Consider the following 115343-nt stretch of genomic DNA (forward strand, 5'->3'; position numbering starts at 1 on the left):
GAGGTGGAAACAGTGGTGGCGGACGCTGCCTACAAGACCCCGCATATCTGCAAAAAGGTATTCCGGGATGGCCGGGTATTATCTACTGCCTACAAGCGGCCCATGACGATGAAGGGTGGACATCCCTCCCTGCCGGTCCGGGGGCAGAGCCTCGGAGAAGGGCTCCGAGATGCTGCGGTTCATGTCCCATTTAACATAGGAGATGTTGCCCTGCTCCAAACGCCGGACCTTCATCCAGCGTTCCCGGGACCAGGCCCCGGAGAAGTGGACAAACTCATAGTCGCGGTCGGGAAGGTCCAGGCAGAGGCTCATGGCGTGGGTGAGGTGGAGGTCCAGATCCCCCTCATTCACCAGCCGGGCGGAGCGGGCCAGCGCCGGCCGGTCCGCGAAGAGGGTGTAGTTCAGGTCCAGGGAGACCCCCAGCAGCTCGTCCCGCAGACGGACGGTGAGGGTTTCGGCCTCGCTGCCGGCCTCGCAGTAGGTGGCGGGCAGGCCCTCCAGGGCGGGCTTGCCGGGAGTGACGCTGTGGGACTGGACCACAAAGTCCGTGATTTGGCTGCCGTTGGGCTGTAGAATCTGCACGGCGGGGTGGCGGTAGTCGGTGGAGCCGTAGGAGGGGTACTCCTGCCGGGTATGCTCCGGGGAGAAGAGCTTGTTCCCCTCAAAGACCCAGGAGCTCATGGGGCGGTGCTTCATCTCCAGCAGGTGGTCGAAGCTCTCCCGGTCCCGGATGGCCTTTCCAAAGTACAGCTGCCCCAGGGCCCCGTTGGGAAGCACCTTCATGATGTAGCTGATTTGACCGTTGGTCAGGTGGAAGGTTTTCGTGCTCTCGTGGTAGGCGATGCTCATAAAGGGTCCTCCTTATGCGGTATACGGTATTGGGCTTACTTCCGGCCCTGCTTGGCGTGGAGGGCGTTGACGTCCTTCGTTAGCTGGTCAAGGCGCGCGCCCTTCAGCTTGTACTGGGTCTTGTAAATCAGGAAGCTGAGGATGGCCAGGGCGATGGGCACGGCAAACATAAGGAAGCGGATGCCCATGATGGTGCCGGCGGACTGAGCGCCGGAGGCCTCGGGATTGTAGCCGATGACGTCCAGGCCCACGCCGGTGAGGGTGGCGGCCACGGCGGAGGCGGCCTTCATATCTGATTTTAGCAGAAGAACCGGGAAAATGTGATGGAAATATGTTTGAAAGAACGGAGGATATGTTAGTTTCAAACATTGAATGTCAAAATGACGGCTTGAAATTTGTACAATATTACGACATATGCTTCAATTGTCGCAGACTAAAATGTCTGTTTTTGGTGCAAAGTGCCTATATTTTCCAGTTCCAAAAAGATGAGGAATGTTATCTCTCCGCATTTCAAAAACAGTTGAAATGTTAAATAGATTCCGACTTCCACCGCTTTCCGGAAATGTGCGGCGTTTGCAAAGCGGAATTGGTTATAATAACGGAAAATCACATATTTTTTTGTGCAAGAAGTATAATTTCAAGGCGGCGCGCCAGGAAACTTTGCCCAGTTTGATTCTTGCCAAGAGCAGGGGGGGAGGCTATACTAAGGCCATCCTCCGGGGAGCGCGAAACCGGAGGGAACCTACCAACAACGACGCGGAAGGCGGAAGCCTTCCAGGAAACAGGAGGATAGAACCATGTTTCAGAAGATGTTTGATGAAGCCGGCGCCCTTTGCTTTGGCAGCCTGATGCTCACTTCCAATATGAATAAGGCCGGGGTCGAGGATGGATTCGACCGCCTGCGCAAGCAGGAGGCCGCCCGGAAGAACCGGAGCACGGCAGGCGGCATGTTCTGCCGCAAGGCCTACCGGCACGCCTGAGCGTCCGGCACAGGCAGCTGAAAAAAGGAAGAGGGAAACGGGTGCGTTTCCCTCTTCCTTTTTTGTCCAGGCGCCGCGCCGGCTCCGGGGAGGGGCGGCGTTTCGCGGCAAAATCCCGCCCCGTTCTTACTTCCCGGGGATCTCCCCCACGCCCTTTAGGATGAACTTGGGCCGGTACGGGTATTCCTCGCAAGTCTCCCGGGTGGATACGCCGGAGAGCACCAGGACGGTGTCCAGGCCGGTTTCAATGCCCGCGATGATGTCCGTGTCCATCCGGTCCCCGATCATCACGGCGTTTTCCGAGTGGACCCCCAGCATCCGCAGGCCGGTGCGCATCATCAGGGGATTGGGCTTGCCCACGAAATAGGCGCTCTTGCCCGTGGCCAGCTCAATGGGGGCGATGAGGGCCCGGCAGGCCGGGACGATGCCCGCCTCCGAGGGGGCCGTCAGGTCCGGGTTGGTGCCGATGAGCTTCGCCCCGGCGTTTACCAGGCGGATGGCCTTGGTAATCTGCTCCAGGTTATAGGCGGAGGACTCCCCCACCACCACATAGTCCGGGTTCACGTCGTTGTAGGTGATGCCTTTGTCGTACAGGGCGTTGGTGATTCCGTGCTCGCCCACTACGTAGGCGCTGCACCCCGGGGCCTGGCTGTCCAGGAAGTGGGCCGTGGCCAGGGCGCTGGTGTAAAAGTGGGACTCGTCCACCTCCAGCCCCATCCGGGCCAGCTTCTGCTGAAGCTCCTTGGGGGTGTACTGGCTGGAGTTCGTGAGGAACAGGAAATTTTTCTTTTCCTCCGCCAGCCACTGGACAAATTTCTTCACGCCCGGCAGCACTTGATTCCCGTGATAGATCACGCCGTCCATGTCGCAGATAAAGCCTTTTTTCTTTCTCAGTTGATCCATGGTTTACTCCCGATTCCTCCAGGGGCGCGGAGCCCTGGGTAATATGGTTTCCTCTTCTTGAAGTATCCCACATTCCGGCGGCTTTGTCAAAGAAAAAACGGAAAAGTTTCCTCCCGGCCGCCGTTTTGCCCGCTGTCCAATTCGTAAAAACAGCCGGAAACCGGCAGCGCTCCTTTTTAAATTCCCAAAAGATAAAAAAGCGATTGAACTTTTCTCCCATTTCCTGTATAATCAGATCAGCCGGGGAGAAGTTCTGGCCCCGCTGCTTTCCATACACATTTTTATTAAGGAGGAAAACCAGTATGAAGAAGTTTCTTGCATTGCTGCTGTCTATGATTCTGGTCTTGAGCCTAACCGCCTGCGGAGGCGGCGGAGGCGAAGACAGCAAGCCCGCGGACGAGTCCAAGCCCGCCGACACCCAGCCGCCCGCCGATTCCGGCAGCGAACCCGCCGAGGGCAAAACCGTGAAGGTGGGCCTCATCTGCATCGGCGACGAAAACGACCAGGGCTACACCTACAACTTCATCCGGGGCAAGGAGGCCGCCACAGAGGCCCTGGCCGCCAAGGGCATCAACGTGGAATGGGTCACCAAATGGAACATCGGAGAGGACTCCGGCTGCGAGGACGCCAACATCGAACTGGCGGACGAGGGCTGCGACCTCATCATCAACAACTCCTTCGGCTTCGAGCCCTTCATGCTGAAGGTGGCCCCCGACTATCCCGAAATCGAGTTCATCGCCTGCACCAACCAGGCCTCCTGGGGCGACAGCCTGGACAACACCCACAACGCTTTCGCCAACATCTACGAGGGCCGCTATTTGGCGGGCATCGTGGCGGGCATGAAGCTCCAGCAGATGATTGACGACGGGGAAATTTCCGCCGATCAGGCCGTCATCGGCTACGTTGGCGCCTTCTCCTTCGCCGAGGTTATTTCCGGCTTCACCTCTTACTTCCTGGGCGCCCGGAGCGTCTGCCCCAGCGTCACCATGAAGGTCCAGTTCGTGGGCTCCTGGTCCGACGCCACGGAAGAGGCCAACGCCGCTTCCGCCCTGGCGGACATGGGCTGCGTTATGATCTCCCAGCACTCCGACAACACCACCCCCGCCACCACGGCCCAGTCCAAGGGCGTGTTCCACACGGGCTATAACAACGACATGATCTCCGTCGCCCCCGAGGCTTCCCTCATCGGCACCCGGATCAACTGGGCCCCCTATTTCGAGTACGCCATCGAGTCTGTGGCCAACGGAGAGAGCTTTGATCAGGACTGGTGCCACGGCATGGACATGGACGCCGTGGTCATGACGGACCTGAACGAGGCCATTGCCGCCCCCGGCACCGCCGAGAAGCTGGCGGAAGTGGAAGACAAGCTCCGCACCGGCGATCTCCAGGTCTTCGACACCTCCACCTTCACCATTGAGGGTAAGGCTCTGGAAAGCGCCTTCGCCCTGGACACCGACGGCGACTTCACTCCCGATTCCGAGGAAGCCGTGTTCGACGGGGCCTTCCACGAGTCCTACTTCCAGTCCGCGCCCTACTTTGCCCTGTCCATTGACGGCATCGAGTGGCTGAACTCCGCGTTCTGATTCAGCCTACAAAAGAACTTGATAGGGGCCCCTGCGGGGGCCCCTGTTCTTTTCCACTCCATCCCGACTCCGCCCGGCGCAAGCGCAGTCCCCCGCCGGGACCTCTTAGAAAGGATGAGCGTTTTTTGGAACACAATGTATGCGCCATTGAGCTAAAAGGCATTACCAAGCGCTTCGGCGAGGTGGTGGCCAACGATGGCATCGACCTGCAATTAAACCGGGGGGAAATCCTCTCCCTGCTGGGGGAGAACGGCAGCGGAAAAACCACGCTGATGAACATGCTCTCCGGCATCTACTTCCCCGACGAGGGCAAGATTTTTGTGAACGGCGAACCCGTCTCCATCCGCTCCCCCAAGGACGCCTTTGCGTGCGGCATCGGCATGATTCACCAGCACTACAAGCTGGTGGACGTGTTCACCGCCGCGGAAAACATCGTCTTAGGGCTGGAGGAGGGCGGCAAGCTGGATATCAAGGCCGCCGAGGCCAAGGTCCGGGACATCTGCAAACGCTATGGCTTTGACATCGACCCAGGCCAGAAGATCTACGACATGTCCGTCTCCCAGAAGCAGACGGTGGAGATCGTCAAGGTCCTCTACCGGGGGGCCGACATCCTGATTTTGGACGAGCCCACCGCCGTCCTCACCCCCCAGGAGACGGATAAGCTCTTCGAGGTGCTCCGGGCCATGAAGGCCGACGGGAAAGCCATCGTCATCATCACCCACAAGCTCCACGAGGTCATGGCCCTCTCCGACAAGGTCTCCGTCCTCCGGAAGGGCAAGTACATCGGAACCGTGAAAACCAGCGAGACGAGCCCCCAGGCCCTTACGGACATGATGGTGGGCCACGCCGTGACCCTGAACATCGACCGCCCCCGGTACGAACGGCCGGTGAAGCGCCTGGAGGTCAAGGACCTCACCGTCCTGGACGGCGAGGGGGTCAAGAAGCTGGACAATGTGTCCTTCACCGCCCTGGGCGGCGAAATCCTGGGCGTGGCGGGCATTGCCGGGTCCGGCCAGAAGGAGCTGCTGGAGGCCATTTCCGGCCTCTGCCTGGTCAGCCAGGGGGAAATTCTCTACACCCCCGACGGACAGCCCCCCGCCAATCTGGTGGGCAAAACCCCCATGCAGATCCGAAAGGCCGGGGTGGCCATGGCCTTCGTGCCCGAGGACCGGCTGGGCATGGGCCTGGTGGGGTCCATGGGCATGACGGGGAACATGATGCTCCGCTCCTGGAAGAAGGGCCCCGGGGTCTTCCTCAACCGGAAGGACCCCAACGAATTGGCCCTGCGGGTCTGGAAGGAGCTGGAGGTGGTGACCCCCGGCACGGACTTCCCCGTCCGCCGGATGTCCGGCGGCAACGTGCAGAAGGTGCTGGTGGGCCGGGAAATCGCCAGCGCCCCCTCGGTGCTCATGACCGCCTACGCGGTCCGGGGTCTGGACATCAACACCTCCTATACCATTTATAATCTGCTGACGGAACAGAAGATGAAGGGCGTGGCCGTCATCTACGTGGGCGAGGACCTGGACGTGCTGCTGGAGCTGTGCGACCGGATTCTGGTCCTCTGCGGCGGAAAGGTCAGCGGCGTGGTGGACGCCCGGTCCGCCACCAAGGAGCAGATCGGCCTGCTGATGACCCGCCTGGGCGGAAAGGAGGCAGAGGCATGAGCCACGAGAAGAAGATTCCCCTCATCCGCCTGGCGAAGCGGGACGGCATGGAGAGCTGGAAGGTCTGGTGCATTCGGGCCGGGTCCATCCTCTTCGCCCTGCTGCTGGGGGCCCTGGTAATGGCCCTGGCGGGGGCCAGCCCCGTCACCGCTTACGGCACCATGATTTCCGGCGCTCTGGGTAAGAAAAGCGCCATCCGCCAGACGGTGAAGATCGCCGTCCCCCTGCTGGGCTGCGCCCTGGCCATCGCCCCCTGCTTCAAGATGCGCTTTTGGAACATCGGCGCGGAGGGCCAGATTACCGCCGGGGCCATCGCCGCCAGCTACTTCGCCCTCTTCTGGGCAAACCGTCTCCCCTCCCCCGTTCTGCTGCTGGTGATGGGGCTGGCGGGCGCGCTGGCCGGGGGCCTCTGGGCCCTGATCCCCGCCTTTTTCAAGGCCAAGTGGAACACCAACGAGACGTTGTTCACCCTGATGATGAACTATATCATCATTGGCGTGGTCCGCTGGCTCCAAGGCGGGCCCTGGGAGGGCCGGAAGGGCTCCCAGATTATCCCGCAGTTTGACGAGGCCGCCTGTCTCCCCCGGGTGCTGGGGGTCCACTGCGGCTGGATCATCGTGCTGGTTCTGGTGGTTTTCATGCACGTCTACATGAACCACACAAAACACGGATATGAAATCGCGGTCATCGGCGACAGCATCAACACCGCCCGGTACGCGGGCATGAACGTGGGCCGGGTGATGATGCGGACCATGTTCCTCTCCGGGGCCATCAGCGGCATCGTCGGGTTTATCGTGGCCTCCGGGGCCAACAACACGCTGTACGACGGCGTGGCCGGAGGCGTGGGCTTCACCTCCATCACCGTGGCCTGGCTCAGCCAGCTCAACGCCTTCGCCATGGTGGGCATCTCCGGCCTGCTGGCGGTTTTGAGCAAGGGGGCCGAGACCCTTCAGACCCGCATGGCGGTGCCCACCTCCATCTCCGACATCATCACCGGCATCCTGCTGTTCTGCATGCTGGGCTGTGAGTTCTTCATTAACTACAAGCTGATTTTCCGCGGCGCGGGGAGGAAGGAGGCGCGGCATGGGTAATTTTCTGAGCTTGTTCCTGGCCCTCATCATCGCCGCCATCACCTACGGCACGCCGCTGCTCTTCGGCACCCTGGGGGAGATTCTGACGGAGAAGTCCGGCAGCCTGAACCTGGGCGTGGAGGGCATCATGTTCATGGGCGGCGCCCTGGGTCTGGGGGGCGTGTTCTACTATGAGAAGGCGGCGGGAGCCGGGGCCAGCGGCTTTGCGGCCGTGGGCATCGGCATCCTCTGCGCCTTCCTGGCGGGGGCCCTGGCCTCTCTGATTTTCAGCTTCCTCACCATCACCCTCCGGGCCAACCAGAACGTCACCGGCCTGGCCCTGTCCATCTTCGGCACCGGCGTGGGCCAGTTCGTGGGCGAATACATGCGGGTCCGGGAGAACGGGTATATCTCTATCGGCAACGCCCTGAAGGGATTTTTCCAGAACTCCCCCTTCCCGGCGGCCCTCCAGAAGATCCCCATTGTGGGCGGCGTGCTGTTTGGCAACAGCGTGTTTTTCTACCTGGGGCTCATTCTGGCGGCCGGAATGTTTTTCTTCCTAAACCGCACCCGGACGGGCCTGTATCTCCGCTCGGTGGGCGAGTCCCCGGCCACGGCGGACGCGGCGGGCATCGCCGTGGAGCGGTACAAATACCTGGCCACGGTCATCGGCGGCGGGATCTCCGCTGTGGGCGGCATGGTGTACATCATGACTATCGCCGGGTGCGTGTGGAACCACGAGGGGCTCAGCGGCGTGGGCTGGCTGGCGGTGGCCCTGGTGATCTTCTGCATGTGGCGGCCCCTGTCCGCCATCTGGGGCTCGGTGCTCTTCGGCGCGCTGATGATTTTGTACCTGCGGCTGGTGCTGCCCTTTGTGCCCACCCAGCTCTACAAGATTTTGCCCTATGTGGTGACGGTGATTGTGCTGATCGTCTCCAGCATGCGCAACAACAAGGAGAAGCAGCCCCCCGCCAGCCTGGGGCTGGCCTACTTCCGGGAGGATCGGTAAGCGCCCCTCTTTGGGGAGCTTGTGAAGACCGGCGGCCTTACGGGCCGGCTCCGCGCCGCGCCTGTAAGGCCGCCGGTTTTTCCTTTTTTCGTGCCAGCTTTCCAGTTAAAGCGTTTACAATGTTGACACGCCGGGCGCTTTCCAGTATAATAATCCCGCTGTAAATTATGGCAGGAGGTCGATCGTGTCATGAAACAATTTTATGGAATGAGCCAGCGGGGAAACCTGGACGAGGCCCTCAGCGGACTGCGCAATCCTGAGTTCATCATGCTTTTATCCAACAACAACCAGTTTGAGGCCCATGTCAAGGCCCTGGAGCAGCGCTTTCCCGGCGTGCCCAGCATCGGCTGCATCGGAATGTGCTACCAGCTGGGCGTGGTGGAAAACGGCGTGGGCGTCATCGCCTTTTCCGAAGGCGTTACCGCTGCCGCGGGCGTTTTGGAGGAAGTGTCCGCCATGCCGGTGAAGTATATCCAGCGGATGGAGCGGGATATGCAGGCGGTAGGAGGCACCGGCGGCGACACGGTGTGCATTGACTTTTGTGCCGGAAATGACGCCTGCGTGCTGACCACCATCCACACCGTCCTCCACAAGCGGGGCGTCCCCCTGGTGGGGGGCACCGGCGGCGAGGGCCGGGTCTCCGCCAACGGCCGGGTGTATGCCGACGCCGTGGCCTACGGCCTGGTGCGGAATCGGGGCGGCCGGGTGAAGACCTATAAGGAAAACATCTACCACCAGCTGGGGGACTACCGCTTCATCGCCTCCGACACGGACCGGGCCAACTACATACTGGGCTCCCTGAACGGCAAGCCCGCCAAGCAGGTCTACAAGAGCATCCTCCACGTAACGGACGAGGAAATTCTGACCCGTACCTTCCAGAATCCCTTCGGCAAAATCAACGGAGACGACACCTGCATCATCTCCATCAAGGAGGTCAACGGAAACGCCCTGGCCTGCTTCCGGCAGGTCAACGACTCCGACGTTTTGATCCTCCTGGAGCTGGGGGACTATCAGGCCATCACCCGGAACACCATCCAGCAGATTCAGCGGGAGTTCCCCCGGCGCTCGGCGGTGTTCTCCGTCAACTGCCTGTTCCGGTATAAGCTGTTCTCCGAGCGGGGCTACATGCAGACCTACCTCCGGGAGATGGGGGCCCTGGGCTGCCACGCGGGCCTCGTGGGCTACGGAGAGCACTACAACAACCGCTTTGTCAACCAGTCCATGACCTGCGCGGTCTTTGAGTAAGGGGGAGTCGGGATGTTATTCGCGGGAAAGAACCGGCGGGAGCCGGAGCGGCCTCAGGAGGAAAAGAGCCTTTACCCGGTCCTCCATGTGGCGGACAGCTTGAAGGAATACCAGCGGGAGCTGGTGAAAAAAGAAGTGGTCTCCCTCTCGGAGCTGAGCCTGGTGGGTTCCACCTTCTCCGGCGTGCTGAACGAGGCGGACCACTTTCAAGATAAGCTCCAGGAGCTGGGCCAGTCCTTCGCCAACATTGACGACGTGGCGGGAGAGTTCGCCCACGTCCGGGCGGAAATCGGCGGCACGGTCCTCGAGGCCCAGGGGCTGATGGAGGAGCTGAAAAACACCTCCACGAAAATCCAGGCGTCCTATGACGAGATGGCGGACATCTTCGGAAACCTTCAATCCGCCATCCGGGGCATCCAGCAGTGCATGGGGAAAATCGTCTCCATCGCCGACCAGACCAACATCCTGGCCATCAACGCCTCCATTGAGGCGGCCCGGGCCGGGGTGGAGGGAAAAGGCTTCGCCGTGGTGGCCGCCCAGGTAAAGGAGCTGGCCAAGGAGATCAAGCAGCTGGCCGGCGAGGTGGACACCGGCGTATGTGACGTGGAAACCCGGGCCGGAGATCTCAGCAGCAGCATCCAGTCCTCCCAGCAGACCCTGAACCAGGGCGTGGGCGTCGTGGGCCAGACCGACGAGAGCTTCCGCAAGATCATAGCCACTGCCGAAAGCTCTGCCTCCGTGCAGACGGAGATCTCCGGGGTCATTCAGATGTCCCAGCAGGAGCTGGCGGTGCTTTGCCAATTCTTTGACCAGATCAAGGCCCAATATCAGGAGGTCGTCAAGCACATCGACCAGGCCAGCCGCCTAGGCACCACGAAGAGCGCCATGTTTGAGGATATGGACAACATGATTTCCCAGATTCGGCCCTTTATCAAGGACATGGAGGCGGGAGAGCGCTCTGGAAAATAACGGGAAGACAGCAGAACAGGCGGCGGACGTGAAGCGTCCGCCGCCTGTTTTTCGTGTTTCCCGGCTTTTTACATCAGCACAATTTCGCCGCACAGCAGCTTGGCGACGCATTGGTGAGTCTCCTGCCGCAGGCGGAGGAACTCGTCGCCCATGTTGATCTCTGTTCCCGCGTAGGCCACGCCGCACTCCATGCGGCCGCCGTCCTGGTCCTTCAAGTCCTCCCTGGCGCTGTCCAGCTCCTCTTCCAGCTGCTTCAGCCGGAGTTCGGACATGGACATCTTCATCCGGACCTTGCCCATGAGGCTGGCTTTGGCCGGGCTGTCCAGCTGGGCCTCCAGCCGCTCCAATTCCGCCGCCAGGCTTACCAGCTTCTTGCGGACCAGATCCTTTTCCAGGGTGGCGCAGGGCATGCCCCCCAAGGCAATGGAGGTCTTGACCTCCGACTTGGCGCCGACGGCGCTGGCGTTGACCCGCTTGGCGGCCCAGACACGCCCGCCGATGATGCTGCCCCGGCCGGAGCGGAGAATCACCTCGCCGTCGCAGTAAATCCGGCCGTTGACGATGCAGTCCGTCTGCAAGTTCTCCCGGACGAAGATGGTGGCGTTTTCAATGTACTTGGCGAAGATGCACCGCCCGGCCCGGATGACGGTGGTGCCGTCCCCCAGGATGCCCTTGACCACCGTCAAATCGCCGCCGGCCTCCACGGTGCTTCCGGCTTCCACCACGCCGCCCACATAGATGTTTCCCATGGCCTTGACGGTGAAGCCGCTGAGCACGTCGCCCTTGATGTTGACATCGCCTACGAATTTGATTTTTCCGGTGGAGAAATCCACGTCGCCGTCGATGTCCAGCACCGGCTTGACCTGGAAGGTGCTTCCGGCAAACTCCACATGGCCCGGCATGGAGGCGATGAGGGTGTCCCCGTCCTCGCTGATTTCCGTGTTCCGCCCCTTGGGAAGGGGAACGGACTTCCCGCTCTTGGCGGGGACCTCCTGGTTCGTCACCGTCCGGCCCGGCTCGCCCTCGGTGGGGCGGATGAGGTGGCAGATCTCCTGCCCCTCCTCCACGTTGCAGATAAGGTTCAGCGCGGTGTAGTCCACCTGGCCGAACTCGTTTACCTCCAGCACCCGCTGAATTTCCCGGGGGAAATTGTCCACGATGTTGCCGTTGCGCCCGTCAAAAGCGGGCTTTCCAATTGCCACCAGGTAGAGGTTAAAATACCGGTCCCGATCGTGGGCCGCCCGGTCCAGCAGGGCGGTGTTCAAGCCAAAGGAAATGTTCTGGGCCGCCAGGGCCTGGTAAATCATGTCCCGGCTTACCTCCGCTCCCGCTCCCACAGGCGGGAAAATCAGCATCCAGGCGTAAATCTTATCCGAGGACAGGTGGAACCAGGGACGGGCGTCCATGATCAGCTGCTCCTCCGGGGCCTCTGCCGCCGCCTCGCTTTCCGCCTTTTTCTTGCTGTGCTTGCCCCGGGTCCGGCCCTTCGCCGCCTTCCACCGGGTGCCGCACACGCTCTTTAGGGAGGATTGCAGCCGGTTCTTCTCCTTTTCCAGCAGCTCGGGCGGCAGCACGCCGTCCTCGTCCATGCATAAATGCGGATAGGGAAGGGCGCCGCTTTCCTTCTGCCGCAGCTCGTGGAGCTGGCGGATGGGATGGTCCGAGGGGATTTCCAGCCGGGTGGGGTCGTCGGGGGCCGCCGCTGGAGCCTCCGGGATCTCCTGTGCCGTGCGCTCCAGCTCCTCCGGCAGGGCCTCCTCCGGCAGTTCTTCTTTTTTGGGATGGAATAGGAAAGATGATAGTTTGTCCTTAAATGACATGGGGGACACCTCGATTCTTCTGCGCCTAAATAACTTTACTATACCATTATACTAAACTTTCACCCCAAAGGGAAGAGGGAATTGCCATATTCCAAATATATATTTTAAAGCCGGGGAAAGGGCCGGGGAGTCTTGCGCCGGAGGGGCGGGTCTGTTATAATAACGCAGAACGGGCCGGCAAAAATGGTTTTGAGAGAGGTGGGACCGCCATGAATTTTACCATCAGGCGCTTTCAGGAGCGGGACGCGGAGGAGACCTCCGCCGTCATTGGAGCGGCGCTGCGAATCAGCAACGCCCCGGACTATCCGGCGGAGATCATTCAGGAGATGCTGGAGCTTTACGCTCCGGGAAATCTGCTGGAACAGGCGGGAAACGAGCATTTGTACGTTCTCCTGGATGGGAACAGGATAATCGGCTGCGGCGGCATCGCGCCCTATCTGGGCAGCGAGACGGAGAGCATCCTGGTGACCATCTTCGTCCTGCCGGAGCGCCAGGGAACGGGCGCGGGGCGAGCGCTCATGGAAACCCTGGAGAAGGATACGTACTTCCTGCGGGCGGACCGGGTGGTGATCCACTCCTCCATCACGGCCCGGGATTTTTACCTCAAAATGGGATACCAATTTTCAGACGGCGTGGGAACCCCCGATGAGGAAGGGTGCATCCGTATGGAAAAGAAGGCCTGAAAAGAAATGCCCTTCCGCAAGGGAGGGCTTGCTGATTCTTTCCGGGAGAAGCGGGGCCTCCGCCAGGCCCGCCGGGCGCATTCCCGAACCGCGAAGAGCCCCTCCGCTATTTCTTAACCTGGGACAGGTAGCGGTACACGCTGGCCTGGGAGCAGCCCAAGCCCGCGGCCACATCCTTCACGGCTCCCTTAAGCAGGAAAATCCCGCTCTCCTCCAGGGCGGCGATGATCAGCAGCCGCTCCTCGGAGGTCAGCCGTTTCGCCGGGACCCCCAGGCGCTCCAGCTCGTGGGCGATGGCGTCCTGGGCCACGGCCTCGGTGGAGTTGCGGAAGGTCTCCGGCCGGGAGGCGTGTTCGCCCTCCGGCGGCTGTTCCAGGGCCTGAACGAACTGGTTCGGGTGGCAGAGGGTCAGGACCTGCTGGGCAAAGCTCTGAAAGCGGCTGTCGTCAAAGTTGATGCAGAGCATCCCGATGAGCTTCCCGTCCTCCTTAATGAACATGGTGCTGGAGCGCAGGGCGTTCCCGGCGGCGGAGACGCCGGAGTAGTGCAGGCGGTAGTCCTGCCACTCATAGCTCTCGTCCTTCAAGACGCTCAGGGCCATGTTGGTCAGCGGCGCGCCGATTTCCCGGCCGCTGATGTAGCCGTTGGCAATGGCGATAATGGAGCGGTTTTTGTCCGTCAGGTCGTGGAGGGCCACCTCATAGTCCGGGCCCAGGGCGGCGCCCAGAAATTCCGTCAGCTTCACGTACTGGCGCAGCAGGGCGTTGGCGGTATCCGGCATAGGAGCCTCCTTTCCTTCCTGCGGGGGAATCCGTTCTTTCTTTTTTCCTCATTTTAGTATTATATTCCGAAAAAGAACCTCTGTCAAAAAAATTTTTTCTCACCGTGAGAAAGGTCGGCCTTTCATAGGCTATTTATATTTTCCATAAAAATTATATCAGGAAAATAGTGATTCATACAAAACGCACAAAAGGGATTGACATTTTTTAGGAGTGCTGATAAAATTACCTCACATTAAGAAGCAAATGCAGCCATTTTTGTGTCATTTGCTCCTTTGCTCCCTTCCCAGGAGCGCCCGCAAAGCCCCGTCCCTCACACCAGGTACTGTCCGCTAGGCGCCCCGTCCGGCCATGGGAAAGCCGGACCGGCGACGACCGGGGTACCTCCTGAACATCTGGCGAAAGCCACACTTTATGGAGGTAAATCAAAATGGACAAGAACATGACGCACTATCCCCTGGACGTTCCCGCTCCTCATCACTTCACCTTCGCCGTCCGCGACCTGCCCACCGTCACCGTGGAGCAGCGTGAGCGGGCCCTGAAGGCCACGCATTACAACGAGTTCGCTTTCCCCTCCGGAATGCTGACCGTGGATATGCTGTCTGACTCCGGCACCACCGCCATGACCAACCAGCAGTGGGCCACCCTCTTCCTGGGCGACGAGGCCTATGGCCGGAACACCGGCTATTATGTCCTGCTGGATACCTTCCGCGACATCTTTGAGCGGGGCGGGGAGAAGAACTGGAAGAAGTCCATCGACCTGGTGCGCACCGACTGCCGGGACGTGGAGAAGATGATGAATGAGCTGTACCTGTGCGAGTATGAGGGAGGCCTCTTCAACGGCGGCGCCGCGCAGATGGAGCGCCCCAACAGCTTTATCATCCAGCAGGGCCGAGCCGCAGAGTCCGTGCTGATGGAGATTGTGAAGAAGATTCTGGCCCAGCGCCACCCCGGCAAGGTCTTTACCATCCCCTCCAACGGCCACTTTGACACCACCGAGGGCAACATCAAGCAGATGGGCTCCATCCCCCGCAACCTCTATCACAAGGAGCTGCTGTATCAAGTTCCCGAGGGCGGCAAGTATGAGAAAAACCCCTTCAAGGGCAACATGGACATCGACAAGCTGGAGCAGCTGATCCAGGGCGTCGGCCCCGAGAATGTGCCCCTGATCTTCACCTGCATCACCAATAACCCCATCTGCGGCCACCCCGTCTCCATGGGCAACATCAAGGAGATTCACCGGATTTCCCGGAAGTATGACATCCCCCTGATCTTCGACGTGGCCCGCTGGGCGGAGAACTGCTACTTCATCAAGATGAACGAGCCCGGCTATGAGGACAAATCCATCGCCGAGATCGCCACGGAAATGTTCTCCTACTGCGACGGCTTCTCCATGTCCGCCAAGAAGGACGGCCACTCCAACATGGGCGGCATGCTGGCCTTCCGGGATAAGGGCCTGTTCTGGCAGAAGTTCTCCGACTTCAACGAGGACGGAAGCGTCAAGACCGACGTGGGCGTGCTGCTGAAGGTCAAGCAGATCTCCTGCTACGGCAACGACTCCTACGGCGGCATGAGCGGCCGGGACATCATGGCCCTGGCCTGCGGCCTGTATGAGAGCTGCGACTTCCGTTACATGGACGGCCGCGTGAAGCAGTGCGAGTATCTGGCCCAGGGCTTCTACAAGGCCGGGGTCAAGGGCGTGGTTCTGCCCGCCGGCGGCCACGCGGTGTATATCAACATGGACGAGTTCTTCGACGGCAAGCGGGGCCACGACACCTTCGCCGGAGAGGGCTTCTCCCTGGAGCTCATCCGCCGGTACGGCATCCGCGTCTCGGAGCTTGGCGACTACTCCATGGAGTATGACCTGAAGACCCCCGAGCAGCAGGCGGAGCTTGCCAACGTGGTCCGGTTCGCCATTGACCGCGACCGCCTGACCCAGGAGCACCTGGACTACGTCATTGCCGCTGTCAAGGCCCTCTATGAGGACCGGGAGAGCATCCCCAACATGCGCATCGTCTGGGGCCACAAGCTGCCCATGCGCCACTTCCATGCCTTCCTCGAGCCCTATCCCAACGAGGAGAAGTAAGTCCCCCCTGAAAAGTAAGTGCCACTGTACCGCAGGTTGAGTGTACAGCTTAGAGAGGGCGTCCGCCCTGTTCCAAAGTCAAATGACGTGGACCCGGCGGACAGCCCTCTCTTTCTCGTTTTTGGCCGGCGGTTGTGTGTATATCGAGAAAGAGGAGGAAATTGTTACATGAGCAACGAGACCTTGCAAACCCGCGACGGGTTTAAGAGCCAGTGGGGCTTTATCCTGGCCTGCATCGGCTCCGCCGTCGGCATGGGCAACATCTGGCGCTTCCCCATCATGGTTGCCAAGTGGGGCGGCCTGACCTTCCTGATTCCCTATTTCATCATCGTTCTTCTGGTGGGCAACTCCGGCGTTATGGAGGAGTTCGCCCTGGGCCGCCGGGCCCAGGCGGGCCCCATCGGCGCGTTCGGCCACGCTACCGAGGCCAGAAACGGCAACCGGAAGCTGGGCGAGGCCATCGGCCTGATTCCCATCCTCGGCTCTATGATGCTGGCAATCGGCTACACCGTGGTCATGAGCTGGATCTTCAAGTACACCTTCATGTCCCTCAGCGGCAGCCTGTACGCCATGGGCCAGGACATGTCCCAGATCGGCCCCGCCTTTGACGCCGCCGCTCCCGGGGCCGATACCATCGGCGAGGCCATCGGCATGATGCTCCAGGGCGGCATCTTCGGAGTGGGCAACAGCATGTGGCTGATCATCGGCCTGGTAGTGGCGATGATCATCATGGCCATGGGCGTGGCCAACGGCATCGAAAAAGCCAATAAGATCATGATGCCCGTGCTGTTCGGCCTGTTTGTCATCCTGGCCGTGTACATCGGCTTCCAACCCGGCGCTTCCGAGGGATACAAGTTCCTGTTCACCCTGGACCCCAAGGGCCTGGTGAATCCCCAGGTGTGGATTTACGCCTTCGGCCAGGCGTTCTTCTCCCTGTCCGTGGCGGGCAACGGCTCCGTTATCTATGGTTCCTACCTGCCCAAGGACGAGGACATCCCCGCCTCCGCCCGGCGCGTGGCCCTGTTCGACACCCTGGCCGCCCTGCTGGCCGCCTTCGTCATCATCCCCGCCATCGGCGCCTCCGGCTTCTCCCTTGCGGGCGTCGGCACCCCCGACGGCATCACCCCCGGCCCCGGCCTGATGTTCGTGTACCTGGTCAACATCCTCAACGGCATGCCCGGCGGGCGGATCATCGGCATCATCTTCTACGTGGCCGTCCTCTTCGCCGGCCTGAGCTCCATCGTCAACCTGTATGAGGCCCCCGTGGCCACCATGCAGGAGCAGTTCAAGCTCAAAAGAGGCCCCGCCGTGGCCGTCATCGGCATCATCGGCGTCGTTGTGGCCCTGCTGATCCAGCCCTGGACTTCCCAGTGGATGGACGTGGTCTCCATCTACATCTGCCCCCTGGGCGCTGGTCTCGCCGCCATCATGTTCTTCTTCGTCCTGCCCCGCAAGGAGGCTCTGGAGGAAGTCAACCACGGCACCAAGAAGCCCGTGGGCAAGTGGTTCGAGTACCTGGGCTATCTGTTCATCGCCATGTGCGTCGTGGCCCTGGTGGCCGGCGCCGCGCTGGGCGGCATCGGCTAAGCCCGGCTGCCCGTGAGCAGCTTCCCTTTGCACACGGTTTTACCTGTATGAGAAGCGCCCGCTGTCTTTCGACAGCGGGCGTTTTTTCACGTCTCCGGCTCTTCGCAGGGATTGACATAGTCCGGCGGGCAGAGGCGCTCCGCGCTCCACTGGAGCATCTGCTCCAGAATGGGTGTAAAGCTCTCTCCCAGCTCCGTCAGGGAGTACTCCACCCGGGGCGGCACCTCCCCATAGACCTCCCGGTGCAAAAACCCGTCCCGCTCCAGCTCCCGGAGCTGCTTGGTCAGGGAAGACTGGGTGATGCCGTCCAGGCGGCGCAGGAGCTGGCCGAAGCGCTGGACCTTGTAGAAGGACACATACCAGAGGATGAGGATTTTCCACTTGCCTCCCAGCACCGCCTGGAGGCTGGCCATGGGGACGCAGCGGGCCATCATATCCGGCGTCTGAAATTTGTTCCCGTCCACGGGGGCCTCCTTTCATTGGTGCAAAAAAGGGTACTGACGCTAAAAAAATTGCGTACTTGCGGCGCTGCGCGGCCCGGAGTAATATGGCGGCAGAATCGAACTTGAGAGGAGACGCGTTTATGCACTTTTATGGAACCATCTGGCGTCCGCCCTATGAGGCGGATTCCCTTTTGATCCAAGCCACGGCGGGCTGCACCCACCACGCCTGCAAGTTCTGCACGCTGTACGAGGACCTGCCCTTCCGCTTCCGCATGTCGCCCCTGGAGGAGGTGGAGGCGGACCTCCAGGAGGCCCAGCTCTGGGGCACGGACCCCATGGCCCGGCTCTCCGTCCGGCTCCAGGGCCTCCCCGAGCCCCAGGGGCCCCGGCGGGTCTTTCTGGTGGGGGCGAATCCGTTCGTGCTGCTGCCGGGGCGTCTGGAGGAAATCGCCGGGCTTATCCGGCGGTACCTTCCCGCGGTGGAGAGCATCGGCTGCTTTGCCCGGGTGACGGACGTGGGGCTCAAGAGCGATGAGGAGCTGCGCCGCCTCCGGTCCCTGGGCTATGACGGGCTGACCGTGGGCGTGGAGACGGGGGACGGGGAAGCCCTGGCCTTTATGAACAAAGGCTATCAGGCCCGGGACATCGTGGAACAGGCGGCGCGGCTGGACGGGGCGGGCATCTCTTACAGCTTCTTCTACCTGGCGGGCATTTCCGGCGCGGGCCGGGGGAGGGAAGGCGCCCTGCGGAGCGCGGAGGTCTTCAACCGGACCCGCCCTGTGCGCGTCGGGTCCTCCATGCTGACCGTCTTCCCGGATTCGGAGCTGTACCGGGAGATACAGGCGGGAAACTGGAAGGAAGAGAGCGAGCTGGAAAAGCTGGAGGAGCTGAAGGTCCTGATAGAACACCTGGTTATCCCCACCCGTTTCGAGACGGACGGGGCTTCCAATCTGGTTCATGTCCGGGGGGAACTGCCCCGGGACCGGGCGGCGCTGGCCGGATATCTGGAGCGCTTGATCGCCGGGGCGGATGAGGAGTCCCTCCGGGCCTACCGGGTCAATCTAAAACATCTATAAAGGGGATGCCCTTCACCACCCAGGCGTCGGGCAGGTAACGGCCCTGGGGCATGGCGCTGCTGTTTTTCGTGATGCTCCGCCCGTTGTAGGTCATGGAGGAGCTGGACCCGCCGTCCATGTTCATGGCGGTCCAGCAGCCATAGCGCAGCAGGATGTCCGCGCACTCCGACACGGTGGTCCCCAGGCTGTGGCCCACCCGGCGGCCGTCGATGACCAGCAGGAGCGCGGCCTTGTCCGCCGTCTGGCCGATGACCGTCCGGGGCTGGATGCCCATGCCGAAGGAGCCGTCGATGTTCTTCTCCCCGTTCAGCACGATGATGGGATAGAACTGCACCGCGTCCCGCATCTCGTCCAGGTCCAGGCCCCGGCCCGCCCGAAAGTTGTCGTCATAATCAAACCCGGCGGTTTGGTAGCGGCCCTTGAGGGCCTGGCCGGAGTACTCGCCGCCGGAGAGGACGAAGCCCATGGGCACGTTGCCCCGGCCTTTGCCCTCCGGGTCGTAGAAGCCGCTGGCGTTGACGCCCAGCACGGCGCCATAGGCGTCGCAGAGCTCCGTCACCGTCTGCCCCCGGCCAGAGAGGGTATTCTTCGCCAGGATAACCTGAGAACTGTCCTTGGCGATGGCCAGCTTGCCCTGATACCCCTCGCCGGAGACGGTGAGAATGAGGATTTTGTTCGGCACGTCGATGGCCCAGACCTTGTCCCCGGCGGTGGTGCGGACCCCTTCCAGCTTTTCCTTCTCCAGGACGGGCAGGTCCTCCCAGGTGATGGACTCCGGCAGGGTGGACAGGTCCACCTCCGGGAACAGGGCGGCAAAGTCCGCGATGGCCTGCTCCTCCAGGGTCCGGGCGGACTCTGAGGGGGGCGGCGCTTCCGTCCCCTGGGCGATGTCGCTGGCCTCAATGAGGTTGTCCTGGAAGCGGGCCTCCACGTCCTTCATGGCCTCTTCAATGGCGGAGTCCGGCAGGAAGGCCGTGGCCAGCCACTGGTGGGTCATGGTGCCCATAGCCGTCTCAATGTACAGCGTCCGCCACTTGGCGATAAACGGGATGCCGGAGAAGGCGAACAGCAGATATAACGCCGCCAGCAGAACGACCGCGGCGGCTGCGGCGGCGGCGATCCGCCGTCCGCGCTTAGAGGGGGAACGGGTTTCTTCGTTCATAAACAGGGCCTCCGCCAGGAAAATCACGCGCTTTTATCTGGTAAGTATATCAGCCGGACAAGGCTGTTGTCAAGGCGGCGGAAAAGAGCGCGCCCCGGCGCGGAAGCCTTCCCGGTATCCTTTCGGGCCGTGAAAGTTCCGGCCGGTTGGCCGTCTTGGCGGGCCTGGTTTTAGTGGAACGGGGCCCCTCGGCGTCCAGTACAAAATTGGACTTGAATTTTTTGGGATTTTCGGCTATAATAATGAAAACAGCATTTGCGGCGCATTGTTTTCCGACGCCCCGGCGGCGGGCCGCGTAAATTTGGGAGGACCATTCGGCAGTTATATGAACACCGTTTATAGCGTCTTATCTGATTTGATTTATCTTATTTGAAAAGATCTGAACAACGTTTATGTAAAGCGCAGGAGCCGGACGGTCAGGGCCGGATCTGCGCTTTTTTCCGTATTTTTTTAGAAAGGTGGTGGCAGCTGATGAGCTGGCAGAACGAATTGAGGAACGGATACCGGACGGCGGAGGAGCTGGCGCCCATCCTGGGATGGACGCCGGAGGAAACCACCCGCTACGCCGCGGTGATCGAGCGGTATCCCATGCTGATCCCACCCTATTACCTGTCCCTGGTGGACCCCAAGGACCCGGAGGATCCCATCGGCCGGATGTGCGTCCCCTCCCTGGCGGAGCTGGACGCCGGAGGCGAAACGGACACCAGCGGCGAGGCGGACAACACCATGGTGGAGGGCCTCCAGCACAAATACACCCAGACGGCCCTGCTCCTCTCCACCAACCAGTGCGCCATGTACTGCCGCCACTGCTTCCGCAAGCGGATGGTGGGCCTCACCGACGCGGAGCTGAACAAGCGGGTGGACGAGGCCGTGGCCTATGTCTCGGAGCACAAGGAGATCAACAACATCCTGGTTTCCGGCGGGGACGCCTTCATGAACCCCAACCACATTCTGGAGCGCTACCTCCGGGAGCTTACCGCCATCGAGCACCTGGACCTGATCCGCTTCGGCTCCCGGATGCCGGTGACCTTGCCGGAGCGCATTTACGGGGACCCGGAGTTTTTGGATCTGTTCGAGGCGTACGGGAAGAAAAAAACCCTGGTCCTGGTGACCCACTTTAACCACCCCCGGGAGCTGACGGCTGAAGCGGCCCGGGCCCTCCGGGCCATGATTGGGCGGGGTGTGCCGGTGCGGAACCAGACGGTGCTGATGCGGGGCGTCAACGACGGCGGGGAAACCCTGGGGAAGCTCCTCTCCGGCCTGGTCCGGCTGGGAGTCATGCCCTACTACATCTTCCAGTGCCGCCCGGTCACCGGGGTCAAGGGCCGCTTCCAGGTTCCTCTGACGGAAGGCATCAAAATCGTAGACGATGCCAAATCCTATCAGAACGGCCTGGGCAAGGCGGTGCGCTACGCCATGAGCCACCCCCGGGGCAAGATCGAGATTGTCTGTGCGCTTCCCGATGGGGAAACCCTGTTCAAGTTCCACCAGAACAAGGACCCGGAGGACCGCTCCCGGGCTTTCACGGTCCGGCTGTCCCCCACGGACACCTGGCTGGACGGGGAGCTCCGGGGCATGTGAGAAACTGGGGGAGAAAACAGACATGCGGCGGGCCTTTCGGCCCGCCGCGTTTTGCCGCTCAGAGATCGGGGGACGGGGAGGACTCCGGCAGGGCCGGAGGCGTCCACTCCCGGAAGCGCTTGGCGGTCCGCCAGAGGTAAACCATCCGCATGACGGCGCAGTAGATGGCCAGGACCAGGGCGGCCAGCCCTACGATTACGGCGATAAAGGGACCCATGAACAAGGAGAGGAAAAACAGGAGCAGCGCCCCCATGGAAAACAGGAGGAGCTTCCACAGCTTCCGCCAGTTGGCGGCCAGCTCCATGTCCAGGGGCTCCACGGCCTGGGCGTGGGTGTGGAACTCCACGTAATCCCCATAGAAGCTCACGATGAGGGAGGAAACGCCCAGCAGGAAAAGCAGGCCGGACCCCTCGGGGATGACCAGCAGGAACAGGTCCATGAGCGTGACCACCAGCAGGCAGAGGGCGGCGGTGCGGTAGCCCCTTAGCACCGGCGTCAGCTTCCACAAAAACAGGACGTAGGCCAAGCCGCAGAGGAATCTCAGCGCCATTCCCACGGCCTCGGCGGCGGGAAACGCCTGGGTCACAAGATCCACCGTCAGCAGAGCCGCCAGATTCGACGGAACCACCAGCCAGAACATCAGCCAGGTCCATTTCCCCATCAGCGGGGCGATCTCCGCCAGGCGGCGATATTTGGCCGCCTCGCTGTCCCGGCGCTGGAGCTCCTGCCGGGGAACGCCGTCCCGCTGGGCCTGGCGGGGGCAGCCGGAAACGTACGTGCAGGTCTCACACCGCTCATGCCCCTTTTCCCGGCAGCAGGCGGCGATGCCGCAGGGGCCGGAGAAGGGCCGCCCCATGTCCTCCTGGCAGCCGGCACAGTTCAGCTGATCCTTCCATCCGCAGGACTCGCAGCTTTTTCCACAGATGCCTTCCACGTTGCGCCCTCCTTTTTTGGCCCGGTAACGGCCTTTTATTGATCTCTATTTTAGCACAGAAAGATGCAGGATTCGCAACAGAAGAATTACATTTTATGACAAAAAGTTACACCCTTCCAACGCGGCGCGAACGGTTCAGTAGCCGTAGCGCTTTTGGTGCCTTGCCAGCAGCGCCGCCGACATAAGCAGACCCAGCAGCTCCGCCGCCGGGGTGGCTAGCCAGACCCCGGTTACCCCCAGCAGCAGGGGCAGAAGCTGGACGCAGGCCACGGTGAACAGGAAGGACCGGGAGAAGGCCAGAACAGCGGAAACCACGCCGTTGGACAGGGCGGTGAACATGCTGCTGGCGAAGACGTTCAGCCCCAGGAAGAGCAGGGCGATGGAGCACAGGCGGTTCCCCGTCACCGCCAAGGCGTAGACCGGGCTGTCCGGCCGGGTGAAGACGCCCACCAGCGCCGGGGTGGCCAGGGCGGAGACGGCGGCGCAGAGGGCGGAGGCCCCCAGGATGAACCGCACGCTGAAGCGCACCAGCTTTTTCAGCTTCTCGTGGTTCCCCTCCCCGTGGTAGTAGCTGATCATGGGCGCCGCGCCGTAGGAGTAGCCGATAAACAGGGCGCTGACAAACATCAATACGTACATGATGATGGTGATGGCGGCCACGCCGTCCTCTCCGATGTATTTCAGCATGGCCAGGTTGAACAGCAACGTGGTGATGCCGGAGACCAGGGAGGTGGCCAGCTCGGAAAGGCCGTTGGCGGAGGCGTGGAACAGCACGCCTCCCCGAAAGACCGGCTTCTGGAAGTGGAGCAGGCTGTCCCGTTTACGGAAGACCAAAAGGCCCGCCGCCGCGGTGAGGGAGTACCCCAGCCCCGTGGCGACGGCGGCCCCCCGGATGCCCAGGCCCGCCATGGCGATGAGCACATAGTCCAGGACGATGTTGCTCACGCCCCCCGCCACGGTGCAGATGAGGGACAGCCGTGACCGATCCGCGGCGATGAGGTAGAGGGAGAAGTTGTACATCAGCAAAATGGGGATGGTGAAGAGCAGATAGTCGCTGAGGTAGGCATGGCAGTATCCGAAGACCTCCGGCGACAGGCCCATGGACCCCAGCAGGACGTCCATCAGGCCGTAGCCCAGGGCCATCATGACGGCCCCCACCACGGCGTTGGTCAAAATCAGCAGGGTGAAGTCCTGCCGGGCCTCCTCTTCCCGGCCCTCCCCCATCTTTTTCATTACCACGGCGCTGCCGCCGGTGGCCAGCATCCCGGACACCGCCGTGATGAGCCCGATGGCCGGGGCTGTGAGGTTGATGGCCGACAGGGCGGCGGTGCCGATGAGGTTGGAGACAAACAGGCCGTCCACCATGGTGTAGAACGTGTTGAACACCGTCATGACGATGGTGGGAAAAACAAAGCGCAGGATGTTTCGTCCCGTCACCGGGAGGTGGTAAGAATCCAGACTGGCTTTCACAGCGCTCCCCTCCCTCAATTCCGGTAGTCCACGTCCTGGCGGTCCCCCAGGCCGAAATACCGGACCTCGTCCCCCTCCGCCAGAGGACGGACGGCGGAGACCCGCCGGTTCCAGGCGGGGGCGAAGTAGTAGACGCCGCTCTCCGCGCACATCACGCTGGTGCACAGGGTCTGTTCATACACGTCGTAGTCCGGATCGGCCTTGGCCAGTCCCTCGGGGATATCCACCGGGGCAAAGGCCCGGAACATCCGGGACACGCCGTCCAGCTCGTCCCTCCCCCGGACGGAGAACTCCTTCATGAAGGCCGTCCGCACAAAGCGGGCGGGAGAGGAGTAGCCCCCCGGCAGGCCGAAGCCGCCCCCCAGCCGCTCCCCAAACTCCCGGACCTCGCGGCCCGCAATGGTCCGGGGCGCCTTGGGCAGGTTCGTGACTCCCGCGTAATTCCGCAGATTGGTTTCATGCCACGGGTAGTCCGGGCTGTTGGTCAGCACCCCGGCGGTCCGCCGGTAGACGGACAGGCCGCCTTGATCGGGCTCCAGGATGAGGGCTTCGCCGGTCCTGCCGCTTAGGATATAGTGGGCGGGCAGGGGCTTTCCCTGGATGAGCTCGTCCACCAGGGTGAGGCCGTCCAGGGCTTCCACCGCCTCTTCCAAAGAGCCGCACCGGCTGAGGAGCCAGGCCAGGAGGCGGCCGGGATGGACCGCCGTCTTCCCCGGCCCGGCGGCTTCCTCATAGGCCGCGTACTCCGGGTAGTGGAGCAGGGCCCCCATAAGCCCGGCGGCGTTCACGCCGTCCACCAAAATAGGCTCCCCAAAGCCCAGCACCGCCATGCCGGTATACCCGTAGCGTCCCCGGGGGTCCTCCCGCCCCGGCCGGATCCCGGGGGCGCAGGGAATCCCGGCGGGGACGGCGAGAACGCGGTTCGCCTTCAGGTCCCCGAACTGGTCATAGGTCCGGCCCAGAAGGTGGCGTCCGTCCGCTGTCTCCCAGGAAAAGCTGCTGCATCCAAAATTCATCATGATACCTCCATGTTCCTTTCGCCTTAGTCTGCCGTCCAGGCTTGTAAAAATTCCTTGTGTGAGGTATCATAAACCGTGTGGCCGCCACACAGTCAAGAGGGGATTTGCCATTTGGGGAGGAATCTTTTATGGAGCGGAAAACAGGCCGTCTGACCTCCGGGGACTTTGCCGCCCTGTGCGGCGCAACCAAGGAGACTCTGCGGCACTACAAGGACCTGGGGCTGCTGACCCCGGCCCACCGGGGGGGAAACGGGTATTTCTACTATGACGCGGAACAGTTCTATGACTACTACGCCATCGCCATCTTCCGCCAGACGGGCACGCCCCTGGAGGAGATCCGCCGCTGCCTCCGGGGGCAGGACGCCGCCGGAACCCTGGAGCGCCTCCGGGAACAGCGGGTGCGGCTGGAGGCGGAGCGGCGGAAGCTGGAGCAGATGGAGTTCGTCCTCTCCGGCATGATCGGGGGCCTGGAGCTGGGGGCGGAGCCGGATCTGGTCCCCCGGACGGCCCGGTTCGAGGCGGAGCATCTGCTGGCCCTCCCGGCGGAGGAGCTGGAGGGCCTGATGGACCCCGGCGCGGAAGAGGATGCCATGCTGATGACCGTGCTGGAGCGCTGCCGGACCCTCTGCCGGGAGTACGGCCTGCGGACGGACTACCGGCTGGGGGCCATCCACCGCCCCGGGGAACCGGCGGGGCCGGGAACCGTCAGCCATCTCACCATGCGCCTGGCGGAGCGGACGGACTGCCCCTATTACTGGGAAAAGCCCGCCGGGACCCACCTCCTTCTCTGCTGCCGGGGCCGCTGGGACCTCACCCAGGGCTACGCCGCCCTGGCGCGGCACATAGCGGAGAAGAAGCTGAAGACGTGGGGGCGCGTCTACGCCTGCGACCTGGCGGGCTTTATCCTGAACGGGGTGGAATCCAACGCGGCCACCGTGCTGTCCGTCCGGCTGGCGGAGAAACCATAAAGGGCCGCGCCGTTGTAACGGCGCGGCCCTTTTTTCAATTCCGCAGGCTGTGCAATGGGGCGGGAATCCGTCCGCCCCGTGCGATAAAGGCGGCGGAGGACTCCCGGTGGACCGGCATTACCGGAGCGCTGCCCAGCAGCCCGCCCATCTCAATGGTACCCCCCACGTCCTTCCCCGGGGCGGGGAGGATGCGAACGGCGGTGGTTTTGTTGTTCACCATGCCAATCGCCGCCTCGTCGGCGATGATCGCCGCGATGGTTTCCGCCGGGGTGTCCCCGGGAATGGCGATCATGTCCAGCCCCACGGAGCAGACGCAGGTCATGGCCTCCAGCTTGTCGATGCACAGCGTCCCGGAGCGGGCGGCGGCAATCATGCCCTCGTCCTCGCTGACGGGGATGAAGGCCCCGGAGAGGCCCCCCACGCTGGAGGAGGCCATGACGCCGCCCTTTTTCACCGCGTCGTTCAGCATGGCCAGGGCCGCCGTGGTGCCGTGGGTGCCGCAGACCTCCAGGCCCAGCTCCTCCAGAATCCGGGCCACGCTGTCCCCGACGGCGGGGGTGGGGGCCAGGCTCAAATCCACGATTCCAAACGGCGTGTCCAGCCGCCGGCTGGCCTCCTGGGCCACCAGCTGGCCCATGCGGGTCACCCGGAAAGCGGTCTTCTTGATGGTCTCCGCCACAACGTCCAGGGGCTTATCCCTAACGGCCTGGAGGGCGTGGCAGACAACGCCGGGCCCGGAGACGCCCACGTTGATGACCTTCTCCGCCTCTCCGGCGCCGTGGAAGGCCCCGGCCATGAAGGGGTTGTCCTCCACGGCGTTGCAGAACACCACCAGCTTGGCGCAGCCCAGGCCGTCCCGGTCCGCCGTGCGGTCTGCGGTCTCCCGGATGGTGCGGCCCATGAGGGCCACGGCGTCCATGTTGACGCCCGCCCGGGTGGAGCCCACGTTGACGGAGGAGCAGACCAGCTCCGTCCGGGCCAGGGCCTCGGGAATGGAGCGGATGAGGCGCTCGTCCGCCTGGGTCATCCCCTTCTGGACCAGGGCGGAGTAGCCCCCGATGAAGTTCACGCCGCAGCTCTGGGCCGCCTTATCCAGGGCCAGGGCAAAGGGCACATAGTCCTCCGTCTCGCTGGCCCCGGCCACCAGGGCCATGGGGGTGACGGAGATGCGCTTGTTCACAATGGGGATGCCGAACTCGTCCTCAATGTCCTGGCCGGTTTTCACCAGCCGTTCGGCGCAGCGGCAGATCTTCTCATAGACCTTCTCACAGGCCCGCCTGGGGTCCGGGTCGCAGCAGGAGAGCAGGGAGATGCCCATGGTGATGGTGCGGATGTCCAGGTGCTGCTGGTCGATCATCTCAATGGTGGAGAGAATTTCCTTCTGATTCAGCATGGGGTTCCCTCCTTAAATGCTGTGCATGGCGTTGAAAATCTCCTCCCGCTGGATGCGGATGGAGAGGCCCAGCTCCGCTCCCAGGTCGTTCAGGCCCTTCCCCAGCTCGCCGAAGCTGGCGGTGGACTGGCTGACGTCCACGGCCATGACCATGGTAAAGGCCCCCTGGAGAATGGTCTGGGAGATGTCCAGAATGTTGACGTTATAGTTTGCCAGGCGGTTGCAGACGGCGGCGATGATGCCCACCCGGTCCTGCCCCAGGACGGTGACAATGGCGTTCATGGTTGCTCCTCCTTTATTTTAAAAACAGCCTCCGGCGAGGGGAAACAGATTCCCCCCGCCGGACGCGAATTACAGCTCGTCGAAGAACTTGTCGTGGATGGCCCGGACCGCCCGGTTCACGTCCGTCTCGTCCAGAAGGACGGAGACCCGGATCTCCGAGGTGTTGATCATCTGGATGTTGATGCCCGCCTCATAGAGGGCCTCGAACATTTTGGCGGCCACGCCGCAGTTGCTCATCAGTCCCACGCCCACGATGGAGACCTTTCCGATCCGGTCGTCGGCCTCAATGTGGTCAAAGCGCAGGGCTTCCTTGTGCTCGTTCAGGATGCCCTCCACCTCCTGCTGGTCTTTCCGGTGGATGGTGAAGGTGATATCCTTGGTATCCTCCCGGCCGATGGATTGGAGAATCACGTCCACATTGATGTTGTGCTTGCTCAGCAGGTCGAAGACCTGGAAGGCGACGCCGGGGTTGTGCTGGAGGCCCACCAAGGCCACCCGGGCGATGCTGGTATCCTTGGCGACGCCGGCAATGTTGGTCTTTTCCACTTTTGTAACCTCCTTGACTTTCGTGCCGGGCTTCCGCTCCAGGCTGGAAAGCACTTCCAAATTCACTCTGAACTTTTTCGCCAGCTCCACGCTGCGGTTGTGGAGCACCTGGGCCCCCTGAGACGCCAGCTCCAGCATCTCGTCGTAAGTAATCTCTTCCAGCTTCCGGGCCGTGGGGACCAGGCGGGGGTCCGCGGTGTACACGCCGTCCACGTCGGTGTAAATCTGGCACAGGTCCGCCCGGAAAGCCGCCGCCAGGGCCACGGCGCTGGTGTCGGAGCCCCCCCGGCCCAGGGTGGTCACGTCCCCGTTCCGGTCCACGCCCTGGAAGCCCGTGACGATGACGATGCGGTGCTGGTCCAGCTCCGCCTGGATGCGCTCGGCGTCGATGCGCTTGATGCGGGCGTCGGCGTGGACGGTGGTGGACTGGATGCCCACCTGCCAGGCCGCCAGGGACACGCAGGGCAGGCCCATGGCCTCCAGCGCCATGGCGCAAAGAGCCACGGAAATCTGCTCCCCCGTGGAAAGGAGCATATCCAGCTCCCGCTTGGAGGCGTTGGGGTTGACCTCCTTCGCCTTTTCAATCAGGTCGTCGGTGGTGTCCCCCTGGGCGGACAGGACCACGATGACATCGTTGCCCTTTACATAGGCCTCCGCGATGATTCGGGCGACATTTTGGATACGCTGGGCGTCCCTCACGGAGCTGCCGCCGAATTTCTGTACGATCAAACTCATGAATCTATCTTCCTTTTCCGCTTGAAATCAGGTTGGACGGGGGAAGGGCCTTCTTCCCCGCTCTATCCTATGCGGCGGGCCGCGCGCCGGGTCAGCCGTCCAATACCCGCATACAGGCCAGCACGTTCAGGGATCGGGACTGCTGGGCCGCCTCGTCCCCGCTGAGGGGGTCGGTCAAAAAGGCGGTCTCGCCGTCCTCGCTGAGGACCTCCACCTGCCCGAAGGCCAGGGCCGCGTCGGTGAGGCTGCCCTCGATGCGGAAATAGTGCCGCATCTTCAAAACCGACGGGTCCTGGAATCCCGCCGCATCCGCCGACCAGCCGATCTCCTCCCGCTTGGGACTGGCCTGGAGGCACTCCATCACGTCCGCCACACAGGCGGAGGCGGTGGGCAGCTCCCCGGCTCCCCGGCCGTAGAACATCACCTCGCCGGTGGCGTTGCCCCGGACCATCACGGCGTTGAACACGTCCTCCACATTGGCCATGGGGTTGTCCTCGGGAATTAAATGCGGGGCCACATAGGCCGTCCGCCCGCCGCCGGGGAGGCGCGCCGCCCGGCCCAGCAGCTTAATGCGGTAGCCCGCCCGCTGGGCGATTTTCACATCCCGGAGGCTCAGCTTGCTGATGCCCTCCATGGGCACCCGCTCCGGGTCGATCTGGCTGCCGAAGGCCAAATCCCCCAGGATGCAGATTTTCCGCCCCGCGTCGATGCCCTCCACGTCGGCGGTGGGGTCCGCCTCGGCATAGCCCTTGGCCTGGGCCTCCCGGAGGGCGTCGGAGAAGAAGGCCCCGGTGCGGACCATCCGGGTGAGGATATAGTTGGTGGTCCCGTTTAAGATGCCGTAGACCTCGTCGATGCGGTTGGCCGCCATGCACTGGGTCAGGGGGTGGAGCACCGGAATGCCGCCGCCCACGCTGGCCTCGAAGAGGTAGCTGACGTTTTTCCGCCGGGCCAGGGCCAGCAGCTCACAGCCCTTCTCCGCCACCAGCTGCTTGTTGGCGGTAACCACATGCTTCCCGGCGGACAGGGCCCGCTTTGTATACTCGTAAGCCGCCTCCACCCCGCCGATGGTCTCCACCACCACCCGGATGGCGTCGTCCTCCTCGATTTTCTTAAAGTCGTCGGTCATCAGCTGGCGGTAGGGCCCGTCCTTAAAGCGCCGGACCAGAACGCTTTTCACCTGTAAGGGTTCCCCCAGCTTCCGTTCGATCTGCCGGGCGTTCTCCGCCACCACCTTGGCAACGCCGGTGCCCACGGTGCCAAGGCCCAGAATCGCAATCTGTATCATCTCGAAAACCTCTCTGTCAACCTGCTAATATCTCGAATTTCAGCACGCCCTCCAAGGCGGTCACGTCCCCCATCAGCTGCTCCAGGGACTCCGAAAGACCGCTGGTCTCGGCGGAGATGGTCACCGCCGCGCAGCCGTTGGTGGGAATGCTCTGGTTGATGGTCAGGATATTGGCCCCGGAGGCGGCGAACCGCGCCAGCACGCCGGAAAGCACCCCCGCCACGTCCTTGAGCATGGCGTAGAAGGTGATGATGTGCTCCGCCTTCATGTCGTTGAAGGGCTGGACGGAGTCCTTATATTTATAGAAGGCGCTGCGGCTGATGCCCGCCTGCTTTGTGGCCGCGCCCACGGTGTCCGCCTCGCCGGTCTGCATCAACCGCTTGGCCTCCGCCACCTTGACGAAAATCTCCGGCAGCGCCTCCGCCGCCACAATGTAGTATTTGATCGTCTTTGCCATCGCATCCTCCATCACGGGCCGCCCCCCGGCGGCGTTCAGTCCGTCCATTGCGGTCATTTGTCTTCCCTGCATGGTATCACATTTTCCGCCGCTTCGCAACTGTCGGAATCGGGGAAACTAACCGAAAAATCCCCCCTTTCCGTGGGCAAAATGCCGGGAAGCGCCGGATCGGCGGCCTGTCTCATAATGAATATTCATCCAGATATTCACACTTGTCTGAACATTAGGTCTGAAAAATGCACAAAAGGCAGGGACTGTTCCGGAATTTTTCGGCGATTCTGGAGAAATGCGCCAAATAAATATGCACGGGTTCTGAAAAAGTATTGACAGACGGGCGAGTCCGTGTTAAGGTAGCCACAGCCTGCGGGGAAATTCCCCCGGAGCTTTGAAACCCAGCGCCCGGTCCGCCGGGCAAAGACTTTTGGATGAAAAGGATGATTGTATCATGAAGAAGTTTATGACTCTGCTTTTGGCCCTGGCCATGGTCCTGAGCCTGGCCGCCTGCGGCGGCGGAGACAAGCCCGCCGGCGACGCCGGGGACTCCGCCCCCGCCGGCACCTCCGATCCTGCCGACTCCTCCGCCCCCGCCGATTCCGGCACCGACGCCCCCGCCTTCACCACCGTGGAAGAGGGCAAGCTCCACATGTCCACCAACGCCGCCTTCCCTCCCTATGAGATGACCACCGACGCCGGCGGCTTCGAGGGCATCGACGTGGAAGTGGCCCAGGCCATCGCCGGGAAGCTGGGCCTGGAGCTGGTGGTGGACGACATGGGCTTTGACGCGGCCCTGACCGCCGTCCAGACCGGACAGAGCGACATCGCCATGGCGGGCATCACCGTCACCGAGGACCGCCAGCAGGTTATGGACTTCTCCGACAGCTATGCCACCGGCATCCAGGTGGTCATCGTCAAGGAGGACTCCCCCATTGCCACCGTGGCCGACCTGTCCAATGCCCAGATGATCGGCTGCCAGAAGGCCACCACCGGCTATATTTACTGCTCCGACACCCCGGAAAACGGCGGCTATGGCGAAGATCATGTCACCGCCTATGAGACCGGCGCCCTGGCCGTCATGGCCCTGGTGAACGGCCAGGTGGACGCGGTGGTCATTGACAACGAGCCCGCCAAGAGCTTTGTGGCCTCCAATGACGGCCTGAAAATCCTGGACACCGAGTTTGCCGTGGAGGACTACGCCATCGGCCTTGCCAAGGGAAACACCGCCCTGCTGGAGGCTGTCAACGCCGCCATGGCGGAGCTGAAAGCCGACGGTACCTTCCAGGGCATCGTGGATAAGTATATCACCGCCGAATAAACGCGCCGAGAAGGGCGGCCTTCCGGGCCGCCCTTTTTCCCGCGCAACGAGAAAGGAGCCCCGCCATGAAACCTTCGCTCGCGCAGCGGTTCGTCACGGCCTTCTTGGAAGGCGGCCGCTGGAAGCTTTACCTCCAGGGACTGGGAACCACCCTGGAGCTGACCGTTGTGGCCCTGATTTTCGGCGTACTGCTGGGATTGGTGGTGGCGGTGGTCCGCTCCGCCCACGACCAGCAGCGCATCGGCCGGAAGAATCCCGTGCTGGGCATTTTAAACGTCCTCTGCCAGATTTATACCACCGTCATCCGGGGCACGCCCATGCTGGTGCAGCTTTTCATCTGGACCTTTGTCATTTTCCCCACCCAGCGCAACAAGATTCTGGTGGCCTTCATTGGCCTGGGAGTCAACTCCGGAGCCTATGTGGCGGAAATCATCCGGGGCGGGCTGATGAGCGTGGACGCGGGCCAGTCCGAGGCGGGCCGCTCCCTGGGCCTTGGGTACTTTGACACCATGCGCTTCATCGTCATTCCCCAAGCCTTCAAGAACATCCTGCCGTCTCTTGGCAACGAGTTTATCACCTTGTTCAAGGACACCTCCCTGGCCCAGGCCATCGGCGGCATGGAAATGCTGTACTACGCCAGCACCATCGGCGGGCGGACCTTTGACTATATGCCGCCCCTGCTGGGCATCGCCGCCATGTACTTAGCCATTGTCATCATCTTCACCTGGCTCCAGGGGAAACTGGAAAGGAGGCTGCGGGAAAGTGATCGACGTTAAGAACCTCTCCAAGTCCTTCGGGGACCACCTGGTGCTGGACGACATTTCCCAGCACATCTACCCCGGCGAGAAAGTGGTTGTGATCGGGCCCTCCGGCTCCGGCAAGTCCACCTTCCTGCGGTGCTTGAACCTGCTGGAAACGCCCAGCGCGGGAACCATCTCCTTCCAGGGCACCGTCATTACGGACCCCAAGGTGAAGATCGACCAGGTGCGCCAGCAGATGGGCATGGTGTTCCAGCACTTCAACCTGTTCCCCAACATGACCATTCGGAAGAACATCACCCTGGCCCCGGTGCGGACGGGATTGATGAAGCAGGAGGAGGCCGACGAGCTGGCGGGAAGCCTTTTGCAGCGGGTGGATTTGACGGACAAGGCCGACGCCTATCCCAGCCAGCTCTCCGGTGGGCAGAAGCAGCGGGTGGCCATCGTCCGGGCCCTGGCCATGAAGCCCCAGCTGATGCTCTTCGACGAGCCCACCTCCGCCCTGGACCCGGAGATGGTGGGCGAGGTGCTGGACGTGATGAAGGAGCTGGCCCGGGACGGCATGACCATGGTGGTGGTGACCCACGAGATGGGCTTTGCCCGGGAGGTGGGCAGCCGGGTGCTGTTCATGGCCGGCGGGAAGGTGCTGGAGGAAGCGCCTCCGGCGGAGCTCTTTGGGAATCCCAAGCATCCCAGATTGAAGGATTTTCTCAGCAAGGTGCTGTAAACGGAAAACGAAAGCCCTCCGGCCCATTTGCCGGAGGGCTTGTCTCTTATTTCGTTCCGAAAATCCGGTCTCCCGCGTCCCCCAGGCCAGGGACAATGTAGCCGCTCTCGTTCAGCTTTTCATCCACCGCGCCGCAGTAGATGTCCACGTCCGGGTGGCTCTTCTGGATGCGGGCGATGCCCTCCGGCGCGGCCAGGAGGACCATCAGCTTGATGGTGGTGCAGCCGTATTCCTTCATGAAGCCGATGGCCGCCTCGGCGCTGCCGCCGGTAGCAAGCATGGGGTCCACAATGAGCACGTCCCGCTCCGCCACGTCCTTGGGCATCTTGCAGAAGTACTTCACCGGCTCCAGGGTCTCCTCGTTCCGGTAGAGGCCGATGTGGCCCACCCGGGCGGAGGGCACCATGCGCAAAACGCCGTCCACCAGCCCCAGGCCCGCCCGGAGGATGGGCACCACGGCGAACTTTTTCCCCTTGAGCATGGGGGCGGTGGTCCTGCAGATGGGGGTTTCCACCTCGCAGGTGGTCAGGGGCAGATCCCGGGTGGCCTCGTAGGTAATCAGCATGCCAATCTCGGAAACCAGCTCCCGGAAGTCCTTGACGCTGGTGTTCTTGTCCCGGAGAATCGTCAGCTTGTGGGCAACCAGGGGGTGGTCCATGACGTGTACTTTTCCGTTCATAAAAACGCTCCTTCTATTTGAAATTTCCAAAGCCAAGCATATTCAGCCGCCCTGCTTCTCCCGCCGCAGCCTCTCGGCCTGGGGAGGCCGCAGGTACACCGGAGCCAGCTCCTGGGCCGTCACCAGGCCGCCCGCCCGGGCGATATCCTCCGCCTCCAGGGCAACGCTCACGGCGTTTTCCTTCACCAGATGGGCCGGGGCCAGGCGGCAGGGCACCCCCGCCGCCGTCAAAAAGTCATAGGTCATCCGCCCTCCGTCCCCCAGGACGGTCTTGGGCCTGGGGTCGCTTCGCAGCTCCTCCGCCAGCTCCGCCAGGGCGATGGCCCGGTCCTCCGTCAACCGGGTGAGGCGTCCGTTCTTTGCCTCGAAGAGGGCGTTGTAGACCTGCTGCCGCCGGGCGTCCATGGCGCAGACGATGAGCCCGTCCAAAAACGCCACATTCCTGGCCAGGGCCGCCAGGGTGGACACCGCCGCGCAGGGCTTGTCCGCCGCCCAGGCCAGTCCCTTGGCGGCGGAAACGCCGATGCGGACGCCGGTAAAGGACCCCGGCCCCGCCGAGACGGCAATCACGTCCAGGTCCGCCGCCGTCATATCCGTATTGCGCAGCAGCAGCTCCACCAGGGGCATCAGGGTCCGGCTGTGGGTCAGCCCTGTGTCCTGATAGGCGGAGGCCAGCACCTTCCCCTCCTCGGTGACGGCGGCGGAGACGGCCTTGGCGGCGGTCTCCAGAGCCAAAATTCTCATACCGGCCCCACTCCTTCCATGGCAATGACCCGCCAGTTTTCCTCTTCCGGGCAGCGGGCAAAGGAGACGGTTACCGCGTCCTCCGGCAGGGCCTCCTCCACCCGTTCGCTCCACTCCACGGCGCACACGCCCCCCCGGTCCAGGTAATCCTCCCAGCCGATGTCAAAGAGGTCCCCCGCGTCCTCCAGGCGGTACATGTCGAAGTGGAACAGAGGCAGCCCCCCGCCCTCATATTCGTTGACAATGGTAAAGGTGGGGCTGGTCACCCGGCCCTCATAGCCCAGCCCCCGGGCAAGGCCCCGGGTGAAGGCCGTCTTTCCCATCCCCAGATCTCCCCGGTAGGCCACCACGGCCCCGGGGGCCAGGACGGCGGCCAGGCGGCGGCCCAGGGCCTCGGTCTCCGCCTCGCTGTGGGAAACGTAGTCCACAGGCGGGCCTCCTTTCTTGTAAGGTCGATTCAGTATACCACAAATTAAATAAAGTGTAAAAAGAAATTTTCCGGCGTTTACAGGTTTTTTCATGTATGGTAGAATATGTTGTTGTAGTACAAGACCAGATTTCAAGGAGCGTATCATGCTGAACCGATTGAAAGACACCCTGGCAGACTTCATCCAGCAGGCCGACCTGGTGCTGCTGGGCCTTTGCAGCACCGCCACTTTGTACGGCATCGTCCTGGTATTCAGCGCCACCCGGTATCTGGACCCCTCCAAGGGACTGCGGCGGATGATCACCCAGTGCGCGGCCCTGGGCCTGGGGGTCTGCGTTTATATTTTTTTCTCCATGCTGGACCTGGAATCCATCACCCGGAAGTGGAAATGGATTTTGGCTTTCAACGTGGGCTTCATCCTCCTGCTGCGGACGCCCTTCGGCGTAGCGGGGGGCACCGGCAACCGGGCCTGGCTGAAATTCCCCGGCATCCCCTTCCAGATCGGCCCGGCGGAGGTGGTGAAAATCACCTTCGTCCTGCTGCTTGCCAAACAGATCGAATGGCTCTGGCAGGAGAAGGAGGACGTGAAATCCTTCTCCTCCGCCTTCGCTGTGGCCGCCCACACCCTCGGCCTCTGCGGGCTGTACTTCGTGGTTTCCCACGACATGGGCAACGGCCTGGTGTTTGTGTTCATTTTTTTGTGCATGGCCTTTGTGGCGGGCTTTGCCCTGCGGTGGTTTTTGCTGCTCTTCTCCGGAGTCGGCGGGGTCATCGCCGCCGTGCTGCTGCTGGACCTGGTGCCGAAGGACATGAAATACATGCTGAACCGCTTCATCGTCCTTTTCGACCACAGCTTCGATCCCCAGGGAGTGGGCTGGCAGCAGACCCGGAGCTTGCTGGCCATCGGCTCCGGCGGGCTCTGGGGCCAGGGCTATCTGAACGGCAGCCAGACCCAGAGCGGCAGCACCTCCCTTCCCGCCAAGCAGACGGACCTGATTTTCTCCGTGGCGGGGGAGGAGCTGGGCCTTTTCGGCTGCCTTGCCATCATGCTGCTGCTGCTGGCCATCATCCTCCGCATCCTGCTGGTGGCCCGGAAAGCCCGGACCCCCTTCTACCGCTATGTCTGCGTGGGCATGGCCTCCATCCTGATTTTCCAGACCGTCATCAACATCGGCATGTGCCTTTTCGTCATGCCCACCATCGGCATTACGCTGCCCTTTTTCAGCTATGGAGGGTCCTCCGTCCTGACGCTGTATATGGCCATGGGGGTGGTGTCGGGCATCAAGAAGCGCTCGCCGGAGATGCGCCGGGTGGCAAGGTCGCCTTTGCGCTAGCGGAAGACTTCATCAACGGGAAGGAAGGGTGTGTGCGGGGAACCCAGGAGGGGTTCCCCGCACCATTTAAATTCAAAGTTTTCAGAACTTTTTATGAAGTTCTGAAAACTTGTCCCGCTTGTCGAAAATGCTTTTTCGACAAGCGGGACGGTGGTTTTTCGCATAATTTCAAAGAATGGGAAAACACTACTCCCGTACCAATTCATACAGGAGGATGATTTTCCTATGAAGCACCAACTGACACGAGCCGCCGCCCTGCTGGCACTGACGGCGGTGCTGCTGACCGGCAGCGCCTCAGCGCTGTTCGGCAAGAAGGCTGAAGAGGCCTCCCCGGAGGGTGCGCCCCAGGTCTGGGACCTGGAAATCCGGACTTACCGGGGCATCCCCGGCCAGGGCCAGTTCCTGGCCTCGGACCCGGAGGGGGACGAGATGACCTTTGCTCTGGCGGACGAGCCCCGGAAGGGCGTGGCCGTCATTGAAGGGGACGGCTTCACCTACACCCCGGACGAGGGCGCCACCGGCACTGACCACTTCACCTACACCGCCACGGACAGCCAGGGCCACGTCTCGGCCCCCGCCAAAGTTACGGTGACCATCGACAAAACCCGCTCCGGCGTGAATTATGCCGACACCAAGGACAGCCCCGCCGCCCGGGCCGCCCAAACCCTGGCGGAAAAGGGCGTCTTTACCGGCGGGAAGATTGGGGATTCCTACTACTTCCAGCCGGACCAGCCGGTAAGCCGCAGCGAATTTCTCGCCATGGCCCTGGAGACGGCGGGCCGGAAGGTCACCGGCGTCACCATGACGGGCTTTTGTGACGACCCCGTCATTCCCACCTGGGCCAAAGCCTACGCCGCCGCCGGGGCGGCGGACGGCATCATCCGGGGCATCTCCACCGCCGAGGGCGTAGCCTTCCGGGGGGACGAGACCGTCACCTTCAACGAGGCCGCCACCATCCTGGACCGGGTGCTGGATCTGGGGGACGTGGACCTGGACGTGTGGTATGCGGACCGGAGCGCGGCCCCCTCCTGGGCGGCCCAGGCCGTGGGGAACATGGAGGCCGTCAGCGTCCTCTCCGCCGGGAGCTTTGGAAGCCAGTCCATGGAACAGGCGGTGACCCGGGCCGACGCGGCCCAGATGCTGGAAGCCGCCGGTATCCTGCTGGAGGGCGGAGAGGAATCCCGCGGTTTTTTCAGCTGGCTGGCCTAAGCCTCCGGCAAAGGCAGGCTCCTCTTGATCATAAAAGCCGGCGCGGCCTAAGCCGCGCCGGTTTTCGTTTCCCCGGGCCCTCCCCCGTCAAGCGCCCTTTCCGCCGCTCCTCAGCAGCGTCTCATAGGCCAGCACCATCAGGGCCCATAGGGCCAGCAGATAAACGGGGAACAAAGACGCCGTAATGTGATTGGCAATCAGGCCGAACAGGGGCGGCATCAAGCAAGTGCCCGCGTAGGCGCTGGCCATCTGAACGCCAATGACGGCCTGGGATTTCTCCGCGCCGAAATGGTCCGGCGTGGAGTGGATGATGCAGGGGTAAATGGGGGCGCAGCCCAGGCCGATGAAAATCAGTCCCGCCAGGGCGGCGCGTTCCCCCAGGGGCAGCAAAAGGGCGGCGGTTCCGGCCGCGATAATCCCCTGCCCCAGCCGGATCATCCGGCTGTCGCTCAGCTTCATGGTCAAAAAGCCGCTCAGGGCCCGGCCAACCGTAATGCCGGCGAAAAACAGGCTGGCGTAGCCCGCCGCCGTCTCTGCCGGAACGCCCTTTTGCAAAACCAGATAGCTGCTGGCCCACAGCCCGGCGGTCTGCTCTATGGCGCAGTAGCAGAAAAACGCCGCCATAACGGCTTTCGCGCCGGGGATTCGGAGGATTTGCCCCAGGGTCATTGCCGGTCCCGGGTCCGCTTCCGTTCCGCCGCCCGCCGGAGTCCTCCACAGGGGGAGGCTCAGCAGCAAAAACAAGGTCAGCACGATTTGCAGCAGGGCGATATAGCGGTAACCCAGATTCCAGCCCCCTCCGCCGGTCAGGGCGTACCCCATGACATACGGCCCCAGAGAGGCCCCGACGCCCCACATGCAGTGGAGCCAGCTCATATGGCGGCTGGCAAAGTGAAGGGCCACGTAGTTGTTCAGCGCCGCGTCCACGCTCCCCGCCCCCAGGCCGTAGGGAACCGCCCAAAGGCAGAGCTGGAGAAAAGACCGGCTGGCGGAAAAGCCGAAAAGCGCCGCCGCCGTCATGCCCACGCTGACGGCCGTTACCTTCCCGGCCCCCAGCCTCCGGGTGAGCCGGTCGCTTTGCAGGCTGGATATAATCGTCCCAACCGCGATAATCATGGACACGGCCCCCGCGCAGGAGACCGGAACGCCGAATTCGCCGTACATAGACGGCCAGGCCGATCCCAGCAGCGCGTCGGGCAGGCCCAGGCTGATAAATGAGATATAGATAACTGCCAGAAGTAAGTGAAGCATTCCGCGTTCCTCCTTGGTTTCCGGTACGATAATACCACAGAATCCCCGGATGTGTCAGAAAAAAGTCCATAGGTTCCCGCCGCAAGCCCTATGATTGACGCCCGGCAGCCGCATCCGCCGGGACAAAAGCGCGCTTACCCTCGCGCCGCTGGGAAGCGGCCCGTTTTCCCACTCCGGGAGACAAACGAAAAGAGAGGCCTGCGCCTCTCTTTTGTTTGCTTACAGCTTTTCTTTGATCTTGGCGGCCTTGCCCACGCGGCCCCGCAGGTAATACAGCTTGGCCCGGCGGACGGAACCGTTGCGGACGACCTGGATGTTGTCGATGGAGGGGGAGTGGATGGGGAACACCTTCTCCACACCTACGCCATAGGAGATACGGCGGACGGTGATGGTCTCCTCGATGCCGCCGTGCTTCTTGGCGATGACGGTGCCCTCGAAGACCTGAATACGCTCCCGGGAGCCTTCCTTGACCTTCACATGGACACGGACGGTGTCGCCAATCTGCACCTTGGGCGTCTCCTTACCCAGCGCCTCTTTGTTCAGTTCCTTGATGAGATCCATGGATATTTCCTCCTGTTTAATAGGCGTTCTTGCCCGCTTTTCTGCGTGTTTCTCCGCGCGCGGCAGAGGACCGCCCTTTGTAGCCTGAATAGGATATCACAGTCTCTTAGAAATTGCAAGCACTTTTTCGCAAGATCCCCAAAAGGCAAGTTGTATATTGAAAATGGACAGTCGGACAAGCCATCCAACTGTTATTGTGCGACCGCCCCGGCCCATGGCCGGGGCTCCTTATTCCTTTCGTCCCCGCCGTGCGGTCTGTAACACATTCCCCCGACCGCAGCAGCTCTGCCAGGACGATTCTTGTGTTACGTTCACATGCATACCCCTAGGGGGTATGTCTAAATTCTTCTTGACATTTACCGAAAGCAATATCAGCATCCAAGTTTTCGATGCTGCCATTGCCTCAGACCACATTCAGGGGCGCACCCACCACATGCCAGGTATCCAACGGGTTTTTATATTCCGTTATCCATTGGCGTCTTTGTGTCCACAATTCACTTTTGCGATACTTACACAATTAATACCGGCACTCTCACCGTCAATTCAGTTTCAGTTATTTCCTAATTCGGTTAGTGCTTTCAGAGTACCATCCAGATTTTCCTTGTGCCAGTTTCTGAGGCTGCCGGCATACAAGACGGCGTAGCGGCCGGAACACCGCAGGCCGCTCAACGCTGCTTGCTGGGCGGTCAGGCGGATGGTGTCCGACCTGGTGCGGATGGTGATAACGGTATTGAACTTAACGTCTTCCAGCTCCACTGACTGGATGTCCCCATAAGGAAGGACCAAGGATACGTCTTTGCGCAGGTAGTGCCATGCGCGGTTGAAGGGGAGCAGGACGATCTCGTGTTCACACATCTGGAGAACATAAAATTCCGCTTTAAAAAACGCCGGAATTTGTTCGCTCAGGTTTTTCGGGGCGTATTTGACAATGATGCAGCGATCCGCCAGGGGCTGGTATCCGGCTTCCTGGGTGAATCTCCGGACTTCTTTTGACATGGTGTATACCTCCAAATCGTTCCAGTTCATGTTTGGCGCGGACAGGCGGGAGTAATTGTGTTTTGCCATTTTTCAAACAGGGCCTAGTCAACGGGGGTGACGATGGGCTTGCCGTCGGCGTCCACCAGGATGCTCATGCCGCAACCCGCAGTCAGTGCGGACGAGGCCAGCACATAATTCACGCCGGTCTGGGTGTCCACGATAATTTTTTCCACATTGGTAACTCCCTGGGAGTAAACTTCCACAAAACGGTCCTTTGCCATAGCGGTCCCCCCCTTCGCATCCCGCCTGTCTGTGAACAGAAGAATAGCACAATGCGGCCCCGCTGTGGGCCAATCTTCCTGGACGGCACAAATTGTTCCTGAGCGGCAAAAACAAAGAGGGAGCCTCAAAAGCTCCCTCTCAGTTTCTTCTTCAATTCGGCTTTTCCGGTTCGGGACAGCAAACACATTCTGCCGCCCACCCGGACTTGATTTCCCTTTCCGTCCACTGCCTCAATTTTGTCCCACGCCGCCAGAAAGGACCGGTGGACCCGGACAAACCGTCCGTCCAGTTCCTTTTCCAGCTCGTTCAAACTGCCCACGAAATCCAGACGGCTGTCCGCCGTATGAAGATATACATGGTGAGCTTTGGGAGCGGCCTCAAAAAACAAGATACCGGCCAGGGGAATGTCATCACCCGTTCGTAAAGAGAACATCTCTGCCGGGTCATGGCGCTCGTCCAATAAGCGGGCGTGGACCGCCTCCAGGCAGCGGGTGATGGCAGGGCCGGTCTGCTCTCCCTCCTTCACGATGTAGTCGAATGCCTCCAAATGGTATTGGAAGGTTTTCCAGGCCAGATCGCCATAGCTGGTAATGTAGACCAGTGTGCCATGAGGGTCCCGCCGCCGCAGTTCCCGCCCCAGCGTAAAGCCGTCCCACGCTCCATCCTTCAAATCCACGTCCAGGAAGTAGACGCCTCGGCGGGTGTCCCGGGCTGTTTCCAGCAGTTCCTGGGCGGCAGACGCGGCGCATACCACTTTCATGTCGTAGTTCTCCATGAAGATCTTCCACTCCAGAGCGGTTTTGAGCTGGTGGCGGACACTTTCTTCATCGTCACAGAGATAGATCGGAATCATGCTTTTTCCTCCACCGTCAATTCCTGGACAAATACGCCGTCCGCCCAGCTTGTGGATGCCGCCGCATGGGGGTAGTCTGCCAACATCCGCTGGTAGCTGGGCAGTCCCAATCCCCGGCCCTCTCCCTTGGTGGAAAAGCCCTCCGTCCAGATTCTATCCGGGTCGATGGCCCCATTGTAGGGGTTGGACACCCGCAGAGACAGCCTCTCCTTTTGAGACAGCAGAACAATCTCCACCCAGGGCGTTTCCGCTTCCAAAGCGGCCTCGGCGGCGTTGTCCAGCAGAATACCCAGACAGCGGGTAAAGTCCCACGGGTCCATTCCGATACGCTCCACAGGGTAGAGCGCCTCCAGGCGGCAGTCGATTTTCTTTTCTCTCATGGCTGCCAGCTTGGACAGCAGGAGGCTGCGCACCTGGGGGACTCTCACATTGCCCAGATGGACGGATGCCTGTATCCTCTCTCCGATGTGCTGGTCAAAACCCGCGTCCAGTTGGGACAAGGAGGCCCGAAGTTCATCCAATTCTCCTTTCCCAGCCTGTTCAGACAGCCCTGCCAGCAAATTCTTGTAGTCGTGACGGAACGCCCGCACCTCCCGCTGGATCGCCTCCAAATCCCGCTCATAGAGCTGCTGCTGGGCAATGACGTCCCGCTGGACTTCCATCTTCTGGGAGGCGTCCAGCCGCTGAGACAGGTAAATGACCAGCCCCACCGCCAGCCCCGCCATCACCAGCACAAGCGCGTAGTAGGGAACCAGATATTCCGGCTGGATTCCCTCCTGTAAAAGAGAGAATGACTCCATGGCCGCCTCCAGGCCAAAGAAGAACAGGGCCATGCGGCGCTGGACGGAGCTGTCCGCCAGCAGAAGGCGGAACCAGCGCCCGAAGCGGAGCCGGTGCAGCAGCGCGGCGGAGACCAGCGCCACAGCGCCATAGACGGAGATCAACGCCGTGTACGGGATCTCGCTGTCCAGAAGCAATATCTGGGCCAGGCCGGACGCGGCCACCTGGAACATGCCCGCCATGCACGCGGCGGCAAAGGCGTGCCAGAACCCGGTCCGCCACGCCCACCGAATCCACAGGGTACACATCAGCAGGATGGCACAGGAGAACGCACAGTAACGGACCACATAGTGGTCGGGAAAGCGCGCATACAAAGCCGCATCCAGCAGGGTGGCCAGCAGCGGGGAGAGCAGCAGGACGGGCAGCTTTCTCACCACCCGCCGGCCCCGCGCGTCCATAATCACAAACAGATAGACCACCAGGACGGCGTGGGAGAGCAGGGAAACTGTAAATTGAAACAGATAATCCTCCAGTGTGAGCACAGCGGTCACCTCCTTTCTGCGGGCTATCATACCACATGAAGGGAATCTTGTCCACGGACAAGCCGACTCAGCAGTATATTATTCAAGCCGTTTTGCGGTTGCCGCTGTAAACAGCGGCAACCGCAAAACATGGCACATGTTACCTCCGACCTTTCAGCCCGGAAGTAATAGCACAGGAATCCCCGTTTCTCAATACCAATTCGGAGGCTTCCCTCACGAGACGTCAAGCCGGAGGAGGTAATTCTCCCAAACAGCCGCGTCAATCTCTCCCCGCTGGACCAGGGCACCGTAAAAAAGATGGCCGCATTGAATCTGGTCCAGCCACACGTCCCGGTTTCCCGGCATCCGGGCGCCGCAGTCCTCCAGCCAGGCGGAGACTGTTCCGGCGGCGGCCTGGGAATCCCCCTCGTACAAGCGGACCAGCGTCAGCGGCGTGACCTGATAGAGCTCCAGCGCCGGGCGGCTGGAACAAAACTCCGCCAAAGCGCGCGCCGCCTCATAGCCATTCCCGGTAAGCGCATCCGCCAGCAGCTCAAAATACCCCGCACTGTAGGCCATCATATCCGCATAGCCCTCGATTCCGTTGTCCGCCGTCCCGCCGCCCGACAGGCTTGCTATATCCCGGCAGGCCTGGGCAATCGTCCCATCATAGGCCGTCGTGGCCGCCAGCGTCTCCAGCATTTTGATGTCGAACGCGGACACAACCTCCGAATCGCCGGCTCCTTGAATCAGCCGCAGAGTCAGCTCGATATACGCTTCCAGACCCGGTTTCAGGCAATCCAGCCTTCCGCTGTTTTCCGCCGCCTTTTCGCAGACGCTGTATAGGCCGTCCAATTCTACAGGGCCGAACGCTTCCTCTCCCGCCAAAAGCCGCCGCCAGAGATCGTCGCAGCGGCCGAACCACTCTTCGCTCCCCAAATCCCCGGCGGAGGCCAGCGCCGCCAGGCCGGAATCCTCCAGAGGCGGCTCCTCCTGGAAATACCGCGCCTTTTCCCAGTCTCCCAGACCCGACCAGTTTCCTACCTGGAAGCCGGAACCGCCGGGGACCTTAGGGACAAGCTCCTGCCGCCCGTCCAGGGTCAGGCAGCCCAGGTTCTCCAGGAAGGCCAGGGCCGTTTCGTCCGGCGGTGGAACCCTCAGCCGCCGGACAAGGGTTTCCCCTCCGGCGCTCCAGGCAAGGGAGCCGTCCTCCAGAATTCCCGCGGCGTCGATTCCCCCGCCGTCCGCCGTAAATGCGTCCAGCAGCTTTCCCGACGGCACGTCCCAGATTTCCACCGCCCCGCCTTTTTCCACATGAAAGCTGTCCGCCGCCCCTCCGGCGGTCTCCTGTATGAGAACCATATGCTCCTTTTCCCCGTCCATCCGCACGGCGGCAATATTTCCCTGGCGCTCCGGCACAATCCGGCCAATCTGCTCCCCCGCCCCGTCAAACAGCAGCACCGCTCTGGACCCGGTTTCCACCGCCGCCCAGTCGTTCCCGCACCAAAGGCCGAGGATGGTTTCCCCTCCCGCGTCCAGCTGCCGGAGTTCCCCCAGCGTTCCCGCCTGGAAGTCCGCCGCCGCCTTTATGAGGACCGGGGCATAATGGCTGTAAAGATAGACCGTCTGAAAATCCGGGGAAAGGGCGGTGCGCTCAGCCATGGCGGGCAGCTTCGCCGCCGCCAGCTCCTCTCCGCCCGCGGCCAGGAGGACCAATTTCCCGCTTCGGATGGCCGCCGTCATGCCCTCCGGCCCCTCCGCCTCCAGGTAGTGCTGCTTTAATATCATGGGGAGGGCGCATTCCTCCGGCAATGACACGGCGTCCTCCCCCACCGGCCCGATCAGCGCATAGGCGGCGGTCCCTTCTCCGTCTTCCACCACAACAGCGCCGTCCTCTCCGAAGCAGGCGCCGCTCACGGCGCTTCTGCGTATGGGGGCCGCGATTTCCCTCCCCTCTCTCCAGTTCCAGATATGGACCGCTCCGGCGCTCCAGACCAGCAGAATGTCCTCATCCTCAGGATGGAACGCCGTCCCCAGGAAGGCCTCCTTCTCATAGGCGGGAGAGGAAAACAGGCAGGTCCCGTCTGTGGACCAGACCTCAAACATGCCTCCGGGATTCATCCGGTCGATGCGGTAAGGATTTCCGTAGGCCAGCGCGAAGCACCGGCCGCCCCGGCCGATGTCCGCCCCCATCAGTCCATAGCGGTACTTGCTCACGGAGGCTTTCAGTTCCAGCCGGGCGGTGTCGTACACCGCAGCGCTGGCGTAGCTGGAAACCAGCGCCAGGCCGCCGTCCTCCGACAGCCAGATTTCACTGGAATCGGAAATGCCCTGATAGCCCGCGTCCACGGGGAACGCGTCCGCCAGGTCCGCCCGCCCGAGCTCCGCCGCTCGGCCCTGCTGGTCGAAGCCGTAGAGGTACACCATTCCCAGATAGGCCGCGACGGCCCGCCCGTCCGGCAGCGTCCGGGCCCTGGGGCCCTTTCCCAGGAAGTCCGCGTATTCCATGCCGCACCCGGCGCTGGACTCCGTGGGATACGGCAGGACCCTCCTCTGTCCCGTCTCCGGGTGGTAAAAACGCAGGGCGTCCTCTCCCAGGAAGGTCCACCACCCGCCGGAAATCCCCTGGAGGTTCTGAAAATCCGGGCCCAGCTCCTCCACCTTCTTCCCGGCCCCGTCGATTACAAAGCTCTGTTCCCGGCTCCGGGTGAAATAATATCCGCTCTCCGGGTCCCCCGCCGCCGCCTGGGGAAGGGGCAGGAAGCGCCCGTCCCACACCCGGCCGGACAGCTTCTCCTCCAGCACGGGCCAAAGGCGGTCCTGCAGCAGAAGGGCGGCTCCCGATTTGGCGGTGGACTGGTCCGCGTCCAGGGACAGCGCCCGGCTGTAATTCGCCAGCGCCTCCTGGGGCTCTCCCGCCTCGTTCCGGCGGGCGCCCTCCTGGGCAAAATTTCCCGCCAGCATCAGCCGGTATTGATTTTCAGAAATCCAGGTGCGGTAGGCGAATACGGACACCACCGCCAGCACCGTGCTCAGCAGCGCAAACGCTCCCGCGGCCGCAGCGGCGGTCCGCCTGCGCCGCCGCCTCCGGTTCCTCTGGAGCAGGTCGTCCAGGCCGCACTCCAAAAGCGCGGCGGCCAGCTTGTAATACTCCGACTTAAGCGTCCGCAGGCTCTCCCGCAGGGTCCCGCCCCGGACGTCCACATACAGCGGCTCCAGCTTTCCTCCCTTCCCGTTGGTCCGCAGGGGCTCCGGGATAGCCGTCTCCGGCGTCCCCGATGTGAGGAGAATCAGGATGTTTTCCGTGCTTCCCCGGTGGAGCTCCTTAAACTGCCGGATCTCCTCCATGCACCATTGGGAGTCCTTGGTTTTCTCCGAACAGACGGAAATCAAATAGCGGGACCGTTCCAGCGCCTCCCGGAGCTCGCCGCCCAAATCGCTGCCGGCCGTCAGCTCCGTATTGTCCCGAAACACCCGAAGGCGCTTTTCGCTCTTTGGCAGGCGGTAACTTTCCAGCAGGACCTGAAGGCGCTCCGCCAGCTTTGAGTCCTTCCCGCCGTGGCAGTACGAGATAAACGCGTCGTACCGCCGCTTCCCCGTGTCTTCGCCCCGTTTTCCCACGCGCATCCTCCGCCTCTCCTCTTATTTCCAGCCGTTCAGGTCCAGCTCAAAAAGCGCCCGCACGCCTTCCCGGTCCTTCTCCCTATCCGTTTCCGTCAGCTCCTCATAGGGACATAAGGCAATATGCAGCCGCAGGACCGGGTCCTTCCTCTGGCCGTTATCCGGAACGCCGTATCTCCAGTTGTGCAGATAGTGGTAGCGGCACCAGCGGATATGCTCCAGCTCGGCCAGCTTCTCCAGAACATCCGGCGGAATCCCGGCCCCATCCGGAGAAATTCCCTGGGCGGCCAGCATCTGGAGGCGGATGTCATGGTAATCCACCGCGCTGACGTTGGAATAGCGGGTGAACGCGTCCAGCTTCCGCCACTCCTGGTCCGCTCCGGCGGCCTGGCCTCCGGCGGCCTGGCCTCTGCCGTACTTGCGGACGTAATACATGTGAAGCTGCTTCGCCCGGCCGAAGAGCTTGTCCCGCAGAATATTCTCCGCCCTCTGCGCCTCCCGCCGCCAGGGGAACACGTTCAGCCGCTTGTGTCCGGCCAGCAGCTCCGCCTCCGCGTCGTCGGCGGCAAATACGTCGATCTCCGGCAAGCGGGTGGCCAGCAGGAGGTCCCGTACCAGCCTGAGCGGATTCTCTTGTGTCAGGACGAGCAGCGCCGCCGCCCCCTCCAGCAGATCCACGCTCTCATACCAGGGTTCCGCGTGGAAAATCACGGGGTCCTCTATGGAGGGCAACTGCGTATGGGTGGCGGCGAACGCGGCGCCGTCCCCGAAAATATGGTATTCGATGCGCTGCTCCGGGGCGAAAATGTTGTCCAGCAGTCCGTAGCGCAGGACCTCCTCGCCCAGGCTTCCAAACCCCAGAAGCACAATCCGCAGCCGGTGGCCGCAGCGCTTGGACACGCCGTACAGCCCCTTCTCTTTCCAGAACAGCCGGGCCGCGGCCTCCTCCGGGCAGAAGAGATACAGGTTTTCACTGGCGGCGAACTCCGCCGGAAGAGACCGGCATTTCAAGTAGACCCGCCTTTTTTGCAGCTTCCGCCTGTTGGAAACATAAAACTGGAAGTTCTCCTCTTCGCTGTTTAAGAGGATATAATTATGGGCTCCGACAAAGCGGTCCCGGCCCTCTATGCCGGACCGGCCCAGCTCCTCCAGCAGGTCCTCCCGCTCCTCCTCCGGGCCGTACACCGCCACGCTGCCTCCCCGCAGGTAGCACCACAGGTTCCGAACCCGCACCTGCAGCGTGGTGAGAAGCAGCACGGCGGCTCCGGCGGTGGCCAGAGGCGCGGTCCACCTGGCCAGCTCCACCCAGAGGTTCGGCGGCGTGGTCTGGTATCCCAGCACGTACATACACACGCAGGAATACAGGGCGTCCGCCATCCGCACGCCTCCGGCGCACTGAAAGCCCGCCATGCCCAGCGCCAAAGGAACACAAAACAAAAGCAGCTTTGAAACCGCGTCATACTGACTCCGCGGCCCGGATTTCTTTTGACTCATTCCGTACAGCCTCCCTCTCAGGCGCAACGCCTGTCCCGCAAAATCGGTTTCCTCAGACCGGCTTGAACTTCTTTCCATTATATATGCCGCGCCGTGGGATTGCAATATTCCGGAAAACGTCCGTTCCCCCTTTTCCCCCGCGGCGCCGGGAGCCGGACGGAATGCCAGGGACGCGGCCCGGCGGAATCTCCGTGTCTCCAAAAATTTTCCAGCCATTGTAAAGAAAAATATTGCATTTTGCTTTACAAATGCTATAATAGAGATGTGCTGAAGGGAGTGACTTTCATGGCACAGGTTATGGTAAACTTTCGCATGGACGAAAACGTGAAGAAATGCATGGAACAGGCTTGCAGGGAAATGGGGCTTAGCATGACCACCGCCTTTACCATTTTTGCCACCAAAGTCGGCAGAGAAAAGCGCATCCCCTTTGAAATTACGGCGGAGCCTTACGGCTCCCAGTCCCGCCGGGGGCGGCCCCGCGAAGAGGAAGCCCTTGAGGAAGCGCTCTCCCCCCTCATGGAAAAGCGGGAACGGCTGGAGGCCCTGTGCGCCGAAATCCGGCAGTCCCTGACCGCCGTCCACACCGCCGTGCCCTCTTCCATTACGGGGCTTTCCATGGAGCGCATCCGGCTTTTGTGCGGCGACGAGCTCAAGGACAAGGCCGCCGGGATTACCGGCTCCGCCAGGACCCTGTTCTCCGCCAGGAACGCTGAAATCCTGGAAACAAAGGACCTGAGCGTCCTGGACGAGTACCTGGACGGCCTCGCGGATATCGCGGAGGACCTTCGGGACCTTCGAAGCGCCCTGATTCCCGCTATGAAATCCTGGACCGGAGGAGACGCCGGAGCGTTCGCCCCCTATGAGCAAAGGCTTGCCGCCGTCTCCCGGAAGTTCGACGGGCTCCCCTCCGTGATGCAGCGTTTCTGGGCTTCCTCCGCCCAGATTCCCGGGAGCGCCGGCACCGTACAGGCGCGGATACGGCGGGCCGCGGCACCGGTGGAAACGCCTTACGTCCTCACGGCCCTTGAAGGCCTGGAGTCCCTGATCGCCCGGCACTATGACGCGCTGGACGGCCCGACGAAGGCCCGGGTGGAGGCCCACTACCTCCAAACCCTGGAGCTGACCCTGGAGGAGCTGGGCCGGGCGGAGCAAGGCGGCGAGGACCCCGCCGGGAAGGCCGCGCTGTGCCTCCGGGCCGTGGGCGTCGTGTCCCAGGTCCTCTCCGGCGGCGGGCGGGCCCGGCGGGAGCAAACCCGGCGGAACCTGGAGGCGGAGGTAACCGCCCTGGAACGCCTGGCCGCCCTGCGGGGGGACGTCCCGGGAGGCGCGGGGCCGGAGGCCTGAGAAAATTCCAAGTCGCCGGGAACACCGTCCCTTCGTTCCGGCTTGTTTTATATAGAAAACCGATTGTGTCTATTTTGAAAGGAGGAGTTCTAAATGCTTGACAACATCCTGTCCCTGCTTCCCATCATCCTGGCCGTGGTAGTGGTGCTGGCCATCATCCTGACCGGCTACGTCAAGGCCCCACCCGATCAGGCGTACATCATCTCCGGCCTGAAAAAGGAGAGCAAGGTCCTCATCGGCCGGGCCGGAATCCGGGTTCCCTTCTTCGAGCGCATGGACCGGCTGTACCTGGGGCAGATGACGGTGGACATCAAAACCGAGCAGTCCGTCCCCACCAGCGACTTTATCAACGTCAATGTGGACGCCGTGGCAAAGGTCCGCATCTCCCCCCACGCGGAGGGCATCAAGCTGGCGGCCAAGAACTTTCTGAACAAGCGCCCGGAGGAGATCACCCGGGACCTCCAGGACTCCCTCCAGGGCAATATGCGGGAGATCATCGGCACGCTGTCCTTGAAGGAAATCAACACGGACCGGGATTCCTTCTCCGACCAGGTCATGCAGAAAGCCAGCAAGGACATGGACAAGCTGGGCATCGAAATCCTCTCCTGCAACATCCAAAACGTCACCGACGAAAACGGGCTCATCAAAGACCTGGGCGCGGACAATACAAGCCTCATCAAGAAAAACGCCGCCATCGCCAAGGCCCAGGCGGACCGGGACATCGCCATCGCCCAGGCGGAGGCGGAACGGGAGTCCAACGAGGCCCGGGTTCTGGCGGACACCCAGATCGCCCAGAAGCAGACGGAGCTGGACATCAAGCGGGCGGAGCTGAAAATCCTGGCGGACGGCAAAAAGGCCGAGGCGGACGCCGCCTATGAAATCCAGAGCCAGGAGCAGCGCAAGAGCATCGAAACCGCCACGGTCAACGCGGAAATCGCCAAGACCCAGCGCCAGGCGGAGCTGAAGCAGTACGAGGTCGAGGTGGAAAAGCAGAAGCTGGAGGCGGAAATCCGAGCCAAGGCGGACGCGGAGCGCTACCGCTTGCAGCAGGAGGCCGAGGCCGCCCTCTACAAGCGGCAGAAGGACGCGGAGGCCAAGCGCTATGAGCAGGAGCAGGAGGCCGAGGCGGAGCGCAAGAGCGCCGAGGCCCAAAAGTTCGCCAAGGAGCAGGAGGCGGAGGGCATCGCCGCCGTGGGCAAGGCGGAAGCCGAGTCCATCCGGGCCAAGGCCCTGGCGGAGGCCGAGGGCATCGACAAAAAGGCGGAGGCCATGAAAAAGTACGGCGAGGCCGCCGTTATTGAGATGGTCATGCAGGCCCTGCCGGAAATCGCCCGGAACGTGGCGGAACCCCTGTCCAAGGTGGACAAAATCACCATGTACGGCTCCGGCAACAGCGCCAAGCTGCTGGAAGACATCGTCACCGGAACCACCCAGGTCACCGAGGGCATCACCCAGGGCATGGGCCTGGACGTCAAGTCCCTCATCGCCGGAATGCTGGGCGGCAGATTGGCAGGCGGAGAGGACAAGACGATCATCGTCCAGAATCCTCCGGCGGCGGAGAAGCCCCACACCCCTCCCGCGGAGGAAGCATAATTTTGGTCTCAGCGATCTAAAAAACGGAGGCGTCCTGAAAGGACGCCTCCGTTTCTGGTTTCCGCTTCCGCCGGGCAGCTCCCGCCCGTCACACATAGCTCTGACTTCCCACATCGAACACGCCCTGAGTGGTGATCCGCAGGGTGGGAATCACCGGCAGGGCCATGAAGCTCAGGGTCATAAAGGGGTCGATGCCCTGGTTAACCCCCAGGGCGTAAGCCGCCGCCTTGGCGGCCTCCAGCTTCTCGTTCACCGTCTCCAGGGGCTCATCGCTCATAATGCCCCCGATCGCCAGGGAAACCTCCGCCGCGGGCCTGCCGCCGTTCCAGACCACAATGCCCCCGTTCAGCTCCACCACCCGGTTCACGGCGGCGGCGCAGTCCTCCTCGCTGGCCCCCACCACAATGATGTTATGGGAGTCGTGGGAAATGCTGGCAGCCACCGCGCCGGATTGCAAGCCGTAGCCCCGGAGGAAGCCCAGGCCGATGTGTCCGGTGCCCTTGTGGCGCTCCACCACAGCGGCCCGGAGAATATCCTGGGCGGCGTCCGCCGCCTCGGCCCGGCCCGCATCCAGGGTGGTAATCTCACCGTCCACCATACCCACCACGCCCAGGGGGCCGCTGCTCTGGAAGTCCTTTGCCGTAAGGGTCCGCACCTGGAAGGTATGGTGGGCCCGCTCCGTCAGCCGGGGCTCCACGGCGGGAGCCGGGAAGGGCTTGGCTTCGCCGTGTTCCGCCGCCAAGGCTCCCTGCTTATAAACCGCCTCCACCCGGAAGCTCTGGAAACCGTCGATGACCACCAGGTCCGCCAGGTATCCCGGCGCAACGGCTCCCCGGTCGTGCAGCCCGAAGTACTGGGCGGCATTGAGGGTGGCCGCCTTCACGGCCGCGATGGGGTCCGCCCCCAACCCTATGGCCCGCTTAATGATCGCGTCGATATGGCCCGTTTCCAAGAGGTCGCCGGGGTGCTTATCGTCGGTGCAGAGGAGGCACCGGCTTGCGTATTTTTCGTTCAGCAGCGGGACCAGAGCTTCCAGGTTCCGGGCGGCGGTGCCCTCCCGAATCATGATATACTGCCCCCGCTCCAGCTTGGCAATCGCGTCTTTCAGGTCGTGGCACTCGTGGTCCGAGCGGACCCCGGCGGCAATGTAGGCGTTCAGGCCGTTTCCCGCCAGATCCGGCGCGTGGCCGTCGATCCGCCGGTCCGCCAAATCCGCCGCCGCCAGCTTCTCCAGCACGCTTTCGTCTCCCGCCAGAACGCCCACAAAGTTCATCATCTCCGCCAGGCCCTGAACCCGGGGGTGGCTGTAGAAGCCGTCCAGATCCCCCCGCTCCAGCGCCGCGCCGGACTCATCCAAGGGCGTGGCGGGGACGCAGGAGGGCAGCATAAACCGCACGTCTACCGGCAGGCCCTCCGTGGCCTGGAGCATGTAGGCGATGCCGTCCGCCCCCAGGACGTTGGCGATCTCGTGGGGGTCCGTCACCACCGTGGTAGTGCCGTGGGGCAGCACCGCCCTCGTAAATTCTGCCGGAGCCACCAGGGAGCTCTCCAGGTGAATGTGGGCGTCCAGGAAGCCCGGAAGCACCAGCTTGCCGGTGCAGTCTCGCTCCTCCCTGCCGGAGTAGGACCCTACGCCCGCAATGAGGCCCTCCGCAACGGCGATATCCGCCGTCAAGACCTCGCCTGTAAAGACATTGACATAGGACGCGTTTTTCAGCACCAGGTCCGCCGCCTCCCGGCCCATGGCCGCGCCGACCACCCGCCGCTTCCGCTCCGCTTCCCGGCGGATTCTCTCCTCCTTGCACTCAGGCATGGAATCACACTCCTTTCTGTTCTACCATATTATGTATCTTTTTCCGGGAGATTTGTCAAGGCCCCTATTCAGAGGTATAGGGTAAAACAGGAAATTTCTAACAGGGTGTAAAGGTCAGCCTTTTATGTTTAGCACAAATGACAGTGAAATCGGCCTTGCGTTTTTTGACAAAATGCTGTATAGTAAGGGTACGGACAGCGTTTTCGGAACTTTGGCAGGTTCGCCGTGAACGCCCCACCGTGAAAATCTGAAAAAGAAAAGAGGGAATCCTATGGAAAACCTGTTCCGCCTGCGGGAGAACGGCACCAACGTCCGCACAGAGCTTCTGGCGGGCCTGACCACGTTCATGACGATGGCCTACATCATCGCCCTGAACCCCAACCTGCTGACAAACTTCGACGTGGGCTCGGCCCTTTGGAACGGCGTGTTCATGGCCACCTGCATCGCCTCCGCCATCGGCATGTTCTGCATGGCCTTCCTGGCCAACAAGCCCTTCGCCCTGGCTCCGGGCATGGGCCTGAACAGCTTCTTCGCCGTAGTGGTGGGCAACATCGCCGCCATGACCGGCATGACCTACGTGGCCAGCTTCCAGGCCGCCCTGGTCATCATCCTGGTAGAGGGCATCGTCTTTATCGTCCTTTCCATCTTCAACATCCGGGAGAAGATTGTGGACGCCATCCCCCTGGGCGTGCGCCTGGGCATCGCCCCGGCCATCGGCATCATGCTGATGAACATCGGCCTGGGCTCCAACGCCGGCATCTACTCCGAAACCGGAGGGCCCTTCTTCATGATGCGGGACTTCTTCGGCGCGCTCACCCCCAGCGTGGCCCAGGGCTCCATGGGATCCGGCTACGGACCGATGATCCTCACCGTGGCCACCGCCTTCATCGGCCTGTTCGTCATGGTGATTCTGGCCAAGAGGGGCGTCAAGGCGGCGGTGCTGCTGGGTATGCTGGTGGCCTCCGTGGTCTACTGGGCCGGGGATGCCCTCTTCCTGGGGGCCAATCCCTTCGCCTCTCTGGCCGGGGCCTCCTTCGCCCCCCCCTTCGCCGACATGGTGGAAACGACCCTCTTTAAGTTCAACTTCTCCGGCTTCCTCCAGATCGGCTGGTTCACCGCCATCACCTTAATCATTACCTTCTGCATGATTGACATGTTCGACACCATCGGCACCCTGGTGGGCACCGCCTCCCGGGCGGGCATGGTGGACGATCAGGGCAGCATGCCCAACATGAAGGAGGCTCTGCTGTCCGACGCCATCGGCACCGTGGCGGGAGCCTGCTCCGGCACCTCCACCGTCACCACCTTCGTGGAGTCCGCCTCCGGGGTGGAGGCCGGCGGCCGCACGGGTTTGACGGCGCTGACCACCGGCGTTTTGTTCCTGGCCTGTATCTTCATCGCCCCCATCGCCGCCATCATCCCCGCCGCGGCCACCTCCGCCGCGTTGATCTACGTGGGCGTGCTGATGCTGATGGGCCTGAAAAACGTGGACTTCGACGACATGGACCAGATGGTTCCCGTGTCCTTGATGCTGATTGGCATGCCCGTCTCCGGCTCCATCGGCCACGCCATCGGCCTGGCCATGATCTCCTACACCGTCATCAAGGTTTTCAGCGGCAAGGCAAAGGAGGTCTCCGTACTGACCTATGTGATTTCCGCCCTGTTCCTCCTCAAGTTCTTCCTGATTGTGTAAGTCTGGCGTTCCCTGCGCCTGCCTGCAAACCGCCCCGCCCGGAAGCGAACTCTTCCGGGCGGGGTTTCCAATGTCCACAATCTCAGTCTTCGAACCGTCCTCGAGGCTCCGCCGGAATCCTCAGAGCATGTCCTCGATAATGTCCAGCAGATGAATCGGGTCCAGCTGCTTTGCGGTGAAGAGTCCGGCCAAGCGCAAAGCAAAGGCAAAATCGGTGGATATGTCGGGCAGGATCATGACCTCCTCTTCCCCTTCCTCCCCGGACCGCAGAACGCAGAGTCCAAAGGTCCGATAGCGGCCCAGGCATGGAGAGAACACCTCATTTTCGATCGGCAGGTACCGAAACATCCAGCCCCACCTCCTCCACCGCTTTCTCAGGCGGCAGTTCCAAAATTACCATCAGACAGAGCATATCCTTCCAGTTCAAGCTGCTTTCCCCCCGCTCCACGCTGCTGAGCCAGCGCCGAGAGCATTTCATGCGCTCGGCAAGTTTTTCCTGTGTCAGATCCCGCCTTCTCCGGACTTTGCGAATGAGCTGTCCAAGGCGCTCCTTTTCGTCTTGTGTTGGTGTACGTCTCAAAAACATCGTATCTTCCTCCTTTGAGTCTATAAAAGGAAGATTATTCCAAATTTGTGCAGTCGTCTAGGCTTGCGGCATGCACATTTTCAAAAGATTGTCGATTTTTGTCGAATTATTTCTAAATATTCGTAATAAGTTATAAATTATTGTTGTTTGTTTGTAACGTTCCCCTCTGAGAGTCTTTCTCATCTTTTTTGTTCCGCAATGTATACAACCGGGAAAAGATGTGTTATCATGGTGCGGATATTTCCTGCTTTGAAATCTACCTAAGGAAGGACGCTTTATGAACATGAAAAGAACGCTTTCCCTGCTCCTCGCAGCCGTGCTGGCACTGGCGCTTCTCACCGGGTGCGGCGGGAAACAGGCCTCCGATTCATCCCCGGAAGACCAGGCGGTTCCGAACGAGCCCGCAGGCAAGGAGGGCGCCGCCGCCCTGGGAAGCCTGACCTCTTTCTCGGCGGGCACCCTGGACGGGGGGACCTTCACCCAGGAGGACATTGCCGCCAAGGACGTGACGGTCCTCAACTTCTGGGCCCTCACCTGCCCGCCCTGCATCGCGGAGATGCCGGAAATCGCGGACTTTGAAAAGGCCCTGCCGGACAATGTGGCGATGCTTACCGTCTGCCTGGACGGCTATGGAAACGAAGACTCCGTCAAGGAGGTCCTGGAAAACGCCGGATTTGAAGGAGTCACCCTCATCACCGGGGAAGGCGACCTGCTGGACCTTGCCAACAATCTGATGTATACCCCCACCACCGTGCTGGCGGACAGCCAGGGCGCCCTGGTGGGCGAGGCCATCATCGGCGGCCAGGCGGACCTGTCCGCCGCCTATCTGGAGGCGGTGAACCAGGCGCTGGAGGCGGGAGGAAAGGATGCGATCAGCCTTGAAGACGCGTGAGAAAACCATTCTGGCCCTGCGCTTCGGAGCCCTGGGTCTGGCTCCGGTCCTGATTGGGATTGGATTTTTCCGGCAGGAGCATCTGGAGGTCCTGCAAAAGGCGGTGCGGATATGCCTCGAGTGCATCGGCATCGGATGAGGGGGCGGATCTCCCGGCAGCGGGTGATTCAGCTGCTGGCCGCCGCGCTGTTCAACGGCTACGCGGCGGGCTTTCGGAAGGGGCGCATTTTCACCGGGGGAAGCAAGGCGTTCTGCGTCCCGGTGCTGAACTGCTACTCCTGCCCCGGGGCCCTGGGGGCCTGTCCCATCGGGGCTTTGCAGACCGCCCTGGGGGCGAAGCATCACTTCCCCTTCTACGTGCTGGGGACTCTCATGCTCTTCGGCGTAATTCTGGGCCGGGCGGTCTGCGGGCTGCTGTGCCCCTTCGGGCTGGTGCAGGATCTGCTGCACAAGATCCCGCTTCCCAAGCTCACGGTCCCCCGGAGGCTGGACCGGCCCGCCCGGTATCTGAAATACCTGGTATTGGCGCTGCTGGTGGTTCTGCTCCCGGCCTTTCTCGTGACGGATACCAGCATCGTCCCGCCCCTGTTCTGCAAGTATCTCTGCCCCGCCGGGACCTTGGGGGGCGGCGTTCCCCTGCTGCTGGCCGATCCGAATCTGCGGAAGGTAGCCGGGGCTCTTTTCGGCTGGAAGGCCCTGGTGCTGGCGGCAATTCTGCTGGCCTCCATGTCCGTCCACCGGCCCTTCTGCAAGTACCTCTGCCCCCTGGGGGCCTTCTATGCCCTGTTCAACCGCTTCAGCTTTTTCCAGATGCGCCTGGATGAACACAAGTGCGTCGGCTGCGGAAAATGCGAGGCGGCCTGTCCTATGCAGGTGGAGGTGACCAAGGACATCAACGCCCCGGAGTGCATCCGCTGCGGGAAATGCAAGGCCGTCTGCCCCACGGGGGCCGTCTCCTCCGGCTTCGCCCGCGGCGGGGCCTCCAGGCCCGCGAAGAAGGAAGCCCCCTGATCCATTCCAAAAGCGTCCTGTTCCCAAAGAGGAGCAGGACGCTTTTTCCAGCGCCTCAGGCGAAGGTGATCACGGTCCCCGTCTTTCCCGCCAGGGCGTCCAGGGCCTTGTCCAGGGAGGTGATAACCGCCTTTTTGCCGGGGTCGCTGCGGACGAACTTCATGGCCGCCTGGACCTTGGGCAGCATGCTGCCGGGGGCAAAGTGGCCCTCCTCCACGTAGCGGGAGGCCTCCGCCAGGGACATGCGGCTCAGGTCCTTCTGGTCCGGCTTGCCCCAGTTGATCGCCACCTTCTCCACCTCGGTCAAAATCATCAGCACGTCGGCGTCCACCTGCTCCGCCAGCAGCTCCGCGGCGAAGTCCTTGTCGATGACCGCCGCCACGCCCTCCAGGCGGCCCTGGGCGGTCTCCACCACCGGCACTCCCCCGCCGCCGCAGGTGACGACGATGGTCTTGTCCCACAGGTCCCGCACCTGGCCGATCTCCACAATCCGCCGGGGCAGGGGCGAGGGCACCACCCGGCGCCAGCCCCGCCCGGCGTCCTCCTTCATGGCATAGCCCTTCTCCCGCTGGATGGCCTCGGCCTCCTCCCGGCTGTAAAAGGGCCCGATGGGCTTGCTGGGATTCTGAAACGCCGGGTCGTCCGCCTCCACCACCATCTGGGTCACCAGGCTCACCACGGGAGTGTTCTTGTTCCGCTTGGCCAGGGCGTAGCGCAGGGCCTGCTGGATGTGGTAGCCGATATATCCCTGGCTCATGGCCCCGCACACATCGAAGGGCATGGCGGGGACCACCTCCTTCGCCGTCTCGCTGGCCAGGAGGATGCGGTGGCCGAGGACATCACCGCCCGGAAGGATGAGCTGGGCTTCTCCGCCTTCACCTCCGCCGGCATGGACGGCTCTTCCGACTGGCGCTTCAAGACCCACCTGGCGAACCTGCCCATCTACTTCGAGTACGAGGCCGACGGCATCGGCAACACCGACGCCATCAAGGGAACCTACCTGGACAACTACCGGGCTGTGTGGGACCTGTATATCAACAACTGCACCTGCGCCCCCACCCTGCTCTCCGCCAAGACCGGCGACGACTCCGTGGCGGAGTTCGTCACCGAGCAGGCCGTCTTCTATCAGAACGGCACCTGGGCCTTCGGCGACGTGGCCGACATCGGTGAGGAGAACCTGGGCATGCTGCCCATCTATATCGGCGTGGGCGACGAGGCCAAGCAGGGCCTGTGCACCGGCACGGAAAACTACTGGTGCGTGAACAAAAACGCCAAGCCCGAGGATATTCAGGCCACCCTGGACTTCATGTATTGGTGCGTCACCTCCGAGACCGGCCTGGAGTATCTCTGCTCCGGCGATCACATGGGCTTCGTCATCCCCTTCAAGGGCAACCTGGAATCCAGCAACCTGCTGGTGAACATTGCCAACGAATACGTGGCCAACGGAACCACCAGCATCAAGTGGTGCTTCCCCACCATGCCCTCCGAGGAGTGGAAGAACGTCCTGGGCTCCGCCCTGACCGCCTACGCCGCCGACCAGACCGACGCCAACTGGGAGACCGTACGGGCCGCCTTCGTGGACAACTGGGCCGCTGAGAAATCCAAGTAAGAGACAACGCCATACCGGGGCGGACGGGAGACCGCCCGCCCCTTCTTTCCCGCCCTGGGCCGGAGGGAGGCGCGCCGTGCCGCTTATACACGGCTCTTGTCCCGCCGGTCCAACGGTCCATCAACTTGTGAAGGAGGCTTCCGCCAGCCATGGAAAAATCCATCAAGCGCTATTTCCCCGTCTTCCTGGGGCCCACGTTCCTGGCTTTCCTCATCGGCTTCATCGTGCCCTTCCTCATGGGCATCTACCTGTCCTTCTGCGACTTCCGCACCGTCACCGACGCGAAATTCAACGGCGTGCAGAACTATGTCCGGGCCTTTCAGGACGGGGAATTCGCCCACGCCTTCCTCTTCACCGCCCTGTTTACCGTGACCACACTGATCCTTATCAACGTCATCGCCTTCGCCGTGGCCCTGGTGCTGACCCGGGAGATCCGGGGCACGAACATTTTCCGCACGGTCTTCTTTATGCCGAACCTCATCGGCGGCATCGTCCTGGGCTACGTGTGGCAGCTCATTTTCAACGGGCTGCTCTCCCGGTACGACCTGGCGCTGAAGATCTCCGCCAGGTACGGCTTCTGGGGCCTGGTTATCCTGATCTGCTGGCAGCAGATCGGCTATATGATGATCATCTACATCGCGGGCCTTCAGTCCATCCCCGGCGATCTGAACGAGGCAGCGGAAATCGATGGGGCCAACGGCTGGCAGCGGCTGTGGAACGTCACCATCCCCAATATGATGCCCTCCATCACCATCTGCACCTTCCTGACCCTGACCAACGGCTTCAAGCTCTTTGACCAGAACCTCTCCCTCACCGCCGGCGAACCCATGAAGCAGACGGAGATGCTGGCGCTGAACATCTTCAACACATTCTACGGCCGGGTGGGCTACCAGGGCGTGGGCCAGGCCAAGGCCGTGGTGTTCTTCATCCTGGTGGTGGCCCTGGGCCTCATCCAGCTGAAAATGACCCGCTCCAAGGAGGTGCAGCAGTAATGAAACGCAAAGCGAGAGGCGGCTGGTTCGCCACTATATTGTTCACCATAATCTCCATTTTCTACGTGGCCCCGCTCTTTATTGTCCTCATCAACTCCTTTAAGAAAAAGGCCTTTATCAACCTGGAGCCCTTCAAGCTCCCCTCGGAGAAGACCTGGGTGGCCCTGGAGAACTTTGCCAACGCCATGGAAAAGTACAACTTCCTGGAGTCCGTCCTCTGGACCGTGGTGATGACCGTCGGGTCTGTGGTGGTTATCCTGCTCTGCACCTCCATGTTCGCCTGGTATATCACCCGGGTGAAGAGCACCGCCACCAAGCTTTTGTACCTCCTGTGCGTCTTTTCCATGGTGGTCCCCTTCCAAATGGTGATGTTCACCCTCTCCCTGGTGACAGACCGGCTGCGCCTGGGCACCCCCTGGGGGCTGGTGATCATCTACCTGGGCTTTGGCGCGGGGCTGGCGGTGTTCATGTTCTGCGGCTTCGTCAAGTCCATCCCCATTGAGATCGAGGAGGCCGCCATGATCGACGGCTGCTCCCCCCTGCGGACCTTCTTCTCCGTGGTGCTGCCCATTATGAAGCCCACCTATATCTCCGTGGGCATCCTGGAGACCATGTGGATCTGGAACGACTTCCTGCTTCCCTACCTGACTCTGGATCTGAACAAGTTCAGCACCATCCCCATCACCATCCAGCGGATGCAGGGCTCCTATGGCCGGGTGGACATGGGCGCCATCATGGCCTCCCTGGTCATGGCCATCATCCCCATTGTGGTGTTCTACCTCAGCTGCCAAAAATACATTATCAAGGGGGTTGCGGCAGGCGCTGTTAAGGGTTAAAATACGGCAGGGGGGACTCCCCCTTTGAAAAGTACGCAAGGAGGGACGCGGAATGACTATCAAAGACATCGCCCGGCTGTCCGGGTGCGGCGTAGCCACCGTGTCCCGGGTGCTCAACGATCACCCCGACGTCAGCGACGAGACAAGGCGGAAGGTCCTGGCGGTGGTGGAGGCCCAGGGCTTCCAGCCCAACAACAACGCCAAGCACTTAAAACAGCAGGCCGGGACCGGCATCACCATTTTAGTGAAAGGCACCCAGAACATGCTCTTCGCCGACCTGGTGGAACGGGTCCAGGCCCTCCTCCGGGACAGCGGGCGGGACGCCGTGGTCTACTATCTGGACGAGGATGCCGACGAGGTAAGCTACGCCCTCCAGCTCTGCCGGGAGCGCAAGCCCCTGGGCATCCTCTTCCTGGGCGGGGACCTGGAGCTCTTCCGGGCCCGGTTTCAGCCCATTGCCGTCCCCTGCGTGCTGCTGACCAACACCGCCAGGGACCTTCACTTTGAAAATCTGTCCTCCCTGACCACCGACGACGGCGAGGCCGCCGCCCAGGTCATCGAATTCCTGGCGGGCCAGGGCCACCGCCGCATCTGCCTCCTGGGCGGCAACTGGTCCTGCTCCCAAATCAGCTACCGCCGCCTGGAGGGCTGCCGCCGGGCCTTTCAGCGCCTGGGCCTGCCCTTCGACCCGGAGCGCCAATGCGAGCCCTGCCGCTACTCCATGGCCGACGCCTACGCCGCCACGGAGCGGCTGCTGGACCGCCGCCCGGACCTGACGGCCATTTTCGCCATGAGCGACGTCATGGCCATCGGGGCCGTCCGGGCCCTGCGGGACCGGGGCAGGCGGGTGCCGGAGGACATCTCCGTGGTGGGCTACGACGGCATCCCCATGGCCAGCTACTCCGTCCCCCGGCTCACCACCGTCCGCCAGGACACCCAGCGCCTGGCGGAGCGGGGGGTGGACGTGCTGCTGCGGGGCATTGAGCGGCGGGGACAGGCTCCCGTCCACGAGGTGGTGCCCTTCCAGCTCATCCCCGGCGAGAGCGTCGCCAGGCTGGAGGCGTAACCGCCCCTTGACTTCAACAAGAAAGGGGATGCCAACTTGAGAAAAGCCGGTATCCTGATGCCCATTTCCTCCCTGCCCTCTCCTTATGGAATCGGGACCCTGGGAGCCGCTGCCCGGGAGTTTGTGGACTTCCTGGTCCGGGGCGGGCAGTCCTGCTGGCAGATTCTGCCGGTGGGTCCCACCAGCTACGGGGACTCCCCCTACCAGTCCTTCTCCTCCTTCGCCGGAAATCCCTATTTCATTGACCTGGACACCTTGGCCGAATGGGGGTTTCTGGAGCCGGAGGAATACCAGTCCCTGGACTGGGGAAGCGACCCGGAGCGGGTGGATTATGAGGCCCTTTACCGAAACCGCTTTGCGGTCCTGCGCCTGGCCTGTTCCCGTCTGAAACGGGGAGACTTATTCCAGCTGCGGGGCGTCCTCTGGAAGGCGGACTGGCTGGAGGACTACGCCCTGTTCATGGCCTTGAAGGACCGGTATGACGGAGCTCCCTGGCTGGAGTGGCCGGAGGAGCTGCGCCTTCGCCGCCCCGCCGCCCTGGAGAGGGCCCGGAAGGAGCTGGCCGGAGAAATCGACTTCTGGACCCGAGTACAGCTCCTCTTTTTCTGCCAGTGGTGGAGCCTGAAGGAATATGCCAACGAAAAAGGCGTCTCCATCATCGGGGACCTGCCCATCTACGTCTCCATCGACAGCGCCGATGTCTGGGCCAATCCCGAGCAGTTCCAGCTGGACGCCGGCGGACGGCCCACAGAGGTGGCGGGCTGCCCGCCGGACGGCTTCGCCGCCGACGGACAGCTGTGGGGAAACCCCCTTTTCGACTGGGAGGCCATGAAGGCCGACGGCTACCGCTGGTGGATTCGCCGCATCGCCGCCCAGTTCCAGCTCTACGACACCCTGCGGATCGACCACTTCCGGGGCTTTGACGAGTACTACGCCATCCCCGCCGGGGACGCTACCGCCCGGAACGGCCATTGGCGGCCCGGCCCCGGCATCGGCTTTTTCCGGGCCGTGGAGGCGGCCCTGGGCCCCCGGGACATCATCGCCGAGGACCTGGGCTTCCTCACCCCCTCCGTCCGGAAGCTGCTGGAGGAGACGGGTTACCCCGGCATGAAGGTGCTGGAGTTCGCCTTCGACAGCCGGGACACCGGCGGAGGCTACCTCCCCCACTGCTACACCCCCCACTGCGTGGCCTACACCGGCACCCACGACAACGACACCATCCTGGGCTGGATGGCCTCCGCCCCGGCGGAGGACGTGGAGCTGGCGAAAGCCTATCTCCGCCTCAATGAACAGGAGGGCTACCACTGGGGCATGATGCGCTCCGCCTGGGCCTCCGCGGCGGACCTGGCGGTGATGCAGCTTCAGGACCTGCTGGGCCTGGGCAGTGAGGGCCGGATCAACACCCCCTCCACCCTGGGCGGAAACTGGCGCTGGCGGGCCCTGCCGGGGGACTGCTCCCCGGAGCTGGCGGACCGGCTCCACCGGGAAATGGAAATCTACCAGCGCCTGCCCGAATGAGGGGCGGGATTTCACCAAAACCAAGGGACGGCCAACCGGCCGTCCCTTTCGCCTTTCAGCGCCGCATAAGCATGCGCGGGGCGGCACACGGTTTCCTTTGAAAAAACAGCGAAAAAGCCGGGCCTTTTCCTTCAATTTTTGTGGCCTCTGTTCTTGACGATTTCCGGCTGCGGTGCTATCTTACATCATCATATACATAATTTAAGAACCGAGGTAACGCCATATGGAAATTCTCATCAGCCTGTCCGCCGCCCTCATCGGGGGGCTGCTGCTGTCCCGGGTGGCCAAGCGGCTGAAGCTGCCCGCCGTCACCGCCTATCTGGTGGCGGGTCTGCTGCTGGGCCCCTTCTGCCTGGGCGCGCTGGGCGCCGGCGGCCTGGGCTTCCCCTCCATGGAGGCGGTGGAGCGCCTGAACATCCTCTCCCAGGTGGCCCTGGGCTTCATCGCCTTCACCATCGGCAACGAGTTCCGGGTGAGCCAGCTGAAAGCCATGGGCCGCCAGGCCATCATCGTGGGCATCCTCCAGGCCGTAACCGCCACGGTGCTGCTGGACCTGGCGCTGATTCTCCTGCACCTGATCCGGCCGGAGGTCATCTCCGTGTCCTCCGCCATCACCCTGGGCGCCATCGCCGCTGCCACGGCCCCCGCCGCCACGCTGATGGTGGTCCGGCAGTACAAGGCCGACGGCCCCATGACCCGCCTCCTTCTGATGGTGGTGGCCATTGACGACGCGGTGGGCCTGGTGCTGTTTTCCGCCTCCTTCGGCGTGGCCATGGCGCTGGAAAGCGGGACCGTCAGCGTGGTGACGGTGCTGGTGGAGCCGGTGGTGGAGATCGTCCTCTCCCTGGGGCTGGGGGCCCTGGCGGGGGTGGCCCTCTACTGGGTGGAGCAGTTCTTCCACTCCCGGAGCAAGCGCCTGACCATCTCCATCGGCTTCGTCCTGCTGACGGTGGGGCTGTCCATGAAGGAGTTCGAGGTGGGCGGCGTCCACTGCGGCTTCTCGCTGTTGCTGGTGTGCATGATGACCGGGACGCTGTTTTGCAACATCTGCGGCTTCTCCGAGGAGCTGATGGCCCGGGTGGACGGCTGGACCGCCCCCTTGTTCGTGCTGTTCTTCGTCCTCTCCGGCGCGGAGCTGGATTTGTCCGTGCTGCGGAACCCTTCCGTGCTGCTCATCGGTTTTATCTACATCCTCGTCCGCTCCCTTGGCAAATACGTGGGAGCCTACGGCAGCTGCGCCCTCAGCGGCTGCGGCGGGAACATCACAAAATACCTGGGCATCACCCTGCTGCCCCAGGCCGGCGTGGCCCTGGGCATGGCCATCACCGCCCAGGCCCTGACCGACGGCGCGGTGGTGCGGAGCGTGGTCCTGTTCTCCGTGCTGGTGTATGAGCTGGTGGGCCCGGCGCTGACAAAGCGGGCTTTGCTTGCCGCCGGGGAAATCCAGCCCGAGGGCCGGACCTCCGCCCGGACGAAGAACGCCTGAGCTCTCCTATACAAAAAAGCGCCGGACCCTCATGGGGTCCGGCGCTTTCTTGCGCGGTGCGAGTCTTCACTTCGCCCGCTCTTTTTTCAGCAAATCCTTCCCCTGGGACAGCAGCAGCCCCGCCAGGGTCAGCGCCGCCCCCAGGGCCGCCAGGGGCGTGATGGGCTCGTGGAGAATCAGCACCGAGGCCGCGATGGTGATAACCGGGGCCAGGTAGGTATACACGCTGGTCTTCACCGGCCCCAGCAGCTTCACCGCCAGGTTCCAGGTGACGAAGCACAGAGCCGACGCGCCAAAGCCCAGGAAAAGCAGGTTCCCCAGGTACACCGGGTTGGCAAAGCGCTCCAGGCCCAGGCGGCAGTCGAAGAAGAACAGGGCCGGGAGCATCCACAAAATGCCCCAGCAGAAGGTCCGCCGGGTCGTGAGAATGGTGTTCCACCCCCAGGTGCTGATCTTCCGGGTCAAAATCACGTAGCAGGCCCAGACCATGGCCGCCAGCAGGGACAGCAGATCCCCCACGGGATTCAGCTCCAGCCGGGAGCCGCTGAAGCTGATGAGGGAGATGCCGGCCATCGCCACCACAAAGCCCAGGTAGAAGCCGCCGCCGGGCCGCTCCTCCTTCAAAAACAGGTGGGACAGCACCGCCGTGAAGAAGGGAATAACGGAGAGGATAACCCCCACGTTGGAAGCCAGCGTGTAGGTCAGGGCGATGTTCTCCAGCAAGTAGTACAGGCACACGCCGCAAAGGCCCGCCCCGGCGAAGATCAGCTCCTGCCGCCGCGTGACGCCCTTCATCCGCCGGGGACAGGCCAGGCACAGGGCCGCGAGCCCTAAGAGAAAGCGGATGAATAAAATCTCCACCGGCTGGAACCCCCGCAGCAGCACCTTGGTGGAAATAAAGGTGGTTCCCCAAATCAAGATGGTAAAGAGGGCCGCGGCGTGGCCCCTTGCCCGGTCATTTCTCATGGGTGGTTCTCTCCTTCTCTGTGAAAATCTCCCGGTAGGCCCCGGGGGACAGGCCGATAAAGCGGCTGAAATAGTTGGTGAAGTGGCTCTGGTCGGAAAAGCCGGTCCGCAAGGCCGCCTCAGCGGGAGGGACGCCCTGCTCCAGCAGCTTCTTCGCCTCGCCGATCCGCAGGCTCTCCAGGTAGTTGTAGGGCGTGACCCCTTTCTCCCTGGCGAAGGCCCGGAGAAGGGCCGACTTGCTCAGCCTCGCCTCCCCGGCCACCCGCTCCAGGGTGATCCGCTCCCCACAGTGCTCCTCCATAAAAGCGCGGGCCCGCTCCACCGCCTCCCTCCCGGCGGGAGGAGAGGCCTGGAAGGGCTGGCCGCAGAGCCGCAGCAGCCGGGAGAGCAGGAGCAGCAGCCGCTCCTCCTTGCCGAACTCCCGGGAACCGTCCATGATCTGCCGGTGGAGGGCCCGGAAATCCCAGGCGGCCTCCGGGTCGGAAACCACGTTCCGGGAGAAGACCGGAAGCGTCCGCCGTCCCGTCAGCTCCCCGGTCAGATCCAGCATGGTCTCCCGGGGAATGTGGAGGCCCCAGTAGTCCGGGGGCGCGCCGTTTTCGGAGCAGGAGTGGAAGTCCCCGGGATTGTATAGGATGAGGTTTCCCTTTTCCAAGGCATACCGCACATCCCTGCAAATCAAAAGCCCCTGCCCATCCGCGATGTAGCCGATTACGTAGTACTCGTGGAAATGCTTGGGGAAGGAGCAGCGGTGGAAGCGGTACGCCTCCAGGCGCAGCTCCTGGTCGTAGACCGCCGTACCGGGCTCGTTTTTCACAGGCTCCTCCCCCCTTTCCTCCGGCTCATTATAGCACCTTTCCCGTCGAATGGCTTGTAAAATATCAGCGCGGAGAAAAATTTCCGATGAAAAACGAGAGAAACCCCCGAGGGGGTTCTCTCGCAGCTCGTTTCCGATCCGTGCGCTTTCAGGCAGCACGTTTTTGATGCGCTCAGCCGTTTGTAAACTTCGTGTGCCGGCGGCGGCAGGCGTCGTTGTCCTTCTGACTCAGCTCACTGTCCACCTGGGCCAGCTGACGTTCCAGGTCCCGGGCCTTGGCCTCGTCCGTCTCGGGGGAGCGCCGCCGCTCCAGGTCCTCCAGGGTCCGGCGGAGCCGGGCGGAATCCGGGGGCTTCACCAGGTAATCGAAGGCCTCCACCGCAAAAGCGTCGCAGACTGCGAAACGAGGCATCATCATCACCATTTTACAGCGTAGCAGAAATAAGGCGGCGGGACAAGCCCGCCGTTTTGAAACGCCGGATTTTTGTCATGAACGACCACCCCGCGTCCTTGAACAGCGTCAGTATACCACCAAACGCCTCGTGTGAAAAGAGGAACGGGTCTGTCCGATTGACACCAAAATAGACCTGTGGTAAAATTAGGCTGATACTGTCAGGAGGTGGTTCAGCCTATGGCTTACACCCGCGAATACTTCCAGTCCTCCGCGGATTTCCTGCGGACGAAAACGGACCTTACCCCCAAAATCGGCGTCGTTCTGGGCTCCTGCCTGGGACCCTTCGCCCAGGCCATCCAGGACCCGGTGGAAGTGGACTACGCCGACATCCCCCACTTTCTGCTCTCCACCGTGGCCTCCCACGCCGGGAAGCTGATCTTCGGCACCGTGGCGGGCAGGCGGGTTGTCTGCATGTCCGGCCGCTTTCACTCCTATGAGGGCTACTCCTTTGAGGAGCTGGTCATTCCCGTCCGGGTGCTGAAGCTGCTGGGCGTCAGGACCCTCGTCCTCACCAACGCCGCCGGGGGCGTCAACACGGACTACCGCCCCGGAGACGTGATGGTCATCCGGGACCACATCAAGCTCAACGGGGACAGCCCCCTCCGGGGGGGCAACGCGGAGGACTTCGGCCCCCGGTTCTTCGACGTCTCCCGGATGTACACGCCCAAGCTCCGGGCCCTGGCCCTGGACTGTGCCAGGGGCTCTTCCCTCCGGGTTCATGAGGGAACCTACATGTTCTTCCCCGGCCCCCAGTTCGAAACCCCGGCGGAAATCCGGGCCGCCCGCGTCCTGGGGGCGGACGCCGCGGGCATGTCCACCGTCACCGAGGCCCTCACCGCCGCCCACTGCGATCTTCCCCTGCTGGCCCTGTCCGTCATCACCAACATGGCGGCGGGCGTGCTGGACCGGCCCCTGAGCGGCGAAGAGGTGGACGAGACGGCGGAAGCCATCGCCGGGCCCTTCAGCGAATACATGAAAACCATCATAGCCGCCATTTGAAACAGGAGGAAACGACCTTATGAAGCTGCTGCTGAAACACTGCGACATCCTCGCCGCCGGGGGGGCTGGCTTCCGCTGCCTGGAAAACGCCTATCTGGGCGTGGACGGGGATACCATCGACTACATCGGGACGGAAAAGCCCCGGGCCGCCTATGACCAGGAGAAGGACCTGTCCGGCCGGCTGCTGCTGCCGGGCCTTATCAACTGCCACGGCCACAGCCCCATGGTGCTGCTCCGGGGCGTGGGCAGCGACCTGAGCCTCCAGGAGTGGCTCTTCGGAAAAATCATGCCCATCGAGGACAAGCTGACGGCGGAGGACATCCGGCTTGGCAACCAGCTGGCCCTGCTGGAGATGATCTCCACCGGCACCACCAGCTGTTCCGACATGTATTTTGAGCCTCAGACCGCCGTGGAAAACGCCCTGGCCTGCGGCATCAAGGCCAACATCAGCCGCCCCGTTCAGTGCTTTGACAAGAACGAGTCCTACGCCGGGAACTTCCGGGCCAGGGAATCCATCCAGCTCTTCCAGGATTTCCACGGCGCGGGGGACGGCCGGGTCCGCATCGACTTCTCCGTCCACGCGGAATACACCTGCTTCGAGCACATCGTGGGCCCCTACAGCGCGGACTGCAAGGCCCTGGGGGGCCGGATGCACATCCACCTCTCCGAGACGAAAAAGGAGCACGACGAGTGCGTGGAGAAATACGGCAAGACCCCGGCCAAGTGGTTCTATGACCTGGGGACCTTCGACTGCCCCACCGCCGCCGCCCACTGCGTCTTTGTGACGGAGGAGGACATGGCCCTGATGCTGGAAAAGGGCGTGAGCCCCATCCACAACCCCACCAGCAACATGAAGCTGGGCAGCGGCTTCGCCCCCATCCAGCGGATGCTGGACCTAGGGCTGAACGTCACCCTGGGCACCGACGGGGCCGCCAGCAACAACAATTTGAACATGCTGGAGGAGCTCCACCTGGCCGCCGTCCTCCACAACGGCTACCACCGGGACCCCACCATTTTAAAGCCCGCCCAGCTCCTGGCCATGGCCACCCGTCATGGGGCGAAGCTCCAGGGCCGGGAGGACACCGGCGAGCTGGCCGTGGGCAAAAAGGCGGATATCATCGCCCTGGACCTGACCAGGCCCCACATGGTCCCCAATTTCGACCCCATGGCCCTGATGGTCTACTCCGCCCAGGGCAGCGACGTGGTAATGACCATGGTGGACGGGAAAATCCTCTATGAAAACGGCGAATTTTTGACCCTGGACGCGGACAAAATCCTGTATGAGGCTAATGCCGCCGCCAGGCGGCTGCACGGCTGACGAACAAAAACCGACAGGAGGGCATGATGAAAAACTTTACCTACTCCATTCCCACGGTGGTCCACTTCGGCGAGGGCCAGATCAAAAAGCTGGGAGCGGAAATTGCCGCCAGGGCCCGCAGGGTGCTGGTCGTCTACGGCGGGGGCAGCGTCAAGCGCAACGGCGTCTTCGACGCGGCCGTCGCGCAGCTGAAGGCCCACAATGTCCAATGGGCCGAGCTCCCCGGCGTGGAGCCCAATCCCCGCATCGCCACGGTGCGGGAGGGCGTGCGCCTCTGCCGGGAGCAGGGGCTGGACGGCGTGCTGGCCCTGGGAGGCGGCAGCGTCATCGACTGCGCCAAGGGCGTGGCCGCCGGGGCCCTCTACGACGGGGACCCCTGGGACTTCTCCGGCAAGAAGCTGACGCCGGAGCGGGCCCTGCCCATCTTCACCGTGCTGACCATGGCGGCCACCGGCTCCGAGATGGACAATATCGCCGTCATTTCCAACCCGGAAACCAACGAGAAGGAGTCCTTCGCCGGGCCCTGCTGCTACCCCGCCGTGTCCATTCTGGACCCCACCTATACCTATTCCCTCCCCGCCGCCCAGACCGCCGCGGGCACGGCGGACATTATGTCCCACACCTTCGAGAACTATTTCAGCCCCATTGAGGACAACTACCTGGCGGAGAGCCTGGCGGAGGCCATCCTCCGCTCCTGCGTCAAGTACGGGCCCAAAGCCATCGAGACCCCGGACGACTATGAGGCCCGGGCCAACCTGATGTGGAACGCCGCCTGGGCCATCAACGGCTTTTTGGACATGGGCAAGCCTGTGGCCTGGAGCGTCCACCGGATGGAGCATGAGCTCTCCGCCTTCTACGACGTGACCCACGGCGTGGGCCTTGCCATTCTGACCCCGAACTGGATGCGCTACGTGCTCAATGAGAAAACCGAGGCCCGCTTCGCCCGGTACGGAACCGCCGTCTGGGGCCTGGACCCCGCCCTGCCCCTCCGGGAGCTGGCGGAACGCGCCATTCAAAAGACCCGGGACTTCTTTGCCTCCCTGGGCCTCCCCGCCACCTTGTCGGAGCTGGGCATCGGCCCGGAGTACTTCCCGGAGATGGCCCGGAAGGCCCGGACCGCCGGATTTGACAAAACCTTCGTCCCCCTCAGCGCGGAGGACATCGTCCGCATCTACCAGATGAGCCTGTAAGGCCCCTCCTCCCCCGGAGATCCGGGGGAGGAATCTTTTTCCCTCCTCCCGCATAGACTGTCAAATAGTCTCAAAAACAAAAGGAGGACCTGCCGTGAACATCTTCAAAACCGCCGCCGGGGACGTGGACGACCTGATCTTTCAGGACCGCTGGCTTCCAAGCGACCGCTGAACCCCCACCGGGCGCCGTTTTCGCGGCGTCCTTTTCGCTTTATCGCGTTGACAAGCTCCCGCGCCGCGCTTATACTGGTCTCGTACTTTAAGAAGGAGCGTGATCCCTATGGACCTGACTTTAAACCGCGCCGTGCTGGGCCTGGAGCTGTCCGGCATCCGCCGCTTCACCTTCCTGGTGCGGGACACCCCCGGCGCCTGCGCCCTGACCATCGGCGAGCCGGACCAGAACACCCCGGACGTGGTGAAGGAGGCCGCCAAGGCCGCCCTGGACCGGAACGACACCCACTATCCCCCCGGCAACGGCTATCCCTACATGCTGGAGGCCATCTCCAAATTTGAGGAGCGGGCCCACGGCCTCAAGTACTCCCCCGACGAGATCATTTTGACCATCGGAGCCACGGAGAGCCTCTTCATCGGCCTGTCCACCGTGCTGAATCCCGGGGACGAGGTGATCATCCCCACCCCGGCCTTCAGCCTCTACGAATCCATCACCCAGCTCTGCCGGGGCGTGCCCGTGGCCCTGCCCACGGAGGACAACCGCTTTCAGATCGACCCCCATGCCCTGGAGTCCGCCATTACGCCCAGGACGAAAGCCATCGTCCTCACCTCTCCCAACAACCCCACCGGCTGCATCTACACCAAGGAGACGCTGGACGCGATCCATGAGGTCCTGAAGGACAGGCCCATCTTCGTCCTCTGCGACGATGTGTACCGGAGCCTGGTCTACACGGAGGACTACCACAGCTTTGCCGAGTTCGATGATTGTCGGGACCGGATTATCGTCATCAACAGCTTTTCCAAGCCCTACGCCATGACCGGCTGGCGCTTGGGCTGGTGTCTGGCGGACGCCCCCATCCGGGACCGGATGCAGATCTTCCACCAGTACGCCGTGGTGTCCGCCCCCGCGTTCGTCCAGCCCGCCTGCGCGGCCGCCCTGGAGAGCGACGCCTCTTCCATGACGGAGCTTTTCCGCAAGCGCCGGGACTACGTATACCAGCGCCTCACGGACATGGGCCTGGAGGTCCAGAAGCCGGAGGGGGCCTTCTACATGTTCATCAACATCAAGAAGTACGGCATGGATTCCCTGACCTTCTGCGAGAAAATGCTGAAGGAAGGCCTGGTGGGCCTGATCCCCGGCGTGTACTTCGGCACGGAGGGCTACATGCGCCTGAGCTACTGCTATTCCGATGAGGATTTGAACGAGGGCCTGAATCGGGTGGAGCGTTTTCTCAAGACCCTCTGAGGTATGCCCTTTGGCGGAGTGCACAAATTTTCCTCCCGATTTTATATGATTGAGTTTGAGCGTTCAATATTGACTTTGATTGAAATTGGCGCTATTATAAGCAAGGCAATCGAAACCAGCCATTTCCAATCAGAAAGAGGGGGTGAACTATGCTGGCTGAACAACGCGCGGAACAGATTCTCAGGGAGCTGGCCCAGCGGCGGGCCGCCACGGTGACGGACCTCTGTCAGGTGACGGGCGCTTCCGAGGCCACCATCCGGCGGGACCTGAACGCGCTGGCCAAGCAGGGAAAGCTGAGCAAGGTCCACGGCGGCGCCATGCTGCTGGGCGGAGAGTTCCACGGCGAGGAGCTGGACATGGAGACGAAACGGGGGCTCTTCACCCAGGAGAAGGACCGGGCCGCCCGGTACGCCGCCGGGCTCATCGGGGATGACGACGTGGTCTTCCTGGACGCGGGCACTACGGTCCTCCGGATGGCCGAGCACCTGCGGGCCTCAAAAGCCCTGTTTCTGACCAACAGCATCGAATGCGCCTGCCGCCTGATGGAGCGGAACCTGCGGACCTATGTGCTGGGGGGGATGCTCAAAGCGGGCACCATGGCCCTCATCGGGGCGGAGACCCTGGCCGCCCTGCGGCGGTACAACTTCACCAAGGCCTTCCTGGGGGCCAACGGCGTCACCATCGCCCAGGGCTTCACCACCCCGGACCCGGAGGAGGCCGCCGTGAAATCCCTGGCGGCGGGCCGGGCCCAGGAGGTCTATGTGCTGGCGGACTCCAGCAAGTTCGGCCAGGTGACGGCGGCGGTGATCTTCCCCATTGAAGCCGCCTGCATCATCACGGACCGCCTGCCGGACCGGCAGTACCGGGACTACACGGACGTCAGGGAGGTGTGAGCGTGGTCTATACGGTAACGCTGAACCCCGCCCTGGACTATGAGGTCCTGGTGGACGGCTTCCGGGCCGGGGAACTGAACCGCACCAGCTGGGAGCACATGCACTTCGGCGGTAAGGGCGTCAACGTCTCCACGGTCCTCCACGGCCTGGGGGTCGGGACCACGGCCCTTGGCTTCGTGGCCGGGTTCACCGGCAAGGCCCTGGAGGACGGCCTGAAGGCCCGGGGCATCCCCACGGACTTTATCCGGCTGGAGGAGGGCCTGACCCGGGTCAACGTCAAGATCTGCTCCGGCGGAGGCGGCGGGGAGACGGAAATCAACAGCCAGGGCCCCGCCATTCCCCCGGCCGCGCTGGAGGCCCTGCTCCAAAAGCTGGACCGCCTGGGCGCGGGCGACGTGCTGGTCCTGGCCGGGTCCCTGCCCGCGGGGCTTCCCTCAAACGTGTACCAGACCATTCTGGACCGGGTGGAGGGCCGGGGCGTGCTGACGGTGGTGGACGCCGCCAGGGATTTGCTGAAAGGCGTCCTCTCCCGCCGTCCCTTCCTCATCAAGCCCAACAGCGCCGAGCTGGCGGAGCTCTTCGGAAAGGGCTCCCTCACGGAAGAGGAGGTTCTCGCCTGTGCCGGGAGCCTCCAGAAGCAGGGGGCCCGGAACATCCTGGTTTCCATGGCCGGGGACGGGTCCGTCCTGCTGGACGAGACCGGCGCGGCCCGCCGCCTGGGGGTGCCCCCGGGAACGGCCCGCCGCTCCGTGGGCGCGGGAGACTCCATGGTGGCCGGATTTTTGGCCGGGTGGCTGGAAACCCGGGATTACGCCGCCGCCCACCGCATGGGGGCCGCCGCCGGGTCCGCCACCGCCTTTTCCAGCGGCCTGGCCTCCGGCGAGGAGATCCGAACGCTCCTGCCCCTGTTCTGACCCCCGCTTTCCCTTAGCCGGGAGGCAGCGCACCGCTTCCTGTCCCTGAATATCATCATGAGAAAGGACGTTCATCTATGAAAGAAAGAGTCCAAAAATTTGGACGGTTCCTCAGCGGCATGGTCATGCCCAACATTGGAGCCTTCATCGCCTGGGGTCTGATCGCCGCCTTCTTCATCCCGGACGGCTGGTTCCCCAACGACACCATCAACGGCATGGTGGGACCCATGCTCCGCTTTCTGCTCCCCATCCTGATCGGCTACACCGGCGGCAAGGCCGTGGGCGGACAAAAAGGCGCGGTTACCGGCGCCCTGGCCACCCTGGGCGCCATCGCCGCCACGGAGAGCACCATGTTCATCGGGGCTATGATCTGCGGCCCCTTGGGCGGCTGGTGCATCAAGAAGTTTGACAAGGCCATGGAGGGCCATATCCCCGCCGGCTTTGAAATGGTGGTCAACAACTTCTCCGTGGGCATCATCGGCGCAATCCTGGCGATTTTGTCCATCTACGTCATTGCCCCCGTCTGCGTGACCCTCACCGACTGGCTGGGCGCGGGCGTGCAGTTCCTGGTGGACCGGAGCCTGCTGCCCCTCACCGCCGTCCTGGTGGAGCCCGCCAAGGTGCTCTTCCTGAACAATGCCATCAACCACGGCGTCTTTACCCCCATCGGCACGGAACAGGCCATGGAAATGGGCAAGTCCATCCTCTTCATGATTGAGTCCAACCCCGGGCCGGGCCTTGGCCTCCTGCTGGCCTACTGCGTGGCGGGCAAGGGCGAAACCCGCTCCTCCGCCGGAGCCGCCGCCGTCATTCAGTTCGTGGGCGGCATCCATGAGATTTACTTCCCCTATGTCCTCATGAACCCCATCGTCATCCTGGGCCCCATGATCGGCAACATCGTGGGCATCTTCACCCTCTCCGCCCTGGGCGGCGGCCTGGCGGCCGCGGCCTCCCCCGGCAGCATCATCGCGGAAATGCTCATGACCCCCAGGGGCGGATACCTCGCCAACATCGCGGGCATCGGCATTGCCGCCGTGGTCAGCTTCTTCATCTCCGTGTTTTTGCTGAAATTCTTCGGCAAGGACGCCAGCCTGGAAGAGGCCCAGGCCCAGGTCGCCGCCTCCAAGGCCGCTTCCAAGGGCCAGGCCATCCCCGCCGCCTCTGCCGGAGCCTCCGTCTCCGCTAAGGACGTCCGGAAGATCGTCTTCGCCTGCGACGCGGGCATGGGCTCCTCCGCCATGGGGGCCACCATGGTCCGCAACAAGCTCAAGGACGCGGGCATCACGGACATCGAGGTCATCCACTTCCCCGTGGGCGAGATTCCCGGCGACTGCCAGATCGTCGTCACCCACCACGAGCTCTCCGGCCGGGCCGCCCAGCGGGCTCCCCAGGCCCGGATCATTCCCATCAAGAACTTCATGGGCGCGCCGGAGTACAACACCCTGGTGCAGGAGCTGCTGGACGCCCGGAAGGGCGGTTCCGCCCCCGCCCCCGCCGCCGTGGAAGAGGCCCCCGCCGCCGCGGAGCACCCCATCCTGCTGGAGAAGAAAAACATTGTCCTGAACTGCAAGCCCGTCAGCCCCGAGGAGGCCATCAAGGCCGTGGGCAAGCGGATGGTGGAAAGCGGCTATGTGGAAGAGTCCTATATCCAGGGCATGCTGGACCGGGAGGCCAGCTTCTCCGTGGCCATCGGCAGCCATGTGGCCATCCCCCACGGCACCGAGGAATCCCGGAAGGCCATCAAGAAAACGGGCCTCATTGTCATGACCTATCCCGAGGGCATCCAGTGGGGCGACGAGCTGGTCCGCCTGGTGGTGGGCATCGCCTCCACCGGCGAGGATCACCTGGGCATCCTGGGCAAAATCGTCGAGGTGGCCGAGACCGAGGAGGACACCGACAAGCTGGTGGATGACGCCACGGTGGATCAGCTCTACAAGCTGCTCAACGGCCTGGAGTAATTCCATGCGGTCTAAGGGCGTGCGTCTCTACGGCGCTTACGACATCCGCCTGGAGGAATTCGACCTGCCGGAGATCCGCGACGACGAAATCCTGGTCCGGGTCATGAGCGACAGCATCTGCATGTCCACCTACAAGCTGCTGGTTCAGGGCAAGGCCCACAAGCGCTGTCCCCAGGACGTGGACACACGCCCCGTCATCATCGGCCATGAGTTCGCCGGAGACATTGTGAAGGTGGGGAAAAAGTGGCTGGGCGAATTTTCTCCCGGCGAGAAGTTCGCCCAGCAGCCCGCCCTGAACTACAAGGGGAGCCCGGCCTCTCCCGGCTATTCCTATCCCACCTTCGGCGGGGCGTGCACCTACTGCATCGTCCCGCCGGAAGCGGTGGAGCTGGGCTGCCTCCTGCACTACGACGGCGAGAGTTATTTTGAGGCCAGCCTGGGGGAGCCCATGAGCTGCATCCTGGGCGGATACCATGGGAATTACCACACCAGCCGCCGCAGCCATGAGCACATCATGGGCATCAAGGAGGGGGGCTGCGTCCTCATCCTGGGCGGCTGCGGCCCCATGGGCCTGGAGGCCATCGAGTACCCTTTGGCTCTGGAGAAAAAGCCCTCTATGATTGTGGTGACGGACCTCTCGGACGAACGCATCGCCCGGGCCCGGCAGCTAATCCCCGAGTCCCTGGCCGCCGCCCAGGGCATCCGGCTGGTTTACATCAACCCCGGCGAGTGCTCCGACGAGTTTGCGGAGCTTATGGAGCTCACCGGCGGGCAGGGCTACGACGACATCTTCGTCTACACCGCCATCCGCTCCCTGGCGGAGATGGGGGACCGGCTGCTGGGCCGGGACGGGTGCATGAACTTCTTTTCCGGCCCCACGGACAAGTCCTTTTCCGCCAGCATCAACCTGTATAACTGCCACTACGCCTCCACCCATGTCATCGGCACCACCGGGGGCACCACGGAGGATCTGAAGGAGGCCTTCCGCCTGGCCGCTCAGGGGAAAATCCGCCCCGCCGTCATGGTCACCCATGTGGGCGGCCTGGACTCCATCGCAGAGACTACGCGGAACCTCCCCCACATCCCCGGCGGGAAGAAGCTGACCTACACCCAGTTCAATATGCCCCTCACCGCCATTGCGGACTTCCGGGAAAAGGGCCGGACGGACCCGCTGTACGCCCGCCTGGCGGACTGCTGCGGCGCCCACGACGGCCTCTGGAACTCCGAGGCGGAGAAAATCCTGCTCCGGCATTTTCATGTGATCTAAAAGCAGCCGGACCTCACGGCTGTGAGGTCCGGCTGTCAGTCTGCCAAAACGTACAGAGCTGAATGGTGCAGAAAGCCCCTTCCCGGGGTTCCCGCGCACGCCCTTCCCGCCAAATTCGTTTTCCGCGTTTTTCGGCAGGCCGTCTGCTCCCTATTCCACGGTGACAGACTTCGCCAGATTCCTGGGCTTATCAATGTCACAGCCCCGCTGCAGGGCTACGTAATAGGCGAACAGCTGCAGGGGCACGATGGAGAGGGACGGCTGGAGCAGCGGATGGGTCTCCGGCACGGCGACAACCGCGTCGGCGGTCTTCTCCATCCGCTCCCGGAACCCTTCCGTGGTGACGGCCAGCACCGTGGCCCCCCGGGCCTTCACCTCCACCACGTTGCTCATGGCCTTGTCAAAGAGGGCGGCATAGGTCCCCAGGGCCACCACCAGCGTCCCCGGCTCGATGAGGGAGATGGTCCCGTGCTTCAGCTCTCCGGAGGCGTAGGCCTCCGAGTGGATGTAGCTGATTTCCTTCAGCTTCAAGGAGCCCTCTAAGCCCATGGCGTAATCCAGGTTTCGTCCAATGAAGAAAATGCTGTCGTGGTTGAAGAAACGGGAGGCGAAATACTTCGTGTCCTCGAAATTCTCCAGGTACCTCCGCATCTTCTCCGGCAGGGCCTGGAGCTCCATCAATATCGCGTCGTATTCGCTTTTCTCCACCGTCCCCAGCAGGTCCGCCAGATACAACCCCACCAGGTTCAGCGCCGCCAATTGGGTGGAATAGCCCTTGCTGGTGGCCACGGCAATCTCCGGTCCCGCCCAGGTGTAGAGCACGTCGTCCGCCTCCCGGGCGATGGAGCTGCCCACCACATTGCAGATGGCCAGGGTCCGGCCTCCCAGGCGCTTGGCCTCCCGCAGGGCGGCCATGGTGTCCAGGGTCTCCCCGGACTGGCTGATGGCAATGACCAGGGTGTGCTCATCCACCAGCGGCCCGCTGTAGCGGAATTCCGAGGCCAGCGCCACCTCCACCGGGCGGCGGAGCAGACGCTCCCAGGTGTATTTCCCCACCACTCCCGCATGATAGGCGGAGCCGCAGGCAATCATGTAGATGTGGGAGATGCTTTTGACGTAGTCTTCCGTCAGGCGGATGTCGTCCAGCACCACCCGGCCCTCCCGGATACGGGGGAAAATGGTTTTTTGCAGGGCCTCCGGCTGTTCCAGAATCTCCTTGAACATGAAGTGGGGGAAGCCACCCTTCTCGGCGGAGGCCGCGTCCCAGTCGATGCGGCTGTGCTCCTTCTCCAGGGGGTTCAGCTCATCGTCGAACACATCCACACTCTCCGCCGTCAGCACGGCGATCTCCCCGTCGTTCATATAGGCCACGTCCCGGGTGTGGCGGATGATGGCGGTGGCGTCGGAGGCGATGAAGTTCTCCCCCTCCCCAAAGCCGATGATCAGCGGGCTGTCCTTCCGGGCGGCAATCAGGGCGTTGGGGTAGTCCGAGCAGATGATGCCGAAGGCATAGGACCCCTCGATGCGCCGCAGGCACCGGCCCACGGCTTCCAGCATGTTCCCGCACTCCTGGTAGTGAAACTCCAGGAGGTGGGCCGCGACTTCCGTGTCCGTCTCGGAGGTGAAGGCCACCCCCTGCCGGGTGAGCTGTTCCTTTAGCTCCAGGTAATTCTCGATGATGCCGTTATGTACCAGGGCGATTTTTCCGTCCCCGCTGACGTGGGGGTGGGCGTTGACGTCGTTGGGCTCCCCGTGGGTGGCCCAGCGGGTGTGCCCGATACCCAGGGCCCCCTCCAGGTCCGCCCCGTTATGGGTCAAGTCCGCCAGGACCTGTAAGCGGCCCTTGGATTTGCGGACCTGCAAGCCCTTGGTTTCGGAGCGGACGGCCACGCCCGCCGAGTCATAGCCCCGGTACTCCATCTGCCTCAAGCCCTCCAGCAGCACGGGGGCAGCCTGTTTTTGGCCTACAAAACCAACAATTCCACACATGGAAATCGTTCCTCCTAATTTGAAAAATTAAGAGGACAAATGCGCAGTCACTTGTCTCCTCAGGACGGCCACGGCCCTTCTGTTTTGCGGTCGCCCGCATATTTGTAAGCCGTGTCACGCGCCCGCCCAGGGCACGGAGGGGCATCCGCCGAACAATTCGATACTCCCCTCACCTCGTTATCCGGCCGAAGCCGGCGCATGGCGCTTTGATGGGACTTTTCCCATGGCCTCCTTTCACCTCTGCGATTTTGACCCGGCCTTTCGGCCTTACTGCATTATACGGAAGAGGAGCGCAAATGTCAACTTGCCCGGGCGGGCCGCCATCCTGCTCAAAATTTTCCCAACTTTTTCCCCGCCCCGTCTTGCTGCCGACTTAACAAAATGCTATACTGTTTTCAGGTCCGCTTTCAGCGGAAGCCACAAAAAATATGAGACCTTACGGAAAGGAAGCTGCATCATGCTGAACGTCAAATCCTTCCAGATCGAAAACTTTATCCCCGCCGGTTACCGGGACGCCGCCGCCCCCCGGCTGGCGGAAGCCCAGGAGAAGCTCCAAAAGCACAACGGCCTGGGCCATGAGTTCACCGACTGGGTCCGCCTCCCCGTGGACTACGACAAGGAGGAGTTCGCCCGCATCCAGGCCGCCGCCAAAAAAATTCAGGGCGACTCCAAGGCCCTGGTGGTCATCGGCATCGGCGGAAGCTACCTGGGCACCCGGGGCGTGGTGGAATACCTCTGCTCCCCCAACTACAACCAGAAGAAAAACAAGAAAACCCCCAACATCTATTTCGTGGGCAACGGCCTTTCCGCCGACGCCATGCAGGAGGTCTTTGACCTCATCGGGGACGAGGATTTCTCCGTCAACGTCATCTCCAAGTCCGGCACCACCACCGAGCCCGCCGTGGCCTTCCGCTTCTTCCGGGACGCCCTGGAGAAGAAATACGGCAAGGCCGGGGCCAAGGGGCGCATCTTCGCCACCACCGACAAGGCCCGGGGGGCTCTGAAATCCCTGGCCAACGAGGAGGGCTGGGAGAGCTTCGTGGTGCCCGACGGCGTGGGCGGGCGGTACTCCGTCCTCACCGCCGTGGGCCTGCTGCCCATCGCCGTGGCCGGAATCAGCATTGAAGAGCTCATGGGCGGCGCGGCCAAGATGATGAAGCTCTGCGAGACCGCCTCCTATGAAAACCCCGCCTGGACCTACGCCGCCCTCCGGGACGCGCTGTATCAGAAGGGCTGGAGCATCGAGGTGCTGGCCTGCTACGACCCCGCCTTCCGCTTCATGCTGGAGTGGTGGAAGCAGCTCTACGGCGAGAGCGAGGGCAAGGACGGCAAGGGCCTCTTCCCCGCCAGCGTGGAGTTCACCGCGGACCTTCACTCCATGGGCCAGTATATCCAGGCCGGGCGGCGCATCATGTTTGAAACCGTGGTCCGCCTGGGGGCCTCCGAGCACCAGCTTCTGGTGCCCCGGGACGAGGTCAACGGCGACGGACTGAACTTCCTGGCCGGGGAGTCCATGGACTATATCCGGGACAAGGCCATGGAGGGCACCCTGCTTGCCCACACCGAGGGCGGCGTGCCCAACGTCATCGTGGAAACCGACGGCAAGAGCGCCGACTCCCTGGGCCAGCTCATCTACTTCTTCGAGTACGCCTGCGGATTGTCCGGCTACCTGCTGGAGGTCAACCCCTTCGACCAGCCCGGCGTGGAAGCTTACAAGAAGAACATGTTCGCCCTGCTGGGCAAGCCCGGCTACGAGGCCCAGAAGGCCGAGCTGGAGGCCAAGCTGGCCAAATAACCTCATTCCCGCCCAAGGCCGCCCCGTCCCATGGGCGAGGCGGCCCTTAATAAAGTAATCACGAAAACGATTACTCGCTTAAAAGCAATCATTTTAAGGAGGAGCACTATGAAACAGGCAATTCAAATCGGCGCGGGCAACATCGGCCGGGGGTTCATCGGGGCCCTGCTCAGCCAGGCGGGCTGGCATGTCACCTTTGCCGACGTGGTGGAGCCCATCATCGAGGCGCTGAACCGGGACCACGGCTACACGGTTCACATTCTGGACAAGGAGCCCGGCGAAATCGCCATCCGCAATGTGGACGGCGTAATCTCCACCTCCCCGGAGTTCGCCCGGAAGGTGGCCCAGTGCTCCCTCATCACCACCGCCGTGGGCCCCAACGTCCTGCCCATCATCGCCAAGTCCATCGCGGGGGGCATTCAGGCCCGCATCCAGGCCGGGAACACGGAGCCCATGAACGTGGTCTGCTGCGAGAACGGCCTGCGGACCACCACCCGCCTGAAAAACGAGGTGGTGAAGCACCTGAGCCAGGAGGAGACTGCCTTCCTGGAGGAGCATATCGGCTTTGCCGACTGCGCCGTGGACCGCATCTGCCCCAAGCCCAATTTTGACAACATCCTGGACGCCGCCGTAGAGCGCTACTGTGAGTGGGACGTGGAAGCCGCCGCCTGGAAGGGCGAGAAGCCGGACATCCCGGGCCTCACTTTCGCGGACAACCTGATGGCCTATCTGGAGCGGAAGCTCTTCACCCTCAACAGCGGCCACGCCATCTGCGCGTACCTTGGCTATCTGCGGGGCTATGAGACCATCAAGGACAGCATCGCGGACCCCGCCATCGGGGAAATCGTCCACGCCGCCATCTCCGAAAGCGGCGAAGGCCTTATCAAGGAGTTCGGCTTTGACCCGGACGTCCACCACGCGTATGTGGAGAAAATCTTCGCCCGCTATCAGAACCCCTTCCTGGAGGACGAGGTGCTCCGGGTGGGCCGGGAGCCCATCCGGAAGCTGGAGGCCGGGGACCGGCTCATCAAGCCCCTGACCACCACCGCCGCCTACGGCCTGCCGGTGGACCACCTGATCTTCGGCGCCGCCGCCGCCCTGCGGTTCGACTGCCCGGAGGACCCCCAAAGCGTGGAGCTCCAGGCCAAGGTGAAGGCCGAGGGCCCCGCCGCCGCCCTGGAGGCCTATTCCGGCCTGAAGCCCGAGAACCCCCTGTTCGGCCGCATTCTGGACGTGTACCGAGCCCTGGCTGTCGTTTGAAAATAGATCTGTACAAGGAGGAGGGAGTCCCCTCCTCCTTTTTGAAAACTATGGGAAAACGTGCCGGAGCAACCGGCAGTTGCCCCAATGTAAGCTGGAATAGGTTTACAATCGGCAGGTATATCGCTTAAAATCAGGAGGCAAGAGGTAAGAACGATGACGCTGGAAGAAAAACTGATTCACCTGCGGAAGGAAAAAGGGATAACCCAATTGGAGCTGGCGGAAGCCGTGGAGGTATCCCGGCAGGCCGTCTCGAAATGGGAATCCGGAAGCGCGACCCCCTCTACGGAAAAACTGCTCGGCCTGAGCGAACTGTACGGGGTTTCGGTAGACTATTTGCTGCATGACTGCGATCTGAAAGCCGGAGAGATTGAGCCTCTTCCCCAGAAAGCTGGAGACGATTTGAAAACATCCCACGGGGGAACCGGGAAAGCAGCTGTAAGATGGTTTGCTATTATTGTGGGTTTTTTAATACTTATCATACTTATCCTTATCGGAGTGCTTTATTCAAATAAAAGCAGAGAGGAACCTATTCGGATAGATGAAATGGCAGGAGAGGAGGTAACTGGTGTTCCGAAAATAGAATTCGATTTGGAGTGGTAGCTTAAAAGAGAAGGAGGTGAGATTATGCGACTTAGAAGGTTTTTATGCGTGATGTTCAGCTGTGTGATCGCGGTCAGCTGTTTTGGGGCCCAGGCGAAAGCGGCCAGCGCGGAAGTGTGTGTCGTGTATTCCAATGCGGAACGTGCTTCGGGGCGGTTTAGTGTTGAGATACCGGGAAATACGCTTGCTGTCACAAGCTCCGACTTCCCATTAGAAACCGGGGAATCTGTAACAATTAACGCCGTTTATTCCCCGCAGTCTGCCAGCGTGGACTTCGGTCTAATTGCGCCCGACGGACTATTTTATTCTTTTAGAGCGGCACATGGCAACTTCAACAAGACCATCACAATTGGTCAAAGAGGCAGCTACACGCTGGCTATCAGGAATAATTCCAGTTCGGATATATCAGTGTCAGGATTTGTAACCTATTGAATTTCCGAAAAAAGAAAGGGGTAAAAATTATGAAAAAACGTTTGCTTACAGGGCTGTTAGTGGTTATGATGATGTTTTCTGCAATGGCTACGCCGGCATTTGGAGCGGAACCTGAAGTTGCGGATAGCATTGGTCGTTTGGCATCGTTGAATGATCCCGAGACTGGGTTTACAATGCAAAAGGTTGTTATTACTCCAGTTGTTAAGGCGGCGGATTCCTCGACCAAGTTTGCTTTGAGCAAGTTTTCTACGACAACAACTCTTACAAAAAGTTTTTTCCAAATGGCAGACTGGAGTTCTTATATCATAAGTGGATTTGAGCAGTATATTTTCGATTATGGTTACGAGATGGTTGGATGGAATGTCAGTCTTACAGGAAAATATACAGTTAGCAATGAAAATTCAGTTATACCCGCAGATAAACTAAAGTATTTTGAGTATTTTATTGATGATGGTACGCCAAAGAAAGTAGACATTCAGTACTCAAAGAACATGGTCGCTACATATTCTTGGTTTGCTCCACAAACGGCCAGCACGACTATGTCGAGATTTAATTGGGTAGTGACTTATGCAGATGGATCAAGTGGAAGAACGAGAGAAAAAACCGGACGTCTGTCTGTTTCTTTATCGTATTGGCCTCAAGAACATGTCGTGAAATGATGGGAGAAGTTCAGATGATAGATAAAATTCAAGGTGTTCGGGCACAGGGAAGCCCGACGATTTCCGGGAATAAAAGGGCATCTGCGCATCGGATGGAGACAAATGTGCTTTTACCCGCAAATGAAGATAGTTTCATTCCCAATGGGAGCAGAGCAGAATATCCGAATGAAGAATTGAATAGAAAAAATCTGTCTCCTGAAATGGCATCAGCCCTCGCCTCAAGGTATGATGTGTCAAATATGACCCGAAGCGAGTATGGGAACTTACTCCGAGAGTTACGGGATTCCGGAGTAATATCCTCCAAAGATTTCAGTGTAGGATATGGCGGCGCGGTTCCATACACAGTCCCTGACGGTGTTCGTATGACTATGGGAGATAAGGATGACATGGGCCTTGAACCATGGCCTTCAGATGGGCGGAAAGCAGACTTTACAAAGCTGCTTCAATCTTGTGCCAAGTGCTGTGAGAGGTTTGTGTCGGCGCAGGAAGATGAAGATAGCGATGAGAGGATTATGGGCAGTTCTTTGGGAGATTCTTATCGTGATCTTCTTAAAATTTTTGATCAGATAGGGAGAGCCGCAAAAGAGAAGTAGAAGGACTATGATTTTAAGAATATCTTGACCGTCCCTATCAAAAGCGAAGACGCTCCGCCTCTATTCATAAAACAGCAAAGCCCGGCGTTGTGATTTCCCGGGAAATCTTCCCCTTTCCCCTTCCCTTTTGGGGCAAAGCCTGTTAGAATGGGATCATAAATCGGAAATGTTCCGGGAGAGAGGGAAGCTTATGAAACGCCGTCTGGCCGCCCTTCTGGCGGCTTTGCAGCTGCTGGCATGCGCCGTTTCCGCCTCCGCCGCGGAGTGGGACCCCACGGACCCCAACGATCCCCTGCTGTGGGAGCCGGACCTGCCGGAATTTGACGGGCCCATGCCCTCCACGCCCCGGCTCGGGGAGACGGAGGACGCGTTCAGCATGGCCGTCAGCTTCACCGGCGACATGCTGCTGGCCTCCCTCCACGGCAAACGGGCGGCGGGAAACTTCCTGGACTACGCCGCCAAGCAGGAGCCGGAGTACTTTCTCCAGCATGTCCGGCCCATCTTCGAGGCGGATGATTTTACCGTGGTGAACCTGGAAAACGTGCTGACGGATCGAAACCTGACCCCCAAGGAAAAAGCCACGGACCCCGCCTACTGGTTCCGGGCCCCCGCGGCAACCACGGACATTCTCACCTCCTCCGGCGTGGAGGCGGTGTCCCTGGCCAACAACCATACGGGGGACTACGGTACGGCGGGCTACAAGGACACGGTGAAGGCCGTCTCTGCCGCCGGGCTGGAGTACGGCGGCAACGACCGGACCTTCTATCTGGAGAAAAACGGATACCGCGTCGCCGTTATCTGCCACGGCCTCTGGACCGAGGGCCAGGCCGGGACCATCATCCGGCGCCTCAAGGCGGCGGAGAATGACTCCGACTTCCAGGTGGTCTTCTACCACGGCGGCGCCGAGGGGGTGCACACCCCGGAAGCGTGGCGGGTGCGGGCTTCCCGCCGTCTCATTGACAACGGCGCGGATCTGGTGCTGGGAAATCATCCCCATGTGCTCCAGCCCCGAGAGGTCTACAAGGGCAAGGAAATCGTCTACTCCCTGGGAAACTTCTGCTTCGGCGGCAGCCGGGGGCCGGAGAACCGGACCATCATCTACCAGCTCATCCTCCGAGTGGAGAACGGGGAGCTGGTGAGAGCAGCCTCGGAGCTGATCCCCTGCTATGTCCACACCGGCGGCAGGGTCAACAACTACTGCCCCGCCCCCATTGAGGACGAGGCCCAGGCCCGGCGGGTGCTGGACTTTATGGACGGGAAGGCAAAGCTCCCCCTCTGAGGGTGCCCGATGAGGCGGCTCGAAAAATCCTTTCCGGGGTCTTTTCAAGCTTCATAGGATTCCTTGCGGCGTCTTAACGGGACGCCGCTTTTTTCATTTTAAGGGAGAAATGTCCTGGCATTTTCACTAAAAATCTTTACTTTCATCATAAAATTCCTCCAAAATCCCTCGACGGAATTTCCTTTTTCTGCTATAATTGGTTTAATTAGGAAAGGCTCCCGCAATGGAGACGGCGTTTCTCCTCCGGCGCGGCAAACGGAAAGACTTCTTTTTTGAGGACTTCGACGTAAGGGCAGGCAAAGGAAACGGAAAGGAACAGGTAACATGGATCACACGCAGCTCAGCATTCTGGACCTCGGCATCATTGCGGTTTATCTGCTCTCCATGGTGGCGGTGGGCGTCTATTTCGTCCGCCGCATCAAGAACACGGGGGATTACTACGTGGCGGGCCGGTCCCTGGGGCCCCTGGTGATGATGGCCACGGTCTGCGCCACCATCATCGGCGGCAGCGGCCTTATGGGACGGGCGGGCGTCGCCTATTCCAGCGGCTTTAAGGCGGTCATGACCGCCATTCCCTATCTTTTGGGCATGTTCCTCTTCTCCGGCATCGCCGGGAAGATTTCCGATATCGGCATAAAGTACGACGTGACCTCCATCCCGGACCTCTTCCACCGGCGCTTCGGCAAGCCGGCGAAAATCCTGCTGGCGGCCATGGTGGCCTTCACCATGATGGGCACCGTGGCCTCCCAGGTGACGGCCACCGCCACCATCATCAACATGCTGGGGGGCCAGGTGGGCCTCAGCTTTGAGGCCGGGGCCCTCATCGCCTGTATCATCTTCATGGTCTACACCGCCTCCAGCGGTCTTTTCGGCGTGGTCTACACCGACGTGCTTCAGTTCTACATGCTGATTCTCTTTGTATACATCCTCATCCCCGCGGCTTCCCTCAAGAGCATCGGCGGCTTCTCCAACTTCCTGGCGGGCCTGGACCCGGCCCTGGCAAAGCCCTACCTCAACGGCGATATCCTGGGGGATATCGTCACCTATCTGGTCTTCACCATGGCCGGGGCGGAGATGTGGCAGCGGGCCTTCGCAGCCAAGGACCGCAGCTCCGCCAAAAAGGGCATGTTCCTGGGCACCGCCGTCTACGGCGTGACCATCGCCCTGGTCTACTTCATGGGCGTGGCCGCCCACCAGATCATCGGAGACGACGCCCAGGCGGTATACGGCAGCACCGACGCCGTGGTCCCGGCCCTGGCCATCCGCGTGCTGCCCATTGGGCTGACGGGCCTGGCCCTGGCGGGCATCCTCTCCGTCATCATGTCCACGGCGGACAGCTATCTGCTGGTCAGCGTCCAGACCTGCGTCCACGACATCGGCAAGACCTTCTTCCCGGAGATGAAGGACAAGACGGAAATCCTCCTCTCCCGGATTTTCTCGATTATTTTGCCCCTGGGCGCTTTGGTCATTGCGCTTTACATCAAGAACGCGTATAATATCCTCATGTTCGCCTGGAGCTTCTACGCGGCGGCGGCGGGCATCCCGGCCTTTGCCGCCCTCTTCTGGAGGAAGGCTACCTCCGCCGGCGTCATCGCCGGCATGGCCGCCGGTTTTACCGTGTGCGTGGGCTGGAAGCTGGCGGGAGAGCCCTTCGGCCTGGGCTCCGCCGTGCCGGGGACCATTGCCTGCGGCGCGGCCCTGGTCGTGGTCAGCCTTGCCACGTACAAAAGCCGCCCCTCCGTCTTTCTGGACGCGGGGAAGCCGTAACCGGGCGTATTTCGCTGTGGGGAAAACCCTGCGGAAAGGGGAAAATCAATGCTGACCTTGGACATGATACGGGACGCGCAGAACGCGCTGGAGGGCGTCGCCCGCCGGACCCCCCTCCACCCCGCCCCCAGGCTGGGCCGGGACCTCTACATCAAGGCGGAGAACTTGCAGCTCACCGGCTCCTTTAAGCTCCGGGGGGCCTTCAACAAAATCCGATCCCTGACGCCGGAGGAGGCGGAGAAGGGCGTCATCGCCTGCTCCGCCGGGAACCACGCCCAGGGCATCGCCCTGTCCGCCGCCCGGCTGGGCATCCCCTCCGTCATCTGCATGCCCGCCGGGGCCCCCATCAGCAAGGTGGAGGCCACGAAAGGCTACGGCGCCCAGGTGGTGCTGGTCCCCGGCGTATACGACGACGCGGCGGCGGAGGCCCAGCGCCTCTGCCGGGAGGAGGGCTATACCTTCGCCCACCCCTTCAACGACCCGTTCGTCATCGCCGGGCAGGGCACCATCGGCCTGGAAATTCTGGAACAGCTGCCGGAGGTGGAGCAGGTGGTGGTCCCCATCGGCGGCGGCGGGCTCATCAGCGGCGTGGCCTACGCCGTGAAGCAGCGGAAGCCGGACTGCCGGGTTATCGGCGTCCAGGCGGCGGGGGCCCCTTCCATGTACCTCTCCCTTCACGCCGGGGAACCCACGGAGCTCTCCGGCGTAGCCACCATCGCCGACGGCATCGCCGTGAAGCGGCCCGGGGACCTGACCTTCGCCCTCTGCAAGGAATACGTGGACGAGGTGGTCACCGTCACGGAGGATGAGATCGCCTCCGCCATTCTGGCGCTGATGGAGGAGCAGAAGACCGTGGCGGAGGGGGCCGGGGCTACCCCGGTGGCCGCCTGCATGTTCGGCAAGATGAAGACCGAGGGGCGGAAAACCGTCTGCCTGGTTTCCGGCGGCAACGTGGACGTGACCACCCTCTCCCGCATCATCACCAAGGGCCTTTCCAAGGCGGGCCGCCTGGTGGAGCTGACCACCAAGGTGCAGGATAAGCCGGGAAGCCTTCTGCGGATGCTCCAGGTGGTGTCGGACAGCGGGGCCAACATCATCAGCGTCAACCACAACCGGGAGGACAAGGACTCCGACGTGGGGGCCTGTATCGTCACCATGGTGCTGGAAACCCGGGACAGCCGCCACGCCGAGGCTTTGCAGCTGGAGCTGCAATCCAAGGGTTACCTCATGCGGTAAGGGCTTTTCCTGCCAAGCAAAAAACCGGCGGACCGAAACGGTCCGCCGGTTCTCTTTTTTCTAAACCTCTCAGCGCACGTTCTGCACGAAGCGGCTGAGGATCACCGCTACCTGGGCCCGGCTGGCGTTCCCCCTGGGGGACAGGGTATCGGCGGAAACGCCGTTGACCAGGCCCGCCGACACGGCCCAGCTCAAGGGCTCCACGGCATAGGAGGCAACCTGTCCCGCGTCGGCAAAGGCGTTCAGCGCCGTCCGGCCGGACACGTCCCGCCCCTTTTGAGAGGCATAGCGATACAAAAACGCCGCCAGCTGCTCCCGGGTGATGAGGTTATTGGGCCGGAACGTCCCGTCTCCGTAGCCGTTGACAATGCCGCCCGCCGAGGCCCAGGAGACGGCGGCGGCGTAATAGGCCCCGGGGGCCACGTCGCTGAAGGTGGTCTGCCCGGCGGGCTCACCCCCCACGAGGATAAAGGAGGAATCGGCATTCCCCTGAACGGGGGCGGGAGAGCCCTCCAGCCGGTAGAGAATGGCCACGATCTGCCCCCGTGTGGTGGAGGCGTTGGGAGTGAACGTGTCGGCGGCGGTGCCGTTCATCAGCCCCGCCTCAAAGACGTAGCGCACCGCGTCATAGCACCAGTCCCCCGGCCGCACGTCCTGGAACGCCAGGACGCTCTGGACGGGGTCGGGCTCGTCTCGATCCGCCTCCAGGGAAATCCGTCCCTCGAAGATGGGCTGGAGGCTCCGGTCCAGCAGCAGCAATTCCGCCCGGGCGGGGAGGCGGAAGGCGCTCCCCGGCGTCAGCGTCCCCAGGTCCAGGGACCGGCCCGACAGGGGCTCGTCCTCCGCCACCAGGTAGATGGTCACAACGGTTTCATCCCGGTCCGCCTCCACATGGCAGTCCGGGCTGTAGGCCTCCCGAAGCCCGGACGCAAAGCGGGCGTCGGGGCACTCCCCCTCTAAAGCCAGCTCCAGCTGGAGGGCGCAGACCTGGCGGTCCAGGCCCTCCAGGGTGAGGCGGACCTCGCCGTCCCGCTCCCGGCAGAAGAGGGTCGGATTGCCCCGGGCCGCCGCCGTCACCGGCAGGGCGCAGAGCAGGCACAGGGCCAGAAGGCCGGATACAATACGCTTCATTCGCCTTCCTCCAATTCGATGGCCGGCAGGTCCTCCCCGCCGGGGGTGTTAATCCAAAGCGTCTCCGCCGTTACCCGCTGGCTCTCCGCCAGGGTAGGCTTGTCCGTCCGGGAGAGCACCGCCCGCATCTGGGCGGGCAGGAGGCTGGCGGCGTTGCACGCGCTGGTCCCGCCCTGGAGCTCCGCCTCCTTCTGGACGTTGGGGATGAAGATGAAGAGGCCGTCGCTGATGTCGCAGACCTTGCCGTCGGCGGGAATCTCCGCGAAAAGCAGGGCCCTGCCGTCCAGCCAGCGGGATTCGGTGGTAGTCTGAACCTCCTCCGCCTCTCCGGTGAGGACGGTCCGGGTGAACCGGCCCTCGATCTTCACCGTCTGATAGGCCGGGTCGCCCCGGTAGGTGCCGGTGACAATCAGCGTCCCGGCGGGGATGACCTGCCCGGCCCCCGTGCCGTAGCGGTATGCCTTGGACAATACGCCCACGGCCCCGTTCTCCAGGAAGGCCACGTCGTCCCCGGCGTAGCTGATGAGCTGGGGAGCCACGTTCTCCGGGACGCCGGTGACAACGATGGTTTTCGCATCGTAAGTCCAAATGCGGGTGTCCGCCGCCTCCGCGCCGGGCTTCTGGAAATAGGTCAGGTAGCTGCTCTTGTCGTCCACGGCCTGGTTTCCCTGGCCGAAGTCGCCGGAGCGGGCAGTGGTGGTTTTTCCGTCCTTATCTGTGACGGTGACGGTGAATTTACCCGACGCGGGGACCCCTGTCAGCTTCAAGCCGGAAACCGGGGTTTCCTCCTTCATAGTAAAGGTAACGGTGGTCCCGTTCCGGGAAATGTCATAGGCGTCCGCCGGGACGGTTTTGTCGTAGGCAATCCGCAGCTCCGGGGCCGAGGCCTCGGCAATGCGGTTCCCCAGGGTGTCATAGGCCCGGACGCTGTAGGCAAAGGTCCGGTGGTTGGCGGAGCCGATGGTATCCGTATAGACGGCCTCCGTAGTGAAGGCGATGGGAACGCCGTTGCGGAGGATCTCATAGCCCTGGACCTTCCCCTGGGTGACGGAGGAGGTGATGGTCAGCTTGACCGCCTTCTCCCCCTCCAGAGCCGCCGTCAGGGAGACGGTTCCCTGGCCCATGGAAACCCCCGCCAGCCGGTCCCGGCGGCTTTGATCGCTGAGATACCAGAGGGCCCGGGTCTCCTCCGGAAGCTTCGCCAGCTCCGCCTTGGTGCCGTCGCTGAGGGTCATGCCCCAGCGGGTGAAGAACTCCGTCAGATTCCGGTTCGCCACGGCGGAGGCGGTGCGGGCCACCCGGTCCTGATAATTGGTTTCGCCGCCGAAATAGGTCCCCGCCTTCCAGGCCTTGAAGAAGCGGTTGTAGAAGTCCATGGGCTTGTCCCCGCCGTCATAGGCCAGGTGGAGCTGCCAGTAGAGCCCCAGCTGGACGAACACGTCGTTGGAGTCGCCGGGGAGGCCCTGGGCGGTCTTTGTGAAAATGCCCGGGTATTTGCCGCTCTTCTCCAGGCGGGAGGCCAGGGTGTTCTGCTTCCCGTCGTAGGTCTGGACCATCAGTGCATAAAGGTTGTTGGTGATTTCGGCTTTGCCCAGCTTATCCATGTTGTGGCCGATTTCGTGGGCGATGCCCCAGCCGAAGAGCCGGTTCGCCGTGTCGGAGGCCCCCATGGAGCTGATGGGCTTTCCGCAGACCATGCCGGCGCAGGAGCCGTAGCCAATGCCGATGTGGTTCCCCGCCGCGTACATGAACGCTCCCGCGAACATCTGCATGCAGCGGATGTTCTGGCGGGTCCGCATGTCGTTTTGGGCGTAGGTCTTGTCGATGCCCTGGGTGGTTTTGCAGATGTGCATCACGTCCTCCCAGGCCAGGACGGCCTGGTACAGGGTCTCGATCCGCTCCGCCCGGCTCCGGCCCGCGCCGCTTTGCACCGCCGCCGCGGGCAGGGAGAGCAGCATGGTGGGGGTGGAAATCTCCGTAACGTTGCGGAAGTTCGTCTGCGCGTCTCCCGCCAGACCGGCGGCATAGGCTTCCAGCTCGTCCACGTAGCGGCCCAGCTCCGTTCTCCGCTGGCCGTCGTTCCAGGCATGCCAATCCGCCAGCTCCAGCACCGGGATGTCCGTTCCCCGGCGGATGTGGAGGCGGATGCCCTCGGGATTCGCGCCGCCGTAGGTCAGATACAGGCTGCCGCCCCGGGGGGTGTTCTGGCTGCCGATCTGGGGAACCGTCAGCACATTCCGCCCGTTGGACAGCGCTCCGATCTCCGCCCGCCAGGCGGAGGCCTCGGCGTTGAACTGGCTGGCGTAAACCGTCAGCTTCTGTCCCGCCGGGATGCCGGAGGCGTAGACGGTCAGCTCCTGCCCCGCCCCGGCGGCCACGCCCAGGGGCTGGAGGTCGCTGCCGCCCTGCTGGTACTTCGCGTCCGCTCCGGCGCTGCGGGACTGGACGCCGCTTTGCACCACGCCGGAGGAGGTCCCGCTCCGCAGCAGCTCCTCCGCCAGGTCCAGCTCGTCCGCCAGGGTGTCCAGGTTCATGTAATAGTTCCGCTCGCCGCTCTCCAGCCGCTGCCGGAGGGCCTGGATGTCCGCCTGGGTGACGCCGGGGCGCAGGACGGTCCGCAGCTCGTCGGAGAAGAGGGCCGTGATGTTGTCCGGCAGGCAGCGGGCCGGATCGTACTCCATAAACATCAGCTCCGACAGGCTTACCGCCGTGTAGGCCGTCTGCTCGATGGTAACGGCGATCTTCACCACGTCCGTCACCGGCTCGAAGGGCAGTACGGCAAACTTCGTCACGGCGGGGTTGTTCCCCACAGGCAGCCAGGTGTTATGGTCGGAAGCACTGCCCCCCTGAAGGGGATTCGGCGACACCAGGGTGCCGGGGCCGTTCAAATTGTCGCCCTGGCGCCAGACGGTGACGGTGTAGAGCCGGAGGTTGTTGGGATAGCTTCCGTCCAGCCGGGGGACCCAGATGACGCTGCTGAGGTCCACAGGCCGGCTGAAGGAGGCCAGGACCTGCTTGTTGTTCCACCAGTTGCCGTCCCCATAGGCATGGGAGGTCCAGTGGGTGCTGAAATCCCCGTCGTTCATGTATTCCGGCTGGAAGGGCTTGCTGGCGGGATAGGCGGTGGGTGACACGTTCCGGGGGTCTGCCAGCCAGACCCGCTCGACGTCCGCCCCCTCCAGGATTCCCTCGGCGGGGATGCCCTCCGGACGGGAGTAATCCACGGCGTTGGGGGTTCCCAGGGCGGTGCGGGAGGGCCCGCTGACCCCCACGCTGTTCCCCGCCTGGATGTAGACGGAATAGGTGACGCCGTTGGTCAGGTCCGTGATAACCGTGCTGGTATTGCTGAGGCGGCCGCCCCACTGGCGGTAGCCGGACTCATCCTCGGCCTTGTAATAGACGTCGTAGAAGGTGGCGTTCTCCGCCGCCTTCCAGCCCACGGACAGGGCGCTGTCCAGGGAGCTTACGCTCACCATGTCCGGCGCGCTGGGAGCCCGGGCGGGCTGGGGCGTGGCGGACACGGGGTCACAGGCGGTCCCCTCCCAGGCGCCGTCCACGGGGATGACGGTGAACAGATAGGTTTTCAGATTCTCCAGCCCCGTGACCTCCGCCCGGGGCACGTCCACCCGCAACGAGCGGCGGCTGCCGCTGCCGTCCTGGAGCCAGTAGTCCACCCGGTAGCCGGAGACGTTGGGCACCTCGCTCCAGCGGAGGCTGACCTTCTCACTCCCGGCGGCGGCGGTGAGGTTCCGCACCACGCTGCCGGCGGCGGAGGGCCGCTCCGGGATGATCTCCCGGAGGAACTGGATGGATTCCACGGTGGTGTAGTCCCCGCCCTCGGTGCGGGTGACGGTGATGACGATCTCCTTTACCGCCACCCGGCGGCCCAGGGAGATCTTCACCACGCTGCTGCCCTCCACGGGGCCGATGGCGCGAATCCCCTCGGGCAGGGAGAGGTCGAAGGGGATGGTCTCCCCGCTTCCGTCCTCATAAGTCACGGCTACGGAGCCCTCCCGCATGGCCTCGGGCCCCTCGGGGGAGACGATCCGGATCTCCTCCATCTCCACCGGCTCCGCCAGGGAGACGGCCAGCTCCAAGGGCATGCCGGAGAGGGTGACGGTCTGGCCGTTATTCCGGAACAGGTCTTCCAGGATGCCGGAGGACAGGCTGGCCCCCTCCCCCAGGCGGATCTCCTCCACCGGCGGGGCCAGGAGGTTCGTGTCCCGGACCTCCGGGCGGCCCTCTGCGTTCCGGTTCCGGCTGACGATGGCCAGGTCGTACACGTCCACCACGCCGTCGCCGTTCAGGTCATAGCGCTCCAGGTCCCGGCGGCCGGCGGAGCCCAGGGCCTCCGCCAGCTCCTCCCGGTCCCGGCTGCTGACCCGGCCGTCGCCGTCCACGTCCCCCAGGGTGAAGGAGGCGTCCGCCGTGCCCAGGGTGACATGCTGGGAATAGCGGTCAATGGTCAGCTCCTGGCGGCAGTCCGCGTAGCCGTCCCCGGTAAATTCCAGGGTGTAATTCCCCTGGGGCAGGCCGGAGACGGACATGTCCAGATAGCCGGGCCATCTTCCGCCGCCCAGCTCTCCGCCGTCCTGGTTCCGCAGGGCCACAACGGCGGGATAGCCGCCCAGGTCCGCCCGGCCGTCTTCCTCCGTCAGGTCCAGCGCTCCCAGGGAACGGCCCTCCTGGTACAGCTCCGCCCGGACCCTCCGATCCTGGAGGGCCTCCAGGGTCTGGGGCCAGTCCACCCGGACCGTGGCGGAGATGCCGCCCAGGTCCGCGCCGCCCCAGGCGGCCTCCGCCGCCGGAAGCCCGGGGACCAGCAGCGCCCCGGCCAGCAGCAGGGATAAAACTCGTTGTTTGATGCGCATAGGGAGCGTCCTCTCTTTTCTGCGTCCTGGCCGGGAATGCCGCCGCCCAGGAAACTGCTGTTATGTGCAGATTATAGCAATTTCCCCCCGCCTTGACAAGATGGAGTTTCCGCCGGGAGGGCCGCAAAAATCCCCCTTGCAATCCCACCTTCCGTCCTGTATAATAAATTGTCATTTTATTTACATTGGGAGGACTTCGCTATGGCGGACGAAATCAAAGCGCCGGAGCTGGAAAGCCGGAATTTTATTCACGCGTTCATTGAGGAAGACGTGGCCCCCGGCGGGCAGTTCGAGGGCATGACGGTCCACACCCGCTTTCCTCCGGAGCCCAACGGCTATCTCCACATCGGCCACTGCAAGGCCCTGACCATCGACTTCGGCACCGCCGAGAAATACGGCGGGCTGTGCAACCTCCGCATGGACGACACGAACCCCACCAAGGAGGACGAGGAGTTTGTGGAGGCCATCCAGGAGGACATCCACTGGCTGGGCTTTGACTGGGGGGACCGCTTCTTCTTCGGCTCCGACTACTTTGAGGAGGACTACCGCCAGGCGGAGGGCCTCATCAAAAAAGGCCTGGCCTACGTCTGTGAGCTCAGCCCGGAGGAGTTCAAGGAGTACCGGGGCGGCGTGGGCGTCCCCGCCCGGAGTCCCTACCGGGACCGGCCCATAGAGGAAAGCCTGGACCTTTTCCGCCGGATGCGGAGTGGAGAGTTCCCCGACGGGGCCATGACCCTCCGGGCCAAGATTGATCTTAACAGCGGCAACTTCAACATGCGGGACCCGGTGCTCTACCGGATTAACCACCTGCCCCACCACCGCCACGGGAATACGTGGTGCATCTACCCCATGTACGACTTCGCCCACCCCATCCAGGACGCCCTGGAGGGCATCACCCACTCCCTCTGTTCCCTGGAATTTGAGGCCCACCGGCCTTTGTACAACTGGGTGGTGGAGAACTGCGACCTGCCCGCGAAGCCCCGGCAGATCGAGTTCGCCCGCCTGGGAATCGACCACACGGTCATGAGCAAGCGCAAGCTCCGCCGCCTGGTGGAGGAGGGCCGGGTCTCCGGCTGGGACGACCCCCGGATGCCCACCCTCTGCGGCCTCCGCCGCCGGGGCTACACCCCCAAGTCCATCCGCAATTTCTGCGAGCGCATCGGCGTGGCCAAGTCCGCCAACGTGGTGGAGTACGGCTTCTTGGAGCACTGCCTCCGGGAGGACCTGAACGCCACGGCGGAGCGGGTCATGGCGGTGCTCCGGCCCGTGAAGCTCACCATCACCAATTACCCCGGGGAGAAGACGGAAACCGTCACCGTGGAAAACAACCCCGTGGACCCCGCCGCCGGAACCCGGGAGGTTCCCTTCTCCCGGACGCTTTGGGTGGAGGCCGACGACTTCCTGGAAACCCCCGTGCCCAAGTACAAGCGGCTCTATCCCGGCGGCCCGGAGTGCCGTCTCAAGGGAGCCTATCTCATCCGCTGCACCGGCTGTGTGAAGGACGAGGCGGGGAACGTAACGGAAATCCTCTGCGAGTACGACCCGGAGAGCCGGGGCGGCGACCCCGCCGACGGGCGGAAGGTCAAGGGGGCCACCATCCACTGGGTGGACGCCGCCACCGCCGTGGACGCGGAGGTCCGGCTGTACGACAATCTCTTCTCCGACGAGAATCCCGACGCCGCCGACAAGGATTTCATCGAGTGCCTGAATCCCAACTCCCTGGAGGTGCTGACGGGCTGCAAGGTGGAGTCCTCCCTGGCGGAGGCGAAGGCCCCGGCGAATTTCCAGTTCCTGCGGCAGGGCTACTTCTGCCTGGACAGCAAGGACAGCGCGCCGGGCCACCTGGTGTTCAACCGGAGCGTCAGCCTGAAGGACAGCTTTAAGAAATAAAATGGAACCGCCGGAGGGAAATCCCTCCGGCGGTTTTTCGCTTAATCCTCGATGGTGGTCGTGATGACGCTGGTATAGGTTTCCGCAGAGGCGGAGCTCTCCGTTGCCACGTTGTAATCCGTGTCCCCGTCCTGGGAGGAAAGCTGAACCTCGCAGTCCTCCAGGGTGCCGGTAACCGTCACGCCCACGTCCTCGCCTCTGGCGGTCTTCACCGTCCCGGTATAGACGCCGTTTTCCGCGATTTCGTCGGTGATGTCAAACTCCGCATTGTCCACGGTCAGAATCAGCTTGCCGTCCTCGAGCTGCGCGTCCGCAAAGACGCCGGTGACCTCCACCCGTGCTCCCGCGTCGTTTTCCAGCACGATACGGGAATCGTCCTGGAAGATGATGCGCATGTTCTCAAACAGTTCGCCGTTGGTGGCGGCGTTGGCGCTGACCGCCAGAGCCAGGGTCAGTACGGCGGCCATGGCCACCGCCCGCAGGGCCTTCAGCGGCCGCCGCATGGTCTTTTTATTCATCTCGTTCATTTTTACAAGGACCTCCTTCTTCGCCTCGCCGGAGGCCCGGAGCCGGGAGAAGGTCTCACGATACAGTCTTTCGTCCATCATCAGGCTTCCGCCTCCTTCAGTTTGGTTTTCAATTGCCCTCTGGCCCGCATGAGCCAGGTCTGGACAGTGGACGCCTTGGCCCCCAGCAGCTCGCCGGCCTCCTTCACGGAGTAGCCCTCATAGTAGTAAAGGTACACCGCCGCCCGGTACTTGGGGGGCAGGGCCATCACCTGCCGGAACAGCTCCGATTGGGCGGGCCGGTCGAAGACCGCGGCCTCCTCCGCCTCGTCCAGGGGATCGGTCCGCCGCCGCCAGGGGGAGCGGAGGAGCTTTTTGCACTCGTTGGCCGCCACCCGGAGGAGCCAGTGCTTCTCGTGGTCCGGCGACTCGAACTCCCTGGGCTCCACGTAGAGCTTCAGCAGGGACTCCTGCATCACGTCCTCGGCGTCCGCCCGGTTTTTCAGGTAACTGTACGCCAGCCGGAACACCATGTCGCCATAGAGCTCCACGGCCTCGTGGAATCGCTGGTCCGTCAACGCGTCTCACCTCCTTTTGGGTTGGTTTGGAAGGGCCCTTCTGTAAGGGATATCCCTCAGGGGTCCATGATATCCCACAAAGCTGAAAATTTTCTCAAAAAAAACCGGGGGACCCAAAACGGGTCCCCCGGCGGAAGTTCCGCCGCCGCTTCAGCTTGGCCGATTGCCGGGCGGGCTAAACTGTCATTTCTTCTCCTGCCACTTGCTGACGCAGAGGGAGCAGGCGATGTCGCCGGTGACGTTCAGGCAGGTGCGGCCCATGTCGAAGAGCCGGTCCACCGCCACGATGAGGCCGATGTAGGCCACGGGGATACCCAAGGTCTCCAGCACCATGGCCAGCATGATCATGCCCGCGCCGGAGACGCCGGCGGTGCCGATGGAGGCCAGGGTGGCGGTTACCACCACAATGACCATCTGGCCGATGGTCAGGTGGATGCCCGCGCAGGAGGCGATGAACACCGTGGCGACGCACTGATAAATCGCCGTACCGTCCATATTGATGGTGGAGCCCAGGGGCAGGACGAAGGCGGCGATGTCGTCCTTGGCTCCCAGCTCATGGGCGCACTCCTTGGAAACCGGCAGGGTGGCCGCGGAGGACGTGGAGGTGAAGGCGAAAATCATGGCCGCGAAAGCGCCCTTGAAGAACTTCACGGGGCTCATGCCCACGACTATCTGCGCAGACAGGGAGTAAACCAGGACGGCGTGGACGGCGTAGCCGATGTACGCGCAGAGAATGACCAGGAAGAGAGAGCCCAGAATGGCCGCGCCCTGGGTGGCGGTGACCCACGCCATATAGGTGAACACGCCGATGGGAGACAGGGAAATGACGAACTCCATCAGCTGCTCAATGACGGCGTACATAGAGCCCACCAGATCCCGGCAGAGCTTGCCCTTCTCGCCCGCCATCATAATGGCCCCGCCGAAAAACAGGGAGACCACAATGACCTGGAGCATGTTGGCGTTGACAAACGCGCCCCACATGTTGCTGGGGAAGATGTCCACCAGCACGGACATAAAGCCGTTGAAGGCCTTGGGCTCGTACTCCGCCGCGCCCAGCTCCGCAGAGAGGTCCGGGAACAGGCCCGCGCCCATGAAGATGTTGGCGAAGACCAGGCCGATGACGCAGGCGATGGCGGTGGTGCAGAGGAAGTAGGCCACCGTCTTCACACCCACGGAGCCCACCTGCTTCATGTCGCCCATGGAGAGGATGCCGTCGATCATGCTCAGCAGCACCACGGGCACCACGATGAACTTCAAAAGATTCACGAAGATGTCGCCGAAGGGCTTCAGATACGTCGCGGTAAAGTCCGCCAAACCGGCGAAGTAGCAGACCAGGCCCACCGCGATACCGGCGACAAGCGCAATCAGTATCCGCACAGGCAGGTTGTTTTTCTTCTTCATACACTCACCTCATAAAAATAAAATCTTTGGGGCCCTCCAGGCGGTCCGTCTGTGTTTTGGACAAATGTCCTGCCGGGAATCCTCTCCAAATTAGCCACATTATACCAAAGCCGCCGGCAAATGTAAAGGGAAAATAGAAAGATTGTGAAATAGTTATGAAAAATTCGTGAACGAAGAGCGGATGTCTGATGATATCGTCAGACATCCGCTCTTCTGCGTCCGGTTTACTCGCCCCGCACGGAATAGCCGCAGAAGCGGATGGCGGCTTTCGCCAGCTCCTCCGTGGGGTCCGCGCAGGGGAGGTCCAGCCCCAGCTCCCGGACCGCCAGGGGCAGCTCCGTGCAGGCCAGGAGAAAGCACGCCGCGCCACGGCCCGCCATGCCCTTCGTGACGGAGAGGAACGCCTCCCGGTACGCCTCCGGCGGGGCCCCGGCCTTCACGCCTTGATAGATGACCTCCATCAGCCGCGCCCGCTCCGCCGCGTCCGGGACCAGGAAGGGCACACCCCGGCCCGCCAGGGCCTCCTGGTACAGCCCCGCCGAAAGGGTGCCGGTTGTGGCCAAAATTCCAACCGTCCTCCCCGGAAACCGATCCCGGCAGGCGTTCGCCGCCGCCTGGATCATGCTGAGGAAGGGCAGCTTCGTCAAGGGCTCCAGCCGGGGAAGGAAGTAGTGGGCGGTGTTGCAGGGCATGATCACGCAGTCCGCCCCGCAGAGCTCCAGGTGCCGCAGGGCGTCCGCCATGGCGGGGACGGGGTCCTCCCCGCCCTCCAGGATGGCGGCGGTGCGGTCGGGGATGGAGGCGTTGCTGTCTATGTAGATCCGGATATGGTCATTGTCCCGGCCGGCGCCGGTGAGGGCCGTGATTTTTCGGAACAGGTCCGCCGTGGCCATGGGGCCCATGCCCCCCAGAATGCCAATGGTCTTTTTCATAAACGTCCATCCTTAAAGTAAGTTTTCGCCGCCGCTTCGGCCCGGTTATTCACCGGATTGCCAAAGCGCCCGCGCCTTCTTTGGGTTCCGTTTCCCGCAAAACGCGGCTAGCCCCAAAAGTCCGGGAACAGCAGCTCGCTGCCCACCTTCACCGTCAGCAGGATCAGCACGACAATGACCGTCGGGCGGACGATCCGGCTGCCGTTTTTGATGGCCAGGCCGGAGCCGATGTAGTGTCCCGCGATGGAGGCCACGGAGGCGATGAGCCCCACGCCCCAGAATACATAGCCCGAAGCCATCTGCGTCACCAGGCTGCCGATGTTGGAAGAGAGGTTGATCACCTTCACGCCTCCCGCCGCGTGGCGGGTGTCCAGCTTCGCCAGGCGGATGAATATAATCATCAGGAAGGTCCCCGTACCGGGACCGTAGTACCCGTCGTAGCCGCCAATGACGAATGCCGCGGCCCAGACGATGGCAATCTGCCTCCGGCGGCTGATCTCCCCCGGCTCGTCGGGCCACTCCCGGTTCCGCAGGGTGATGAAGGCCACCACCGGCAGCACCAGCAAAAGCATGTACTTCAAGACCGCGTCCGGCGTCCGGTGCTGGAGCCAGGTGCCCGCAACGGACCCCGTCAGGGAGAAGAGGATGGAGGGCCCGAAGAGCCTCCAGTCCACATACCCGTTTTTGATAAACCGGGCGGTGGAAAAGCAGGTGCCGATGGCGGCGGAGACCTTGTTGGTCCCCAAGGCGTAGGGCGCGGGGAGGCTGCCGAAGGCGATCAGATGGGTGGGCACGGAGATGATGCCGCCGCCGCCGGCGATGGCGTCCATGAAGGACGCCAGGAACACGCCCAGACAGATCAGCAGCACCACCCAGAGGGGGAAGCCGTCGAAGCGCAGGGCCGTCAGAAACTGGAACATGGAGAACCTCCTGAAAACATTGGATTATTTTGCTATCATACCGCAGACCGGCGGCAAAATCAACATCCCGCCATTTTTTATTAGCACACTTCCCCATTTTTCCCTTCCATCTTTTGAACATTTTGCCGAAGGTCACCAAAAATTATTGTGAATCTTGAAACAGATTTGGGGGAACCTGCTAAAAGATGGCCGGTTTTTTCGACAGGACCGTCCTTGACGCTATTTTTCAAAAGAAGTATAATATTCCAGAATAACTAATCGATTGCTTGAGACACAGCCCGCCGCGTCTGGACGGCGGGCGGGGCGTCCCGGAGGGACGCCCGGGAAATCGGCGGGCCGCTCGCCTATAAGCGGCAGCTGCGGGTTTGGAGAGGTCCCGCAGCTATGCACGGAGGTTGACTATGGCAAAACACGATTACGCCGAACGCTTCCACGCCGGAACCCTGACGGACGGCTGGCGCTGGTTCGGCTCCCACCCCGATAAGAAAAACGGCGCGGAAGGCTGGACCTTCCGGGTCTGGGCCCCGCACGCCCAAAGCGTCTGCGTCGTGGGCGACTTCAACAGCTGGACAGACGGCGTCCACCCCCTGACCCGGGACGGCGAGATCTGGGAGGGCTTCATCCCCGGCCTTGGGGAATACACGTCCTACAAGTACGCCGTCACCGGCCCCGACGGGGAGGTCCGGCTGAAGACGGACCCCTACGCCTTCCACTGCGAGACCCGCCCCGCCACCGCCGGAAAGCTCTATGACATTGAGGATTTCAAGTGGACCGACGCCGCCTTCCTGGCCAAGCAGGAAAAGCACCAGGTCTACGAGTCCCCCCTGAACATCTACGAGGTCCACCTGGGCTCCTGGAAGAAGCGGCCCAACGGGGATTTTTACGATTACAAGGACATGGCCAAAGAGCTGGCCGCCTACGTCAAGGAGATGGGCTATACCGCCATTGAACTGCTGCCCGTGCTGGAGCATCCCTTCGACGGCTCCTGGGGCTACCAGTGCACCGGCTACTTCGCCCCCACCTCCCGGTACGGCACCCCCAAGGACTTCCTCTGGTTCGTAAACCACATGCACAAAAACGGCATCGCCGTCATCCTGGACTGGGTCCCCGCCCACTTCTGCAAGGATGCCCACGGGCTCTATGAGTTCGACGGCGGCTGCTGCTATGAGTACAGCGACCCCAACAAGTGGGAGCACGCCTCCTGGGGCACCCGGGTCTTCGACTACGGACGGCCCGAGGTAAAGAGCTTCCTCTTCTCCTCCGCCCGCTTCTGGCTGGAGGAGTGCCACATCGACGGCCTCCGGGTGGACGCGGTGGCTTCCATGCTCTACCTCGATTACAGCCGCCAGGGCGGGGCCTGGACCCCCAATAAGTACGGCGGGCACGAAAACCTGGAGGCCATCGACTTCCTCCGGGAGCTCAACGCCATGGCCTTTTCCGTGAAGCCCGGCGTCATGATGATCGCCGAGGAATCCACCGCCTGGCCCATGGTCAGCCGCCCCGCCGACATCGGCGGCCTCGGCTTCAACCTCAAGTGGAACATGGGCTGGATGAACGACATGTGCCACTATCTGAAGCTGGACCCCTGGTTCCGCCAGGATCACCATAAGGACATCACCTTCTCCATGATGTACGCCTTCTCCGAGAACTTCGTGCTGCCCATCTCCCACGACGAGGTGGTCCACATGAAGGGCTCCGTGGTGGGAAAGATGCCCGGGGACTACACGAACCAGCTCCGCTGCACCCGGGGCTTCTACGCCTACCTGCTGGCCCACCCGGGCAAGAAGCTTCTCTTCATGGGCGCGGAGCTGGGCCAGTGGCACGAGTGGAACGACAAGGAGTCCCTGGACTGGTATCTGCTGGAGAACGAGGAGAACCAAAAGATCCACCGCTTCTTCAAGGAGGCCAACGACTTCTACAAGAAGGAGCCCGCCCTGTGGGAGATCGACTTCAGCTGGGAGGGCTTCGAGTGGCTGGTGGTGGACGACAACCACAACAACGTGGTGGTCTTCCTCCGCAAGGATAAAAAGGGCCGGAACCTCCTCTGCGCCGTCAACTTCTCCCCCAATACTTACGAGGGCTACCGCATGGGCGTCCCCGCCCACAAGCAGTATACCCCCGTCTTCAACACCGACGCGGCGGAATACGGCGGCGACGGCTTCGGCGACACGGAGCCCGTCCCCGTGGAGGCCGCCCCCTCCCACGGCAAGGAGCACTCCGCCGCCATCCGCATCCCCGCCTTCGGCGCGGTGTTCCTCCGGGGCGAGGGGACCTTCCCCAAGCCCAAGGCCGTCAAGGAGCCCAAGGCCCCCAAGGCCGTGAAAGCGGTGGAGAAGGTTTCCAAGGCCGCGGGGAAAACCGTGAAGGCCTCCGCCAAGGCCCTGGTAAAAACCGTCAAATCCTCCGCCAAGGCGGAGAAGGCCCCCAAGGAGGGCAGCGCTGAAAAACCCGCAAGAAAGCCCAGAGCGAAAAAACAGGCAAAGGAGCTGAAAGAGACATGAAGAAAGAATGCATTGCCATGCTGCTGGCCGGAGGACAGGGCAGCCGCCTTTATGTCCTCACCGGAGACATGGCAAAGCCCGCCGTTCCCTTCGGCGGCAAGTACCGCATCATCGACTTCCCCCTCTCCAACTGCACGAACTCCGGCATCGACACCGTGGGCGTGCTGACCCAGTACCGCCCCCTGGAGCTGAACAGCTATATCGGCAGCGGCCAGCCCTGGGACCTGGACGGGTCCACCGGCGGCGTCCACATCCTGCCTCCCTACCAGGGGGCCAAGGGCGGCACCTGGTACAAGGGCACCGCCAACGCCATCTATCAGAACCTGGGCTTCATCGATATGCACGACCCCGAGTATGTGGTCATCCTCTCCGGCGACCACATTTACAAGATGGACTATTCCGACATGCTGGCCCGCCACAAGGCGGCAAACGCCGCCTGCACCATCTCCGTCATGGAGGTGCCCTGGGCCGAGGCGCCCCGCTTCGGCATCATGAGCGTGGACGGGGACGACATGATCACCGAGTTCGCCGAAAAACCCAAGGAGCCCAAGAGCAACCTGGCTTCCATGGGCATTTACGTATTCTCCTGGAAGGCCCTGCGGCAGTACCTTATCGACGATGAGAACACGGAAGGGTCCGAAAACGACTTCGGAAAGAACATCATCCCCTCCATGCTGGCGAACAATGAGCGCATGGCCGCCTACCGCTTTGCCGGCTACTGGAAGGACGTGGGCACCCTGGAATCCCTTTGGGACGCCAATATGGACATGCTGGCCCCCGAGTCCGGCCTGGACCTGCGGGACCGCTCCTGGCCCATCTACGCCCGCTCCGTCAGCGCTCCGCCCGCCTTCCTGGGGACGAACTCCGCGGTGGCCCACAGCGCCGTGAACCGGGGCAGCGTGCTGGAGGGCGTGGTGGAGAACTCCGTCCTCTCCCAGAACGTCACCGTGGGCGAGGGCGCGGCGGTGCGCTATTCCGTTCTCTTCCCCAACGTGGAAGTGGCCCCCGGCGCGGTGGTGGAGTACGCCATCCTGGGCGAGGGCTGCAAAATCGGCCCGGGCTGCCGCGTGGGCGGCACGCCGGAAAATACGCCGGAGGGCTGGGGCCTGACGGTGCTGGCCCCGGGCTGCCAGCTGCCTGAGGGCAAAGACGCCAAAGCGGGTATCATGCTGAACCGCAACGGTGAGGAGGTGTCCAAATGAACGGACTGCACGGAATTATTTTCACCTATGAGCGCCGCGGCAACCTCCAGGAGCTGGGTTCCATCCGCTCCTCCGCCTCCATTCCCTTCGGCGGAAGGTTCCGGGCGGTGGACTTCGCCCTCAGCGGCCTGGTGAACGCCGGGGCCACCGACGTGGGCATCATTCTCCACGGCCATTACCAGAGCCTGCTGGACCACCTGGGCACCGGCAAGGACTGGGACCTGAGCCGCAAGCGGGGCGGCCTGCGCCTTCTGCCCCCCTTTAACTATAAGGGCGAGTGGGGCGCCATGCCCTACCGGGGCCATATCGAGGCCCTGACCGCCGTGCGGACTTACCTGGAAGAAATCCGCCAGGACTATGTGGTCATGATGGACGGCGACCTGGTGGCCAACCTGCCCCTGAGCGACGTGTATGAAAACCATCTGAAATCCGGGGCGGACATCACCGTGGTCTGCGCCAACGACAGCTTCATGACCGAGGACGGCACCTACTTCCAGGTGGGAGAGGGCGGCCGGGTCGCCGAGGTCTTTGTCAGCCCCCACACCCCCCGGGGCCTCCGGGGGCTGGGAACCTACGTGGTCTCCAAGAAGCTGCTGCTGGAGCTGGTGGACGACTGCGCCGCTAAGGACCAGCTCAGCTGGCGGGGGGACGTGCTCCAGGCCCGGAAGGACCAGCTGAACATCCAGAGCTACATCTGGAAGGGCTACGCCGCCCAAATTCGTTCCGTCCAGGAGTATTACGACCGCAGCATGCAGCTGCTGGACCCCGCCATCCGGGCGGATCTGTTCTGCGCGCAGCGCCCCGTCCGGGCCAAGAACGCGGACCTCAGCTCTACCTACATCGGCTCCGGCGGAAAGTGCGTCAACTCTCTGTTCGGCGACGGCTGCTCCATCGAGGGCGTGGTAGAGAACTCCATTCTCTTCCCCGGCGTTACCGTGGAGGCCGGCGCGGTGGTGCGCAACTGCGTGATTTTCAAGGACTCCATTGTCCGCAAGGACGCGCAGCTGAGCTATATCATTGCCGACAAGGATGTCGAGGTCCTTCCCGGCCGGACGCTGATGGGTCATGTCACCTATCCCATTGTCCTGGCCAAGGGCAGCAAGGTATAAAGTTTCATAAAAGGGGGGCGGCCTCGTCCCCCTTTTATGATTGAAAGGCCGGATTGACCCCGGCCCCACAATTTGGTATAATAAGGGCGGCGCTTTTCCGGCGGCGCTTCAGCCGCCGATCCCTTCCAAAGTCTCGTGCCTCCGGCCTGCGCCGGGGCCGATATGAAAAGGAGTACGTGTATGAAAATCTTGTATGTGACCAGCGAAGCGGTCCCCTTCTGTAAAACCGGCGGCCTCGCCGACGTGGCCGGTTCCCTTCCCCCCGCCCTGGCGGAGCAGGGCGCCGAGGTGGCCGTGGTCCTGCCCCTCTACCAGCGGGTCCGGGAGCGCTTCGGAAACGAGCTGAAATTCGAGTGCTACGACTACGTAGACCTGGCCTGGCGGCACAATTACTGCGGCCTCTTCTCCCTGGAGAAGGACGGCGTGACCTGGTACTTCCTGGACAACGAGCAGTACTTCAACCGGGGCTCCCTCTACGGCCAGGCCGACGACGGCGAGCGCTTCGCTTTCTTTTCCCGGGCCGTGGTGCGGATGCTGGACCACTTCAAATTCTGGCCCGAGGTGGTCCACTGCAACGACTGGCAGTCCGCCCTGGTCCCCATCTACCTGAAGGACGACGGCGTGCGGGAAGACCGCTACCGCTCCATCAAGACCGTGGTCACCATCCACAACATCGAGTATCAGGGCCGGTACAACCCCTACGTCCTGGGCGAGCTCTTCGGCCTGGACGCCGGCTGGGCCAAGGACGGCACCATGCTGCTGGACGGGGACGCCAACCTCCTCAAGGGCGCCATCCTCTGCGCCGACGCGGTTAACGCCGTCTCCCCCACCTACGCCAACGAGCTGAAAATGCCCTACTTTGCCCACCGGATGGAGGGCATCATGCGCCAGTGCTCCAACAAGCTCTCCGGCGTGTTGAACGGCATCGACATGAAGCTCTACGACCCCCGGACCGACGGGCGCATTCTGAAGAATTTCTCCCTCGAGGATATGGAAGGCAAAGACGCCTGCAAAGCCGAGCTCCAGCGGATGGTGGGCCTGCGGGAGGAGCCCCATACCCCCATTGTGGCTATGGTAAGCCGCCTGGTCTCCCACAAGGGCCTGGACCTGATCTGCGAGGTGCTCCACGATATGATGGAGCTCCCCATGCAGCTGGTGGTCCTGGGCACCGGCGACCAGCGGTATGAGGACTTCTTCGGCTGGGCCGCCCAGCAGTATCCCGGCCGGATGTCCGTCCGCATGGACTATAACGAAGATCTGTCCATGGCCATTTACGCCGGCGCGGACCTCTTCCTCATGCCCTCCAAGAGCGAGCCCTGCGGCCTGAGCCAAATGATCGCCATGCGCTACGGCACCGTGCCCATCGTCCGGGAGACCGGCGGCTTGAAGGATACCGTCCAACCCTGCGAGTCCTGGCGGGACGCCGGAAACGGCTTCTCCTTCGCCAACTACTCCAGCGGCGACATGCTCCATGTTATCCGAGAGGCCGTGTACCTATATAAGGACTATCCCGACGTCTTCGGACGGCTCCGCCAGCGGGCCATGTCCTGCGATTTCAGCTGGGCCCGCAGCGCCAGGGAGTATCTGCGCATCTATGCCACCATCACCGGCCAGACCTGGCCCATCCACAGCGACACCCGCCGGGCCCTGGAGGTTTCCGAGGGAGAGGCCGCCCCCGCTGAGGAGCCCGTCCCCACTGAGGAACCCGCGCCTGTCGTGGAAGCCGCCCCTGCCGAGGAGCCCGTGCCCGCCGTGGAAGCCGCCCCCGCTGAGGAGCCCGCCCCCGCTGAGGAGCCCGCCCCCGCTGAGGAGCCCGCCCCCGTCGCGGAAGCCGCCCCCGCCGAGGAGCCCGCACCCGTCGTGGAAGCCGCGCCCGCCGAGGAGCCCGCGCCCGCCGAGGAGCCCGCCCCCGCCGAGGAGCCCGCGCCTGTTGAGGAGCCCGCTCCCGCCCCTGAGAAGCCCGCCAAGAAGACTCGGAAAACCGCTTCTAAAACCGCCTCCAAAGCTGACAAAGCTGAGAAGAAAACCGAAAAGAAGTCAACCTCAAAGAAAGGAACCGCCGGCAAGAAAAAGTCTGCGGAGTGAGAACGCTTATGGCATCGATTACGACGAAAGAACTGGAAGAAGCCCTGTCCGCCAAACTGATGACCAACTTCGGCAAAGCCGCCGATGAGGCCACCGACGGCGAAATGATGCGGGCCAGCGCCCTGGTCCTCCGGGACATGATGGCCCTCCGGGAGGTTGAAACCCGGAAGAAGACCCGTCAGAACAAGAAAAAGCAGGTCCACTACCTGTCTATGGAATTCCTCATCGGCCGCAGCCTGATGAAAAACGCCTATAACCTGGATCTGCTGCCTCAGCTGAAAGAGGCCCTGGAGCACCTGGGCTTCAAGGCCGGGGACATCTTCGAGATGGAGCCCGACGCGGCGCTGGGCAACGGGGGTCTTGGGCGCCTGGCCGCCTGCTATCTGGATTCCATGACCACCCTGGAGATCCCCGCCACCGGCTATTCCATCTGCTACGAGCTGGGCCTGTTCAAGCAGAAGATCGTGGAGGGCCAGCAGGTGGAACTCCCCGACCACTGGAAGGACCTGGGCGCGGCCTGGCTGCTGCCCAAGCCCGCCGAAGCGCAAATGGTTTCCTTCGGCGGCACCGTCCGGGAGTTCTGGGCGGACGGCCATCTCCACACGGTCAATGAAAACGCCACCACCATCCAGGCGATCCCCTACGACATGGAAATCGCCGGATACGGCACGGGGCATGTCAACGTCCTCCGCCTGTGGGACCCCCGGCCGACCAAGGCCATCGACATGAGCCTCTTCGGCCAGGGCGAGTACCTGAAAGCCGCCGAGGAGGAGACCATGGCGGAAACCATCGCCAAGGTCCTCTACCCCGACGACAACCACATCGAGGGCAAATCCCTCCGTCTCAAGCAGCAGTATTTCTTCGTCTCCGCCACCATCCAGTCCATCACCGCCAAGCACCTGGACACCTATGGGACGCTGAAAAACTTCCATGAGAAAAACGTCATCCAAATCAACGACACCCATCCCACTTTGGTCATTCCGGAGCTGATGCGGGTCCTCATTGACGACACGGGAATGAACTGGGACGACGCCTGGTATATCACCACCCACGCCGTGGCCTACACGAACCACACCGTCCTGGCCGAGGCTCTGGAGCGCTGGCCCCAGACGCTGATGGAGCGCCGTCTGCCCCGCATCTGGCAGATCATTCAGGAGATCTCCAACCGCTGGCAGAAGCGGGTTGAGTCCTTCTACCATGACCCCGCCAAAACGAAGGAAATGGCCATCATCTGGGACGGGCAGGTCCGCATGGCGAACCTGTGCATCGCCGGAGGCATGGCCGTCAACGGCGTGTCCGCCCTCCACTCCGACATCCTGCGCAACGACGTCTTCAAGGACGCCTGCGCCATGGAGCCCACAAAGTTCCAAAACGTCACCAACGGCATTGACCACCGCCGCTGGCTCAGCGAGATCAACCCCGGCCTGGACGGCCTCATCAAAGAGCTGACCGGCGGGGACGCCTACCTCTCCGACGCCTCCGTCCTCCAGAAGCTGGACGCCTACGCGGACGACCAGACCGTGCTGAACCGGCTGGCGGAGATCAAGCGGAAAAACAAAGAGGCTCTCGCCGTTCACGCCAAGCGGAGCCGGGGCGTCATTCTGAACCCCGACGCCATCTTCGACGTTCAGGCCAAACGGCTTCATGAGTATAAGCGCCAGCTTTTGAACGTGCTGCACATCATCGCCCTGTACCAGAAGCTGCGGGACGATCCCAACGCCATCACCCAGCCCCACACCTTCCTCTTCGGCGCGAAGGCGGCACCGGGCTATGAGGTGGCCAAGCGGATCATCCGCCTGATCAACTCCCTGGCGGACCAGATCGAAAACGACCCCGTCTGCAAGGATAAGCTCCAGGTGGTCTTCCTGGAGAACTACCGGGTTTCCCTGGCGGAGGTGCTGATGCCCGCCAGCGAGGTGAGCCAGCAGATCTCCACCGCCGGCAAGGAAGCCAGCGGCACCGGAAACATGAAATTCATGATGAACGGTGCCCTGACCGTGGGCACCCTGGACGGCGCCAACGTGGAGATGCATGAGGTGCTGGGAGACGAGAACATGTTCCTCTTCGGCCTCCACGCCGACGAGGTGGAGGCCCTCAAGCGGGAGGGCTACGTGCCCCAGCGCTGGTATAACCGGGACGAGAAGCTCCGCCGGGCCATGGACGCCCTGCGCACCGGCTTCCGGGACGGCGTATGCTACGACGACCTCTATCAGCGGCTCCTGTTAGGGCTCGGCGGCAGCCCCGCCGACGAGTACCTGCTCCTGGCGGACTTCGCGTCCTACTGCGAGGCGGAAAAGCGCATGGTGGAGACCTACGCCGACCCCGTCAAGTGGAACCGCATGAGCCTCCACAACATCGCCCGCAGCGGCATCTTCGCCGCCGACCGCTCCATCGCCCAGTACGCCGACAACATCTGGCACGTACCTCACAAATAATTGCAAACCAATCAAAAGGGACGTATCCAAAACGGATACGTCCCTTGCGTTTATACGTTTGGTTTACAGAATGACCTTGCTGTCCACTTCTTCCCGAAGCTTCACGGCAAAGGCCTCCAGGCTCATGGCGCCCAGGTCCTCGCCGCCCCGGGTGCGGACGGAGACGGTTTTGTTTTCCACGTCCCGGTCGCCCACCACCAGCATATAGGGGTCCTTCTCCAGGGTGGCCTCCCGGATTTTCTTGCCGATCTTCTCGTTTCGGACGTCGGTCTCCACCCGGAAGCCCAGCTCGTCCAGGGTCTTGGCAAGCTCCGCGGCGTAAGCGTCCGCCCGGTCGGTGACGGTGAGGACCTTCACCTGGACAGGGCTCAGCCACAGGGGGAAGGCCCCGGCGAAGTGCTCGGTAATCACGCCGATGAAGCGCTCGATGGAGCCCAGGACCACCCGGTGAATCATGACGGGGCGGTGCTTCGCTCCGTCCTCGCCGGTGTACTCCAGCTCAAAGCGCTCCGGCAGCTGGCTGTCCAGCTGGATGGTGCCGCACTGCCAGGTCCGGCCCAGGGAGTCGGAGAGGTGGAAGTCCAGCTTGGGGCCGTAGAACGCGCCGTCCCCCTCGTTGATGACAAAGTCCTTGCCCATGTCGGTGATGGCGGCTTTCAAAATGTCCTGGTTCCGCTCCCACTCCTCCACGGTGCCGATGTGGTCCTCCGGCATGGTGGAAAGCTCAATGGTGTAGCTGAGGCCGAAGGTGGAGTAGACCTCGTCGAAGAGGCGAACCGTCTCCTGGATAACGTCCTGCATCTGCTCCCGGGTCATAAAGACGTGGGCGTCGTCCTGGTTGAAGCAGCGGACCCGGAAGAGGCCGTGGAGGGCGCCGGACAGCTCATGCCGGTGGACCAGGCCGATCTCCCCCACCCGCAGGGGCAGCTCCTTATAGGAGTGGGGCTCGCTGGCGTAGACCAGCATGCCGCCGGGGCAGTTCATGGGCTTCACCGCGAAGTCCACTTCGTCGATGACGGTGGTGTACATGTTGTTTTTGTAGTGGTCCCAGTGGCCGGAGCGCTCCCACAGCTGGCGGTTCAGCATGATGGGGGTGGAGATCTCCACGTAGCCGTACTTTTTGTGGACCTGCCGCCAATAGTCCAGCAGGGTATTTTTCAGCGTCATGCCCTTGGGCAGGAAGAAGGGGAAGCCGGGGCCCTCGTCCCGGAGCATGAACAGGCCCAATTCCTTGCCCAGCTTCCGGTGGTCCCGCTTCTTGGCCTCCTCAATGCGCTTGAGGTATTCGTCCAGCTCGTCCTTCTTGGGGAAGGCGATGCCGTAGATGCGCTGGAGGGTTTCCCGGTTGGAGTCTCCCCGCCAGTAGGCGGCGTTGCAGGCCGTCAGCTTAATGGCATTTCCCTTTACACGTCCTGTAGAATCCAAGTGGGGACCGGCGCAGAGGTCCGTGAACTCGCCCTGCTTGTAGAAGCTGATGGCGGCGTCCTCGGGGAGGTCGTTGATGAGCTCCACCTTGAAGGGCTCGCCCTTTTCCTCCATGAACTTCACGGCCTCCGCCCGGGGCAGCTCGAAGCGCTCCAGCTTCAGCTTCTCCTTGCAGATTTTCCGCATCTCGCCCTCGATTTTTTCCATGATCTCCGGGGTGAAGGGGAAGGGAGAGTCCATGTCGTAATAGAAGCCCTCGTCGATGGAGGGGCCGATGGCCAGCTTCACCTCCGGGTACAGCCGCTTCACCGCCTGGGCCAGGATGTGGGAGCAGGTGTGCCAGTAGGTCTTGCGGTAGGTTTCGTTTTCAAAGGTATACAGATTGCTTTCTTCACTCATGGTAATTCCTCCTTTTATTACGGGGCGGGGGCAAAAAATCCCACCCCTGATGAAGAATCAGGGGTGGGATACGAAAAACGCATTCCACGGTTCCACCCTGCTTGCGGCCCGGATGCGGACCGCCGCTCGCGTCCTCGGTAACGGGAGGGCCCGGCCCGGTTATCCCGGGCGGCTCGGGAGTGGTGGAGGCTCCGCGTTCGGCGCGGGACGCTTTCAGCATGCGCGTCCCTCTCTGGGCGTTTCCGGCGGCTCCGTCTCCGTCACAGCCAATTTGACAAAGACACTATAACACCAAGCGGCGGAAATGTCAAGCGTGCGGAAACGGCCATTTTTCCCCTGCCCGGTTCATATTCGTTGACAGCCGGAATATGGTTGTGGTATCATCTAAAAACTACATATACAGGGAGGCTTCCCCATGGATATTTTGGAACTGCTGCTGATCGCTGCCGGCCTTTCGATGGATGCCTTCGCCGTCTCCATCTGCAAGGGCCTGTCCGTCCAGCGGCTGAAGCCCCGGCACTACCTCCTCACCGGCGCCTGGTTCGGCGGCTTCCAGGCGCTGATGCCCTCCATCGGCTTCCTGCTGGGCTCCGCCTTTGACCAATATATCAGCGCCTTTGACCACTGGATCGCCTTCGTCCTCCTGGCCTTCATCGGCGGGAACATGGTCAGGGAGAGCCTTTCCGGGGACGAGGAATGTCACGACGATTCCTTCGGCCTCCGCACCATGTTCCTCCTGGCCGTGGCCACCAGCATCGACGCCCTGGCGGTGGGCGTCACCTTCGCCCTGCTGCCGGACGTGCATATCCTCTCCGCCGTGTCCCTCATCGGCGCCGCCACCTTCCTCCTCTCCGCCCTGGGGCTGAAAGTGGGCAACGTCTTCGGCCTGCGCTACAAGGCCCGGGCGGAGCTGGCGGGAGGCGTCATCCTGATTCTCATGGGCCTGAAAATCCTGCTGGAGCACCTGGGAATCCTCGCGTTCTGAGAAAAGCGCCCGCGCCGTCTTGGGCGCGGGCGTTTTGCCTTAGCGGTCCATCAAAATCAGGTTCTGGATGTTGTTCCGGTTTCTGCCGCTCTGGAGGAGATAGACGCTGTAAATCGCGTTGCTGGTCACGTCCAGGTACAGCGAGCCGAAAGTCTCGTGCGGCGGATAGACCCCCAGCCAGGCGGAGTCCATAGTCTCGATGTCCAGGCCGGAGGGCATGGGCGTCAGGTTCGTGTCGGCGTAGAAGAACTGGTAGGTGCCGGGCATGATACGCTTGAAGGCGGGGACCTCCTTAAACCGCAGGTCCGCCCAGACCACCCGGCCGTCGCTCATGATCACGTCCAGGGGGCCGCTGTTATAGGCCAGATTCCCGATGCGGAAGCTGGAATACCCGTTGGTGGGCGGGCAGCAGCTGTCGGTAATCTGCATCAGGTCCAGGCCCCCGGCGGTGTTGATGATGGCGATGGTGGTAATTCCGTTGGACTGGAAGGGCATGGTTTTCTGGATGTAGACATAGCCGTCGGTCCCCGTAACCGTCACCGTCTGGTAACCGGCGTTGACCTGGCCGTAGGTGGTGGCGGAGGCGTAGTTCAGCACGTTTACAAACCGGCGGTTGCCGACGAAAACGCGGAAGGCAGGATAGCCGTAGCCCGCGTTCAAAAAGCGGACCTTCGCCGCGCCAGGCCACACGCCGCCGATGACACCGGGCAGGACGATGATCCCGCCGCAGCCTCCGCCGTGACAGGGCCAGGTCTGATTTCCGCCGCCGGGGCCGGGGTAAACCGGGCCGCCCTCGCCGGGGTTGGGCAGGGGGATGACGGGCTCCACCACGCCGCCGCCGTCGGGACCGGGATAGACCGGGCCGCCCTCGCCGGGGTTGGGCAGGGGAATCACGGCCTCGCCTCCGTCCATGTTGCCGGGGTAGACAGGCCCGCCCTCGCCGGGATTAGGCAGGGGAATGACAGCTTCTCCCGACCGGCCGTTCCAGGCGGTGGGAGAGGAGAATTGCCGCATCATATTCTGATTCTGATTCATATATGCAGCCGGAAGCACGCTTCCGGCGTCCTCCTTTCGATTGGGGCTACGACAGTCTATGCCAAAGCCCCCTCTCCGGTTCATGATGCAAGAATGATGGAAGGACGATACAAACTATACTCCAAACAGGCATCTTGTCAAAGGACGTGATTTCCGTGAACAAAATCCTCATTGCCGAGGACGAGGCCCCCATCGCCAACCTCATCCGCACCGCCCTGGAGGGGGCGGGCTACCGCTGCGCCTGGGCCCCTGACGGGGCGGACGCGGCGGACAAGCTGGAAGCCCAGCCCTTCGATCTGGCGCTGCTGGACATTATGCTGCCCAAGGCCGACGGCTATGAGGTGCTGGAATACTGCAAAAGCCTGGAGGTGCCGGTGATCTTCCTCACCGCCAAGGGAGAGCTGGAGGACCGGGTGAAGGGCCTGCGCCTGGGGGCGGAGGACTATATCGTCAAGCCCTTCGAGCTGATGGAGCTGCTGGCCCGGGTGGAAACCGTCCTCCGCCGCTGCGGAAAGACAGGGCGGGTCCTCTCCCTGCCGCCGGACATTGAAATCGACACCGCCAGCCGCGTCGTGCGCCGGGCCGGGGCCCCCGTGGCCCTGACCGCCAAGGAGTACGATTTGCTGCTGCTCTTCCTGCAAAACAAAAACATCGCCCTCTACCGGGACCGAATTTATGAAAAGGTCTGGGGCGAGGAGTTCCTGGGGGACAGCCGGACCGTAGACCTCCACATCCAGCGGATGCGGAAGAAGCTGGGGCTGGAGAACCGGCTGGTGGCGGTTTATAAGGTGGGCTACCGGCTGGAGGTGTAGGGGCGGCATGACGGAAGCGGGCGGACACACAGGTCCGCCCCTGCGGTTCGCTCCCACCCAAAAGGAGGCTTTTTGTGAAATTATTCTGGAAGCTCTTTTGCAGCATGGTCCTCATCACGGCCCTGGCCTGCTCCGCCGGGGGCTACGCCCTCATCCACGCCCAGTTTCGCGCCTCTTTGGACCGGGAGGTGGCGGCGCTGTACGAGGAAAACGACCTCCTCCGCTTCGCCCTGGCCCAGGAGCTGGCCTTCAACCCCCTGTACAGCCGGGAAGAGCTGGCCAAAGCCGCCGGGGGCATCAGCATCACCACCGGCCAGGGGCGGACAGTCTCCTTCCGTCTCAGCGATGAGGCTGGAACGGCCCTGGGCGGCAGCGGCGTGCTGCCGGTGGAGGCGGCGGGCCTCACCTCCCAGCTTCCCGCCGGGCAGCGGGGCTGGGTCATGAACGCCCTGGCCGACGGGCGGATTTACCTCCACGCCGCCAGCCCCCTGGCCCTGGAGGACGGCATCCTCTACCTGGAAAACTGCCGGGAGGTGGGAGAGCTGTTCCAATCCCGGTCGGAGCAGTACCGGAGCTTCTTCTCCTTGATGCTGGTCCTCACCGGGGCGGTGGGGGGCCTGTCCCTGGCGGTGGCCGCCATGCTGGCCCGGCCCCTGGCCCGCCTTTCCGCCGCCGCCCGGCGGATGGCGGAGGGGGAGCTCAGCCAGCGGGTTCGGGTGGACGGGGACGACGAGATCGCCCAGCTCTCCGCCGACTTCAACGTCATGGC

At 62.6% G+C, this 115343-nt stretch carries 98 protein-coding genes and 1 pseudogene (1 of these 99 running past the window's edge); 56 read left to right on the top strand and 43 right to left on the bottom strand.

From position 1 onward, the window contains the following. Positions 1-78: 78 nt before the first annotated feature. A complete protein-coding gene (locus Q1M04_RS05025) occupies positions 79-849 on the bottom strand; it encodes a glycoside hydrolase family 36 N-terminal domain-containing protein (protein ID WP_297997405.1) in 771 nt (256 codons plus the stop codon). Positions 850-884: 35 nt separating this feature from the next. Beyond that, entirely contained in the window at positions 885-1139 is a 255-nt protein-coding gene (locus Q1M04_RS05030; RefSeq protein WP_297997406.1) for an MFS transporter, read from the bottom strand. 507 nt (positions 1140-1646) lie between these two features. Here Q1M04_RS05030 and Q1M04_RS05035 point away from each other — a divergent pair. Beyond that, the gene (locus Q1M04_RS05035; RefSeq protein ID WP_293279878.1) at positions 1647-1829 is read left to right on the top strand and encodes a hypothetical protein; all 183 of its coding nucleotides are present in this window, start codon (positions 1647-1649) and stop codon (positions 1827-1829) included. 126 nt (positions 1830-1955) lie between these two features. Here Q1M04_RS05035 and Q1M04_RS05040 read toward each other — a convergent pair whose 3' ends face one another. Continuing rightward, positions 1956-2732, bottom strand: coding sequence for an HAD-IIA family hydrolase (locus Q1M04_RS05040; RefSeq protein ID WP_293279879.1), 777 nt, complete (start codon positions 2730-2732; stop codon positions 1956-1958). Positions 2733-3034: 302 nt separating this feature from the next. Between Q1M04_RS05040 and Q1M04_RS05045 the strand changes: the two genes are divergently transcribed. The 6 genes from Q1M04_RS05045 to Q1M04_RS05070 all read left to right on the top strand — a co-directional run bounded on the left by Q1M04_RS05045 (position 3035) and on the right by Q1M04_RS05070 (position 10272). Beyond that, entirely contained in the window at positions 3035-4315 is a 1281-nt protein-coding gene (locus tag Q1M04_RS05045; RefSeq protein WP_297293461.1) for a BMP family ABC transporter substrate-binding protein, read from the top strand. A gap of 125 nt (positions 4316-4440) precedes the next feature. Then, positions 4441-5979, top strand: coding sequence for an ABC transporter ATP-binding protein (locus Q1M04_RS05050; RefSeq protein WP_297997409.1), 1539 nt, complete (start codon positions 4441-4443; stop codon positions 5977-5979). Further along, positions 5976-7070 (top strand): ABC transporter permease, encoded by a 1095-nt coding sequence (locus tag Q1M04_RS05055; protein WP_297997411.1) that lies wholly within the window; start codon positions 5976-5978, stop codon positions 7068-7070. Before Q1M04_RS05050 ends, Q1M04_RS05055 begins: the two co-directional genes overlap by 4 nt. After that, complete coding sequence (locus tag Q1M04_RS05060; protein WP_293279883.1) at positions 7063-8058, top strand: ABC transporter permease; 996 nt, start codon at positions 7063-7065, stop codon at positions 8056-8058. Before Q1M04_RS05055 ends, Q1M04_RS05060 begins: the two co-directional genes overlap by 8 nt. Before the next feature lie 189 nt (positions 8059-8247). Further along, a complete protein-coding gene (locus tag Q1M04_RS05065) occupies positions 8248-9303 on the top strand; it encodes an FIST signal transduction protein (protein WP_297300698.1) in 1056 nt (351 codons plus the stop codon). A gap of 12 nt (positions 9304-9315) precedes the next feature. Beyond that, positions 9316-10272 (top strand): methyl-accepting chemotaxis protein, encoded by a 957-nt coding sequence (locus Q1M04_RS05070; protein WP_297997413.1) that lies wholly within the window; start codon positions 9316-9318, stop codon positions 10270-10272. 68 nt (positions 10273-10340) lie between these two features. On the opposite strand, the gene Q1M04_RS05075 is transcribed toward Q1M04_RS05070, so the two are convergent. Continuing rightward, positions 10341-12092 (bottom strand): DUF342 domain-containing protein, encoded by a 1752-nt coding sequence (locus Q1M04_RS05075; protein WP_297300700.1) that lies wholly within the window; start codon positions 12090-12092, stop codon positions 10341-10343. A gap of 209 nt (positions 12093-12301) precedes the next feature. Here Q1M04_RS05075 and Q1M04_RS05080 point away from each other — a divergent pair, with 209 nt between their 5' ends. After that, a complete protein-coding gene (locus Q1M04_RS05080; RefSeq protein ID WP_297293470.1) occupies positions 12302-12775 on the top strand; it encodes a GNAT family N-acetyltransferase in 474 nt (157 codons plus the stop codon). A gap of 106 nt (positions 12776-12881) precedes the next feature. Here the strand turns inward: Q1M04_RS05080 and Q1M04_RS05085 are convergent, their stop codons facing one another. Further along, the gene (locus tag Q1M04_RS05085; RefSeq protein WP_204792063.1) at positions 12882-13556 is read right to left on the bottom strand and encodes a transcriptional regulator; all 675 of its coding nucleotides are present in this window, start codon (positions 13554-13556) and stop codon (positions 12882-12884) included. A gap of 428 nt (positions 13557-13984) precedes the next feature. Here Q1M04_RS05085 and Q1M04_RS05090 point away from each other — a divergent pair, with 428 nt between their 5' ends. Together Q1M04_RS05090 and Q1M04_RS05095 are read left to right on the top strand one after the other, a co-directional pair. Further along, positions 13985-15640, top strand: coding sequence for a tryptophanase (locus Q1M04_RS05090; RefSeq protein ID WP_295754971.1), 1656 nt, complete (start codon positions 13985-13987; stop codon positions 15638-15640). A 168-nt stretch (positions 15641-15808) separates the two neighbouring features. After that, entirely contained in the window at positions 15809-17227 is a 1419-nt protein-coding gene (locus Q1M04_RS05095) for a sodium-dependent transporter (RefSeq protein WP_297997416.1), read from the top strand. A gap of 86 nt (positions 17228-17313) precedes the next feature. Here the strand turns inward: Q1M04_RS05095 and Q1M04_RS05100 are convergent, their stop codons facing one another. Further along, on the bottom strand, positions 17314-17691 hold the full coding sequence (locus tag Q1M04_RS05100; RefSeq protein WP_297997418.1) for a helix-turn-helix domain-containing protein: 378 nt from the start codon (positions 17689-17691) through the stop codon (positions 17314-17316). Positions 17692-17810: 119 nt separating this feature from the next. On the opposite strand from Q1M04_RS05100, the gene Q1M04_RS05105 reads away from it, so the two are divergent. After that, entirely contained in the window at positions 17811-18746 is a 936-nt protein-coding gene (locus Q1M04_RS05105; RefSeq protein WP_297997420.1) for a radical SAM protein, read from the top strand. On the opposite strand, the gene Q1M04_RS05110 is transcribed toward Q1M04_RS05105, so the two are convergent. Beyond that, a complete protein-coding gene (locus Q1M04_RS05110) occupies positions 18727-19908 on the bottom strand; it encodes a phosphodiester glycosidase family protein (protein ID WP_295754975.1) in 1182 nt (393 codons plus the stop codon). The two genes, Q1M04_RS05105 and Q1M04_RS05110, sit on opposite strands and share 20 nt — an antisense overlap. A 369-nt stretch (positions 19909-20277) precedes the next feature. Between Q1M04_RS05110 and Q1M04_RS05115 the strand changes: the two genes are divergently transcribed. Continuing rightward, complete coding sequence (locus tag Q1M04_RS05115; protein WP_297997423.1) at positions 20278-21489, top strand: KamA family radical SAM protein; 1212 nt, start codon at positions 20278-20280, stop codon at positions 21487-21489. 58 nt (positions 21490-21547) lie between these two features. Here Q1M04_RS05115 and Q1M04_RS05120 read toward each other — a convergent pair whose 3' ends face one another. From Q1M04_RS05120 to Q1M04_RS05130, 3 genes are all read right to left on the bottom strand, one after another. Next, positions 21548-22423, bottom strand: a complete 876-nt coding sequence (locus Q1M04_RS05120) for a DUF3795 domain-containing protein (RefSeq protein ID WP_297997425.1) — start codon at positions 22421-22423, stop codon at positions 21548-21550. 135 nt (positions 22424-22558) lie between these two features. After that, positions 22559-23893, bottom strand: coding sequence for an MATE family efflux transporter (locus tag Q1M04_RS05125; RefSeq protein WP_297997427.1), 1335 nt, complete (start codon positions 23891-23893; stop codon positions 22559-22561). A gap of 14 nt (positions 23894-23907) precedes the next feature. Beyond that, complete coding sequence (locus Q1M04_RS05130) at positions 23908-24909, bottom strand: linear amide C-N hydrolase (protein ID WP_300346299.1); 1002 nt, start codon at positions 24907-24909, stop codon at positions 23908-23910. A 131-nt stretch (positions 24910-25040) separates the two neighbouring features. On the opposite strand from Q1M04_RS05130, the gene Q1M04_RS05135 reads away from it, so the two are divergent. Next, positions 25041-25880, top strand: coding sequence for a MerR family transcriptional regulator (locus Q1M04_RS05135; RefSeq protein WP_297997432.1), 840 nt, complete (start codon positions 25041-25043; stop codon positions 25878-25880). A 34-nt stretch (positions 25881-25914) separates the two neighbouring features. Here Q1M04_RS05135 and Q1M04_RS05140 read toward each other — a convergent pair whose 3' ends face one another. The 5 genes from Q1M04_RS05140 to Q1M04_RS05160 form a co-directional block, all read right to left on the bottom strand. Further along, the gene (locus tag Q1M04_RS05140; protein ID WP_297997435.1) at positions 25915-27273 is read right to left on the bottom strand and encodes a PFL family protein; all 1359 of its coding nucleotides are present in this window, start codon (positions 27271-27273) and stop codon (positions 25915-25917) included. A 12-nt stretch (positions 27274-27285) separates the two neighbouring features. Continuing rightward, positions 27286-27555, bottom strand: coding sequence for an ACT domain-containing protein (locus tag Q1M04_RS05145; protein WP_293279590.1), 270 nt, complete (start codon positions 27553-27555; stop codon positions 27286-27288). Positions 27556-27624: 69 nt separating this feature from the next. Then, positions 27625-28836 (bottom strand): aspartate kinase, encoded by a 1212-nt coding sequence (locus Q1M04_RS05150; RefSeq protein ID WP_293279588.1) that lies wholly within the window; start codon positions 28834-28836, stop codon positions 27625-27627. Positions 28837-28927: 91 nt separating this feature from the next. Continuing rightward, entirely contained in the window at positions 28928-30124 is a 1197-nt protein-coding gene (locus Q1M04_RS05155; protein ID WP_297293489.1) for a homoserine dehydrogenase, read from the bottom strand. A 16-nt stretch (positions 30125-30140) separates the two neighbouring features. Then, complete coding sequence (locus Q1M04_RS05160) at positions 30141-30638, bottom strand: ACT domain-containing protein (RefSeq protein ID WP_325306865.1); 498 nt, start codon at positions 30636-30638, stop codon at positions 30141-30143. Positions 30639-31026: 388 nt separating this feature from the next. On the opposite strand from Q1M04_RS05160, the gene Q1M04_RS05165 reads away from it, so the two are divergent. From Q1M04_RS05165 to Q1M04_RS05175, 3 genes are all read left to right on the top strand, one after another. Continuing rightward, complete coding sequence (locus Q1M04_RS05165; RefSeq protein WP_297997439.1) at positions 31027-31893, top strand: transporter substrate-binding domain-containing protein; 867 nt, start codon at positions 31027-31029, stop codon at positions 31891-31893. A 65-nt stretch (positions 31894-31958) separates the two neighbouring features. Further along, the gene (locus Q1M04_RS05170; protein ID WP_204790591.1) at positions 31959-32669 is read left to right on the top strand and encodes an amino acid ABC transporter permease; all 711 of its coding nucleotides are present in this window, start codon (positions 31959-31961) and stop codon (positions 32667-32669) included. Then, positions 32656-33378, top strand: a complete 723-nt coding sequence (locus tag Q1M04_RS05175) for an amino acid ABC transporter ATP-binding protein (protein ID WP_297997443.1) — start codon at positions 32656-32658, stop codon at positions 33376-33378. The genes Q1M04_RS05170 and Q1M04_RS05175 overlap by 14 nt, the downstream gene beginning before the upstream one ends. A gap of 46 nt (positions 33379-33424) precedes the next feature. Here Q1M04_RS05175 and upp read toward each other — a convergent pair whose 3' ends face one another. Genes upp through tsaE form a run of 3 tightly spaced genes read right to left on the bottom strand, consistent with a single transcriptional unit; the run spans position 33425 to position 35229 of the window. Further along, entirely contained in the window at positions 33425-34057 is a 633-nt protein-coding gene (gene upp, locus Q1M04_RS05180) for a uracil phosphoribosyltransferase (protein WP_297997446.1), read from the bottom strand. Between the two features lie 42 nt (positions 34058-34099). Continuing rightward, a complete protein-coding gene (tsaB, locus tag Q1M04_RS05185) occupies positions 34100-34801 on the bottom strand; it encodes a tRNA (adenosine(37)-N6)-threonylcarbamoyltransferase complex dimerization subunit type 1 TsaB (protein WP_293278958.1) in 702 nt (233 codons plus the stop codon). Beyond that, the gene (gene tsaE, locus Q1M04_RS05190) at positions 34798-35229 is read right to left on the bottom strand and encodes a tRNA (adenosine(37)-N6)-threonylcarbamoyltransferase complex ATPase subunit type 1 TsaE (protein ID WP_295755000.1); all 432 of its coding nucleotides are present in this window, start codon (positions 35227-35229) and stop codon (positions 34798-34800) included. The genes tsaB and tsaE overlap by 4 nt, the downstream gene beginning before the upstream one ends. Before the next feature lie 145 nt (positions 35230-35374). Here tsaE and Q1M04_RS05195 point away from each other — a divergent pair, with 145 nt between their 5' ends. Together Q1M04_RS05195 and Q1M04_RS05200 are read left to right on the top strand one after the other, a co-directional pair. Beyond that, positions 35375-36562, top strand: a complete 1188-nt coding sequence (locus Q1M04_RS05195) for an FtsW/RodA/SpoVE family cell cycle protein (protein ID WP_293278956.1) — start codon at positions 35375-35377, stop codon at positions 36560-36562. Positions 36563-36787: 225 nt separating this feature from the next. After that, positions 36788-37771, top strand: a complete 984-nt coding sequence (locus Q1M04_RS05200) for an Ig-like domain-containing protein (RefSeq protein ID WP_297997450.1) — start codon at positions 36788-36790, stop codon at positions 37769-37771. An 87-nt stretch (positions 37772-37858) separates the two neighbouring features. Here Q1M04_RS05200 and Q1M04_RS05205 read toward each other — a convergent pair whose 3' ends face one another. From Q1M04_RS05205 to Q1M04_RS05240, 8 genes are all read right to left on the bottom strand, one after another. Continuing rightward, complete coding sequence (locus Q1M04_RS05205; RefSeq protein ID WP_295755006.1) at positions 37859-39022, bottom strand: sugar MFS transporter; 1164 nt, start codon at positions 39020-39022, stop codon at positions 37859-37861. 219 nt (positions 39023-39241) lie between these two features. Continuing rightward, entirely contained in the window at positions 39242-39583 is a 342-nt protein-coding gene (rplS, locus tag Q1M04_RS05210; RefSeq protein ID WP_204790585.1) for a 50S ribosomal protein L19, read from the bottom strand. 549 nt (positions 39584-40132) lie between these two features. Beyond that, on the bottom strand, positions 40133-40579 hold the full coding sequence (locus Q1M04_RS05215; RefSeq protein WP_297997454.1) for a hypothetical protein: 447 nt from the start codon (positions 40577-40579) through the stop codon (positions 40133-40135). Between the two features lie 83 nt (positions 40580-40662). Beyond that, entirely contained in the window at positions 40663-40842 is a 180-nt protein-coding gene (locus Q1M04_RS05220; RefSeq protein ID WP_297997456.1) for a DUF6440 family protein, read from the bottom strand. Positions 40843-40967: 125 nt separating this feature from the next. Continuing rightward, the gene (locus Q1M04_RS05225) at positions 40968-41696 is read right to left on the bottom strand and encodes a LytTR family DNA-binding domain-containing protein (RefSeq protein ID WP_297997459.1); all 729 of its coding nucleotides are present in this window, start codon (positions 41694-41696) and stop codon (positions 40968-40970) included. Then, positions 41693-43018: a sensor histidine kinase gene (locus Q1M04_RS05230; RefSeq protein WP_300346306.1), complete on the bottom strand. Its 1326-nt coding sequence runs from the start codon at positions 43016-43018 to the stop codon at positions 41693-41695. The genes Q1M04_RS05225 and Q1M04_RS05230 overlap by 4 nt, the downstream gene beginning before the upstream one ends. 213 nt (positions 43019-43231) lie before the next feature. Continuing rightward, positions 43232-46624 (bottom strand): toll/interleukin-1 receptor domain-containing protein, encoded by a 3393-nt coding sequence (locus Q1M04_RS05235; RefSeq protein ID WP_297997465.1) that lies wholly within the window; start codon positions 46622-46624, stop codon positions 43232-43234. A gap of 15 nt (positions 46625-46639) precedes the next feature. Beyond that, on the bottom strand, positions 46640-48112 hold the full coding sequence (locus Q1M04_RS05240; RefSeq protein ID WP_297997467.1) for a RyR domain-containing protein: 1473 nt from the start codon (positions 48110-48112) through the stop codon (positions 46640-46642). 285 nt (positions 48113-48397) lie between these two features. Between Q1M04_RS05240 and Q1M04_RS16120 the strand changes: the two genes are divergently transcribed. Continuing rightward, a complete protein-coding gene (locus Q1M04_RS16120; RefSeq protein ID WP_366131591.1) occupies positions 48398-49456 on the top strand; it encodes a type II toxin-antitoxin system RelB/DinJ family antitoxin in 1059 nt (352 codons plus the stop codon). Positions 49457-49549: 93 nt separating this feature from the next. After that, on the top strand, positions 49550-51049 hold the full coding sequence (locus tag Q1M04_RS05250) for a flotillin family protein (RefSeq protein WP_295758989.1): 1500 nt from the start codon (positions 49550-49552) through the stop codon (positions 51047-51049). A gap of 88 nt (positions 51050-51137) precedes the next feature. Here Q1M04_RS05250 and ade read toward each other — a convergent pair whose 3' ends face one another. After that, a complete protein-coding gene (gene ade / locus Q1M04_RS05255) occupies positions 51138-52862 on the bottom strand; it encodes an adenine deaminase (protein ID WP_297997469.1) in 1725 nt (574 codons plus the stop codon). 271 nt (positions 52863-53133) lie between these two features. Here ade and Q1M04_RS05260 point away from each other — a divergent pair, with 271 nt between their 5' ends. Beyond that, positions 53134-54555 (top strand): NCS2 family permease, encoded by a 1422-nt coding sequence (locus Q1M04_RS05260; protein ID WP_297997471.1) that lies wholly within the window; start codon positions 53134-53136, stop codon positions 54553-54555. A gap of 120 nt (positions 54556-54675) precedes the next feature. Here the strand turns inward: Q1M04_RS05260 and Q1M04_RS05265 are convergent, their stop codons facing one another. Next, complete coding sequence (locus Q1M04_RS05265; RefSeq protein ID WP_297997473.1) at positions 54676-54903, bottom strand: DUF6514 family protein; 228 nt, start codon at positions 54901-54903, stop codon at positions 54676-54678. Then, a complete protein-coding gene (locus tag Q1M04_RS05270; RefSeq protein ID WP_293280898.1) occupies positions 54875-55141 on the bottom strand; it encodes a helix-turn-helix domain-containing protein in 267 nt (88 codons plus the stop codon). The genes Q1M04_RS05265 and Q1M04_RS05270 overlap by 29 nt, the downstream gene beginning before the upstream one ends. 277 nt (positions 55142-55418) lie before the next feature. On the opposite strand from Q1M04_RS05270, the gene Q1M04_RS05275 reads away from it, so the two are divergent. Genes Q1M04_RS05275 through Q1M04_RS05285 form a run of 3 tightly spaced genes read left to right on the top strand, consistent with a single transcriptional unit; the run spans position 55419 to position 57044 of the window. Then, positions 55419-56033, top strand: coding sequence for a TlpA disulfide reductase family protein (locus Q1M04_RS05275; protein WP_295759017.1), 615 nt, complete (start codon positions 55419-55421; stop codon positions 56031-56033). Then, positions 56020-56172: a CD1871A family CXXC motif-containing protein gene (locus Q1M04_RS05280; protein ID WP_204789212.1), complete on the top strand. Its 153-nt coding sequence runs from the start codon at positions 56020-56022 to the stop codon at positions 56170-56172. Before Q1M04_RS05275 ends, Q1M04_RS05280 begins: the two co-directional genes overlap by 14 nt. After that, positions 56145-57044 carry a 4Fe-4S binding protein gene (locus Q1M04_RS05285; protein WP_297997476.1) on the top strand — a complete coding sequence of 300 codons (900 nt, stop codon included), beginning with the start codon at positions 56145-56147 and terminating at the stop codon, positions 57042-57044. Before Q1M04_RS05280 ends, Q1M04_RS05285 begins: the two co-directional genes overlap by 28 nt. A gap of 55 nt (positions 57045-57099) precedes the next feature. Here the strand turns inward: Q1M04_RS05285 and arcC are convergent, their stop codons facing one another. Continuing rightward, positions 57100-57969, bottom strand: coding sequence for a carbamate kinase (arcC, locus tag Q1M04_RS05290; RefSeq protein WP_366131596.1), 870 nt, complete (start codon positions 57967-57969; stop codon positions 57100-57102). Here arcC and Q1M04_RS05295 point away from each other — a divergent pair. From Q1M04_RS05295 to Q1M04_RS05320, 6 genes and pseudogenes are all read left to right on the top strand, one after another. Further along, positions 57871-58653 (top strand): annotated as a pseudogene (locus Q1M04_RS05295) (extracellular solute-binding protein); the annotation flags it as partial. The gene arcC and the pseudogene Q1M04_RS05295 sit on opposite strands and share 99 nt — an antisense overlap. Positions 58654-58802: 149 nt before the next feature. Beyond that, on the top strand, positions 58803-59645 hold the full coding sequence (locus tag Q1M04_RS05300; protein ID WP_297997478.1) for a carbohydrate ABC transporter permease: 843 nt from the start codon (positions 58803-58805) through the stop codon (positions 59643-59645). After that, positions 59645-60481, top strand: coding sequence for a carbohydrate ABC transporter permease (locus Q1M04_RS05305; RefSeq protein ID WP_293281527.1), 837 nt, complete (start codon positions 59645-59647; stop codon positions 60479-60481). The genes Q1M04_RS05300 and Q1M04_RS05305 overlap by 1 nt, the downstream gene beginning before the upstream one ends. 52 nt (positions 60482-60533) lie before the next feature. Continuing rightward, positions 60534-61547: a LacI family DNA-binding transcriptional regulator gene (locus Q1M04_RS05310; protein ID WP_297997481.1), complete on the top strand. Its 1014-nt coding sequence runs from the start codon at positions 60534-60536 to the stop codon at positions 61545-61547. 36 nt (positions 61548-61583) lie between these two features. Next, on the top strand, positions 61584-63065 hold the full coding sequence (malQ, locus tag Q1M04_RS05315; protein WP_297301381.1) for a 4-alpha-glucanotransferase: 1482 nt from the start codon (positions 61584-61586) through the stop codon (positions 63063-63065). Positions 63066-63288: 223 nt separating this feature from the next. Further along, positions 63289-64551, top strand: a complete 1263-nt coding sequence (locus Q1M04_RS05320) for a cation:proton antiporter (RefSeq protein ID WP_293279708.1) — start codon at positions 63289-63291, stop codon at positions 64549-64551. A gap of 66 nt (positions 64552-64617) precedes the next feature. Here Q1M04_RS05320 and Q1M04_RS05325 read toward each other — a convergent pair whose 3' ends face one another. From Q1M04_RS05325 to Q1M04_RS05335, 3 genes are all read right to left on the bottom strand, one after another. Beyond that, positions 64618-65517, bottom strand: a complete 900-nt coding sequence (locus tag Q1M04_RS05325) for a DMT family transporter (protein WP_295757063.1) — start codon at positions 65515-65517, stop codon at positions 64618-64620. Then, entirely contained in the window at positions 65507-66334 is an 828-nt protein-coding gene (locus Q1M04_RS05330) for an AraC family transcriptional regulator (protein ID WP_297997484.1), read from the bottom strand. The genes Q1M04_RS05325 and Q1M04_RS05330 overlap by 11 nt, the downstream gene beginning before the upstream one ends. Positions 66335-66506: 172 nt before the next feature. Then, positions 66507-66746 (bottom strand): hypothetical protein, encoded by a 240-nt coding sequence (locus Q1M04_RS05335; RefSeq protein WP_297997486.1) that lies wholly within the window; start codon positions 66744-66746, stop codon positions 66507-66509. A gap of 219 nt (positions 66747-66965) precedes the next feature. On the opposite strand from Q1M04_RS05335, the gene Q1M04_RS05340 reads away from it, so the two are divergent. The 8 genes from Q1M04_RS05340 (at position 66966) to Q1M04_RS05375 (ending at position 76744) form a co-directional block, all read left to right on the top strand. Continuing rightward, a complete protein-coding gene (locus Q1M04_RS05340) occupies positions 66966-67787 on the top strand; it encodes a purine-nucleoside phosphorylase (protein ID WP_297997488.1) in 822 nt (273 codons plus the stop codon). A gap of 19 nt (positions 67788-67806) precedes the next feature. Then, positions 67807-69105: an amidohydrolase gene (locus Q1M04_RS05345; protein ID WP_297997490.1), complete on the top strand. Its 1299-nt coding sequence runs from the start codon at positions 67807-67809 to the stop codon at positions 69103-69105. A gap of 26 nt (positions 69106-69131) precedes the next feature. Then, positions 69132-70295 (top strand): iron-containing alcohol dehydrogenase, encoded by a 1164-nt coding sequence (locus Q1M04_RS05350; RefSeq protein ID WP_295757051.1) that lies wholly within the window; start codon positions 69132-69134, stop codon positions 70293-70295. A gap of 280 nt (positions 70296-70575) precedes the next feature. After that, entirely contained in the window at positions 70576-71712 is a 1137-nt protein-coding gene (locus Q1M04_RS05355; protein ID WP_297997493.1) for a pyridoxal phosphate-dependent aminotransferase, read from the top strand. 149 nt (positions 71713-71861) lie between these two features. Further along, positions 71862-72605, top strand: a complete 744-nt coding sequence (locus tag Q1M04_RS05360; protein WP_297997495.1) for a DeoR/GlpR family DNA-binding transcription regulator — start codon at positions 71862-71864, stop codon at positions 72603-72605. A gap of 2 nt (positions 72606-72607) precedes the next feature. After that, on the top strand, positions 72608-73519 hold the full coding sequence (gene pfkB, locus Q1M04_RS05365; protein ID WP_297293732.1) for a 1-phosphofructokinase: 912 nt from the start codon (positions 72608-72610) through the stop codon (positions 73517-73519). Between the two features lie 77 nt (positions 73520-73596). Next, positions 73597-75477, top strand: coding sequence for a PTS mannitol transporter subunit IICBA (locus tag Q1M04_RS05370; protein WP_297997497.1), 1881 nt, complete (start codon positions 73597-73599; stop codon positions 75475-75477). A 4-nt stretch (positions 75478-75481) separates the two neighbouring features. Next, entirely contained in the window at positions 75482-76744 is a 1263-nt protein-coding gene (locus Q1M04_RS05375) for a zinc-binding dehydrogenase (protein ID WP_297997499.1), read from the top strand. A gap of 150 nt (positions 76745-76894) precedes the next feature. Here the strand turns inward: Q1M04_RS05375 and glmS are convergent, their stop codons facing one another. Continuing rightward, positions 76895-78733, bottom strand: a complete 1839-nt coding sequence (gene glmS, locus Q1M04_RS05380) for a glutamine--fructose-6-phosphate transaminase (isomerizing) (RefSeq protein WP_297997501.1) — start codon at positions 78731-78733, stop codon at positions 76895-76897. 457 nt (positions 78734-79190) lie between these two features. Between glmS and Q1M04_RS05385 the strand changes: the two genes are divergently transcribed. The 9 genes from Q1M04_RS05385 to ilvA all read left to right on the top strand — a co-directional run bounded on the left by Q1M04_RS05385 (position 79191) and on the right by ilvA (position 88357). Next, positions 79191-80528 carry a glucose-6-phosphate isomerase gene (locus Q1M04_RS05385; protein ID WP_297997503.1) on the top strand — a complete coding sequence of 446 codons (1338 nt, stop codon included), beginning with the start codon at positions 79191-79193 and terminating at the stop codon, positions 80526-80528. Positions 80529-80636: 108 nt separating this feature from the next. After that, positions 80637-81788 carry a mannitol-1-phosphate 5-dehydrogenase gene (locus Q1M04_RS05390; protein ID WP_297997505.1) on the top strand — a complete coding sequence of 384 codons (1152 nt, stop codon included), beginning with the start codon at positions 80637-80639 and terminating at the stop codon, positions 81786-81788. Positions 81789-81944: 156 nt separating this feature from the next. Continuing rightward, a complete protein-coding gene (locus Q1M04_RS05395) occupies positions 81945-82391 on the top strand; it encodes a helix-turn-helix domain-containing protein (protein ID WP_297293737.1) in 447 nt (148 codons plus the stop codon). Between the two features lie 24 nt (positions 82392-82415). Next, the gene (locus Q1M04_RS05400) at positions 82416-82823 is read left to right on the top strand and encodes a hypothetical protein (protein ID WP_297293738.1); all 408 of its coding nucleotides are present in this window, start codon (positions 82416-82418) and stop codon (positions 82821-82823) included. Between the two features lie 29 nt (positions 82824-82852). Next, complete coding sequence (locus Q1M04_RS05405) at positions 82853-83482, top strand: hypothetical protein (RefSeq protein ID WP_297293739.1); 630 nt, start codon at positions 82853-82855, stop codon at positions 83480-83482. 14 nt (positions 83483-83496) lie between these two features. Beyond that, positions 83497-84075 (top strand): hypothetical protein, encoded by a 579-nt coding sequence (locus tag Q1M04_RS05410; protein ID WP_297293740.1) that lies wholly within the window; start codon positions 83497-83499, stop codon positions 84073-84075. 190 nt (positions 84076-84265) lie between these two features. After that, positions 84266-85354 (top strand): CapA family protein, encoded by a 1089-nt coding sequence (locus Q1M04_RS05415; protein ID WP_297997508.1) that lies wholly within the window; start codon positions 84266-84268, stop codon positions 85352-85354. Positions 85355-85678: 324 nt separating this feature from the next. Continuing rightward, positions 85679-87121 (top strand): sodium:solute symporter, encoded by a 1443-nt coding sequence (locus Q1M04_RS05420; RefSeq protein WP_297997510.1) that lies wholly within the window; start codon positions 85679-85681, stop codon positions 87119-87121. A gap of 48 nt (positions 87122-87169) precedes the next feature. Then, positions 87170-88357: a threonine ammonia-lyase gene (gene ilvA, locus Q1M04_RS05425; RefSeq protein WP_297997513.1), complete on the top strand. Its 1188-nt coding sequence runs from the start codon at positions 87170-87172 to the stop codon at positions 88355-88357. 69 nt (positions 88358-88426) lie between these two features. Here the strand turns inward: ilvA and Q1M04_RS05430 are convergent, their stop codons facing one another. Both Q1M04_RS05430 and Q1M04_RS05435 read right to left on the bottom strand, forming a co-directional pair. After that, positions 88427-89488, bottom strand: coding sequence for an S-layer homology domain-containing protein (locus Q1M04_RS05430; protein ID WP_295757016.1), 1062 nt, complete (start codon positions 89486-89488; stop codon positions 88427-88429). Further along, a complete protein-coding gene (locus Q1M04_RS05435; RefSeq protein ID WP_297997515.1) occupies positions 89485-94359 on the bottom strand; it encodes a M60 family metallopeptidase in 4875 nt (1624 codons plus the stop codon). The genes Q1M04_RS05430 and Q1M04_RS05435 overlap by 4 nt, the downstream gene beginning before the upstream one ends. Before the next feature lie 201 nt (positions 94360-94560). Here Q1M04_RS05435 and Q1M04_RS05440 point away from each other — a divergent pair, with 201 nt between their 5' ends. After that, on the top strand, positions 94561-96249 hold the full coding sequence (locus tag Q1M04_RS05440) for a glutamine--tRNA ligase/YqeY domain fusion protein (protein ID WP_297997517.1): 1689 nt from the start codon (positions 94561-94563) through the stop codon (positions 96247-96249). A 41-nt stretch (positions 96250-96290) separates the two neighbouring features. Here Q1M04_RS05440 and Q1M04_RS05445 read toward each other — a convergent pair whose 3' ends face one another. From Q1M04_RS05445 to Q1M04_RS05465, 5 genes are all read right to left on the bottom strand, one after another. Next, positions 96291-96857, bottom strand: a complete 567-nt coding sequence (locus tag Q1M04_RS05445; RefSeq protein ID WP_297997519.1) for a hypothetical protein — start codon at positions 96855-96857, stop codon at positions 96291-96293. Continuing rightward, positions 96857-97333 (bottom strand): RNA polymerase sigma factor, encoded by a 477-nt coding sequence (locus Q1M04_RS05450; protein ID WP_293280737.1) that lies wholly within the window; start codon positions 97331-97333, stop codon positions 96857-96859. The genes Q1M04_RS05445 and Q1M04_RS05450 overlap by 1 nt, the downstream gene beginning before the upstream one ends. Positions 97334-97516: 183 nt before the next feature. Beyond that, on the bottom strand, positions 97517-98734 hold the full coding sequence (locus Q1M04_RS05455; protein ID WP_297997522.1) for a dicarboxylate/amino acid:cation symporter: 1218 nt from the start codon (positions 98732-98734) through the stop codon (positions 97517-97519). A 224-nt stretch (positions 98735-98958) separates the two neighbouring features. Continuing rightward, positions 98959-99666 carry an aspartate/glutamate racemase family protein gene (locus Q1M04_RS05460; RefSeq protein WP_297997524.1) on the bottom strand — a complete coding sequence of 236 codons (708 nt, stop codon included), beginning with the start codon at positions 99664-99666 and terminating at the stop codon, positions 98959-98961. Between the two features lie 107 nt (positions 99667-99773). Continuing rightward, entirely contained in the window at positions 99774-100586 is an 813-nt protein-coding gene (locus Q1M04_RS05465) for a sulfite exporter TauE/SafE family protein (protein ID WP_297997526.1), read from the bottom strand. Positions 100587-100987: 401 nt separating this feature from the next. Between Q1M04_RS05465 and glgB the strand changes: the two genes are divergently transcribed. From glgB to Q1M04_RS05490, 5 genes are all read left to right on the top strand, one after another. Then, positions 100988-103087 (top strand): 1,4-alpha-glucan branching protein GlgB, encoded by a 2100-nt coding sequence (glgB, locus tag Q1M04_RS05470; protein ID WP_297997528.1) that lies wholly within the window; start codon positions 100988-100990, stop codon positions 103085-103087. Beyond that, positions 103084-104289 carry a glucose-1-phosphate adenylyltransferase gene (locus Q1M04_RS05475; protein WP_297997531.1) on the top strand — a complete coding sequence of 402 codons (1206 nt, stop codon included), beginning with the start codon at positions 103084-103086 and terminating at the stop codon, positions 104287-104289. Before glgB ends, Q1M04_RS05475 begins: the two co-directional genes overlap by 4 nt. After that, positions 104286-105398, top strand: a complete 1113-nt coding sequence (gene glgD / locus Q1M04_RS05480) for a glucose-1-phosphate adenylyltransferase subunit GlgD (protein WP_297293749.1) — start codon at positions 104286-104288, stop codon at positions 105396-105398. Before Q1M04_RS05475 ends, glgD begins: the two co-directional genes overlap by 4 nt. Before the next feature lie 180 nt (positions 105399-105578). Further along, entirely contained in the window at positions 105579-107483 is a 1905-nt protein-coding gene (glgA, locus tag Q1M04_RS05485) for a glycogen synthase GlgA (protein WP_300346127.1), read from the top strand. Positions 107484-107491: 8 nt separating this feature from the next. Further along, positions 107492-109918 (top strand): glycogen/starch/alpha-glucan phosphorylase, encoded by a 2427-nt coding sequence (locus Q1M04_RS05490; protein WP_293280580.1) that lies wholly within the window; start codon positions 107492-107494, stop codon positions 109916-109918. A 63-nt stretch (positions 109919-109981) separates the two neighbouring features. On the opposite strand, the gene thrS is transcribed toward Q1M04_RS05490, so the two are convergent. Continuing rightward, complete coding sequence (gene thrS / locus Q1M04_RS05495) at positions 109982-111742, bottom strand: threonine--tRNA ligase (protein WP_300346130.1); 1761 nt, start codon at positions 111740-111742, stop codon at positions 109982-109984. A gap of 415 nt (positions 111743-112157) precedes the next feature. On the opposite strand from thrS, the gene Q1M04_RS05500 reads away from it, so the two are divergent. Further along, positions 112158-112727 (top strand): manganese efflux pump MntP family protein, encoded by a 570-nt coding sequence (locus Q1M04_RS05500; protein WP_297293752.1) that lies wholly within the window; start codon positions 112158-112160, stop codon positions 112725-112727. A 39-nt stretch (positions 112728-112766) separates the two neighbouring features. On the opposite strand, the gene Q1M04_RS05505 is transcribed toward Q1M04_RS05500, so the two are convergent. Then, on the bottom strand, positions 112767-113780 hold the full coding sequence (locus Q1M04_RS05505; protein ID WP_300446783.1) for a DUF4397 domain-containing protein: 1014 nt from the start codon (positions 113778-113780) through the stop codon (positions 112767-112769). 137 nt (positions 113781-113917) lie between these two features. Between Q1M04_RS05505 and Q1M04_RS05510 the strand changes: the two genes are divergently transcribed. Then, complete coding sequence (locus tag Q1M04_RS05510; protein WP_293279245.1) at positions 113918-114574, top strand: response regulator transcription factor; 657 nt, start codon at positions 113918-113920, stop codon at positions 114572-114574. Positions 114575-114648: 74 nt separating this feature from the next. Further along, a protein-coding gene (locus Q1M04_RS05515) for a cell wall metabolism sensor histidine kinase WalK (RefSeq protein ID WP_297999721.1) crosses the window boundary here: on the top strand, positions 114649-115343 show its 5' end (the start). It continues 757 nt past the right edge of the window; only the first 695 of its 1452 coding nucleotides appear in the window; its start codon is at positions 114649-114651; its stop codon lies off the right edge, out of view.

Source organism: uncultured Oscillibacter sp. (genome assembly GCF_950073225.1).
Lineage (GTDB): Bacteria > Bacillota > Clostridia > Oscillospirales > Oscillospiraceae > Oscillibacter.

What these genes read in the sequence shown, in the direction of transcription:
- Q1M04_RS05075 (WP_297300700.1), bottom strand. Translation starts at nt 12,092, where the DNA reads ATGTCATTTAAGGACAAACTATCATCTTTCCTATTCCATCCCAAAAAA.
- Q1M04_RS05105 (WP_297997420.1), top strand. Translation starts at nt 17,811, where the DNA reads ATGCACTTTTATGGAACCATCTGGCGTCCGCCCTATGAGGCGGATTCC.
- Q1M04_RS05135 (WP_297997432.1), top strand. Translation starts at nt 25,041, where the DNA reads ATGGAGCGGAAAACAGGCCGTCTGACCTCCGGGGACTTTGCCGCCCTG.
- Q1M04_RS05270 (WP_293280898.1), bottom strand. Translation starts at nt 55,141, where the DNA reads ATGTTTTTGAGACGTACACCAACACAAGACGAAAAGGAGCGCCTTGGA.
- Q1M04_RS05370 (WP_297997497.1), top strand. Translation starts at nt 73,597, where the DNA reads ATGAAAGAAAGAGTCCAAAAATTTGGACGGTTCCTCAGCGGCATGGTC.
- Q1M04_RS05240 (WP_297997467.1), bottom strand. Translation starts at nt 48,112, where the DNA reads ATGAGTCAAAAGAAATCCGGGCCGCGGAGTCAGTATGACGCGGTTTCA.
- Q1M04_RS05395 (WP_297293737.1), top strand. Translation starts at nt 81,945, where the DNA reads ATGACGCTGGAAGAAAAACTGATTCACCTGCGGAAGGAAAAAGGGATA.
- Q1M04_RS05095 (WP_297997416.1), top strand. Translation starts at nt 15,809, where the DNA reads ATGAGCAACGAGACCTTGCAAACCCGCGACGGGTTTAAGAGCCAGTGG.
- Q1M04_RS05275 (WP_295759017.1), top strand. Translation starts at nt 55,419, where the DNA reads ATGAACATGAAAAGAACGCTTTCCCTGCTCCTCGCAGCCGTGCTGGCA.
- Q1M04_RS05055 (WP_297997411.1), top strand. Translation starts at nt 5,976, where the DNA reads ATGAGCCACGAGAAGAAGATTCCCCTCATCCGCCTGGCGAAGCGGGAC.
- Q1M04_RS05205 (WP_295755006.1), bottom strand. Translation starts at nt 39,022, where the DNA reads ATGCTTCACTTACTTCTGGCAGTTATCTATATCTCATTTATCAGCCTG.
- Q1M04_RS05415 (WP_297997508.1), top strand. Translation starts at nt 84,266, where the DNA reads ATGAAACGCCGTCTGGCCGCCCTTCTGGCGGCTTTGCAGCTGCTGGCA.
- rplS (WP_204790585.1), bottom strand. Translation starts at nt 39,583, where the DNA reads ATGGATCTCATCAAGGAACTGAACAAAGAGGCGCTGGGTAAGGAGACG.
- Q1M04_RS05155 (WP_297293489.1), bottom strand. Translation starts at nt 30,124, where the DNA reads ATGATACAGATTGCGATTCTGGGCCTTGGCACCGTGGGCACCGGCGTT.
- Q1M04_RS05130 (WP_300346299.1), bottom strand. Translation starts at nt 24,909, where the DNA reads ATGAATTTTGGATGCAGCAGCTTTTCCTGGGAGACAGCGGACGGACGC.
- Q1M04_RS05035 (WP_293279878.1), top strand. Translation starts at nt 1,647, where the DNA reads ATGTTTCAGAAGATGTTTGATGAAGCCGGCGCCCTTTGCTTTGGCAGC.
- Q1M04_RS05335 (WP_297997486.1), bottom strand. Translation starts at nt 66,746, where the DNA reads ATGCCTCGTTTCGCAGTCTGCGACGCTTTTGCGGTGGAGGCCTTCGAT.
- Q1M04_RS05410 (WP_297293740.1), top strand. Translation starts at nt 83,497, where the DNA reads ATGATAGATAAAATTCAAGGTGTTCGGGCACAGGGAAGCCCGACGATT.
- Q1M04_RS05350 (WP_295757051.1), top strand. Translation starts at nt 69,132, where the DNA reads ATGAAAAACTTTACCTACTCCATTCCCACGGTGGTCCACTTCGGCGAG.
- ilvA (WP_297997513.1), top strand. Translation starts at nt 87,170, where the DNA reads ATGCTGACCTTGGACATGATACGGGACGCGCAGAACGCGCTGGAGGGC.
- Q1M04_RS05300 (WP_297997478.1), top strand. Translation starts at nt 58,803, where the DNA reads ATGGAAAAATCCATCAAGCGCTATTTCCCCGTCTTCCTGGGGCCCACG.
- tsaB (WP_293278958.1), bottom strand. Translation starts at nt 34,801, where the DNA reads ATGAGAATTTTGGCTCTGGAGACCGCCGCCAAGGCCGTCTCCGCCGCC.
- Q1M04_RS05320 (WP_293279708.1), top strand. Translation starts at nt 63,289, where the DNA reads ATGGAAATTCTCATCAGCCTGTCCGCCGCCCTCATCGGGGGGCTGCTG.
- Q1M04_RS05060 (WP_293279883.1), top strand. Translation starts at nt 7,063, where the DNA reads ATGGGTAATTTTCTGAGCTTGTTCCTGGCCCTCATCATCGCCGCCATC.
- Q1M04_RS05390 (WP_297997505.1), top strand. Translation starts at nt 80,637, where the DNA reads ATGAAACAGGCAATTCAAATCGGCGCGGGCAACATCGGCCGGGGGTTC.
- Q1M04_RS05490 (WP_293280580.1), top strand. Translation starts at nt 107,492, where the DNA reads ATGGCATCGATTACGACGAAAGAACTGGAAGAAGCCCTGTCCGCCAAA.
- Q1M04_RS05445 (WP_297997519.1), bottom strand. Translation starts at nt 96,857, where the DNA reads ATGATGGACGAAAGACTGTATCGTGAGACCTTCTCCCGGCTCCGGGCC.
- Q1M04_RS05420 (WP_297997510.1), top strand. Translation starts at nt 85,679, where the DNA reads ATGGATCACACGCAGCTCAGCATTCTGGACCTCGGCATCATTGCGGTT.
- Q1M04_RS05025 (WP_297997405.1), bottom strand. Translation starts at nt 849, where the DNA reads ATGAGCATCGCCTACCACGAGAGCACGAAAACCTTCCACCTGACCAAC.
- Q1M04_RS05150 (WP_293279588.1), bottom strand. Translation starts at nt 28,836, where the DNA reads ATGAGTTTGATCGTACAGAAATTCGGCGGCAGCTCCGTGAGGGACGCC.
- Q1M04_RS05235 (WP_297997465.1), bottom strand. Translation starts at nt 46,624, where the DNA reads ATGCGCGTGGGAAAACGGGGCGAAGACACGGGGAAGCGGCGGTACGAC.
- Q1M04_RS05265 (WP_297997473.1), bottom strand. Translation starts at nt 54,903, where the DNA reads ATGTTTCGGTACCTGCCGATCGAAAATGAGGTGTTCTCTCCATGCCTG.
- Q1M04_RS05460 (WP_297997524.1), bottom strand. Translation starts at nt 99,666, where the DNA reads ATGAAAAAGACCATTGGCATTCTGGGGGGCATGGGCCCCATGGCCACG.
- Q1M04_RS05345 (WP_297997490.1), top strand. Translation starts at nt 67,807, where the DNA reads ATGAAGCTGCTGCTGAAACACTGCGACATCCTCGCCGCCGGGGGGGCT.
- Q1M04_RS05375 (WP_297997499.1), top strand. Translation starts at nt 75,482, where the DNA reads ATGCGGTCTAAGGGCGTGCGTCTCTACGGCGCTTACGACATCCGCCTG.
- Q1M04_RS05475 (WP_297997531.1), top strand. Translation starts at nt 103,084, where the DNA reads ATGAAGAAAGAATGCATTGCCATGCTGCTGGCCGGAGGACAGGGCAGC.
- Q1M04_RS05325 (WP_295757063.1), bottom strand. Translation starts at nt 65,517, where the DNA reads ATGAGAAATGACCGGGCAAGGGGCCACGCCGCGGCCCTCTTTACCATC.
- Q1M04_RS05285 (WP_297997476.1), top strand. Translation starts at nt 56,145, where the DNA reads ATGCCTCGAGTGCATCGGCATCGGATGAGGGGGCGGATCTCCCGGCAG.
- Q1M04_RS05085 (WP_204792063.1), bottom strand. Translation starts at nt 13,556, where the DNA reads ATGCCGGATACCGCCAACGCCCTGCTGCGCCAGTACGTGAAGCTGACG.
- Q1M04_RS05360 (WP_297997495.1), top strand. Translation starts at nt 71,862, where the DNA reads ATGCTGGCTGAACAACGCGCGGAACAGATTCTCAGGGAGCTGGCCCAG.
- Q1M04_RS16120 (WP_366131591.1), top strand. Translation starts at nt 48,398, where the DNA reads ATGGCACAGGTTATGGTAAACTTTCGCATGGACGAAAACGTGAAGAAA.
- Q1M04_RS05045 (WP_297293461.1), top strand. Translation starts at nt 3,035, where the DNA reads ATGAAGAAGTTTCTTGCATTGCTGCTGTCTATGATTCTGGTCTTGAGC.
- Q1M04_RS05500 (WP_297293752.1), top strand. Translation starts at nt 112,158, where the DNA reads ATGGATATTTTGGAACTGCTGCTGATCGCTGCCGGCCTTTCGATGGAT.
- Q1M04_RS05355 (WP_297997493.1), top strand. Translation starts at nt 70,576, where the DNA reads ATGGACCTGACTTTAAACCGCGCCGTGCTGGGCCTGGAGCTGTCCGGC.
- Q1M04_RS05405 (WP_297293739.1), top strand. Translation starts at nt 82,853, where the DNA reads ATGAAAAAACGTTTGCTTACAGGGCTGTTAGTGGTTATGATGATGTTT.
- Q1M04_RS05090 (WP_295754971.1), top strand. Translation starts at nt 13,985, where the DNA reads ATGGACAAGAACATGACGCACTATCCCCTGGACGTTCCCGCTCCTCAT.
- Q1M04_RS05040 (WP_293279879.1), bottom strand. Translation starts at nt 2,732, where the DNA reads ATGGATCAACTGAGAAAGAAAAAAGGCTTTATCTGCGACATGGACGGC.
- Q1M04_RS05465 (WP_297997526.1), bottom strand. Translation starts at nt 100,586, where the DNA reads ATGTTCCAGTTTCTGACGGCCCTGCGCTTCGACGGCTTCCCCCTCTGG.
- thrS (WP_300346130.1), bottom strand. Translation starts at nt 111,742, where the DNA reads ATGAGTGAAGAAAGCAATCTGTATACCTTTGAAAACGAAACCTACCGC.
- Q1M04_RS05145 (WP_293279590.1), bottom strand. Translation starts at nt 27,555, where the DNA reads ATGAACGCCATTGTCACCGTCCTGGGGCAGGACCGGGTGGGCATCATC.
- ade (WP_297997469.1), bottom strand. Translation starts at nt 52,862, where the DNA reads ATGCCTGAGTGCAAGGAGGAGAGAATCCGCCGGGAAGCGGAGCGGAAG.
- Q1M04_RS05110 (WP_295754975.1), bottom strand. Translation starts at nt 19,908, where the DNA reads ATGAACGAAGAAACCCGTTCCCCCTCTAAGCGCGGACGGCGGATCGCC.
- Q1M04_RS05080 (WP_297293470.1), top strand. Translation starts at nt 12,302, where the DNA reads ATGAATTTTACCATCAGGCGCTTTCAGGAGCGGGACGCGGAGGAGACC.
- Q1M04_RS05250 (WP_295758989.1), top strand. Translation starts at nt 49,550, where the DNA reads ATGCTTGACAACATCCTGTCCCTGCTTCCCATCATCCTGGCCGTGGTA.
- Q1M04_RS05305 (WP_293281527.1), top strand. Translation starts at nt 59,645, where the DNA reads ATGAAACGCAAAGCGAGAGGCGGCTGGTTCGCCACTATATTGTTCACC.
- glmS (WP_297997501.1), bottom strand. Translation starts at nt 78,733, where the DNA reads ATGTGTGGAATTGTTGGTTTTGTAGGCCAAAAACAGGCTGCCCCCGTG.
- Q1M04_RS05225 (WP_297997459.1), bottom strand. Translation starts at nt 41,696, where the DNA reads ATGATTCCGATCTATCTCTGTGACGATGAAGAAAGTGTCCGCCACCAG.
- Q1M04_RS05310 (WP_297997481.1), top strand. Translation starts at nt 60,534, where the DNA reads ATGACTATCAAAGACATCGCCCGGCTGTCCGGGTGCGGCGTAGCCACC.
- Q1M04_RS05070 (WP_297997413.1), top strand. Translation starts at nt 9,316, where the DNA reads ATGTTATTCGCGGGAAAGAACCGGCGGGAGCCGGAGCGGCCTCAGGAG.
- Q1M04_RS05400 (WP_297293738.1), top strand. Translation starts at nt 82,416, where the DNA reads ATGCGACTTAGAAGGTTTTTATGCGTGATGTTCAGCTGTGTGATCGCG.
- Q1M04_RS05140 (WP_297997435.1), bottom strand. Translation starts at nt 27,273, where the DNA reads ATGCTGAATCAGAAGGAAATTCTCTCCACCATTGAGATGATCGACCAG.
- glgD (WP_297293749.1), top strand. Translation starts at nt 104,286, where the DNA reads ATGAACGGACTGCACGGAATTATTTTCACCTATGAGCGCCGCGGCAAC.
- Q1M04_RS05030 (WP_297997406.1), bottom strand. Translation starts at nt 1,139, where the DNA reads ATGAAGGCCGCCTCCGCCGTGGCCGCCACCCTCACCGGCGTGGGCCTG.
- Q1M04_RS05455 (WP_297997522.1), bottom strand. Translation starts at nt 98,734, where the DNA reads ATGAAGAAGAAAAACAACCTGCCTGTGCGGATACTGATTGCGCTTGTC.
- Q1M04_RS05340 (WP_297997488.1), top strand. Translation starts at nt 66,966, where the DNA reads ATGGCTTACACCCGCGAATACTTCCAGTCCTCCGCGGATTTCCTGCGG.
- Q1M04_RS05165 (WP_297997439.1), top strand. Translation starts at nt 31,027, where the DNA reads ATGAAGAAGTTTATGACTCTGCTTTTGGCCCTGGCCATGGTCCTGAGC.
- Q1M04_RS05435 (WP_297997515.1), bottom strand. Translation starts at nt 94,359, where the DNA reads ATGCGCATCAAACAACGAGTTTTATCCCTGCTGCTGGCCGGGGCGCTG.
- Q1M04_RS05195 (WP_293278956.1), top strand. Translation starts at nt 35,375, where the DNA reads ATGCTGAACCGATTGAAAGACACCCTGGCAGACTTCATCCAGCAGGCC.
- Q1M04_RS05260 (WP_297997471.1), top strand. Translation starts at nt 53,134, where the DNA reads ATGGAAAACCTGTTCCGCCTGCGGGAGAACGGCACCAACGTCCGCACA.
- Q1M04_RS05385 (WP_297997503.1), top strand. Translation starts at nt 79,191, where the DNA reads ATGCTGAACGTCAAATCCTTCCAGATCGAAAACTTTATCCCCGCCGGT.
- glgB (WP_297997528.1), top strand. Translation starts at nt 100,988, where the DNA reads ATGGCAAAACACGATTACGCCGAACGCTTCCACGCCGGAACCCTGACG.
- Q1M04_RS05065 (WP_297300698.1), top strand. Translation starts at nt 8,248, where the DNA reads ATGAAACAATTTTATGGAATGAGCCAGCGGGGAAACCTGGACGAGGCC.
- glgA (WP_300346127.1), top strand. Translation starts at nt 105,579, where the DNA reads ATGAAAATCTTGTATGTGACCAGCGAAGCGGTCCCCTTCTGTAAAACC.
- Q1M04_RS05220 (WP_297997456.1), bottom strand. Translation starts at nt 40,842, where the DNA reads ATGGCAAAGGACCGTTTTGTGGAAGTTTACTCCCAGGGAGTTACCAAT.
- Q1M04_RS05430 (WP_295757016.1), bottom strand. Translation starts at nt 89,488, where the DNA reads ATGAAGCGTATTGTATCCGGCCTTCTGGCCCTGTGCCTGCTCTGCGCC.
- Q1M04_RS05200 (WP_297997450.1), top strand. Translation starts at nt 36,788, where the DNA reads ATGAAGCACCAACTGACACGAGCCGCCGCCCTGCTGGCACTGACGGCG.
- Q1M04_RS05170 (WP_204790591.1), top strand. Translation starts at nt 31,959, where the DNA reads ATGAAACCTTCGCTCGCGCAGCGGTTCGTCACGGCCTTCTTGGAAGGC.
- Q1M04_RS05160 (WP_325306865.1), bottom strand. Translation starts at nt 30,638, where the DNA reads ATGACCGCAATGGACGGACTGAACGCCGCCGGGGGGCGGCCCGTGATG.
- Q1M04_RS05440 (WP_297997517.1), top strand. Translation starts at nt 94,561, where the DNA reads ATGGCGGACGAAATCAAAGCGCCGGAGCTGGAAAGCCGGAATTTTATT.
- Q1M04_RS05215 (WP_297997454.1), bottom strand. Translation starts at nt 40,579, where the DNA reads ATGTCAAAAGAAGTCCGGAGATTCACCCAGGAAGCCGGATACCAGCCC.
- upp (WP_297997446.1), bottom strand. Translation starts at nt 34,057, where the DNA reads ATGAACGGAAAAGTACACGTCATGGACCACCCCCTGGTTGCCCACAAG.